Genomic DNA, 103,995 nt, shown 5'->3' with positions numbered 1-103,995 from the left:
AAGCCATCCGCTGCCTCAAACGCTACGTCGCCCGCGAGCTCTACCCACTGCTGCACCAACCCCTCGACAATCCATAGGGGCATCCCCGGTATCCGACCGCCCGGCCCACTTGCGAGACGAAACCTGGACTCCGTCTCGGCGTCGCCATGATCGGCAGGACACGCCCTAGGCCTGAAGGCGGCGGAGGTCCGTGGCCACCCGGCTGCTGACGTGGCGGATCAGGCGGCCCAGGTCCGCGCAGTAGACCGACGGGTTGAGGTATCCGGCACCGGCCCGGTAGCGGTGCGCGTAGTGGCCGCCGCCGCAGACGGTGTGCATCGGGCAGGCCCGGCACGCCGGTGAGAGGGCCTCGACGCCGATCTGTCGCGCCACGACACCGGGATGGTCGAGGGCCGCGTCGAAGGGGTCGTCGAAGACGGTCAGTCCGGTGAAGCACGCGCCCGGGTAGCTGGACTTCAGGCTGTCGACCAGCTCGATCGACCCGTCCGACTCGACGACCACGGCCGCGACGGGGCTCAGCCCCACCTGTTCCGAACGGCTGGACCCGCCGAGCACCAGGGCGATGACGTCCTCGAAGAGCCGGATCCCGGTCTCCTGCCGGGGCGCGTCGTACCAGCGGTCGAACACGGCGATGAGCCAGTCGGCGTGCGGCGTGCCGCTGCCCGCCGGGTCGCGTTCCGGCGGCGTGGACCAGTTGGCGTGCGGGATGAGCAGGTCCACCTGCGGAGGGCCGTACGCGAGAAGTGCCCCATAGGTGGCGAGCGGATCGGTCGACGGGTCCACTGTGCAGAGCAGCCCCGCGAAGACCTCCCGGTACGCCGGGCTGCCCAGCAGTCGCAGCGCCCGGTCCACCGCGGCGTGGCTGCCCCGCCCGTCGGCGTGCCGGCGACGGCGGTCGTTGTCGCCCGCCGTGCCGTCCAGGCTGACCCCCACCCGGACGCCCTGTCGCCGGAAGAGGTCGAGCAGCGCCGTGTCGAGCAGCACGGCGTTCGTCTGGACCTGGATGTCGAGCCGGCAGTCGCCGGTGAAGCGCGCCCGGAAGTCGCCCACGAGCGCGGTCAACCGGTCCAGGCCGGCCAGCAGTGGTTCACCGCCGTGGAGGACGAGCCGTATCGTGCTCGACCCGTGGGCGGCCGCGTGCTCGGCCATGCGGTCGGCGGCCTTCAGCCACGTCGCCCGTTCCATGACCGGCGGCCGGTCCCGCCAGCTCCGGTCGGCCATCGTGTAGACGTAGCAGTAGTCGCAGGCGAGGTTGCACCTCTGGTGGACCTTGAGGACGACGTCCTGGAAGGGGGCCGGCCGATGTCCTGCCGCCCGTAATGCGGCGACGTCGAGGGCGAGATCCGGCCATCGCGCCGTGCGCGGGACGCCCACGAGGCCCCCTCTCCGTTCGATCGCCGGAACGACTCTAGAAAGGCGGCGGCTCGATGTCACATCCGTCCCGCAGGCCCCTTCAGCCCCGGCGTCTCCGTGGGGGGAGTGTGTAGGCCTATCTTCCACTGTCGACTCATACGTTCGGCCGAGTTCGAGTCTTGATCGTTGTCCTGGTTCGTTACGCGGAGGAAACTTCGTCCTCGCGTTGATCCCTCCCCCTCGACGCCTAGGACGTGACATGACACAGCCCCGTCATCCAGCCGTCGTGCCCGCCCGGAAGCGAAGTCCGCTGCCCTGGGTGCTGCTCGCCGTCTTCCTCGTCGCCCTCGGCGTCGTCCTCGTGCCCAAGCTGGTGAGCTCGGGCGAGAACGACGATCCCGCGCCGGTCGCCGCCTCACAGGCCGACCCGCTGCTCACCGCGGTCGACAAGTGCGACCCGGTCAAGGAGGGCCTGCGGCTCTCCGACAAGAACCGGAAGCTGACCGTCAACGGCTCGGGGAAGAAGTTCCCCGTCGGCCTCAGCGAGAACGCCATGACGTGCGTTCTCGACACGCTCGGGGTGCCGGGCGCCCTCAGCTCGCGGATGTACTCCACCGTTCCCGCGGACGGGCAGCTCGAGGGCGAGTGGCCCGGCTACACCGTCGTGTGGACCAACGACCCGGACAAGGGCCTCGACCTGACGGTCACCCGCACCAGCTGACCCGCGGGTCACACCTCGACCGAGGCGGACAGGCGTGGGTCGTCGAGGGCGTGCGCGGCGGTCACCGCGTACGCCCCCGGCACCGTGCGCCATTCGGCGTTCCAGACCTGCCAGGTGCGCTCGGGCAGCGGGACGCGGACGGTCACCGACTCGCCCGGCTCCGCCTCGACCGGGGTGAAGCCGGCCAGCCAGCGTGCCGGGCGTTCCGGGTCCGCGGGGCCGGCGCCGATCGGGCCCGCGTACACCTGCACGACCTCGCGACCCGCGCGGGTGCCCGTGTTCGTCAGCGTCACGACCGCCTCGGTGGGTGACGCCGTCAGGCTCTCGTAACGCCAGGTCGTGTAGCCGAGCCCGTGTCCGAACGCGTACCGCGGCGGGGTGCCGGCGCGGTCCCAGGCCCGGTAGCCGATGAAGAGGCCCTCGGCGTACTCGACGGTGCCGTCGCGGGGCTCCACCCGCAGGACCGGGCAGTCCTCCTCGCGGCGCGGCCAGGTGGTCGGCAGCCGCCCGCCCGGCTCCTCCGCGCCCAGCAGCACGTCCGCCAGCGCGGCGCCGGCCTCCTGCCCCGGGAACCAGGTCAGCAGTACCGCGGCCACGTCGTCGGCCCACGGCAGCAGCACCGGCGAGCCCGCGTTGACCACCACCACCGTCCGGGGGTTGGCCTCGGCGACCCGGGCCACCAGCTCGTCCTGCCGGCCGGGCAGGGCGAGCGACGTGCGGTCGAAGCCTTCGGACTCGACCTGTTCGGTGGTTCCGACCACCACGACCGCGACGTCCGAACCGGCCGCCAGCGCGACCGCCTCGGCCAGCATCCCGTCGGGAGACACACCGGGTGGCTGGTGACCCAGGGTCGCGGAGACCGTGTGCGCCATCCCCGGCTGGATCGTCTGCCGCAGCGTCACCTCCACGGGTACGCCCGCAGCCAGCGACACGGTCGTCCGCTGCTCCCGGGGTGACAGCAGCAGGTCGGCGCGGCCGGTGCCGGGCGGGTGCAGGGTGCCCGAGTAGCGCCGCTCGCCGGCGACCGCGAGGTCGAAGGTGCCGAAGCCGGAGACCGCGAAAGTGTGCTCGCCGTCCTGTGCCGGCGTGAACGTCGTGCGCAGCTCGAGGCCGGTGACGTCCGCCGGGGCGACCCCGCCGGGCAGGTCGCCGATCCACCGGACCGCGGCGGCCGGGACCTCGAAGGCGTGGTCCGCGCCGAGCAGGGTCACCGAGGTCGGCCCGGCGAGCGCCGGCAGGAACGGCCGCGGGTCGGCGCCCACGGCGTGCACGACCTCCGCCCCGGGCAGCGCGCGCCTCAGCCCTTCCAGCGGGGAGATCACGTGCGGCGGGGTCACCTGGGCGCTGCCGCCGCCGAGCACGCGGGCGTCGGTGGCCAGCGCGCCGATGACCGCGACGCGGGTCAGGGCGGCCGGGCGCAGCGGCAGCACGTCGTGCTCGTTGCGGGCGAGGACGAACGAGCGGGCCGCGACGGTGTGCGCCACGGCGTCCCCGTCCAGGGCGGCCGGGAACGAGCCGACCGCCGGGGGTACGCCGTCCAGCAGCCCGACGCGTCCGGCCAGGCGGAGCACCCGGCGTACCTTGTCATCGATCAGCTCCTGCGGCACCTGGCCGGAGCGGACCGCCGCGACCAGCCGGGGTCCCCAGGGGTTCTCCAGGGCCGGCATGGCGATGTCGAGGCCGCCGAGCGCGGCGCCGACCGTGTCCCGCGCGGCCCGCCAGTCGGAGACCACGATGCCGTCGAAGCCCCACTCGTCCTTGAGGACCTCCGACTGCAGCGGCCCGTTCGACGCCATCGGCAGGCCGTTCACGCTGTTGTAGGCGCTCATCACGCCCCACCCGCCGGCCGCGACGACCCGCTCGAACGGCGCCAGGTACAGCTCGCGCAGCGCCCGGTCGCCGATCCGCACGTCGACGGTCATCCGGTCGGTCTCGAAGTCGTTGCCCACCAGATGCTTCACCGTGGTGCCCACGCCGTGCTCCTGGACGCCGGTCACGAAGCCGGCGCCGATCTCGCCGGAGAGCAGCGGGTCCTCGGAGTAGCACTCGAAGTGCCGGCCGCCCAGCGGTGTGCGCTGCAGGTTCACCGTCGGGCCCAGCAGCAGGTGCACGCCCTTGCGCCGGGACTCCTGCCCGAGCAGCCGCCCGGCTGTGCGGGCCAGCCCGGGATCCCAGGTGGCGGCCAACGCGGTCGGGCTGGGCAGGGCGATGGACGGGTCCTCCGGCGCCCAGCCGGTGCCGCGTACGCCGATCGGTCCGTCGCTCATGACCAGCGAGCGCAGGCCGATCCGGGGGATCGCGGGCAGTGACCAGAAGTCCTGACCGCCGAGGAGCGACACCTTCTCCTCGAGGGTGAGCTGGTCGATCAGGTGGTCCATGGAAGCGCTCCCATCGCGTCGGCCGGTGACGGCCTTCAGTCCGTTCCTGGGTGGTTGGACAGGGATCTTACGTGCGCAGGTACGAGGCGCCGTTCAGGTCGATGATCGAACCCGACGCCCACTCCGCCTCCGCCGAGGCCAGCCAGTGCACGGCGCTCGCGATCTCCTCCGGCCGCGCCACCCGGCTGAACGGGCTCTGCGCCCGGATCTCCGCGCCGCGCTCGGCCTTCAGATGCTCGTTCGTCATGTCCGTCTCGACGAAGCCGGGCGCCACACAGGCCACCGCGATCCCGTACGGAGCCAGCGCCACCGCCAGCGACTGGGCCATCGAGTTGAGCGCGGCCTTGCTGGCGCCGTACGCCGGCTGCTCGGGCTCACCGCGGAACGCGCCCCGCGACGACACGTTGACGATCCGGCCCCCGCGCTCGCGCATGTGCTGCGCCGCCGCCCAGGCCGCGTTCGCCGCCCCGAACAGGTTCACGTCGAACGTGCGGCGCCACATCGCCTGCCATTCGTCGTAGTCCGTACCGAAGACCGGATGCGGCGGATCCGCCCGGCCGAACGCACCCGCGTTGTTGACCAGCACGTCCAGGCCACCGAGCCGCGCCGCGGCGTCGTCCACCATGGCGCGTACGGCCGCCGGATCGGCCAGATCCGCCTGCACCACGACGTGGCCCTCGCCCGGCAGCGCGGCCGCGAGCTGCTCGGCCAGCGGCGCGGAGTCGCGGTGATGAACAGCCACCCGGTCGCCGCCGGCCGCGAACCGCCGGGCGATGGCCCGGCCGATGCCGCGGGAGGAACCGGTCACAAGGATCGCCCGACCTGTCATACCGCCACCCTAAGATCTCCGCTGTGGAGCCCCAGACGAACGTGCGCCGGCGCCTCGAGCGAGCAGTCCGCAAGGCCCAGGCCGACGGGCGCGTGCCGGCGCTCTCGGTCGCCCTGCACCGGCCCGACCGCGAGCCCTGGACCTGCACGGTCGGGTCCTCCGGCAACCCGGACCATCCGCTCGGCGCCGGCAGCCGCTTCCGCATCGGCTCGGTCACCAAGACCTTCACCGCGGTCCTGGTGATGCAGGCCCGCGACGACGGCCTGCTCGACCTCGACGACCCGGTCTCGGCCCACCTCGACGTGCCCGCGCACGGCACGGCGACGATCGGCCGCCTGCTCTCGCACACCGCCGGCTACCAGCGCGAGCCGCACGGCGACGTCTGGGACGTGCTCCTCGCCCCCGACGACCGGCAGCTGCTCGACGACCTGGCCCGCGCCGAACAGGTCCTGCCCAGCGGCCGCCGCTACCACTACTCCAATCTCGGCCTGGCCGTGCTCGGCCAGCTGGTGGCCCGCCTCCGCGGCGGCACCTGGGCCGCCGTGCTGCAGGAGAGGATTCTGGGCCCGCTCGGCCTCACCGGCACCACCGTCGAGCCCACCCCCGACGCCGTGGTCGGCTACCTCGTCGACGCCTACTCCGACGCCGCGCGCCCCGAGCCGCAGCTGCACATGGGCGGCGTCGCTCCGGCCGCGCAGCTCTGGAGCACGGCCGCCGACATGGCCCGCTGGGCCGCGTTCCTCGCGAGCCCCGAGATCATCGACCCCGGTGCGCTGGTGCTCGCCCCCGACACCCTCGACGAGATGCGCTGGCCGCGGACGACCACCGACGACCGCCTGTGGAGCGGCGGCTTCGGCCTCGGACTGATCCTGGTCCCGCAGGGCGGCCGGGTCCTGCACGTCGGCCACGACGGGGCCATGCCGGGCTTCCTGGCCGGCGTCTACGGCCGCCGCGGCGGTGAGGGCAACCCGGGCGCCCTGGGCGCGGCCGTCCTGGGTTCCTCCGGCACGGCTCTCGAGATCAACGAACTGGTGCACGAGCTGCTGGCCATCGCGGTCGAGACCGACCCGGCCGACATCCGCCCCTGGTCGCCGGGGCCGCCCGCGCCGCCGCAGTACAGGTCCGTGCTCGGGCCGTGGTGGAGCGAGGGCTTCCCGCACGTCTTCAGCTGGCACGACGGCGCGCTGCAGGCCCGGGCCGCGGACGCACCCGCCGACCGGCCGCCGTCGATCTTCCGCCCGGTGCCCGACGAGGCCGACACGTTCCGTACGGTGTCGGGCTGGGAGGCGGGGGAGCTGCTCCGGCTGACCCGTGATGCGCAAGGGACCGTGGTGCGGATGCACTGGGCCACCTACCGGTTCACGCGGCAGCAGGAGACGTTCGACGGGGTGCCGGTGTCCGAGGGCTGACCGCTCGCGGGCCGGCTGCCGGAAACGGCGGATAATGCCCTCGGCGGGTCCGCTCGCGAGCGGATACGATGGCACGATCCTTAGGCGCGCCGCCGCAACGGCGGGGACGAGAAAGAGAGCAGGTGGCGTAGGCCGTACGGCCGCCCCTATGACCGGCACCGAACAGAGCAGCGCCGCCGCTCAGGCGCAGACCAGGATCTCGGTCTCCGACCCGAAGATCATGGTCAACCTGCTCGGCCCCAAGGACGAGATCCTGAGGCTGGTCGAGCGCACCCTGACGAGCGACGTGCACGTCCGCGGCAACGAGATCACCATCACCGGCATCCCGGCCGACAACGCCACCGCCGAGCGGCTGTTCTCCGAGCTCATCGAGCTCATCGAGAAGGGCGAGACGCTCAGCGTCGACGCCGTCCGCCGCACCGTCGCCATGCTCGAGGAGAACACCGCCGAGCGCCCGGCCGACGTCCTCACCCTCAACATCCTCTCGCGTCGCGGGCGCACCATCCGCCCCAAGACCCTGGGCCAGAAGCGGTATGTCGACGCCATCGACGAGAACACCATCGTGTTCGGCATCGGCCCCGCCGGCACCGGCAAGACGTACCTCGCGATGGCCAAGGCCGTGCAGGCGCTGCAGGCCAAGCAGATCAACCGGATCATCCTCACCCGTCCGGCGGTCGAGGCCGGCGAGCGCCTGGGCTTCCTCCCCGGCACCCTCAACGAGAAGATCGACCCCTACCTGCGGCCGCTGTACGACGCCCTGCACGACATGCTCGACCCGGAGACGATCCCGCGCCTCATGCAGGCGGGCACGATCGAAGTAGCCCCACTAGCCTATATGCGCGGTAGGACTTTGAACGACGCGTTCATCATTCTCGACGAGGCGCAGAACACGACTCCCGAGCAGATGAAGATGTTCCTCACCCGGCTCGGGTTCGGCGCCAAGATCGTGGTGACCGGCGACGTCACCCAGGTCGACCTGCCCGGCGGCACGACCAGCGGCCTGCGGGTGGTCCGGGAGATCCTGCAGGGGGTCGAGGACGTGCACTTCGCCGAGCTGTCCAGCTCGGACGTGGTCCGGCACCGGCTCGTCGCGGAGATCGTCGACGCGTACGCCCGTTACGACGCCGAACAGGAACAGCAGACCAGTCAGCAGTCCGTGCGGGCGGTGCAGCAGCAACGCGCCGCCGGTGGCGGACGCCGGCGCCGCTGAGCCGCACCTCAGCGATGCCCGCCGGGCCCGGCGGCATCGAACCAGACCGAGACCAGGGGTAACGCACCACATGTCCATCGAGATCGCCAACGAGTCGGGAGTCGAGGTCGACACCGACGCGATTCTCGCGGTGGCCCGGCACGCGCTCGAGGAGATGGGGGTCAACCCGCTCGCCGAGCTGTCGATCCTGCTCGTCGACATCGACTACATGACCGAGCTGAACCATCGCTGGATGGGCAGCGACGGTCCCACCGACGTCCTCGCCTTCCCCATGGACGAGGGCAGCGTCGACCACGGGCCCGGCGAGGCCGGCACCGGCGAGCCGGCGCTGCTCGGCGACATCGTGCTCGCTCCCGAGGTGGCCGCCAAGCAAGCCGTCACCGCGGGGCACACGGCCGCCGACGAGCTGCACCTGCTGACCGTCCACGGCGTGCTGCACCTGCTGGGCTACGACCACGCCGAGCCCGATGAGGAGCGTGAGATGTTCGCCCTGCAGGCCCGGCTGCTGCAGAGCTGGCGTTCCGGGCGGCGGACCGGCTGAGCCCGATGGACCCGTCCCTGGTTCTGGCCGCCGACGCCACCGCCGGTCTGCCCGACGTCCAGCTGATCATCTATGCGGTCGTGCTGGTCTTCCTGGCCGGCCTGGCCTCGATGACCGACGCCGCCCTCGCGACCGTCTCCCCGGCCCGCGCCGCCGAGATGGAGCGCGAGGGGCAGCGCGGTGCCGCCGCCCTGGCCGCCGTCGCCGGCGACGTGGTGCGGCATCTCAACCTGCTGCTGCTCCTGCGGCTGCTCTGCGAGCTGACCGCGACCACGCTGGTCGCGCTCGTCGCGGTGGACAGCTGGGGGGTCGGCTGGCGGGCCGCCCTGGTCACCGCCGGGGCGATGACGCTGGTCAGCTTCGTCGTGGTCGGGGTCGGCCCGCGTACGGTCGGCCGGCAGCACGCGTACGCGGTGGGCAAGGCGACCGCGCCGCTCGTGCGCTGGATCGGCCGGGTGCTGAACCCGCTGGCCTCGCTGCTGATCCTCATCGGCAACGCGGTGACCCCCGGCAAGGGGTTCCCCGAGGGGCCGTTCGGCAGCCAGGTCGAGCTGCGCGAGCTCGTCGACCTGGCCGAGCAGCGCGGTGTCGTCGAGCACGGCGAGCGCGAGATGATCCACTCGGTGTTCGCGCTGGGCGACACCATCGCCCGCGAGGTGATGGTGCCGCGCACCGAGATGGTGTGGATCGAGGCGCCGAAGACCCTGCAGCAGGCGCTGTTCCTCTTCCTGCGGTCCGGTTTCTCGCGGATCCCGGTCATCGGGGAGAGCGTCGACGACGTGCTCGGCGTGCTCTACCTCAAGGACGTGGTGCGCCGCACCCAGAACGGCGACCCGGCCGCGTCCGCGATGCCGGTGGCCGAGCTGATGCGCCCGGCGACGTTCGTGCCCGAGTCGAAACCGGTCGACGACCTGCTCTCCGAGATGCAGGCGGCCCGGACCCACCTGGTGATCGTCGTCGACGAGTACGGCGGCACGGCCGGCCTGGTCACCATCGAGGACATCCTCGAGGAGATCGTCGGCGAGATCACCGACGAGTACGACGTGGAGCGCCCGCCGGTGGACCACCTCGACGACGGCGCGGTCCGGGTCACGGCCCGGCTCCCGATCGAGGACCTCGGCGAGATCTTCGGCGTCGAGCTGCCCGCCGACGAGGTCGAGACGGTCGGCGGCCTGCTGGCCCAGACGCTCGGCCGGGTGCCCATCCCCGGCGCGACCGTGGACGTGGGCGGCCTGCACCTCATCGCCGAGGGCACCACCGGCCGCCGCAACCGCATCGACTCGGTGCTGGTGCGCCGGGTCGAGCCCCCGTCGGAGGAGTCCGGCGACGACGAGAACGCCCCCGAGACCGAGGAAAGACAGCACGCCGATGCCTGACCAGACCATCCCCACCGGCCCCGCCGACACCGAGCTCAGCGCGGAGGACGCGAAACTGGTCACCCTCGCCCGCGGCGCCCGCGCCCGGGTGGGCGCCACCGAGGGAGCATCGGTACGCGACCAGGACGGCCGCACCTACGCGGCCGCCACGGTCTCCCTGCCGAGCCTCAAAGTGACGGCCCTGCAACTCGCGGTGGCATCGGCGGTGGCCGCGGGCGCGACGAAGCTCGAGGCCGCGGCGGTGGCCACGCAGTCGGCCACCCTCGACGAGGCGGGCCACGCGGCGGTCCGCGACCTGGCGGCCGACGCCCCGATCCACGTGGCGGCCCCGGACGGCACGCTGCTGGGCACGGTGACGGAGTGACGGACCCTGCCGGCGACGGCGAGCGCAGGCTGACCCCAGGCGAACGCAACGAACAACGCCGCCAGGAACGCCGAGCAGCCCGCCGCGCAACCGAGACCGGCACCGGCCGCCGTGGCACTGCCGGCAGCCGGGGTGGAGCTAGCGGCGCGGGTGTCGACGGCGGTCGCGGTGCTGCTGGCGGCGCGGGTGTCGGCGGCGGTCGCGGTGCTGCTAGCGGCGGTCGTGGCGCTGGCGGCGGTCGGGGTGGCACGGGTGTCGACGGCGGTCGCGACGGTCGGGGTGGCGCTGGTGGCGGTCGCGGTGATGCGGCTGGTGACGGCGGCCGGAGCGGCGCGGGCGTGAGCGGGGCGGGTGCCGCCGGAAGCAAGGGCTCGGGCGGGAGCGGCGCGGAGCGCCGCGGGGGAGCGGGCGGCGCGAAGCGACGCGGTAGCGACAAACCCCGGACCGAGGGAACCCGTCGTGGCGGCAGCGCACCGTCAGACCCCCTGAGCCATACGCCCCACGCAAACGGTGGTAGCGAGAGCGCGCGTAATCATCAAAAGCTGCACACCCACAAGGCGGGCCGGCGGGAAAAGGCCGATGACCCCACCTACCGCGCCGGTTTTGCCTGTTTCGTCGGACGGCCGAACGCCGGCAAATCCACCCTGACCAACGCGATCATCGGCCAGAAGATCGCCATCACGTCGAACAAGCCGCAGACCACCCGGCACGTCATCCGCGGCGTCCTGCACCGGCCGAACGCCCAGCTCGTCCTGGTCGACACGCCCGGCCTGCACCGGCCTCGCACGCTGCTCGGGGAGCGCCTCAACGATCTCGTGCGCGAGACGTGGAGCGAGGTCGACGTGATCGGCGTGTGCTTCCCGGCCGATGAGCCCGTCGGGGCCGGGGACCGGTTCATCTCCACCGAGATCGCCGAGCTCAAGGCGACCGTCATCGCCGTGGTGACCAAGGTGGACCTGGTGCCGCCGGCGGTGCTCGCGGAGCGGCTGCTCGCGGTCAGCCAGCTGTACGACTTCGCTGACATCGTGCCGGTCAGCGCCGTGTCCGGGCACCAGGTCGAGACGCTCGTCGATGTGATCGTCGGCCGGCTGCCCGAGTCGCCGCCGCTGTACCCGGACGATGTGCTGACCGAGGAGCCCGAGCAGGTCCTGATCGGGGAGCTGATCCGGGAGGCCGCGCTCGAAGGGGTGCGCGACGAGCTGCCGCACTCGATCGCCGTGCTGGTCGAGGAGATGCTCGTCGAGGGGCGGCTCACCAAGATCTACGCGAACGTGTACGTGGAGCGCGACAGCCAGAAGTCGATCGTGATCGGTACGCGCGGCGCCCGGCTCAAGGACGTCGGCACCCGGGCGCGCGCGGAGATCGAGGCGCTGCTGGGCCGCAAGGTCTATCTGGACCTGCACGTCCGGGTGGCGAAGGAGTGGCAGCGGGACCCGAAGCAGCTGCGGCGCCTGGGCTTCTGACCGCGTCAGCGGCTGACGATGGAGACGTTGCCGCTGCTGGTACGCACGTCGAGCACATTCGTCGCCCTCGGGTCCGAGGGGATGTCGGACTCGAAGTCGCCGGAGCGCACCTGCTGCGCGATGCGGTACGACCCGGGCGGCACGGTCAGGTCCACGTTGCCGCTGGACGCCCGGGCCGTCACCGAGGCGGGCTGCAGCAGCTGCAGGTCGATGTTGCCCGAGGTCGCCTGCGCGGTCACCGCGCCGCCGCCAGTCAGTTCCGTGCCCTCGATGTTGCCGTTGGTGGCCGTCAGCGTCGCCCGACCGGTGAGCCCGCGCGCCACGATGTTGCCCGAGCGGGCGCCGGCCTTGACCTCGCCGGAGATCTGCTCCAGGACGATCTCGCCCGAGGTCACCGACACGTCGGCGGAACCCACCTTGGTGAGGTTCAGGCCGCCCGAGGTCAGGTTGCCGCGGACGGCGACGCCGGTGGGCGCCTCGATCTCGTACGAGACCCGGCAGCCGGCGCCGCAGCTGGTGTCGACGGCGAGGCTGGTGCCGGTGAGCCGGTAGGACGCCCCGGGGTCGGAGCCGTCGCTGCGCACGATCCGCCGGATGTGCGTCTCGGCGATCGGCGCGGTCCGCACCGAGATCTCTCCGCTGGCGCCGGACACCACGATCTCGGTGACCTTCACCTTCTCGGTGTCGTCGTAGGTCAGCTTCGCGCCGCCCAGGCCCTGGTCACAACCGGTGAGGACGGTCGCCGCGGCGGCGGCGACCAGGGTCAGTGCGGTCAGTCTCGCGGTCATGGGGCAAACGCTATGAGCCCGGGTACGCCCGGCGCCATCGGTCCCTCCACCCACCCGCCCCCGAGAAGACCCTGAGATCCGGGTCAGGGTCTGTCGTACCCACGGGGCAGAATGTCGGGGTGCCCGCCGGATACCGACGCCAGCTCTACCGCGACGACGCGGTGGTGCTGCGCGTGCAGAAACTCGGCGAAAGCGACCGGATCATCACCCTGCTGACCCGCCGCCACGGCCGGCTGCGCGCCGTGGCCCGCGGCGTGCGCCGCACCACCTCACGCTTCGGGGCCCGGCTCGAGCCCTTCGGCCACGTCGACCTCCAGCTCGCCGGCTCCCCGGAAGGCGTCGGCAGCAGCCTGCACTCGATCAGCCAGGTGGAGGGCGTCGCGCTCTACGGCAAGCGGTTCCTCGAGGACTACCCCCGCTACACCGCCGCCAGCGCGATCGCCGAGACCGCCGAGCGCCTCACGCCGGTCGAGCGGGAGCCGTCGCTGCGGCTGTTCCAGCTCACCCTCGGTGCACTCAAGGCCCTCGCGGTCGGTGAGCACGCCACCAGCCTGGTCCTCGACGCCTACCTGCTGCGCGGCATGGCCCACGCGGGCTGGGCGCCGGCGCTGGCCGAGTGCGCGGTCTGCGGCACACCCGGGCAGCACGGCGCGTTCTCGGTGCCGGCAGGCGGCTCGGTCTGCCCCGACTGCCGCCCGCCCGGCGCGGCGCACCCGGCCCCCGCCACGGTCGCCCTGATGCTGGCCCTGACCCACGGCGACTGGCAGCTCGCCGACGCCGCCGAGCCGCCGGTGCGCCGCGAATGCAGCGGCCTGGTCGCCGCCCACCTGCAGTGGCACATGGAACGCAACCTGCGCGCCCTGCCGCTCGTCGACCGGCGCGAGCCACCGCCGGCCCCGCGCACCGAGCACCTGCCCGCCGCCGGCGATCCGCCGCTCGCCGACCGCTCCACCGCCACCGATCGACGGGAGATCTCTCAGTGACACGTCCGCCCACGCCGCACATCTCGGGCGCCAGGCCGCCGGCGCTGCCGAAGGAGGCCGTCCCGAAGCACGTGGCGATCGTGATGGACGGCAACGGCCGGTGGGCCAAGGAGCGCGGCCTGTCCCGCACCAAGGGGCACGAGCAGGGCGAGTTCTCGCTCTTCGACACCATCGAGGGCGCGATCGAGCTCGGCATCCCCTACCTCTCGGCGTACGCGTTCTCCACGGAGAACTGGAAGCGGTCGCCGGAGGAGGTGCGCTTCCTCATGGGCTTCAACCGCGACGTGATCCGCCGCCGCCGCGACCAGCTCGTCGACCTCGGCGTGCGCGTCGTCTGGTCGGGCCGGGCCGGGCGGCTGTGGAAAAGCGTCATCTCCGAGCTGCAGACGGCCGAGGAGATGTCGCGTGGCAACAAGACCCTGACCCTGCAGTTCTGCGTCAACTACGGCGGCCAGGCCGAGATCGCCGACGCGGCGGCGGCCATCGCCCGCGACGTGGCGGCCGGCAAGCTGCGGCCCGACCGGGTCAACGAGAAGACCATCCAGAAGTACCTCTACCACCCCGAGGTGCCGGCGGTGGACCTGTTCCTGCGCCCGTCCGGCGAGCAGCGCACGTCCAACTACCTGCTGTGGCAGTCGGCGTACGCGGAGTTGGTCTTCCTCGACACGCTCTGGCCGGACTTCGACCGCCGCCACCTCTGGTACGCGTGCGAGCTCTACGCCCAGCGCGACCGGCGCTTCGGCGGGGCGATCCCCAACCCGATCGCCCCTCGGTGACGGCCCGCTACGTCTACCTGGCACGGCACGGCGACGCGGTCGAGGGCGAAGGTCTCACCGACACGGGACGCGAGCAGGCCCGGCTCCTGGCCCGACGGCTGGCGGGCGTGCCGTTCGCGACCGTGAGTCACAGCCCGCTCCAGCGTGCCGCCGAGACCGCCGTCTTCCTCAAGGACCCCGGTGTCCCGTCCGAGGTCGTGGGCGACTACGTGCCGTACGTCCCGCAGCCCATGCCGCCCACCTTGGAGGGCTGGACGGAGGAGGAGCTCGAGTCGGGTCCGCGCCTCGCGGCGCAGGCGCTGGCCCGGTACGCCCGCCCGGCCGCGACCGAGACGCACGAGCTGGTCGTCACGCACGCCTTCCTGGTCGCCTGGTTCGTCCGGGACGCGCTCGGCGCCCCGCCGGAACGCTGGATCGGCCTCAACGCGGCCAACTGCGCCCTGACCGTGATCCGCTACTCCACGGACCGGCCACCCGCGCTGCTGGTCTTCAACGACATGGCACACCTGCCGCCGGAGCTGCACTGGACGGGCTTCCCGCCCCACCTGCGCCTGCCCTGACGGTCAGCGGCCACGTGCAAGGCGCTCGGATGCCCGAGCCGTCAGCTGTGACGGCTACCGGCCCGGTGCAAGGCGGTCGGGAAGCCGTGGGTGTCAGGCGGTGATGACGGCCACCGCGGCGTTCACGTCGGAGAGATCCGGGAGGACGGCGTGGGCGCCCGCCAGCACGAGTTCCGCCATGGTCGTGCCGCCCGTCGCCACGCCGACCGCCAGGGCGTCGTTGGCCAGTGCCGCCGAGACGTCGTTGGCCGTGTCGCCGATGACCACCGGCTGGAACGTCTCGCCGTACTTGGCTTCGGCGCGCTGCAGGCATCGGCGGACGAGGGTCGCCCGGACGCTGTCGTCGGTGCCGTAGCCGCCGATCTCCGCATCGAACGCCGCGGCCAGGTCGAAGGCCGCGATCTTCGCGGCGGCGACCTGTGGCACGTTGCCGGTGACCAGCGTCTGGACGACGTCGTCGCGGGTGCCCAGCTCGTCGAGGACGGCCCGCACCCCGGGCAGCAGCGCGCCCTGCTCGGCGAACTGGTGGCGGGACGCGTGCACCTGCTCGACATAGCGGGCGAAGAACCGTTCGGGTGTGCAGTCCGTGACCCCGTGCACGGCGAAGACCTCGGCGCAGATGTCCAGGTCCGTACGCCCCCCGAAGCTCGGCGTGGCCGTCCAGGGCAGCCCCGTGACCTCCGTGAAGGCGGCCTTCCAGGCGCGCGCGGCGACACCGCCACCCCGCAGCAGGGTGTAGTCGATGTCCCACATGACCAGTCGTCTCACCGCTCGGCCAGCCGCCGCTCGACGTGCTCGACCTTGGCGTCGAGGGCACCGGTGACGCCGGGGCGCACGTCGGCCTTGAGGGTCACGCTGACCCGCGGCGCCTGCGCGGCGACGACGTCCACGGCCTGCTTGACGACGGCCATGACCTCGTCCCACTCGCCCTCGACGGTGGTGAACATGGCATCGGTACGGTTCGGCAGGCCCGAGGCCCGCACCACCCGGACGGCCTCGGCGACGAGATCGCCGACGGACTCGGAGACGCCGAGGGGCGTGACGGAGAAGGCAACCAGCATGAGCCCCATGGTGGCACCGGTTCGCCCGGGTTCGCTCACCGGCCACGCGGCGACACCGAGCGTTGAGCGCGGCCCGCGGGATTCTCCGTCATGGGTCATGATCTTCACCACGAGCAGTCGCAGGGCGACGTCACGCCCCTCCTGGATCCAGGCGTGCCCGACAGCGAGCCGTCGCCGAAGACGTATCTCGCCGCGGCTTCCTCCGCTCGGCCGGGCTCCCCGGGGCCGGGGCCGCCCCATCGGAGTCCTGCCCGGTGACCCGTACCGTCGTCGCCGTGAGCGTCGGCCATCCGGACACGGCCACGGCCAGCACCGGGTCGCCGGGCTCGACCCGGCACCCGTGCTGGCCTGCACGCACCTGGTCCGCGAGCCGGTACCGCACGTGGCCTGCAGCCTGGATTCGCGGTGAGCAGCCGCCAGGGCTGTACGAGCTGCCCCGGGCTTGCCGGGCGTGGAGAAGCTGGTCGGTGACCTGACGGTAGCGGAGACCTGCCGGCTCAACGCGACAGGCCGAGTCGAGGTGCTCGGGGGGCCACGAGGCGGAGGCGTCAGCGGTGATCCGAACGAACGGTTCCGTTCGCCCCCCCGTGGCGCGACGGAACCCTCGTGTTGGTGACCACGCCGGCGGGCGGCAACTTGCTGGTGCCGTTCGAGACCCGCAACCCGACCCCTGCTGCGCCGCCCACTGAGCCCTGCGTTGAAGGCCTCGGTCGATGCTGCCGGGGTCCGCCACCCAGTACATCCGCTGCCCGGTCACTGCGGAGATCTGCTGCTCAAGGTCGGCGTCGCGATGAGCCTTCGACCGGGCTCTGGCTCACTTCTGGTGGACTTCATCACGCATGGTGACAGCCTGTCGTGAGCGGAGCGCGCGTTCTCTGCGGCAGATCAACGCGCTCGACCTCAGTTTCTTATAACTGTTTCGCAAGGCCGTACCAGCGGATCATCCAGTCGACCACGAATCATTTCTTGATATGAAATACGGGCGGTCATATTTGTGGATCATGAGGGGCGCCTGAGACAATAGGGAAATGACGCAGCTCGCATTGTTCCTCACGAAGAATGTGCGGGACCGGACGCTGCGTCGCAATTATTCGCCGGCCGCTGAAGAGTTCCGGCGCGAGCATGCGCGGCACCGCTCGTGGGGCTTGGTGCGGCGTCATTCCCGGCGCTTGCGCCGGCCACACGAGACCGCGAACCCGCAGCCCGGCCCTCATCACCTCCGCCCCCGCGGCCCTCGCCCTGGCGATTCGCACCTCAGTGATGTCCGCCCCGGTGATCCGTGCTCTGGTGATCCGCGCGTGAGCGGCGTCCGCCCTGGTGATCCGTGCTCTGGTGATCCGCGCGTGAGCGGCGTCCGCCCCGGTGATCCGTGCTCTGGCGATTCGCACCTTAGTGATGTCCGCCCCGGCGATCCGCGTTCTGGCGATTCGCACCTTAGTGATGTCCGCCCCGGCGATCCGCGTCCTGGTGGTTCGCACCTCAGCGACGTCTGCCCCGGCGACTCGTTCCCCGGTGATCGGCGCCGCGGAGCGTCGCCCAGCATGACGTATCCGGGTAGCTCAACTCATCATCCCGACCAGCCGGACAGGCCAGAACAAGACGACGACCCCGGGGCGAGGCACCGCACCTGCAAACGGCAAGGTGCCCAGCGCCGGCGCAGCGGAGCACCGACTCGAGACGGCGGCCGCGCAACAGGCGCCAGCCGCCGGACCACCACCACCCGCCGGACGCGACAGCCGCGCATCGTGCCGGGCAAATCTTGCGGCCAGAAAAAGGTCGCCATCCGACCGCGAATACGGCGGCGTCATCCCATCAGCGGCCATTGTCCCACCGGACCAGCGCGGCGGCCGACGCCGATTACGGCGGAAAGGCGAACGAGACCCTCCGCGGAAACTGTTGACGAACTCATCTCGACAGAAGCGCGCACTGAGACGTGGCCTGCCAAACGGTCCAGGGCTCTAAGGGGAGTGACTGATGTCCGGGCTCTGTGGCCGCGACAGTTGGGACGGTGTCGCTGGCCGCACGTGCCTCGTCATCCAGGTCGACGAGGCTCTTCGTCACGACGCCTCCGTATGTTCGCACTCGGAGGAGGTATACCGAACGCTTCGCCGTCGTTCCTAGCCGAGGATCGGGTGGAAGAAGCCGGTCAGGATGCTCGTGGTCAGGGCCGCGCCCGCCAGGAGGGCCGCGGCCACCAGCAGGGCCGTGTCCGCCGGGCCGAAGCGCTGGCGCCGGGCGTACGTGCGCGGCACCCCCGAGTCGAAGCCGCGCGCGTCCATCGCCGTCGCCAACCGCCCTCCCCGGCGCAGCGCCCCGACCAGCAGCGCGAACGCCGTCGAGGCGAACAGGCGCAGCTTGGCCAGCGGGTTGCGTCCGGCGTCGATGCCGCGGGCTCGGCGGGCCAGGGCCAGCATCTGCCATTCCTCGGTGAGCATGGGGATGAGGCGGAAGGCGGCGAGCGCGCCGATCGCGAAGCGGGCCGGCGCCTTCGCGTTCTGTACCAGCGCGTCCGCGAGGTCGGTCGGGTCGGTGGTGGCGAAGACGATGATGCCCGGCAGCGCTACCGCGAAGACGCGTAGCACCAGGCCCAGCGCGTCCGCCACGACCCCGGTGGTGACGGCGAACGGGCCGAGGGACACGAGCAGGGGGCCGGTGCGGTCGGCGGCGAACAGCACCATCGTGACCAGGATGCCGCCGGCGGCGAGGGCGAGTGGCCAGGCGCGGCGGGCGAGGACGCGGTAGTGGACGCCGAAGAACGGGAGCACGGCCAGTTCCACCGCGAGGGCGAGGGCGGGGGTGAGCGGGTCGAGGGTGGCGATCAGCGGCAGGGCGAACAGCAACGCCGCACCCAGCTTCGCCACCGGGTTGCGCCGGGCCAGCGGCGCCGTCGGGTCGGCGACCGGTTCCAGGGCGAGCGTCATTGCCGCCGGCTCCCCGGGAGGTCGTGGACGCGGTCGGCCAGCGATGCCACGAAGGCGTCGTCGTGGGTGACCGCCACGATGCCGTGGCCCTCGTCGCGCAGCCGCGCCAGCAGGGCGACCAGGTCGATCCAGGTGCCGCGGTCCTGGCCGAAGGTCGGCTCGTCGAGGACGAGCAGGCGGGGGGCGGTGGCCAGGGCCGTCGCCACGCTGAGGCGGCGGGCCTCGCCGCCGGAGAGCGTGTACGGGTTGGCGTCCGCCAGCGCCGTCAGGCGGAGCCGGCCCAGCAGGTCCTCCACTGTGGCCCGGACCTCCGCGGCGGGGCGGCCCAGTCGCCGGGGCCCCAGCGCGAGCTCGTCGGCGACGCGGGACGTGACGAACTGGTGCTCCGGGTTCTGGAACACCGAGCCGATCCGCTGGGTCAGCTTCGCGGCGCGCCACCGGTGCGGGGGCCTGGTGTCGCCGAAAGCGGTCAGCCGGCCGGAGCTGGGGGCGAGCAGGCCGCCGAGCACGAGGGCCAGCGTGGACTTGCCGGCGCCGTTCGGGCCGGTCACGGCGAGCGCCTCGCCGGCGTGGGCGTCGATGCTTACGCGCGGCAGGCGGCGGTGCACGGCGACCGCCTCCGCGCGTACCAGGGAATCGGCCGGTGGGGCGACGGCCCGGTGCCGGGGCAGCGGGAAGCCCGGCACCCAGACCCCCTGGTTCGCCAATGCGGGGCCGTGACCGGCGAAGACCAGCTCGGGGGCGCCGTCGGCGGCGACCCCGCCGCCCGGCGCGAGCACCACCACCCGGTCGACCAGGGGCAGGGCCTGCTCGACCCGGTGCTCCACGAGGATCAGCGTCGTGTCGCGGTCCCGGGCCCGGGTGATCGCCTCGCGCACGAGGTCCCCGCCCGCCGGGTCCAGGTTGGCGGTCGGCTCGTCCAGCAGCAGCAGGCCGGGGCGCAGGGCCAGGACGCCGGCGAGCGCCAGGCGTTGCTGCTCGCCGCCGGAGAGGGCGCCGGTCCGGCGGGTGATCGGGTACGGGAAGCCGACCCGGTCGAGGGCGTCACTGACCCGCGGCCAGATCTCGCCCGCCGGCACGCCCCTGTTCTCGAGGCCGAACGCCACGTCGTCGCCGCTGCGGGCCATCACGAGCTGGGTCTGCGGGTCCTGGAACAGCAGGCCCACGCCCTCGCGGCTCTTGCGGGGGTCGAGCCCGTCGATCTCGGCCGTGCCCTCGGACTCGCCGGAGTCCTCGGGCAGCAGGCCCGCGAGCGCGGCCAGCAGGGTGCTCTTGCCCGCCCCGGAGGGACCCAGCAGGAGCACCCGCTCGCCGTGCCGGATGCGCAGGTCGACGCCGCGGACCGCCCACGACCGGCGCCCCGCGTGCCGCCAGCCGAAGTCCCGCAGGACGACCTCCGCCATGGCTCAGACCAGGGCCCGGTCCCGGCCGGCCGCGAACCGGTCGAGGACGCCGGTCGGGGCCAGTGCCCGGACCAGCGCCCAGCTGCCCGCGCCCGCGACGATCGTGGTGCTGACGACGGTGATCACCGCGTACGGGATGCGGTAGTCCCACAGGTCGTAGGCGGAGTTCCAGGCGAAGAAGTCGAACAGGGCGGCGCTGAGGCCGGTCAGGGCCCCGGCGAGCAGGGCGGCCGGCAGCTTCCAGGAGCGGTAGAGCAGCAGCGCGAAGGCGAGCTCCGCACCGAGGCCCTGGACGAGGCCCTGCGGGATGACCATCGCGCCCCATTTCGCGCCGAGCAGCGCCGAGATGATCGCGGCGACCGTCTCGGTGTAGAGCGAGGCGCCCGGCTTGCGGATGATCAGGCCGGCGAGCACGGCGGGCATGAGCCAGACGCCGTACAGCACGGTCTGGGCCGGCGGGAAGAAGCTGAACGCGCCCTCGGTGGCGCTCCAGAGGAAGTTCCAGGCATAGAAGATGACGCCGAACGCGACGGCGATGACCGAGGCGATCACGATGTCGATCGTGCGCCAGTAGGGGACGTGACCCTTCATGTATCCCTCCCAGGGAAACCGGGAGGAGACGCACGCCACGGACCGGGCGGACCCGGACGTGGCGCGGCTGGAGAAGACCGAGCTCCCTGCGCTGGCATTACCCAGATCAGGTTCGAGGGTCTGCGGGTGTTACGCCGCACTCTCAGCGCTTTGCGCTCCCCTGTCGGATGAAGTTGCATGTGTTTCGATGACGCTAACACCCGGTACGGCGTGCCGAACAGCGTAGGAGGCGTCACATGGAGATCAAGGCCCGCGGGCTCACCTTCGACGTGGTCGCGGACGGGCCGGAGGGCGGCGCGCCGGTGCTCCTGCTGCACGGCTTCCCGCAGGACCACCGCGAGTTCGACCTGATCCTGCCGCGGCTGCACGAGGCGGGGCTGCGGACGTACGCCCTGGACCAGCGCGGCTACTCGCCGGGAGCCCGCCCCGCCGCGGTCGCCGACTACCGGCTAGCCGAGGCGGAAGCGGACGCGGTGGCGGTGCTGGACGCGCTCGGTGTCGAGCAGGCGCACGTCGTCGGCCACGACTGGGGTGCGCAGGTGGCGTGGCTGCTGGCGGCCCGGCACCCGCAGCGGGTCCGTACGCTCACCGCGATCTCGGTGCCCCACCCGCGGGCGATGGCCGACGCGCTGAGCAACCAGCTGTCCCAGAAGCTGCGGTTCGCGTACATGGGCGTCTTTCGTGCCTCGTTCGCCGAGCGGTTGCTGCTCGCCCGCGACGGCGCGGTCCTGCGGCAGATGATGCGCCAGATCGGGCCGCGCGCCGCGATGTACGCGCGGGCGATGGCCGAGCCGGGCCGCCTCACCGCGACCCTGAACTGGTACCGGGCGCTGTCCCGCGGCCAGCTCGCCGACGTCGGGAAGATCAGCGTGCCCACCACGTACGTGTGGAGCGACGCCGACCCGGTCGTCGGCAAGTCGGCCGCGGAGGCGACCGCCGCCTGGGTCGAGGCCGACTACCGCCTGGTCACCCTGCGCGGCATCGGCCACTGGGTGCCCGAGGAGGCGCCGCACGCGCTGGCCGAGGTCACCCTGGCGCGCATCGGCGTTTGACGCTGTCCGGGAACGGGAATGCGGCGCCCAGGTGACGGGGAGGGGACGACCAGATGGCCGCCGAGAAGCGCCGGATGAAGAACGAGACGGAGAAGCAGCGCTGGGACCGCAACTTCGGGGACCTGCTCCAGGAGCTGCGCGTCGCCCAGACCGGTGTGCAGATCCTCTTCGCCTTCCTGCTGACCCTGCCGTTCAGCAACGGCTTCGGCAAGACGACCGACTTCCAGCGCGACACGTATCTGGTCGCCCTCATCACCGCCGCGTTCGCCACCGCCATGATCATTTCTCCGGTGGCGTTCCACCGCGCGCTGTTCCGCCAGGGCCGCAAGCCGGAACTCGTCCGTTACGCACACCGGATGGCCACCGGCGGCCTCGCGTTCATGCTGGTCTCGATGGTCAGCAGCGTAATGCTGATCACCGACTACCTGCTGAACATCTGGGTGGCCGTGGTCCTCACCGTGGTGACCGGCGCGTTCTTCCTCACCTTCTGGGCCGCGATCCCGTTCGCCCGCCGCAACTGGCTCGACGAGGACTCCGAGGAGGAGGACGAGCGGTTCGCCGAGGAGGCGGCCGAGCCTAACGTGCCTTCGCGGGCCTGAGTCCCAGGTCCCGCAGCTCCAGCTCGGCCAGCGCGTCGACGGCGGCGGCGTCGCCGTTGCGCCACGACTGCGCGATGTCCGGCCCGAGCTTGGCCAGCTGGTCGAGGGGGCGGCTCGCCAGGGCGCGCAACGCGAGCAGGTCGCGGCCGGCCGGCTCTTCGAGTACCAGGGCTGCCACGCCGGCGCGGCGCATCCAGCGCAGCCGCAGCGGCAGCCAGAGGAAGAGCACCAGCGCCAGCGGCACCGCGACAAGCAGCAGCGCGATGGTCAGCGCCAGGTCCCCGACGATCTCCTGCTGCTGGCGGCCGGCCTCGGCCAGGTTGTTCGCCGCGCCGGCCGCGCTGGAGAACGGCGACGTCAGCTCGTCGCCCACCAGCGGCACCCGCCCCACCCGGCCGCCGATGTCCTGCAGGTTGCCGGCGATGCCGGTGCCGGCCTCCTCGAGCTTGCGCCCGGGCACCCCGAGCTTCTCGACCATGTCGTGCACCCACAGCCCGGCCCGGATCCAGGCGTAGACCCAGACGACCACGAGGATGTCGGTGAGCAGCTGGCGGACGGCGGTGGGCAGCCGGTCGGCGTACATCTTCACGCGGGCCAGGATCCCACGAGGAGATCAGCCGCGCTTGGTCGCGCACTCCGGGCACGTACCGAAGATCTCCATGGTGTGGGAGACGTCGATGAAGCCGTGCTTGCCGGCGACCCGGTCCGCCCAGGTCTCCACCGCGGGGCCCTCGACCTCGACCGTGCGGCCGCAGGACCGGCAGACGAGATGGTGGTGGTGGCCCTGGCTGCAGCGGCGGTAGAGGTGCTCCCCGCCGGGTGGCCGCATGACGTCGATCTCGCCGGCGTCGGCGAGGCCCTGCAGCGTCCGGTAGACGGTGGTGAGGCCCACCCGCTCGCCGCGTTCCCGCAGGATGGCGTGCAGGTCCTGGGCGCTGTGGAAGCCCTCGCAGTCGGCGAGGAGGTCGCGCACCGCGGTGCGCTGCCGCGTGTTGCGGACCAGGGTTCCTTCGTCGGTCACGAGACCTCCCTCGCGTGGCTCACGGCGTCGGCGACGATGTGGGCGACGTGTTCGTCCACGAGTGAGTATGCGATCTCGCGTCCACTGCGGGCGCCCCGGACCACGCCCGCGCCCCGCAGCACCCGCAGATGCTGGGACACCAGCGGCTGCGGCGCGCCCAGCTTCTCGACCAGCTCGTGCACGCAGCGCTCGCCGGCACCCAGCTCGGCGACGATCGCGACGCGGATCGGTGCGGACAGCGCCCGCAGCAGCTCGGCGGCCGCCTCGTACGACTCGTAACCGGCCGCCTCCCCGGGCACGGCGTCCGCGCTCATCGGGCAACCTCCTCCAGCACGACGTCCGGGGGCTCGGCGTGGTCGGCCGCGCGCTCCGCCGCGATGCGGCCGCGCAGCATCCGCCAGGTCGCCGCGCCCACGGTGAGCGCCAGGAACGCCGCGATCGCCAGGATCACGATAGTCGCCCCCGGCGCGGTTTCGGCCTCCCAGGCGACGCCGACGCCGGCCACCGCGGCGGTCACCCCGATCGCCATCGCCGTCGCCATCGTGCCCCGGAAGCCGCGGGTGACCTGCTGGGCCGCCGCGACGGGCACGACCATCATGGCGCTGACCAGCAGCAGGCCGACGGTGCGCATGGCGATCGTGACGGTCACGGCCGTGGTCACGGCCATCAGCAGGTTGAGGGTACGCACGGGGAGGCCGGACACCCGCGCGTACTCCTCGTCGTTGCAGACGGCGAACAGGGCCGGCCGCAGTCCCAGCATCGCGACGAGCACGGCGACGCCCAGGACGGCGATCACCGTCAGGTCGCCGCGGGACGTGCTGGTCAGCGAGCCGAACAGATACTGCATCAGGTTGGCGTTGCCGCTGTCCTTCGACAGCCCGACGAGCACCACACCGCCCGCGATGCCGCCGTAGAAGAGCAGGGCAAGAGCCAGATCCCCGGAGGTACGCCCACGCTCGCGCACCAGCTCCACGGCGATCGCACCGAGCACCGACACGACGACGGCGGTGATGACGGGGGAGCGCTGCAGCAGCAACCCGACGCCGACGCCGGTCAGCGCCACGTGCCCGATGCCGTCACCGATCAGCGACAGCCGGCGCTGCACCAGGTAGATCCCGAGCGCCGGGGCGGACAGCCCGATGATGAGCGCACCCACGAGCGCCCGGAGCATGAAGTCGTGCTGGAAGAGGTCCATGGCTAGTTCGCCGGCATCCGATCGGTGGGGGACACACAGATCCGGGCGCTCTCCGGCTCGGCGTGCGGGTGGACGTGGTCGTGGCCCGGCTCGGCGTGGTGCCCGGCCGGCTCCGGCACCGCCCCCTCGTACGCGATCCGCCCGTCGTGCACGACGACGGCCTTGTCGATCAGCGGCTCCAGCGGGCCGAGCTCGTGCGCCACCAGCAGGATCGTGCCGCCGCGCGCGCCGAAGCGGCTCAGCGCGGCCGCGAACGCGTCCTGGCTCGCCGCATCGACACCGGCCGTGGGCTCGTCGAGCACGAGCAGGTCCGGCCGCCCGGCGAGGGCCCGGGCGATGAGGGTGCGCTGCTGCTGGCCGCCGGAGAGGGTGGCGACCGGATCGGCGATGCGGTCGAGAAGCCCGACGTCCTCGAGCGCGGCGCGGACCGCGGCCCGGTCGGTGGCGCGGGCGGGCCGGAAGACGCCGCGGCGGGCGAGCCGCCCCGAGGCCACCACCTCGCCGACGGTGGCCGGTACGCCGCTGCCGGCGCCCATCCGCTGCGGGACGTAACCGATCCTGGCCCACTCGCGGAAGCGGCGCTGCGGCGTACCGAAGAGGTCGATCTCGCCGGACGCCAGCGGGACCAGGCCGAGGATCGTGCGGATCAGGGTCGACTTGCCGGAGCCGTTCGCGCCCAGGATGGCGACGACCTGGCCGGTGCTCACCTCGAGCGTGACGTCGCGCAGGACCGTGCGGCCGCTGTAGGCGACCCCGGCGTGGCGCACCGCGACGGCGCTCACGCGGCACACCCGAGGGCGGCGGTGAGGGCGGTCAGGTTGGCGCGCATGACCGAAAAGTAGTCCGCTCCCGGCTCGCTCACACCTTCGAGCGGATCCAGCACCGCCGTCCTCGCCCCGACCTCCTGCGCGATGGTGTCGGCGACCTTGGGACTGACCAGCTTCTCGAAGAAGATCGTGGTGGTGCCGGTGGCCTTCGCCTTCTCGGCCACCCGCGCCAGGCGGCGGGGGGAGGGCTCCGCCTCGGGGGAGATGCCGGTGATGCCGATCTCGGTGAGGCCGTAGCGGTCGGCGAGGTAGTGGAAGGCGGCGTGGCTGGTCACGAGCTCGCGGCGCTGGCAGGTCTTGAGGGCGGCCGCGTATTCGCCGTTGAGCTTGTCCAGCTCCCGGTGCAGGGTCTCGGCGCGCTCCGCGTACGCCGCCGCGTGCCCGGGGTCGGCCTGCGCGAGCCGCTCGGCGAGCTTGTCCGCGATGGCGGCGTAGCGCACCGGGTCGAGCCAGACGTGCGGGTCGGCGCCACCGGCGGCCTCGGCGTGCTCCTCCTCACCGGGCTCGTCCTCGTGCTCCTCGGCGGCCAGCAGCTCGACGGCCGAGCCGGCGTCGAACGCCCGGTCTTTCGCCTCCTGCTCGACGGCGTCGTCCACGGCCGGCTGGAAGCCCTTCAGGAAGACCACCAGCCCGGCGTCGTCGATCCCGCCGACCTGGCGCGGGCTGAGCTCCACGTCGTGCGGCTCCGCGCCGGGCTTGGTCAGCTGGGTCACGTGCACGGCGTCGCCGCCGATCCGCTCGGCCAGGAACTGCAGCGGGTAGAACGCGGTCACCACGTCCAAGCGGCCGTCACTGGATCCGCTGGCCTTGTCGGAGCAGGCCCCCGTCGCGCCCAGCACGAGCGCTGTGGCGGTGAGGGCGAGGACGCGGCGGATCGGCATAGCACCACAATGCTCGGTATTGGTAATGATTGTCAAAAGCGCATGCGTCAGAGCGCCTTGGCGACCGCCGCCGCGAAGAGCAGTGCCAGCAGAATCACCCGTACGGTGCGCAGCGCCGGCGGCTGCACCGGCCACGTCGTGAACGTCAGCGCGGCCAGGGCGGCACCCAGCGCGACCAGCAGCGCCGCCCCGACGATGCCGGGCAGGAACAGGCCTGCGAGGAACACCACCAGGGCGGCGATGAACGCGGTCGTCGGGTTCACGCCGGCGAGCCTGCGCAGCAGGTTCTCGGACGGGGACGGGGTCACGTCGGTCTCCTGGGGGTGTGCGTACGCTCACGTCATGCTGGTGCTCAACCGCTTCGTCGTCCCGCCGGACACGCAGGACTCGTTCGTCGAACGGGCGCACGCCGCCCTCGCCGCCCTCGCGGCGAGCACCGGATACACCTCCGGGCGGCTCACCCGCGCACTGGACGACCCCGCCTACTGGACCCTCGTCACCGAATGGGAGTCCGTCGGAGCCTACCGCCGCGCCCTCGGCGGTTTCGACGTCAAGGTGCACGCCACCCCGCTGCTGTCCGAGTCGCTCGACGAGCCGTCCGCGTTCGAGACGCTGGCCACCGCCGAGCCCGGTGCCGCGGTCGTGGCGTACGGCAGCGACCGGGCCGCCGAACCCTGGCGCTGAGCCGTAGGCTTGATCGCATGACCGCCACCCAGGCACCCCCGCCGCCGCAGGGCCCGGGCGTGGTCCCGCCGTTCCCGGCGCCGCCCGTCGAGGGCCGCGGCCGTCGCGTCGGGCTGGGCGTCGGGGTGGGCGCCGGCGTGCTCGTGCTGGTCCTGGGCGGGGGCGTGGCCGCCGCCGTCGGCCTCGCCACGGTCGCCACCAGCGCCCTCAACGAGCAGGCGGACGTCGTCGTCGGCGACTACTTCGACGCGGTGCGCGACAAGCGGTACGGCAGCGCGTACGACATGCTGTGCCAGGAGACCAGGGACCGCCAGACCGAGGCCGAGTTCACCCGCCAGGTCTCGGCGAAGGAGCCGATCTCCCGGTACGACGTGGGCGACCTGAACCTCGTCGACCTCTCCACGCCCGTCGACCTCACGTACGCCGACGGCTCGACCGACCGGGTCGAGGCGTACCTCACGCAGAACCGCCGGACGGGCCGTTTCGAGGTGTGCAGTATCGAGGAGTAATCTCCTCTTTTTGTCCGCAGCCCTTTCTGTCCCCGCCGACAAACCAGCCGGCGTAGGAGGAACATGCCCGTCGACCGTATCGACGCCGTCGTCAGCCTGGCCAAGCGCCGCGGCTTCGTCTTCCCCTCCAGCGAGATCTACGGAGGCACCCGCTCGGCGTGGGACTACGGTCCCCTCGGCGTGGAGCTGAAGGAGAACGTCCGCCGGCAGTGGTGGCGCACCATGGTGCAGCAGCGTGACGACATCGTCGGCCTCGACTCCGCCGTCATCCTGGCCCGCGACGTGTGGGCCGCCTCCGGCCACCTCGAGGCCTTCGTCGACCCGCTGACCGAGTGCCAGTCCTGCCACAAGCGGTTCCGCGCCGACCACCTCGAGGAGGCGTGGGAGGCCAAGCACGGCTCCGCGCCCGCGTCGCTGAGCGAGCTCAACTGCCCCAACTGCGGCAACAAGGGCACGTTCACCGAGCCCAAGATGTTCAACGGGCTGATGAAGACGTACCTCGGCCCGACCGAGAGCGCCGAGGGCCTGCACTACCTGCGGCCCGAGACGGCCCAGGGCATCTTCGTCAACTACAACAACGTGGCGACCGCCGCCCGCAAGAAGCCGCCGTTCGGCATCGCGCAGGTCGGCAAGTCGTTCCGCAACGAGATCACCCCGGGCAACTTCATCTTCCGGACGCGCGAGTTCGAGCAGATGGAGATGGAGTTCTTCGTCGAGCCCGGCACGGACGAGAAGTGGCACGAGTACTGGCTCGAGCAGCGCTGGAACTGGTACCGCGACCTCGGCCTCAGCGAGAGCAACCTGCGCTTCTTCGAGCACCCCAAGGAGAAGCTCTCGCACTACTCGAAGCGCACGGTCGACATCGAGTACCGCTTCAAGTTCGGCGGCACGGAGTTCGCCGAGCTCGAGGGCATCGCCAACCGTACGGACTTCGACCTCTCGACCCACTCCAAGCACTCCGGCGTCGACCTGTCCTACTTCGACCAGGAGAAGCAGGAGCGCTGGGTCCCGTACGTGATCGAGCCCGCGGCCGGCCTGACCCGCGCGGTGCTGGCCTTCCTGCTCGAGGCGTACGACGAGGACGAGGCGCCGAACACCAAGGGCGGCGTCGACAAGCGCACGGTGATGCGCTTCGACCCGCGCCTGGCGCCGATCAAGGTCGCGGTGCTGCCGCTCTCCCGCAACCCGGAGCTCTCGCCCAAGGCCCGGGGCCTGGCGGACCTGCTCCGCAAGCGCTGGACGGTGGAGTTCGACGACTCGCAGGCGATCGGCCGCCGCTACCGCCGCCAGGACGAGATCGGCACCCCGTTCTGCGTCACGGTCGACTTCGACACCCTCACCGACGACGCAGTAACCGTGCGGGACCGCGACACGATGAAGCAGGAACGCGTCGCCCTGGACCACATCGAGGACTACCTGATCAAGCGCCTCCCCGGCTGCTGACCGAAGCAAAGAGAACCAAGAACGCCGCCCGCCCGCCGCGGGCGGCGTTCTGCTGTCAGCCGGGTGACGTAATGTCGGCCCATGTCCGCCCCTGGAGACGTACCACCGGAGATCCTGAACCGGCTGCGACGGATCTGCCGCGGGCTGCCGGAGGCCTACGAGGAGCCGGCCTGGATCGGCGTCCGCTGGCGCATCCGCAAGCGGACGGTCGCCCACGTCTACACGGCGGACCCTGACCGCCGGCTGTCCTACCCCGAACGTCTGACCGCCGGCGAGTCGCCGACGTTGATGACCTTCCGCGTACCCGCCGACGACCTGCTCGGTCTGACCGGCAGCGGCTTCCCGTTCTTCCGCGCCGACTGGGGCCGCAACGTGGCCGGAGCCTTCCTGGGTGACCACACCGACTGGACCGAAACCGCCCAACTCCTCACCGACAGCTACCGCGAGATGGCCCCCAAGTACCTCATCACCCGCCTAGGAGACTGCGGTGGGCATTGAGCTGGTCGTCGGTGACATCACGACGGAGCAGACGGACGCAATCGTCAACGCGGCCAACTCCTCCCTGCTGGGCGGCGGCGGTGTCGACGGAGCCATCCACCGCAGGGGAGGCCCCGCCATCCTGGAAGAGTGCCGAGCCCTGCGCGCCAGCCACTACGGCCGGGGCCTCCCGGTCGGCCAAGCAGTAGCAACCACCGCCGGCCGCCTCCCCGCCCGCTGGGTCATCCACACCGTCGGCCCGGTCTTCAGCACCGACGAAGACCGCGCCCCCCTCCTGCGCAGCTGCTACACAACGTCCCTGACGCTCGCCGCCACCCTGGGCGCGCAGTCAGTAGCCTTCCCACTGATCTCCTCAGGCGTCTACCGCTGGCCCAAGGACGACGCGGTCACCCAGGCCCTGACCGCCCTCCACACCGAACCAACCCCGGTAGACCTCATCCGCCTCGTCCTGTTCGACGAGCCGACGTTCGAGATCGCGCAACGCATCTACGAGGCCTTCGATCAGCGGCCCACCCCATGAGCGACCGGCGCGGTACGTCCGCCTGACCCCCCACCCACCCCGGCCTGCCCGACGATCCCCCCAACCGCGACCCCAACGCGGCAGCCAGACCCCTAACCGCAAGGTGAACGCCAGGCGGAAGTACGCACGGGCCGGCGAGCAACCACCCACCCACCCGCAGCAGGAAACCCGGCAAGGTCGGGGGCCGGGGTGACCAAGAACGGCATAAAACGCCCCACCAGCCGTCTTGGTCACCCCGGCCCCCGACCGTCCCCCCGCAACCAATCGTCAGAAGGCGAACCCGCCGGCCCGGTCATTCCGATGGGCGATGAGCCCCGCGAGAGTGGCCAGGGCGATCTCCGCCGGCGTCCGGCTGCCGATGTTCAACCCGATGGGCCGGTGTACCCGAGCGACCGACTCGTCCGGCACGCCCAGCTCCTTCAGGGCGGCGACGTGCGGGCCCTCGTGCTTCGGGTTGCCCATGATGCCGATCCACCGCGCGTCCGTGGCCAGCGCCTCCTTGAGAACCTCACCGATCTCCCCCCGGTGATGGTCGGTCACCACGATGTCGGTGTGCCCGGTCACCCCCGCGGCGGCAAGGTCACCGACGAAGGCGTCGCCGTGCGGCCGAGGCAGCCCCTGCAACCGGGTCGGATCGGGCTCCACGAGCGTGCACCGGAACCCGACCTCGATACCGAGACGCAGCAGCGCCTCAGCGACCGGACTCTCGAACACGGCCACCAGGTGGCGGGGGCTCAGCACGGTTTCCATGCCTGGAAACTACTGTGCGATTCTTGACCGCGTGACTCTCGCACTCTCCGACAAGACCCTCACGCTGGGGAAGCATCAGGTGTGGCCGCCCGTCGTGCTCGCGCCGATGGCCGGCATCACCAATGTCGCGTTCCGGCGGCTGTGCCGGGAGCAGGGCGGCGGCGTCTACGTGTGCGAGATGATCACGACCCGGGCGCTGGTCGAGCGGATCCCGAAGACGCTGAAGATGATCCAGTTCGCCGAGGACGAGGACTTCCGCAGCCTCCAGCTCTACGGCGTGGACCCGGACGTGACCGCGGCGGCCGTGCGGATGGTCGCCGAGGAGAACCTCGCCGATCACATCGACCTGAACTTCGGCTGCCCGGTGCCCAAGGTCACCCGTCGCGGCGGCGGCAGCGCTCTGCCGTGGCGGCGCAAGCTGTTCGGCCGCATCGTCTCGCAGGCCGTCGCGGCGGCCGCGCCCGCCGGTGTCCCGGTGACGGTGAAGATGCGCAAGGGCATCGACGACGACCACCTGACGTACGTCGAGGCGGGCCTCATCGCCCAGGAGGCCGGCGTCGCGGCGGTGGCGCTGCACGCCCGTACGGCGGAGCAGCGCTACTCGGGCACGGCCGACTGGGACGCGATCGCGACCCTCAAGCAGGCCCTCGACGTTCCCGTCCTGGGCAACGGTGACATCTGGGAGGCCGCCGACGCGATGCGGATGGTCGCCCACACCGGCGTCGACGGCGTCGTCGTGGGCCGAGGCTGCCTGGGCCGGCCGTGGCTGTTCAAGGACCTGCAGGCGGCCTTCACCGGCGTCGCGTCGCAGGAGCTGCCCACCCTCGGCGAGGTCGCCGCGATCATGTCCCGGCACGCCCACCTGCTGGTGGAGGCGCTGGAGGACGAGAGGCACGGCTGCGCCGACTTCCGTAAGCACGTCGCCTGGTACCTGAAGGGCTTCCCGGTCGGCGGCGACCTGCGCCGCTCGCTCGCGATGGTGGCGTCCCTCGCGGAGCTCGACGACCTGCTCGGCAAGCTCGACGCGGACGTCCCGTTCCCGCGCGAGTCGCTGGGTCAGCCGCGTGGCCGGATCAACGCCCCGGGCAAGGTCTCGCTGCCGTACGGCTGGCTCGACAGCCGCGACGACGACACCGTGCCCGAGGGCGCCGAGATGGAGAACAGCGGCGGTTAGACACGAGGAAGCGGGGGAGGGCTCCGATGCCCTCCCCGCCCCGGTGACACGTCGCTCAGACGTCCAGGTCGTTCTCGATGCGCTTGAGCTGGTGGCGGGCCATCGCCAGGTTGGCGCGGTCCCGGCGCAGGGCCACGTACAGGAACAGGCCCTTGCCCGAGCGGCTCGTGAGCGGCCGGATCATGTGGTACTGCGTGTCCAGGGTGATGAGGATGTCCTCGATCTTCTCGGACAGGTTGAGCATCTCCATCGCCCGCAGCTTGGCGCGGACCACGTCCGTGTTGCCCGCCGCGGCGACGGTCAGGTCGAGGTCCTTGCCGCCGCCGGCCGTGCCGAGGGCCATGCCGCTCGTGTGGTCCACGAGGGCGACACCGATGCAGCCGTCGATGTCCATGATCTCTTTGAGTGCGGTGTCCATGTCGGGCATGGGAAGGTTCCTCCGAGATTTTCGTACGGTGGGTAGGGGTGTTGCGGGGTTAAGTCAGCGGCCACGCATGCTGCTCTGCAGCGTCGCCATCGGGGTTCGCCGGGCGAGCGGCGTGGGCGGGCCGGCCTGCGTGGGGATCTCCGGCCGGACGGCCGGCGGCACCTCGAGGACGAGGATCTTGACCAGCCGGCGTACGGCGCGGCGGGCCTCGAGGTGGACCAGGCCCAGGTTGGCGTTCCCTGAGGTGACCAGGGTGAGCAGGCAGTTCGGTCCCGCGGTGTACGAGGTGATGTATCCGCCGTCGCACTCCACGACCGACTCTCGCAGGTCGCCGTGGTTGACGGCGTGCGCGAAGCGCCGGGCGAGGGCGAGGTGTGCGGCGGCGAGGGCGGCGAGGCTGTCGGGCTCGATGCCGTGGGCGTCGTGCGCGACCACCAGGCCGTCGGTGGTGGCGAGGACACTGCCGGACAGCTCGGGCAGCCTCCTGCGAAGGTTGCCGAGCTCCGTCAGTACCGCCGGATCCACCGTCATCCGCGGCATCTCCTTCCTGGTGTCGGCCGCCGAGGGGCGGGAGGGGCGCGCGTCATCGCAGGGCTCGCAACGCGGTACGGATCCGTTTGAGCAGGACTTCGTCGGTGCCGGGGTGGGTCTGCACCGGTTCGGCGGCGACTTCCTTGGGGAGCTTGGCGCCCGGTTTGCGCCGGGCCAGCCGCGGTGCCCGGTAGGCGGTGCCGCTCGCGGTGGCGGGGTCCGGCTGGCGCTGCTGCGGGGGAGGGTCACCGGAGGCGAGGCCCGGCCGGGCGCCCGTGACGATGGGTACGGTCGGTCCGTCCGTACCCGGAAGTGCGGGCCGCTGGACGTCCACCGCCGTACCCCTCGCCCGGGGCAGTCGGACGAAGTCCGGTCCGGCCCGTTCCCTCGGCGCGGGCAGCTCGATCAGGCCGGCCGCCGCCAGCCGGCGCAGCTCCTGGATGGTGGCGTAACCGGCCCGGCCGAGCAGCTGGGCCAGGTCCGCCGGGGTGCGCTGGCCGTCGGCGTGCACGAGCAGCTCCCACTGCGGGGCGGTCAGCGTGATCCGTTCCCGCGGCGCCCGGGTCACCGGGATGACCACCGCCGTGTCGATCTGCGGGTACGGGAAGATCTCGTCGAGCAGCCGCGCCCGCCGCCGCGACTCGCGGGTGACGGCGGCCGGGTCGACCTGGACCACCGGGCCGAGCCAGTGCGTGGCCCCGTCCAGGAAGTCGACCGGCGCGGTGGCCGGCGAGAGCGCGAAGTACGCGGCGTCGTACGTCGCGCCGAGCACGCAGAGCTCCAGCTCGCCCTGGGTGATGTGCCCCTGCGCCAGCAGCAGCTGCCCCACCGTGGCCTGGGCCGTCCCGGCGTCCAGCGCCGCCTGCCAGGTCCGCGGCGCCAGCCGGCCGGACGCGGTCAGCAGCTCGCCGACGCCCGGCGCGGCCGCCGACTCGGCGTACGTCACCTGGCCGTCGACGAGGTAGACCGTGCCGCCGGGCGGGCCGCCGACGATCAGGGCGCCGGTCCGCCGCTCGCCCGCGACCTGCGTGAGCAGGCGGCCGGGTGCCGCGGACTTCGGGGACTTCACCTGGACTCCTCACTCAGGTCGCGATCAGCTCGTCGGCGAGGCTCTGCATGCGCCGCCGGGCCACGGCGAGGTTGCCGCGGATCCGGTCCAGCCACACGTAGAGCACCAGCCGGCTGTCGAAGTCGGTCTGGACGAGCCGCAGCAGGTGGTAGCCCCCCGCGGTCGTGATGATGAGGTCCTCGAGGAGGTCGTGCGGTACGGCCGAGACGAACAGCGACCGGCTCTGCGCGGCCTGCACGACGTCGGCGGTGCCGGCGGCCGCGGCCTCGTGGTCCTCGTTGGGTGCGGCTCCGGTCGTGGCGACCGGGTAGCCGGTGGTGTAGTCGACGATGCTGGCGCCGAGCGCGCCGGGGATCGCCATGGCCTCCTGCAGACAGTTCTCGACCCCGGGCACATCTCTCCTCAGCCGAGTGATGCTCCCGCCTGCGGGTTCCCGCCGCCGACGGTTTCGGGTGCTTCCGGATGCGTCACGGCGGGAGCTCGTCCGTCCCGCCGTCACAATGGGCCATCCTGCGGGCACGCTGCGATCTCGAGTCGCACCCGGTGTGCGTCATGGTCCTCGATGGCTCACCCGGGCACCGGCGACGACCGCCGGCACCGCACCGACCGCGGGCCGCGCGGAGTGGGCCGGGCCCGCAGCCGCCGGGCCGTCTCGGGACCGAGATTGCCCAGGTCGGCCTGGGCGACGGTGCCGAACCAGTGCCGCTCGCCGGGGACGAAGCACATCGGCGCCTCGTCGCCCAGCAGCAACGCGTGCGTCGCCGCAGTGATGGTTGCCACTACCCGGCTGGCGAGCTCGTGGTGGCCGAGATGCCCGGCGCGCAACAGGACCCGGCCGACCCGCCGGGCGCCGTGGCCCGCCTCGTACGCCGCCTGCCACTGGTCCGCCGACAGCCGGCCGCAGCCGACGAGCCGCTCGCCGATGCCCGGGCAGGCGGGGGACTCGGCGTAGGTGATGCGGCCGGCGACGAGATAGACGACTCCGCCCGGTGTACCGCCGACGTGCAGGGCCCCGGTGCGCCCGGCCTCGGCCAGCGCGGCGAGACGATGGCTCAGGGAAATCACGGTGACCTCCTCCTTTCGGCCAGTGTCGGACGCCGGGCCGGAGGATGTCGCACGACGAGTGCGTTCTCGTCATGCCACCGCGCCGGAGGGGCCATCTGCGCGTAACATGATCGCCACTTTCGATGGCGTCTCGTGGAGGTTGCCGTATGCCGAGCACGTGGGAGCAGATCGTCGTCGACGCCGAGGATCCGGCGCGCCTCGCGCGCTGGTGGGCGGAGGCGCTCGGCTACGTGATCGTGCACGAGGAACCCGACGAGGTGGAGATCCGGCGTACCCCGGACACCCTGCCCGGCCTGCTGTTCACCCCCGTGCCGGATGCCAAGACGGTGAAGAACAGGCTCCACATCGACCTGCGGCCGGACGACCAGGAGGCCGAGGTGGAACGGCTGGTCGACATGGGCGCCCGGCCCGTCGACATCGGCCAGCACGACGTCTCCTGGGTGGTCCTGGCCGACCCCGAGGGCAACGAGTTCTGCGTGCTCGCCGGCAGGGGTGGCGGTCAGTAGGTGAACTGACCGATCAGGCCCTCGATCTCGGCCGCCGCGGCGCCGACCCGCTCGGCCGAGCGCCGCGTCGTGTTCGCGCTCTCCGCGGTCTCACCCGTGGACGAGGTGATCGCGGTGACCGTCCCGCCGATCTCGCCGGCCGCCGCCGACACGTCGCCCACGTTGCGCGACATCAGCTCGGTCGTGGCCGACTGCTGCTCGACCGCGGCGGCGATCGCCCGCTGCCCGTCGTCGATCCGCGTGATCACCTCGGTGATCGTGTCGATGGCTGCCGCCGTACGCGCGGTCATGTCCTGGATCGCGCCGATCCTGGCGGTGATGTCCCCGGTGGCCTGCGCGGTCTCCTGGGCCAGGCTCTTCACCTCCGTCGCCACGACGGCGAAGCCCTTGCCCATGTCCCCGGCCCGCGCCGCCTCGATCGTGGCGTTCAGGGCCAGCAGGTTCGTCTGCTCCGCGATGCCGGTGATGAGCTTGACGATGTCACCGATCTCCCGGCTCGCCTCACTGAGCGTCGTGACCAGCTCGGACGTCTCGCCGGCCTGCTCGCTCGCGCGGCTGCTGGTGAGCGTCGCGTCGCTGGTCTGCCGGGCGATCTCCCGGATCGACTCGGCCAGCTGGCCGGTCGCCGTCATCATGTCGCCCACCGCCTCCGACACCTGGTGAGTGGCCGCATCGGCGCTGCGGGCCTGCCCGGACGTCTGCTCCGCCGACGTGTCCAGCCGCTCGGCGACCTCCCGCAGCTCCCCGCCGGCCGCGGTCAGAGCCCCGACGCCGGTCGCGGTCGCGGCCACGGTCGAGCGGATCGCCGCCAGCGCCTCGTTCAGCGCCTCGGCCATCTCACCCAGCTCGTCGTGCCGGACCACTTCCGCCCGTACCGTCAGATCCCGGCGGGCCGCGGCCCGCACCGCGGTGAGCATCCCGCCGAGCGGGCGGCGCACGGCCCGGATCGTCAGCAGCGCCGCCGCGGCCGTCAGCAAGGCCCCGGCGAGCCCCGCCGCGATGATGATCCAACGGCTCGTGCGGCCCGCATCCCCGCCCCGCCGGTTCGCGTCCCGCACCGCCTGCAGCATCGCATCGTCGACGGCGCCCAGCGTCTCCTCCAGCGCCGAGAACCGCTCCAGGAAGGCCGGCAGCTGCGCCACGGCGGCGGCGTGATCGGTCGCCGCCAGCGCCACCAGCGACTTCGCCGCGTCGCTGTACCCGACGACGTCCGGACGCACCTCGGCATAACGGGCCGTCAGCTCGGGAGGTGCGGCCTTCGCGGCCGCATCGAACTTGGCGACCATCGTCGCGGCGTGCTCGGTCACCTCGTCGACGGCGTACGCCTGCCGCTGCTCGCCGGTCGTCGCGTACAACGCGGACATCACGTCGGCCCGCAAGCCGTCATGCATCATGTCGGCGTTCCACTGGTTGCTCATGCCGTCGCTGACCGTCGCGATGTCCTCGGTGGCCTCGGCCTGACGCGACGAGCCCCACGACGCCACGCCTCCGACCAGCGCCACGGACGCCAGCGCGATACCCGCCATCAGCATCAGACGCGCCATGATGGTCAAGCGGGACCGGCGGCGCTGTTCAGACTCCACGTCATTCGCATCGGCCCACCATCCGCGCGGCTTAGGGTTGATCCATGACGGGCGACGCGGAACGGTGGGTGAGCGAGCCCGCCAAGGACAGCGGCTACGGCCGGACCCAGTTCGAACGTGACCGCGCCCGCGTGCTGCACTCCGCCGGCTTCCGCCGGCTGGCGGCCAAGACCCAGGTGCACACGGCCGGGTCCGACGACTTCCTCCGTACGCGCCTGACACACTCCCTCGAAGTCGCCCAGATCTCCCGCGAGATGGGCGCCCGCCTCGGCTGCGACCCGGACGTCGTGGACGTCGCCGGGCTGGCACACGACATCGGGCACCCGCCGTTCGGCCACAACGGCGAAGCCGCCCTCGACAGGATCGCCCAGCCCTGCGGCGGCTTCGAGGGCAACGCCCAGACCCTGCGCGTCCTCACCCGCCTGGAAGCCAAGGTGGAGGGCGCCGGCCTCAACCTCACCCGCGCCTCCCTCGATGCCAGCTGCAAGTATCCCTGGCCCCGCCGCCCCGGCACCCGCAAGTTCGGCGTCTACGCCGACGACCTGGCGGTCTTCACGTGGATCCGCGCCACCGCCCCCGACGGCGAACGCCGCTGCCTCGAGGCCCAGGTCATGGACTGGGCCGACGACGTCGCCTACTCCGTGCACGACGTCGAGGACGGCGTGCACGGCGGATACCTGTCCCTGCGCCCCCTGCTCGACGACGCCGACGAACGCGCCGAACTGTGCGCCGACGTGGCGGCCACCTACTCCGACGAGAGCCCGGAAGCCCTCGGCGAGGCCCTCGACCTGCTCCTCGCCGACGAGGTGGTGACCGCCGCGGCCGACTACGACGGCACGTACCGCGCCCAGGTCGCGCTCAAGCGGATGACCAGCGTCCTCACCGGCCGCTTCGTCTCCTCCGCGGTCGGGGCCACCAACAGCAGGCACGGGTACGGCCAGGTCCGCCGCTACGACGCCGACCTCATCATCCCGCGCACGGCGCGTAACCAGTGCGCCCTCCTCAAGGGCATGGCGTTGCGCTACGTGATGCGCGCCCGCGCCGCGGAGGACTGGTACGAGCAGCAGCGCGAGATCCTGACCTCCCTGGTCGAGCTCCTCTGCGCCCGCGCCCCCGACCGCCTCGACCCCATGTTCGCGGACATGTGGAAGGCGGCCGCGGACGACGCCGCCCGCCTGCGCGTGGTGATCGACCAGGTCGCCTCGCTCACCGACCCGGCGGCCGTGGCGTGGCACCGGACCCTCTTGGCGGGCCGCGGGTAGCGCGAGGCAGTATGTAGCGGTGGCGGGCAGGGTCAAGGACGAGGACATCGCGCTGGTCCGCGACCGGACCTCGATCGAGGACGTGATCAGCGAGACGGTGACGTTGCGGTCGGCGGGCGGCGGCAACCTCAAGGGCCTGTGCCCCTTCCACGACGAGAAGACCCCGTCCTTCACGGTCTCTCCTGCCCGAAATGTCTATTTTTGCCATGGTTGTGGGGCGGGTGGGGACGCCATCAAGTTCCTCATGGATGCCGAGCATCTGACGTTCGTCGAGTCGCTCGAGCGGCTCGCCGGGCGGGCCGGCATCCAGCTGCGCTACGACACCTCCGACGAGCGCCCCGGCACGCCGCGCCAGCAGCCCGGCCAGAAGCAGCGCCTGATCGCCGCGCACGCGGCAGCCGCCGAGTTCTACCGCGACCAGCTCGGCAAGGCGGGAGCGCGCAAGGCCCGCGAGTTCCTCGCCGAGCGCGGCTTCGGCCGGGAGGCCGCCGAGAAGTACGGCTGCGGCTACGCGCCCGAGGGCTGGGACCTGCTGACCAAGCACCTGCGCCAGAAGGGCTTCACCGCCGAGGAGCTGACGGCCGGCGGTCTCGCCAAGCCGGCCCGGTCCGGCTCCCTCATCGACCGCTTCCGCCGTCGCCTGCTCTGGCCGATCCGGGACCTGAGCGGGGACGTGATCGGCTTCGGCGCGCGCAAGCTGTTCGACGACGATGACGGCCCGAAGTACCTGAACACCCCCGAGTCGCCGCTCTACAAGAAGTCCCACGTCCTGTACGGCATCGACTTCGCCAAGCGGGAGATCGCCAAGCGCGGCCGCGCCGTGATCGTCGAGGGGTACACGGACGTGATGGCCTGTCACGAGGCGGGGGAGCCGACCGCGGTGGCGACCTGCGGCACGGCGTTCGGTGTCGACCACATCGGCGTGCTGCGGCGGCTGCTGATGGACAGCGACAGCTTCACGGGCGAGATCATCTACACGTTCGACGGGGACGCGGCCGGGCAGAAGGCGGCGCTGCGGGCGTTCGAGGAGGACCAGCGGTTCGTCGGACGTACCTTCATCGCGGTCAGTCCCGACAACATGGACCCCTGCGAGCTGCGTCTCGCCAAGGGCGACCTGGCCGTCAAGGACATGATCGCCGGGCGTGAGCCGCTGGTGGACTTCGCGCTGCGCCAGACCCTCGCCCGGTTCGACCTGGACACGGTCGAGGGCCGGGTGGAGGCGATGCGCCGGGCCGCGCCGCTGGTGGCCAAGATCAAGGACCGGGAGAAGCGTCCCGAGTACGCCCGCAAGCTTGCCGGCGACCTCGGCATGGACCTGGAGCCGGTGCAGCGGGCGGTGGCGGCAGCCCTGTCGCCGGAGGCACCGGTGGTCACCCAGCGGCGTCCCGTGGACAGCCCGCAGCGTCAGGTCGAGCGGGAGACGCTCAAGCTGGCCCTGCAGGAGCCGGTGCTGGCCGGGCCCATGTTCGACGCGATCGAGGTCGACTCGTACGGCGACCCGGTGCTGCGCGACATCCGGGCCGCGGTCGCGGCGGCGGGCGGGACCGCCTCGGCGACCGGCGGGGCGGTCTGGATCGAGGCGGTCCGGGACGCGTGCCAGGATCTGGGCGGCAAGGCCCTGGTAGGGGAGCTGGCGGTCGAGCCGCTGCTCGTCGACGGGGAGGCGGATCTGCGGTACGTGCAGATCACGTTGGCCCGGCTTCAGGTCGGTTCGGTGACCACCCGCATCAAGGACCTCAAGTCCAAGGTGCAGCGCCTCAACCCGGTGGCGCACAAGGACGAGTACCTGGCGCTGGCCGGGGAGTTGTTCTCCCTCGAGCAGCACGCCCGCGCCCTCCGTGACCAGGCAGCAGGAGCATTGTGAAACTCTTCCGCCGCAGCCCGAAGCTCCCGGCCGACAAGCGGCCCCCGTTGGAGGCCGACGAGCGCGTGCTGGCGTGGGCGCACGTGGGCGAGTCGCGGGATCAGGCGCTGGTGGCCACCAACCGCGGCCTCTGGCTGCCCGACGGCCGGCGGCTGGGCTGGCACGAGATCCACAAGGCGGCGTGGTCGGGGCGCGAGCTGCGCGTCACGCCCGCCGAGGTGGCGCAGGAGCGTAACGGCTACACGGTGCTGGTCGACGCGCCGGTCGTCGGGTTCCTGGTGCTCGAGCCCGGGGAGCTGCCGGACCAGGTGCGGACGCGGGTCACGCGCTCAGTGGCGTACACGTCGCATCATCCGTTGCCGCCGCACGGCGGTGTCCGGGTCGTCGGAAGGCGGATTCCCGGGGTGGACGGGGTGAGCTGGTCGGTCCGCTACGACGCGAAGACGGCGGTGGACGCGGAGCCGGTGATCGAGGTGACCGACCAGCTGGTGGAGGCGGCCAGGGAAGCGTCGGCCCCGCCGGCCTGACATCCGGCGGTTTTTGTCGGACCCCTTCACTAGGGTCGCTCGGGTGACTCTCATTCACGCCCGCGGGCTGGTCAAACGCTTCGGCGACTTCACGGCCGTCGACGGCATCGACGTCGATGTGGCGCGCGGCGAGGCGTTCGGCTTCCTCGGCCCCAACGGCGCGGGCAAGAGCTCCACCATGCGGATGATCGGCTGTGTCTCCCCGCCGACCGGTGGTGTCCTGCGCATCCTCGACCGTGACCCGCTGCGTGACGGCCCGGCGATCCGTGCTCGCCTCGGCGTCTGCCCGCAGCTCGACAACCTCGACCTCGAGCTGACCGTCCGGGAGAACCTGACGACGTATGCCCGGTTCTTCGGCATTGCGCGCAAGGTCGCCCGCCGGCGCGCCGACGAGCTGCTCGACTTCGTGCAGCTGACCGAGCGTGCCGACAGCAAGGTGGAGCCGCTGTCGGGCGGCATGAAGCGGCGGCTGACGATCGCCCGGGCGCTGGTCAACGAGCCCGAGATCGTGCTGCTCGACGAGCCCACGACCGGTCTCGACCCGCAGGCCCGCCACCTGGTCTGGGAGCGCCTCTTCCGGCTCAAGCAGCAGGGCGTCACGCTGGTGCTGACCACCCACTACATGGACGAGGCCGAGCAGCTCTGCGACCGGCTCGTGGTCATGGACGGCGGCCGGATCGTCGCGGAAGGCTCGCCCCGCGCCCTCATCGAGCAGTATTCGACCCGTGAGGTGGTGGAGCTGCGTTTCCACGCGGAGGCCCAGGACGTCTTCGCGGACAAGCTGGCCGGGGTGGGCGAGCGGCTCGAGATCCTGCCCGACCGCATCCTGCTCTACGTCTCCGACGGCGATGCCGCGGTGGCCGAGGTGCAGCGCCGGGCGCTCAGCCCGGCGAGCGTCCTGGTGCGCCGCAGCAGCCTGGAGGACGTGTTCCTGCACCTGACCGGCCGGACCCTGGTGGACTGACATGACGTGGTACGTGCTCGAATACCACCTGGTCAGCTACCGCCGCATCTGGCGTTCCAGCGTGCTGTCGTCGTTCGTGCTGCCCCTGCTCACCATGCTCGGCTTCGGTGTCGGCGTCGGCGCGTACGTGACGGGCGGCGTCGACGGCGTGCCGTACCTGGACTGGATGGTTCCCGGGCTGATCGCCTCGACCGCCATGCAGATCGCCATCGGCGACTCCAGCTGGCCGGTCCTCGGCGGCTTCGAGTGGCAGCGCATCTACTTCGGTCAGGCCGCGGCCCCGTTGCGGGTGGCCGACATCCTCGACGGCCATCTGCTCTTCATCGTCTTCCGCACGTTGACCAGCTGCACCGCATTCCTGCTGATCGCTACCGCCTTCGGCACGATGCACTCCTGGTGGGCCCTGGCCACGCTCCCGGTCGCCGCGCTCGTCGGCCTGTCCGTGGCGACGCCGACCTTCGCCTACGCGGCCGCCATCCGCAGCGACAGCTACCTGGCCATCCTCTTCCGGCTCGGCGTGATCCCGATGTCGCTGTTCTCCGGCGTCTTCTTCCCGGTCGAGTCGCTGCCGGGTGCGCTGCGCTGGATCGCGTGGGCGTCCCCGCTCTGGCACGGCGTCGACCTGAGCCGGGCGGCGACGCTCGGCACGGCGCCGGACTGGTCGGCCGTCGGCCACCTGTTGTATCTCGCGCTGTGGGCCGCGGCGGGATGGTTGCTCGCCCACCGCCAGTTCCGCCGCCGGCTGGTGGTGTGACATGCCGATGAGGAGTGCGTCATGGTGACCCTTATCCTGCCGCGGCTCGTGTCCTTCGAGGGCGCGGGCCGGCGGTCGGCGTCCGTCGTCGAGCGCAACGCCGCCACGCTGCGCAGCGCGTATTGGCTGGTCATGGCCTCGGGCTTCCTCGAGCCGGTGCTCTACCTGTTCTCTATCGGCGTCGGCGTCGGCACGCTGGTCGGCGACCTGACGCTGCCGGACGGCCGGGTGGTGACCTACGCCGCGTTCGTCGCCCCGGCGATGCTGGCCTCCTCCGCGATGACCGGCGCCCTCTCCGAGACCACCTTCAACTTCTTCGGGAAGATGAAGTTCATGAAGCTGTACGACGGGATGCTCGCCACCCCGGTACGGCCGATCGAGATAGCCCTGGGCGAGCTGGCCTGGGCGATGATCCGCGGCACCATCTACGCGGCCGCCTTCCTCGTGGTGATGGTCGTCATGGACCTGACCACACCACTGCGCGCCCTGGCCGCCCTCGCCGGCGCCGTCCTGGTGGGCTTCGCGTTCGGCGCCGCGGGCATGGCCCTGTCCACCTTCATGCGCAGCTGGCAGGACTTCGACCTGGTGGCGTCGGCGCAGTTCGCCCTCTTCCTGTTCTCGGGCACCTTCGTCCCGGCCGAGGCGTACCCGTCCGCCCTGCGCTGGGTGGTGGAGGTGACGCCGCTGTACCGCTCGGTGGACCTGATCCGGGCGATCACGACCGGGGGAGTGGGGTGGCTCCAGCTGGTCGACGTGGCGTACCTGCTGGTGGTGGTGGGCGTCGGTCTGGCCGTTGCCGGCCGCCGCATGGAGAAGCTCCTCTGCAAGTGACGCCGCCGGCCGGTCATCCCGGGCAGTCGACCTAGCGCCGGGCCCCGGCGTCCCGCCACACCCTCTCGAGGTTCTTCCCGGGCTCGTCGGCGTAGAGCGACGGTGGAGCGGAGCCGTCCAGGACCACGAGGCCGCGGGCGCCCACCTTCCAGTCGGGCGCTCCCACCTGAGCCGATGGGTGGTCCGCGAGGAAGTCGACGGTGGTCGCGCCGGTGTCCGGCACGACCCATCGGTCGGTGCGCATGACGACGCGGAGCCGGCTGCCCTCGGGCGTCACGGTCGTCACCGTGCCCCAGGCTGCCGAGTCGGCGCAGCCCAGCACCGCGACTGCGGCGAGGCTGTCCTCCGACTGTGTCTCCGTGCAGCCGGAAGACGCCACCACGACGATGCCGGCCGCCGCGAGCAGCAGGCGGGCAGCGGGCGAAGTCACACCGGGCACGGTCCGATGCTGCCACGCCGCTGAGCTGGATCTCCGCTGAACGCAAGCTGAGGTGAAAGGGATTAAACCCGCAGGATGGCGGGCATCACCCGGTCAGGTCGCGATTCTGCCGACCGGCGGTGAAGGGCCGTCCGGAGCGGAATGCGGTGACGACACGACGCGTAACGCCCTGGAGGTATCCCGCGATGAGACTTCTTCGCAAGGCCGAGGAGACGTCGCACGACCACGGCCACGACAAGGCTGCCCACGCCGCGGGGGCGCGGGACGCCCGGGACCGCGACAGCAAGGGGCTGGACATCGATGCCGCCGCCACCTCGCGGACCGCGGACGACCGCGACGACGACCTGTCGGCGCCCAGCCCGGACGCCGGGCCGGACAGTCCCGCCCAGCTGAAGGGCAAGGGCATCCTCGGCGCGCTGAAGCGGACGTTCAAGCAGTTCTCGCAGGACAACGTCACGGACTGGGCGGCGGCGCTGACCTACTACGGGGTGCTGTCGATCTTCCCCGGCGTGCTGGTCCTCGTGTCCGTGCTGGGCATGCTCAGCAACAACGGGCAGCAGACCGTGCAGGAGACGGTGAACCAGGTCGCGCCCGGCCAGATCCAGGACCTGGTCAACCAGGTGCTCTCGCAGGTGCAGGACCCGGGCAAAGCCGGTCTCGCCGCGGTCATCGGTATCGTGGCCGCCTTCTGGTCCGCCTCCGGCTACATCGGCGCCTTCATGCGGGCCTCGAACGCCATCTACGACGTGCCCGAGGGCCGGCCGGTGTGGAAGACGATCCCGATCCGCCTCGGCGTCACCGCGGTCATCGGCATCATGCTCATCCTCTCGACCGTCATCGTCGTCTTCACCGGCGGCCTGGCCGAGGCGGTCGGCAAGCAGATCGGTCTCGGCGGGGGCTTCTTGACCGCCTGGAACATCGCCAAGTGGCCGGTGCTCGTCGTCCTGGTCAGCCTGATGTTCGCGATCCTGTACTGGGCGTCGCCGAACGCGAAGACCGGCGGCTTCCGCTGGGTCAGCCCGGGTGGCATCTTCGCGGTGCTCGTGTGGGTCGCCGCCTCCGCCGCGTTCGCGATCTACCTGGCCAACTTCGCCAACTACAACAAGACGTACGGGACGCTGGGCGGTGTCATCGCGTTCCTGGTCTGGCTGTGGATCTCGAACATCGCCATCATGCTCGGCGCCGAGCTGGACGCGGAGCTGGAGCGTGGGCGGGCCATCGCGGCCGGCCACTCGCCCGACGACGAGCCGTTCCTGCAGCTGCGCGACGACCGCAAGCTGAAGAAGGGCAGCGAGAAGGGCCTGAGTACGTCCTGACCGCGCCACCAGCCACGACCGACGGCCGCGCTCCCGCCAAGGGGCGCGGCCGTCGCCGCTTCGACCATTAGCCTCACATCGTGAGCCATCGTCGGGTGAGCGTCTCAGCGGCCGTGCTGGTGCTGGCCGGGATCGTGATCGCGGCGCCGGCCGTGCCGGTCACGGCGTCCTCCTGGCTGGGCACCGCAGCGCTGGCCGTGATGATGTGGCCGCTCCTCGTCGACGCGAAGCGCCCCTCGGCCGTAGCGGTCGGCCACCTGGGTCTGATCGCGTCGTGCTTCGCGCTCGGCGTGCACGACGAGCACCGCACGGTGTGGTGGACGATGCTCGCCACGTTCACCGCCCTGCCGCTGGCGTGGATCTTCCGGCGCAGCGGGCGGCCGGCGAAGGGCATCGCCGGGCTGGTGCTCGCCGGCGTCACCTTCGGCGTCTTCGCCTGGTCGACCGAGCAGCTCGGCGACGCACCGCTGTCGACGATGCCGGACTTCCTGCTGTTCAGCACCGCAGCCGGGGTAGTCCTGATCTTCCAGGCGGTCCGCGGGCCGAAGCCACTACCGGAGCTCGCCACGACCGAGCCCGAGCCACCGGCGAAACCGGTGCTTCCTCCGTGGGCCCGGGATGTGACCGCGCCACCCGCCTGACCAGCGAACACGCCCGCTCACTCCCAAAACTGGACACTTCCGCCCCGCACTTTTGAATCTGGGGACAAAAGTTTGCGGTGATCAACGAGAAGGTATGGACTAGCGCGGCGGAAGGGCCCTAGTGTGACGGGCGTGACACCGTTCGTTGCGGCGGTGTGAACGGCCGGAGGTTGCCCGTGCATATCGTCGACGCCCCCCATCTGCGCCTGCTGCGCCTGCTGCGGGACGAAGGACCCATCTCGCGCGCCGAGCTGGGTGACCGGCTGGACCTGACCCGGCCCCGGCTGCTCGCCGAGGTCGAGCGCCTGGTCGCCGCCGGATACATCGCGGAGGCCGGGATGGCCGCCTCGCGCGGGGGTCGCCGCTCCACCCTGGTCGAGCTGCATCCGCGGCTGCGCTTCGCCGCCGTCGACCTCGGGGCCAGCTCCATCGACATCGAGGTCACCAACGGCCGGCTCGAGCCCGTCGCGGCGTACCGGGAAAGCGCCGACATCCGCAGCGGGCCGAAGGTGATCCTGCACCGCGTCAACGAGCTGCTGGCGAAGGCTCGCACCGACGGGGCGTACGAACGGCTCGACGCCGTCGGCATCGGGGTTCCCGGCCCGGTGAGCTTCCGCGACGGGGTGCCGGTGTCGCCGCCGATCATGCCGGGCTGGGACCGGTACCCGGTGCGTGAGGTGCTCACCCGCGAACACGGCTGCCCGGCCGTCGTGGACAACGACGTCAACATCATGGCCATCGGGGAGCGGCACGGCGGGGTCGCCCACTCGGTCGACGACTTCCTCTTCGTCAAGATCGGTACGGGCATCGGCTGCGGCATCCACCTCGGCGGCGACGTCTACCGGGGGGTGGACGGCTGCGCCGGCGACATCGGCCACATCCAGGTCGACGCGCACGGTCCGATGTGCTCGTGCGGCAACGCCGGCTGCCTGGAGGCGCTGTTCAGCGGTGCCGCCCTCTCGCGCGACGCCCTGGCCGCCGCCCGCAGCGGGGAGTCCCCGGCCCTGGCCGAGCGGCTCGCCGCCAACGGCGGGAGCCTGGGCGCCCGGGATGTCGCCGACGGCGCGGCCGAGGGGGACGTGACCTGCATCAGGCTCATCCGGGACGGCGGGCGCAGGGTCGGGGCCACCCTCGCCACGCTGGTCAGCTTCGCGAACCCGTCGATGATCGTCATCGGGGGCGGGCTCGCGCAGCTGGGCCACATCCTGCTCGCCGAGATCCGCAGCGTCGTCTACCGGCGCTCGCTGCCACTGGCCACCGGGAACCTGCCGGTGGTGCTGAGCGAGCTGGGTGCCCGCGCGGGTGTCACCGGGGCCGCGGTCCTCGCCAGCGACACGGCCTTCGAGCAGGCGTCATGACCGACTCGGAAGAGAGGGAAGTCGTCCTCAAGCTGGAGGGCGTCGTCAAGACCTTCCCGGGCGTACGGGCGCTGGACGGCGTCGAGCTGGAGGTCCGCGCCGGCGAGGTGCACTGCCTCCTCGGTCAGAACGGTGCCGGCAAGTCCACCCTGATCAAGATCCTGGCCGGGGTGCACCACGCCGACGAGGGCAGCATCAGCTGGCTCGGTGAGCCGTTCGCCCCGGCGACCCCGCAGGCCGCCATGCGCGCCGGGATCGCGACGATCTACCAGGAGCTCGACCTCGTCGACGACCTGTCGGTGGCCGAGAACGCGTTCCTGGGCCACGAGGAGAGCCGCGGCGGGTTCCTGCGCCGGCGGTCCACCGCCGCCCGTACCCGGGAGATCCTGGCCCGGCTCGGGCACCCGCAGATCCCGCCCCGCCGCCTGGTCCGCTCGCTGCCCGCGGCGGGCAAGCAGATCGTCAGCATGGCTCGTGCCCTGTCGCACGACGCCAGGCTGATCGTCATGGACGAGCCCAGCGCCGTGCTCGCCCACGACGAGGTGGAGAACCTGTTCCGGATCATCCGGGAGCTGACGTCGCACGGCATCGCGGTCATCTACATCTCGCACCGGCTCGAGGAGATCCGCGACATCGGCGACCGCGTCACCGTCCTCAAGGACGGCCGCACCACGGCCGCGAACCTGCCGGCCCGCAGCACCCCCACCCGGGAGCTGGTCAGCCGGATGACCGGCCGCACGATCGAGTACGTGTTCCCGCCCCGCGCCGGCGCCGCGGAGGGCAAGCCACTGCTGGAGGTGGAGGGCCTCACGCGGGAGGGTGAGTTCGCCGACGTGTCGCTGACCGTCCGGGCGGGGGAGATCGTCGGCATCGCGGGCCTGGTGGGCTCGGGCCGCTCGGAGCTGCTGGAGACGATCTTCGGGGCGCGCCGGGCGGACGCCGGAACGGTCAAGGTGGACGGCAAGGCGATCCGCACCATCGGCGCCGCGGTGCGCAGCGGCGTGGGCATGGCGCCGGAGGAGCGCAAGAGCCAGGCGCTGCTGCTGGACGAGCCGATCTACCGCAACATGACGCTGTCGTCCTTCTCCGGGTACGCCCGCGGCGGCATCACCGACGCGAGCAAGGAGAAGGCCGCGGCGATGCGCACAGCGGACCAGCTGGAGCTGCGGCCGCGAGACGTGAACCGTCCCGTGCGGACGCTGTCCGGCGGCAACCAGCAGAAGGTCGTGGTCGGCCGCTGGCTGCTCGACAAGACGAGACTTCTCCTGCTCGACGAGCCGACGCGGGGCGTGGACGTCGGCGCGCGGGCGGAGCTCTACCAGGTCATCCACGATCTCGCGGCCGGCGGTGTGGGGGTGCTGCTGGTCTCGAGCGAGGTGCCCGAGGTGCTCGGCCTCGCCGACCGCGTCCTGGTCATGCGCGAGGGACACCTGATCCACGAGGCACCCGCGAACGAGATCGACGAAGCAACCGTTCTGGACCTCGTCATGGCGGGGTCCCTCATGGAGGGAGAACCGGCGTGACGGATCAGAGCACCAGGCCCGGCGTGCCGGCGCAGTCTCCGCCCGTCGACTCGCAGGTCACGAAGGAAGCTCCGGCGCCGAAGGGCAGCTGGTGGAAGAGCGACGGTGCGGAGCCCGTACGCCGCAACATCGGCCTCGTCGGCGTCCTCGTCGTCCTGGTCATCATCGGCATCGTCACCCGTCCCGAGCTGTACGGCGACGCGACCTGGGTGACCAACAACGTCTGGACCATCCTGCAGCAGGCCTCGGCCATCGGCGTCGTCACGGTCGGCATGACCTTCGTGATCATCGGGGGTGGCATCGACCTCTCCGTCGGCGCGATCATCGCGGTGGCGGGCGTCTGGTCCACCACCCTCGCCACGCAGAGCTACGGCGCCGCCGGCATGATCTTCACCGCCATCGTGGTCGGCGTGGTCGTGGGGCTCATCAACGGCGTGCTGATCTCGTACGGAAGGCTCGTGCCCTTCATCGCCACGCTGGCGATGATGGTCGCGGCCCGCGGCCTGGCCGCCCAGATCTCCGGCAAACAGACGCAGGTCTCGACCAACACGACCATCAACAGCATCGCGACGACGAAGATCGCCGGAATCCCGATGCTGGTCATCATCCTCGCGCTGGTGGTCGCGGCGGGCTGGGTGCTGCTCAACCGCACCACCTACGGCCGGCGCACCGTCGCCATCGGCGGCAACGTCGAAGCCGCCCGGCTGGCCGGCATCAACGTCCGGCTGCACACCATGCTGCTGTACGCCCTTTCCGGCCTCTGCTGCGGCATCGCGGCGATCATGCTCACCTCGCAGGCGACCAGCGCGCAGGCGGCGATGGCGAACCTCTACGAGCTGGACGCGATCGCCGCGGCGATCATCGGTGGCACGCTGCTCAGCGGCGGCCGCGGCACCATCATCGGCGCCCTGTTCGGGGTGCTGGTCTTCTCCACGATCACCAATCTCTTCGCGATCAACAACCTCTCCACCGAGGTCCAGAACATGGTCAAGGGCGGCATCATCGTCGCCGCCGTACTGGTCCAGCAGTTCCGCTACCGCTCCCTCACCCAGTTGCTCGGGCGTAAGCCCACCGCTTAACCCCCCCCGCCCCCACCTCACCGGCGACCGGCGACGGCCGCCCGGTCACCCCTGGGAGAAAACGATGAACGATCTTTCCCGTCGTCGCGTCCTCTTCGGCGGCGCCGCCCTGGGCGCCGGCGCCCTGCTCACCGCCTGCACCAGCAACACGCCGAGCGAGAACACGCAGATCAACACCAACCAGAACGCCGGCAACAACAAGAACGCCGAGCCCGGTCAGAAGGTCGTCATCGGCTTCTCCGCCCCGGCCGCGGACCACGGGTGGGTCGCGGCGATCACCAACAACGCCAAGGCGCAGGCCGCCGCGTACCAGGACGTGGAGCTCCGCAGCGTCGCGGCGGGTGCGGACGCGGCTGCCCAGCGCGCCGCGATCTCCACGCTCATCGCCCAGAAGCCGAACGTGATCGTTCTGCTGCCGCACGACGGCAAGGAGCTCAACTCGGTCGGCCTGGAGGCCATGAAGGCCGGCATTCCCGTGGTCAACCTGGACCGGGCGTTCCCCGACCGGGCCGCGTACCGGCTCCAGATCAAGGGTGACAACTACGGCATGGGCCTGGCCGCGGGCACCTGGATCAGCGCGCAGCTCAAGCTCAAGGGGGTCAGTAACCCGGTGATCGGCGAGATCCCCGGCATCGACTCGCTCGAGCTCACCCAGGAGCGGACGGCGGGCTTCAACGAGGCGCTGGGCCAGAACGGTTTCAAGGTCGCCAACCGGCGCCCGGCCGAGTTCACCGCGGACAGCGGGCAGCGGGCCGCCACCGAGCTGCTGCAGGCCCTGCCGAAGATGGACGCGCTCTGGAACCACGACGACGACCAGGGCATCGGTGTGCTGGCCGCGATCAACCAGGCCGGCCGCAAGGAGTTCTTCATGGTCGGCGGCGCTGGGAGCAAGGCGGCGATCGACCAGATCGCGGCGGACAACAGCGTGCTCAAGGCGACGGTCACCTACAGCCCCTCGATGGCGTCCTCCGCGATCTCCCTGGCCCGCCTGATCGGTCAGGGCAAGGGCATGGCAGACCTGGTGGAGCTGCAGGTGCCGAAGGAGATCACCCTCGCCTCCGAGACGATCACGAAAGAGAACGCGGCGAAGTACAGCAAGCTCGGTTTCTGACGATCACGAACGGAGAGCATGATGGGGCAGCTGCGGGTCGGCATGGTCGGTTATGCGTTCATGGGCGCCGCGCACTCTCAGGCATGGCGCACCGTCAACCACGCGTTCGAGCTGCCGCTGTCGGCGCGGATGTCCGTGGTCTGCGGCCGCGACGAGAACAAGGTCGCGGCCGCGGCCGCCAAGCTCGGCTGGGAGTCGCACGCCACGGACTGGCGCCAGGTCGTCACCGCGGACGACGTCGACCTGGTCGACATCTGCACGCCGGGCGACACCCACGCGGAGATCGCCCTGGCCGCCCTCGCCGCCGGCAAGCACGTCCTCTGCGAGAAGCCGCTGGCCAACACGGTGGCCGAGGCCCGGCAGATGGCCGAGGCGGCGGCGGCCGCGCAGGCCCAGGGGGTCCGCACGATGTGCGGCTTCAACTACCGACGGGTGCCGGCCGTCGCCCTCATGCGGCAGCTGGTGGCCTCCGGCCGGATCGGCACGATCCGCCACGTCCGCGCGGTGTACCTGCAGGACTGGATCGTCGACCCGGAGTTCCCGCTGGTCTGGCGACTCCGCCGGGACGTCGCCGGGTCCGGGGCGCTGGGCGACATCGGCGCGCACATCGTCGACCTCACGCAGTACGTGACCGGCCAGCAGATCACCGGGGTCAGCGCCCTCACCGAGACCTTCGTGCGCGAACGGCCCCTGCCGGCCGAGGCCGCCGGTCTGTCGGCGGCGGGCAACGGCCACGCCGGATCCGGCGAGGTCACGGTGGACGATGCGGCCCTGTTCCTCGCCCGGCTCGACGGGGGAGCGGTGGCCACCTACGAGGCCACCCGCTTCGCCACCGGCCGCAAGAACGGCCTGCGCGTCGAGCTCAACGGCTCGCTCGGCTCCGTGGCGTTCGACTTCGAGCGGATGAACGAGCTCGAGTTCTACGACGCCACGCTGCCCCCGAGCGAGCAGGGCTTCAGCCGCATCCTGGTGACCGAACCGGACCATCCGTACATGGCGGCGTGGTGGCCGGCCGGGCACCTGATCGGCTACGAGCACTCGTTCACGCACGAGGTCCGCGACCTCATCGCGGCGATCGCGGCCGGGCAGGACCCGGCACCGTCCTTCGCGGACGCCCTCCAGGTCCAGCTGGTGCTGGACGCGGTCGAACGGTCAGCGGCATCCGCCGCCTGGGTGAACGTGGAGGCGCTAGCGACGGTGTGATTCGGCGTTGCGAGGGCGGTCCGGTTGCGCCCCGGACCGCAAAGGACGCGGTCGTCCTGTGTGGGTTCCAGGGACGGCTTTCATAGGTACGGGCACAGCACAGTCCCGTGGCACACGCCCGGGCTGTGCCGTCCCGGCCTGGTCGCGCCACCGTCCGGGCTGGATCGGTGGTTTCGCCGGCCTATCGGCCGCCCGCCCGGGGCGTTCGTACGTGTTGGTGGGCGGTGTGTGTCCGAGTGTGCATTTGGTGCACGGGTGCGGCTTCCTGCGATGGTATGGGTTCTTGCCTATTGGGGGGTTGCGGGCCAGCTCACCGAGGGCAATGACATCGGTGTCAGTCAATGTAGTCGGCCTACGTGGATCAGGTCGGTGCCGGTCACGGCGTCGCACGGCGAGTACGCCGCTGATCCGGGCGCCGGTTGAGGCTCGTATCCGAGGGCAACAGACCCCACGGATGGAGGCGTCATGGCACCCCGTCGGTCCGCCACGACGGCAGCGGTGACCCGCGGCCACATGATCCATACTGGACCGCGCACGAACCGATGCACGTGCGAATGCACCGGTGACGCCCCGCTCCAGGAGGGATTCTGATGCGTCTGCGCCACCACTCGGGCCGGGTCGTCCACCTGACCCACGGGACCGACCTGCGGCCTGCCCGGGACCTCCCGGCCGTCGTCGAGCAGCTCGACGCGTACGCCGCCGCCGTCCGTGCCCGGCAGGACGTGGACACCCTCGGGGTGAGCCTGTGGCTTCCGCCCGGCCTCGCCGCCGCCCTGGCGATCGACGCGCGCTCCCGTACCCGGCTCAGGGCCGAGCTCGACGCGCGCGGGCTGGAGGTCGTCACGGTGAACGGGGTGCGCTACGCGCAGGGCGACGGCTCCGAAGCGCCCGACTGGAGCAGTCCGGCCCGCCTGGAGTACACGCTCGACCTCGCCCGCATCCTGGTCGACCTGCTGCCCGACGACGCGGTCCGCGGCGCGGTCACCACCGTCGGCATCGGCCGCCGCGACGGCTGGGACGAGCCCCAGCAGAAGGCCTGCTCCCGCATCCTGGGCCGGCTCTCCGGCGGCCTCGCCGAGGTCGCTTGGCAGACCGGCCGCGCCGTACGCGTCGGCTTCCGCCCCGAGCCGGGCGCGGTGCTCGACGGCTCCGCGTCCGTCGCGGCGGCCTTCTCCCGGCTCGACAAGGACCGTCTCGGCGTCTGCCTCGACCTCGCCCACCTGGCGTGCACCTGGGAGGACCCGGCGGCCTACCTCGACCGGCTCGCCGGCGCCGGCGTGGCGGTGATCCAGGCCCAGGTGGCCGCCGCCGTGCAGGCCGCCGAGCCGCACGCCGCCGCGGAGGCGCTGCGCGGGTACGTCGAGGAGGACGTCGCGCACCCGGTCACCACCCCGGACGCCGGTTACGTCTGCGACCTGGCCCAGGCGCTGCAGGAGTTCCCGGCGGGGCCGTGGCGGGTGCTGCACCGCGTACCGTGGCGATCGGAACCGCCCGCGCCGCTGAGCGCGACCACCGAGGTCTCCCGGACGGCGCTGCGGCATCTGATGGACGCCGACGTGCCGGGCACCGAGCATCTCGACATCGAGTGGCGCTACGTCGCCGAACTGGCCGAGCTCGGACTCTCGCCCCCCGAGGCGGCCCGCCTGTCTTGTTGAGGGGCGTCCGCGCACCTAGAGTTCAAGCTGGCACCGCTTGCGGGCGGGCCCGCCGGGAGGCGCAGACCCGGCGTGGCCGCGACGCCCGCCGGCCACCGTGCCGCCCGCCGGTCGTCCTCGCGCCGGCCCGGAACCCTCTTCGTCACGCTTGCGAACAGGGAGATGACATGGCGCGACCCATCACGCTCTTCACCGGCCAGTGGGCCGACCTGCCGTTCGAGGAGGTCTGCCGGCTCGCCGCCGAGTGGGGCTACGACGGCCTCGAGATCGCCTGCTGGGGCGACCACTTCGAGGTGGACCGGGCCCTCGCCGAGGACGACTACGTCGACCGCAAGCGCGAGCAGCTCGCCAAGCGCAACCTGCGGGTCTTCGCGATCTCCAACCACCTCGTCGGCCAGGCCGTCTGCGACCACCCCATCGACGAACGCCACCAGGACATCCTGCCGGCGGCGATCTGGGGCGACGGCGACCCCGCGGGTGTCCGGGAGCGCGCCGCGGAGCGCATGAAGGACACCGCCCGCGCGGCGGCGAAGTTCGGCGTCAAGACGGTGGTCGGCTTCACCGGCTCGTCGATCTGGCACACCGTGGCGATGTTCCCGCCGGTGCCGCCCGCCATGATCGAACGCGGCTACCAGGACTTCGCCGACCGCTGGAACCCGATCCTGGACGTCTTCGACGAGGTCGGCGTCCGCTTCGCCCACGAGGTGCACCCCAGCGAGATCGCGTACGACTACTGGACCACCCGGCGCACCCTCGAGGCGATCGGCCACCGCCCGGCCTTCGGCCTCAACTGGGACCCGTCGCACTTCGTCTGGCAGGACCTCGACCCGGTGAACTTCATCCTCGAGTTCCAGGACCGCATCTACCACGTCGACTGCAAGGACGCGAAGGTCCGCACGGGCGACGGCCGCCGCGGCCGGATGGCGTCCCACCTGCCCTGGGCCGACCTGCGCCGAGGCTGGGACTTCGTCTCCACCGGCCACGGTGACGTCCCCTGGGAGGACTGCTTCCGCGCGCTGAACGCGATCGGCTACGACGGCCCGCTCTCGATCGAGTGGGAGGACGCCGGCATGGACCGCCTGGTCGGCGCCCCCGAAGCCCTGCGGTTCGTCCGCCGCCTGGCCTTCGACGCGCCCGCGGCGGCCTTCGACGCCGCGTTCTCCTCGTCCTCCTGACCCCGGGTACGCAGAAAGCCCGGCCGACGAGGGCCGGGCTCTCTGCGTGCGGCGTGCGTCAGTACGTCGTGCCGGTGCTGTTCGCGCTCACGCTGGAGGTCGACAGGTCATCGGAGGTCGACGACGAGGACGACGACGTGCTGGCGGAGTGCAGCTTCTCACCGAGCTTGGACTGGTTCAGCTTGTCCTTGCCCTCGGTGTAGAGCTTGTTGGCCTGCGCCTGGGCGACGCCGGCGGCCTCCTGGACCGTCGGGTGCTCCCACACCTTCTTGGCGTTCGCCGCGATCTCTTCGTACTTCTCCCGGCCGGCACGGCTGCCCAGGACGAAGCCCGCCGCGAGACCCGTGATGAACATGAGCTTTCCGCGCATGGCGGCTCCTTCCGTTCGTTGACGCGCGTGCGTCTGATCCGGTGCATACCCATCCTGCCGCTCAAACATTCACCTCGCCCCGGTTTCGTCCCTCATCGGGTCGTCCCGGGTGTGTCGGGCACCCCTGTCGGCGCCGGGCCTGCGGGTGTTGTATTGTTCTTCCGGTCACCACGACAGCCCGCGAAGCGGGAGGTCAGACGATCCCCTGTAGCTCAATTGGCAGAGCAGCCGGCTGTTAACCGGCAGGTTATTGGTTCGAGTCCAATCGGGGGAGCTCTTGACCAGGGGAAACGTGCCCTGGATCACTTCGGCTGCACTTTTCCGCACATTCCCGCGTGACGCTTGGTCCCCTGGTGGTATGCGACGGGTGAGTCATTCTCGCTCCTCAGCAGTTGGTGCATCACGCCGGTGCCCAGGGGCCGTGGCCGCTCGTGGACCGATCGTCGTCGGTCAGGAGGCCGCGCCGCCTCATCCGGCGGGAGTGAACGCGTCACCGGGCAAGCCGGCCGCTCTCCTCGCCGGCCGCGCCGCCCGCTGAGATCAGCGCGCCTATCCAGCGCGTCGACGGGTCGATGTCCACCAGCAGCCCTTTGGCCAGCAGGCTCAGCGGGATGGCCAGCAGCGCGCCGAGGGGCCCCAGGACCCACGACCAGAACACCAGCGACAGGAACGACATGGTGGCCGACAGCCCGACAGCGTCACCCACGATCTTCGGTTGGATCACCGACTGGATCACGAAGTTGACGACGCAGTACAGCGCGATCACGGTCACCATCAGCGATGTGCCGCCCTCCAGGAAGGCGAGCAGGGCCGGGGGCACCAGGCCGACCACGAACCCGATGTTGGGAATGTAGTTGGTGATGAAGGAGAGCAGTCCCCACAGCAGCGGCAGGGGGATGCCCAGCGCCCACAGGACGAGGGTGTCGATCACCGCGACGATCAGCCCGAAGACCGTCGACACCAGCAGATAGCGCCGGGTTCCCTGAGCGAAGGACCGCAGGGCGCCGACCACCTCTGGCCGCTGGGTGGCCGCCGTCGCGAGGCGGGCGGGGAAATGCACGGCGTCGAGACAGAGGAAGAGCAGCACGGCGATCAGGAAGACGCTGTTGGACAGCAGGCCGAGCACTCCATCGAGCGTGGCCAGGACCAGGTCCGCGATGCCGCTCGGCCCGATCAGCCCCCCGATGTCCTGCACCCGCTGGGCGTCGACACCCATCGCCTCCAGCGCCTGGGTCGCCGTGGTCCGCAGTTCCGCGAACTGACTCTGGTACTGCGGCATCAGGTCCACCAGGCGGGTGACCGACAGCACGAGCGCCACGCCCAGCGCGGCCAGCACGAGATACACCGTCGTCAGCAGGGCCGCGGCGGCCGCCCAGGCCGGTGCGCCGTGCCGGCGTAACCAGGTGCTGAGCGGACTGGCGGTGACGGTCAGCATGAGGGCCAGCACGACAGGGCCGAGGATGTCGGCGACCCACCGCAGGCCGGCCACCGACACCACGACGCTCGCCAGGCCCAGCAGCACGATGACTCCGCGGGGCAGAACCGGATCGCCGTTCTGGTCACCGGCCAGGCGGCGAACCTGGGCGACATTCGGCCGCACGGTGTACCCCCTCGCTGAACGCGAGCCCTCGAGGGGGCTTCAGGACGTCCGAACCTCGCGGCCATGCACCGCGAGTGCGTAGATGACCAGGATGTCGGTCGCGATGACGATGGTGCACCAGATCGGGTACGCCGGGAGGAACGCGATGTTCGCCAGGGCGCTGAACACGGCCACCACGATGCCGAGGACGCGGGCCCACATCTGGCCGAGGAGGACGCCGACGCCGATGCCGATGGCGGCGAGCCCGAGGATCAGATGCGTCCAGCCCCAGGACGTGTAGTCCATGCTGAGGATCAGTCCGCGGCGGGTGACCAGGTACTCGTCGTCCTTGAAGAGTGCAACGAAGCCCTCGATGGCCTGGAAGCTACCCATCATCATGAGCATCAGGCCGCCGAAGACGACGAACCCGGTCCACATGGTGGGTTGGTACCGCGAGGTCTCATACGGGTCTCTCGCGGTGTAAGCCCGTCTAGCCTGAGTGTCCGACATGGCGATGCCACCCTTTCGTTTTCAGACCGGTGTCTCCTTCCCGGCCTCGCGCAGCCGGGCATGGAACAAACCGAGGCGGTAGAGCCGCTCGAGCCGTCGGACGGTGAACGGGTGCGAGCGGGGAAGCTGGGAGAGGCCCACCCAGAAGCCTTTGAGCTTCTGGCCTTGGCGGACCAGCTCGTCGACGTCGACGACGTTCTCGGTGTGCCGGCCCGAGGCCAGCAGCACCAGACCGGTCATCCCCAGTGGCGCGAGATGGGCGCCGTGCCGGTCGCAGGAATACTCCCGCAACCGCGACAGCGCCGGGCCCAGCAGCGGGATCCGCTCGGAGTAGGCCACCGCGAGCTGGTACCACAGCGAGACGTGGTGCAGCCGGATGTGGCCCAGCTCGTGGCCGAGGATGAACCGGAGGCCCTCGCGGTTGTCGCGGTACAGGTTCGTGAACAGCTCGTTGGCCAGCACGACGTAGTCGTGGCCGGTGGCCTGCGCCGCGAAGGCGTTGAGGGTGCCGTTGCCGTTGGCGAGGAAGATCTGCGGGCGGCGCCGGAGCCCGAGGCGGTGCGCGAACTCGTCCGCCGTCTGGTACAGCTCACCGTACTGACGGGGGGACAGCTCCACCGCGGTTCCCCGGATGGACGCCCGTTGCGTCTCGCGGACGATGACGAGGAAGGGGATGAGGAGCAGCAGACCGAGCAGGGCCGAGCGTACGGCCGTCGCCCAGCCGGAATCGTGATAGCGCTCGGGCAGATACGGCAGCATCACGGCGGCCTGCAGGATCAGGCCGATGATGAGCAGGTTGAGCACCGTCATGAAGACGAAGAACGGCAGCTCTGCGGGATGCCGCAGCCGCCTGCTGGGGATGGTTGGTTGCCGCTTGGACGTCGACACAGCGGTTCTCCCGTCCGGGAACATTGAAGCCGGCGTCCAGCCTCGCCGCGGCGCGACGTTCGCACCTCACCCCGGCGAGATGAGCGGCCGCAGCGCGAAGCTGTGCGAACCCGGATGGCCCTGGGGCAGGAAGCAGTCGTCGGCGTACCGGCCGCGAGGCGACCGGGCGACGCAGGGGTCGATCTGCACGATGGTTTCGCGCCGCTCATCCCACCGCAGCCACCACCACTGGTCGCCGCCGTCCGCCGTGGCGACCAGAGCCGCGTGGTCGCCGCCGTGTCCGGCCACCAGCTCGCAGCCGAGGTGTTCGGCGACCGGCCGGGCATCGTCGGTGGTCGCGGAGTCCCACAGCAGCTGAATACGGTCGACCCGGGCGCCCACGAGACAGCGCGCGTTGGTCGTCCGCGTCCTTGAGTCGGTCACGCCGTGGACCGTTCCCCAGTTGTCTCTTGTTAACACTCCATCAACGTGCGGGGAAATAGCCCGGACGGGATGAGGAGCCGGCGGTGGCGTGGCGCCGACGATGTCGGGAGGAAGCCGCATGTCGGCGCGGAGCCCCTGAGGAGCAGCGATGACGACCTTCACGGTGTGGAAGTTCGACGATCCCGACGGTGCGGACCGGGCCGTGGAGATCCTGAACAATGCTGAGGCGGACCGGATCGTCAAGATCGATGACCATGCTGTCGTCCGGTGGCCGGTGGGTCAGTCCCACCCCGACACCAGCCACGGGCACGACTCCGAATGGCATGGGGTCGGATGGGGTGCCGTGCTCGGCCTGATGATCGGCGCGCTGTTCTTCATGCCCGTGGTCGGCGGCCTTGCCGGCGCCGCGCTCGGCGGCCTGGCCAAGCGGACCGAGGACGCCGGGATCACCAAGGAGCAGCTGGAGAAGATCCGCACCGAGGTGACCGAGGGCACCTCGGCGCTGTTCGTCGTCACCGAGCAGGGCAACGTCGACCGGCTGGCGGAGCGCATGCACGGGCTGCGCAACACGTTGATCGCCACGAACCTGACGGACGCGGAGCGCAGCGAGCTCCTCGAGGCTTTCGGCGGCCGGTGACCGCGCACCGCGTCGGCGCGGCGATCAGAACGGCGTCGGGATGTGCCGGACCGGCGGCACCTGCTCGCGGTGGTTCTCCGGCTTCTGCCGCTTCGGGAGTGTCACGTCCCGGGGCGGCAGCGGCCGGTACGGCACATTGCTGAGCAGGTGGCTGATGATGTTGAGCCGGCCTCGCTTCTTGTCGTTGGTGTCGGCGACGTACCACGGTGCCCACGCGGTGTCGGTGGTGCGGAACATCTCGTTGCGCGCGTGTGAGTAGTCGTACCAGCGGCTGTACGACTTCAGATCCAGGTCGGAGAGCTTCCAGATCTTGCGCGGGTCGTTGATCCGGCTCTCCAGGCGGCGCGTCTGCTCCTGCTGGCTCACCTCGAGCCAGTACTTGAGCAGGATCACGCCGGAGTCGACGATCGCCCGTTCCACACCCGGCACGGCCTGCAGGAACTGCTGGGTCTGCTCCTCGCTGCAGAAGCCCATGACCCGTTCGACGCCGGCCCGGTTGTACCAGCTGCGGTCGAAGATGACCACGTCACCTGCGGCGGGCAGGTGCGGCACGTACCGCTGGAAGAACATCTGCGAGCGTTCCCGCTCGGTCGGCGCCGGCAGCGCTACGACCCGGAAGACGCGCGGGCTCACGCGTTCGGTGATCGCCTTGATCGTGCCGCCCTTGCCCGCCGTGTCGCGGCCCTCGAAGACGATGCAGATCTTCGCGCCGGTGTCCTTCACCCACTCCTGCATGGCCACGAGCTCGCCGTGGAGGCGCCGCAGCTCGTGCTCGTACTGCTTGTTCTTCATCCGCGGTTGCCCGTGCCCGTCGGACGGGGCCACCATCAGATTCCCGTCGCTCTCGTGATGCTTGTGCTTCGCCATGGCGTACCTCCTGGGGTTGTCTCAGATCGCCGATGCGCCGGTGCGGGCCCGCTCGGGGGTGACGGCCCGCTGCGGATCGATGGCCGCGCGCGGTGCCCGGACCCTGCGGATCGCCTTGGCGACCTCGACGACGACGGGCAGCACCATGGCCAGGGCGATGCACGCCAGCCACTGCGGGCCGCTGAGTGGCTGGGTGAGCAGGCTGTGCTGCAGGAAGTCGACGCGGGTGGCCAGCACGAGCAGGGTGACCGGGATGAGCCCGATGGCCGCGCCCTGCAGGATCGGTGGCAGGAGACCGGCGGCCGGATCGCGCCGGTTCGTCAGCGCGTTGCCAACCGTCCCCAGGCCCATCACCACGAACGTCATCGTCATGGCGGCGCTCGGCGCGTCGGTACGGGGTTCGTCAGGGCCGGCGACGAGCGGCACCAGGGCGGCTCCGAAGAGCACCGCGGCATAGAGCACCCAGAACAGCACCGCGCGGGCGTTGGTGATCGGGACTGCCGGATCGCGGGGCGGCCGGTGCATGACCTGAGGGTCGCCGGGGTCGACCGCGATGATGACGACACCGATGGCGGTGGCGAAGAAGAAGAGGTAGAGCACCATCGACGGGGTCATCGCCACGCCCTGGTTGATGTTGACGGCGGTGGCGGTCACGAAGAGCATCACGAGCGCCAGCAGCTGCGTCATCTGGTAGCGCACGTACGCCACGATCTTCTCGTAGACGCGGCGGCCGATCTCCACGGCGCGAACCAGCGTGCCGAAGTTGTCGTCAGTGAGGATCATGCGCGCGGCCTGCTTCGTGACCTCGCTGCCGCTGCCCATCGCGACCCCGATGTCGGCCTGCTTCAGCGCCGCCGCGTCGTTGACGGCGTCGCCCGTCATCGCGACGATCATGCCCTGCTGCTGCATCGACCGGGCCAGGCGCAACTTGTCCTCGGGGGACACCCGGCCGAAGACGTGCAGGTCCGGCAGCCGCCGTGCCAGCTCCTCATCGGACAGGTCGCGCAGTTCCCGGCCGCTGACGGCTCCCGGCCCGAGGCCGAGGGTCTCGCCGATGGCCTGGGCGGTCACCGCGTGGTCGCCGGTGATCATGCGTACGTCGATCCCGGCGCGCAGCGCGGTGCGGACCGCCCCCTTCGCCTCGGCGCGCAACGGGTCGATGATGCCGACCATGCCGACGAAGGCGAGGTCCTGAGTGAGCGACATCGGGTCGGCGACCGCCGTCGGAACCTCGTCCGGCCCGACCAGCCGTGCGGCGAAGGCGAGCACCCGCAGGCCCTTCTCGCCCATCCGGCGGTTCGCGGCCTCGATGTCGGCGCGGGCCTGCTCGATCGGCACCTGGCTGCCGCTCAGCGGCCCGCCCGCCTGCGAGCAGCGGCCCAGCACCACGTCCGGCGCGCCCTTGACCAGCTCGATCACCTGGTGCGTGCCGTCCACCGCGTAGCGGTGATAGGTGGCCATGAACTTGTACGCCGAGTCGAACGGCACCTCCGCCAGGCGGGGGTACGCCCGGCGCGTCTCGGCGGCATCCACGCCGAGTTTGGCGGCGAGCACGACCAGAGCCGCCTCCGTCGGGTCGCCCACGACGGCGCCGTCGTCCCCGACCGTGGCGTCACTGTCCAGCACGAGCCCGAGCGCCAGGCGGGTGAAGTCGGGCACCGGGCCGCCGGCCACCGAGGTGATCTCGCCGGCCTTGCGGTAGCCCTCGCCCTGGACGGTGAACCAGGCTCCGCCCGTGTAGAGCACCGACACCATCATCTCGTTCATCGTCAGCGTGCCGGTCTTGTCGGTGTTGATCGCGCTGGTCGCCCCGAGCGTCTCCACGTCGGTGAGGTTCTTGACGATGGCCTTCGCCTGGGCGAGATGCTTGGCGCCGTACGACAGCAGCCCGGCCACGAACGCCGGCAGGCCGGTCGGGATGGCCGATATCGCCATCGCGGTGCCCAGCAGGATCACCTGGTCCAGCGCCATGCCACGCAGCACGCCCGCCACGACGATGAACGCCACCGCGGCCCAGGCGATCGCGCCGAGCACCTTGGTCAGCGAGTCGAGCTCGCGCTGCAACGGTGAGCGGGTCCGCTTGACCTCGGTGAGCATGGTGGCGATCCGGCCCATCTCGGTCTCCATGCCGGTCGCCGTCACCACCATGGCCGCCGTGCCCCGGGTCACCGAGGTGTTCTGGAACAGCATGTTGGTGCGGTCGCCCAGGGCGACGTCGCCGGGCGGAAGCACCCCGGCGTCCTTGGCCACAGGGGCGCTCTCTCCGGTCAGGGCCGCCTCCTGGGTCTCGAGCGTGGCTGACCGGACCAGCCGCCCGTCGGCGGGTACGAGATCGCCGGCCTCGAGATGGACGACGTCGCCGGGGACGACCTCGGCGGCGGGCACCATGACCAGATCACCGTCGCGGACCAGCCGGGCCTCGGGCACCTGCATCTTGGCGAGCGCGTCCACGCTGGCCCGGGCGTTGAGCTCCTGCCGCGCACCGAGGACGACGTTGAGCAGGACCAGGAGCCCGACGATCACCGCGGTCGAGATCTCGCCGATGAGGAGGCTCACCGCGACCACGATGACGAGCATGACGTTCATCGGATCGCGGAGCTGCTGCAGCGCCACGGCCCACACCGATGGTGGCTTCTCCTCGGCGATGCGGTTGGCGCCGTACCGGGACAACCGGGCGGCCGCCTCGGCGCGGCTGAGCCCCCGGTCGGCATCGCTGCCCATGGCCGTCACCACGTCCACCGCGGTACGGGCGAACCACGGTCGTTCGTGCCCCGGGATGCCGGGGGTCCGCTGCTCTATCGTGCCGGTTCCGTCGGTCATCGCGCGGCCTCCACGTTCGCCGGCAGGCCGGTCCCGCACGGCTATCGGTCCACGCTGGCGTCCCGGCCCGGACGTGCGCCTCACTCGTCGAGGATGGTTCCGATGCCCGAGGGCGGTATCTGCGTCGTCCCGGCCGGTCAGTGCGCGCCGCTCGGCTGCCGCGCCGCGCGCATGCCCATGATGGCGGTGATCGTCAGGCCGATGCCGCTGAAGGCGAGGACCGTCGCACCGATGAAGACGAAGGCGCCGATCCCGATCTTGGGCCAGGCGAGCACCGTGACGGCGCCGAGCACCATGAGCAGCGCGGTGGCGATCTGCCAGTTGTTGCCCTCCGGCGCCCTGCTGCCGATCGCCGTGAACAGCTGGACCAGGCCGTCCAGGAGCCAGCCGATCGCGACGACGACCAGAAGCACGGCCAGGGAGGCTGTCAGGTTCCGCAGACACAGGAGGCCGACCAGCCCGGTGAGCACCCCGAACACGATGCCGAGGAGCCGGTAGAGCAGCGGGTAGCCCGGGGCGAACAGCAGCAGGCCGGCACGGACGAACCCGGTCACGACCAGATTGAGGCCGAAGAGGACAGCGACGACCCGGATGGTGGCGTCCGGCCAGGCGAAGGCCGCGACGGCGAGCGCGATCGCCAGCACGCCGAGGATGAGCCGCAGCCAGTGCCGGTGCGGTGGGAGCCCTGGGTACGGCTCGGCGGCGCGGCCGTCCGGCCGCGTCATCGACGTCCACTCCGCGTCGGTCGCGGCCGGCGTCGGCGGGCGCTCGGGCATCGCAGTCATGCCTCGATGGTGCGGGCCCCGGACGCGCTGGTTCTCATCCCGGTGGCATGAAAGTCGGGTCAGGGTGCCGGCCCGCGGACCAGGCGGCCGATCGGACCCTCGTCCTCGGTCACGACCTGTCCGGCGATCGCGGTCAGCAGGAGGCAGAAGGCGATGACGTACAGCCAGCCGATGTACGTGAACGCGACTCCGATCGTCCCGTACCGCTCGGCGCTGACCGTCAGGGCCCGCGGCAGGTAGAGCGAACCGATCGGACGCAGGGCCAGCATGACGAAGCCGAAGACGATGCCGCCGGCCACGAGCCGGCGGGCCGGGACGGCGCCACCGAGCAGCAGCCAGGGGAGGAGGACGGCGACCCCGCAGTCGAGGAGCACGAGGAGCGCCGCCGCGGACAGGTGCGGGTGCGGCAGCGTACCGGTGGCCCAGCCGAGCAGGCGCGAGACGATGGCGAAGCCGGCGAGGGTCAGCACGGCGACGAACCAGCGCCAGGACGCTCGCGGACCGCTCGGTGTCCGGGGTACCGCCCAGACCGCGGCGTACGCCCGGGCCAGCGCCCGCGCCAGCCCGGTGGACGCGACGAGGACGGCGAGGCTGCCGACCACTCCGAACGTGCTGACGCCACCATGGCCGAGGGACTCCGCGAGCACCGTCCGGGAGATCGCCGGGATGCCCGCCAGGTCCGCGAGCCGGCCGCCCTCCTCCGGGCCCAGCAGCACGCCGAACAGGATCAGCAGCGGGAACAGAGACGTGAAGGCCTGGGCCGCGAGGGTCATCGAACGGTCGAAGATCTGGACCCGGATCAGGCCGGCCGTGGCGCGGCGGACCCAGGGGTGGGCCGGCCAGGCGAGCGGCGGGCGCAGCCGGTGCGGCACGGTCTGCCACCTTTCGTCATCTCCGCGGGCCGCTGCCGAGGTGAGCGGTGTGGCCGTATGCTCGCGGCTGCTCGGCTGCCGGAGGCCATCCTCCGCGGGTGACTGACGCGACGCAGCGCCCGGTCGATCGCCGGTCGGCCCTGGCGGTCATTCGCGGCGGACGATCCGCCGGCCCCGGTGACGCGATGCCATAAGGCGTGACCTCGGGTGCTCTCGTGTTGATCACAGCCGTGGTGTTCGCCTGGGGGGCGTTGTCCGCGCGGCTGGAGCGCGCCGACGTCACGGCGCCGATCGCCTTCGTCGGCGTCGGTGTGCTGATCGCGGCCGTCGTACCGCTCGACGCGGACACCGAGACCGCCGCGCTCACGGCGCTGACCGAGGCCACGCTCGTGTGGGTGCTGTTCTCCGATGCCGCCCGGGTCGGCCTGCGGGAGATGCGATCCGATGCCGGGGTGTATCTGCGGCTGCTCGGCCTCGCACTGCCCATCACCGTGGTGATCGGGGCGGTCGGGGCCTGGTGGATGGTGGACGCGCCGGCGCCGTGGCTCGCCCTGCTGGTCGGTGCGGCACTCGCTCCGACGGACGCGGCCCTCGGCGCGGTGGTGATCACCCATCCCGCCGTGCCGGCGCGGATCCGGCGGTTGCTCAACGTGGAGAGCGGGCTGAACGACGGCATCGTCACGCCGGTCGTGCTGGTGGCGCTGGCGGGGGCCGCCTCGGCCGCGGGGCACGGCGGCGAGAGCGCCGGTGGCGCGTTGCTCCAGCTGGCGGTAGGCGCGGCGACGGGGATCGCGGTGGGCGCCGCCGGGGGGATGATCCTGCGGGCGACCGGCACCCGCGGGTGGGCGCAGGAGAGTTTCGTCGGACCGGCCGTGCTCGCCCTGGCCCTGCTGTCGTATGCGGCGTCGGTGGCGGTGCACGGCAACGGTTTCGTCGCGGCCTTCGCCGGAGGGCTCGCATTCGGGGCCCTGGCCGGCGAGCGCGGCCCGCGCGAGGTCTTCTATGTCGAGCAGACCTCCGGCCTCGCCTCGCTGATGGTGTGGATGCTGTTCGGGGCGGTGGCAGTGCCGCTGCTGTACGGGCATCTCGACTGGTGGATGGTGCTCTACGCGACGCTGAGCCTCACCGTGGTGCGGATGGTGCCGGTCGCGCTGAGCCTCATCGGGACCCGGCTCGGCAGCCGCACCGTGCTCTTCGTCGGCTGGTTCGGCCCGCGCGGGCTCGCTTCCGTCGTCTTCGCCCTGCTCGCCGTGGAGCAGCTCGGTGCCGGCGCAGCCGCGGCGGTCCGGGTGATCGTGCTCACCGTCCTGCTCAGCGTGGTGGCCCACGGTGCGACGGCTGGTCCGCTGGCCCGGTGGTACGGCACGGCGTTCGAGCCGGAAGTTGTCGCGGCCGAGGACGCGACACCCACGACGCGCCTCGCGGGAAGCGCGTGAGCCACCGGCGTCCGTGGCGCCGGTCGATGACGGCAGGGAGACCGGGATGAGGGAGAACGAGGGCACCGTACCGGGGCTGCGCTGGTGGACGGTGGTCGTGGTGGTGCTCCTGGACTGGGGCGCGCTCGCTCTCACCGTCGGCCTCGTGCCGGGCATCTCGGCGACGACCGGCTGGGCCGTGCTGCTGGCGGCGATCCTGCTCGGTCTGCTGGGTGCGGCGCTGCGACCGGCGGCCGCAGCGCTGCTCACCCGGATCGGCTGGCTCGGGGTCCTCGCGGGCTGGCTGCTGGTTCAGGCGGTGCTGGTCTACCTCTCCCTCTCGGTGGTACCCGGGCTGGTCGTCGCGGACTTCTGGTCGGCGTTCTGGGCCTCGTGGATCTACAGCGCCCTGGTCAGCGCCGCTCTGTGGCTCGTCACGGCCGGTCAGCCCGCGATGATGACCCGGCACCTGCTGCGGATGCACCGCCGGCATCGCCGGGCGGCGCCGACGACCGACGTGGCCGGGGTCGTCATGATCCAGATCGACGGACTGTCCGCGCCGCTGGCGCGGTGGGCGATCGCCACCGGCAGCCTGCCCACTCTGAGCCGCTGGCTGCGCTCGGGCCGGCACGTCCTCACCGAGTGGCACGCGGAGCTGCCGGCCACCACGCCGGCCAGTCAGGCCGGCCTGCTGCACGGTGCCAGCGCCGAGATCCCGGCCTTCCGCTGGTACGAGAAGGAGACCGGCCGCCTCGTGGTGACCAACCACCCGAAGGACAGCGCGCTGGTCGAGGCCCGCCTCTCCGACGGGCGGGGCCTGCTGGCCGACGGCGGCGTCAGCGTCAGCAACGTCTTCTCCGGCGACGCCCCGACCAGTCTTCTGACGATGAGCACGGTCGGCTCACGCCGGCGGCCCGGGCGGCCCGATCGCTATCTCACCGCGTACCTGATCGATCCTTTCGGGTTGACCAACTCGCTGTTCCTCACCGCCGGGGAGATCGTGAAGGAGCTGCACCAGGCGCGGCGGCAGCGGCTGCGGCGCGTCGAGCCGCGGATCCCACGCACCTCCTCGTACGTGCTGCTGCGCGGCCTGACGAACGTGCTGCTCCGGCATCTGAACCTGTCGGTCGTCGCCGAGCACATGATGCGGGGGGCGCCTTCGGTGTTCTGCGACTTCGTCGACTACGACGAGATCGCGCACCATGCCGGACCGGCCCGGCCGGAGGCGCTCGCGGCGCTCGAGGGCATCGACGGCGTGCTGGCGACGCTGGAGGAGCTGGCCGCCTCGGCGCCACGGCCCTACCACTTCGTCGTGCTCTCCGATCACGGGCAGAGCCAGGGTGCCACCTTCCGCCAGCGGTACGGGCTCACGCTGGACGACCTGGTCCGCAGGCTCGTGTCGGCGCCCGCGCTTCAGGTCCAGGCGGCGACCGACGACGAGCAGGCCGGCCGGGCCCGCACGTTGCGCGCGGAGCTGCTGCCCGAGCCGGACGACAGCCGCCCGGCCGGCCGGACGCAGAGCCGCCCGGAGTTCCTCGTGGCGGTGTCGGGCAACCTGGCCCTGGTCTACCTGGCCCGGCATCCGGGCCGGATGACGATGGAGCAGATCGAGGAACGCCATCCCGCGCTGCTGCCCGGGCTCACCGGGCACGCCGGCGTCGGCTGGGTGATGGTGCACTCGAGCCGGCTGGGTCCGGTGGTCCTGGGCCCCGAGGGCCGGCGGGTGCTCGCCACCGACCGCGTCTACGGTGTGGACCCGCTCGCCGGGTTCGGTCCGTTCGCCGCCGGGGACCTCCGCCGCCACGACACGCTGGCACACGTCGGCGACATCCTCGTCAACAGCATGCTCGACGTGGACACCGGCGAGGTCGCGGCGTTCGAGGAGCTCATCGGTTGCCACGGCGGGCTCGGCGGCTGGCAGAACCGGCCGGTGCTGATCCACCCCGCGGGGTGGCCGGTGGAGTCGGAGCTGGTCGGAGCGGACGAGGTGCACCGGCAGCTGGTGCGGTGGCTCGAGCGCCTGGGCCAGCGGACCGCATGGCGCGAACCCACCCGGCAGGAGGCTGCCGGGTGAGCGTGAGGACCAGCACACGCCGGTGCACCGATCAGCCGGGCGCGGTCCGCTCGGGGGTGTCGTCAGGTGGTAGCCGGCGGACCTCTATGAGGCGCAGACCGAGGCCGTGGATGCGGGAGATCAATCCGACGACGGCGGACTGGTCCGGCAACGACCCGTGCAGCACCGTCTCCGGCGGTTCGACGCTCACGGTGAGATCCCGCAGCTCCGCCAGCAGCTCCGCCGGAATCTCCCCGGAGACCCTGACCTGGTAGGTCGCCTCCTTCATGGCTCGCCTCTCATCCCCTGAATCGGCCGTTTCGCCGGCTCATCATGGGCCGTACGGGCCCGCAGCGCGTCATCCTCCGTGGGTGACGCCGTCAGATGAGGCCGAGCTGGCGAGCCCGGCGCACCGCTTCGTTGCGCCGGGCGGCGGAGAGTTTCCGCAGGATGCTGCGAACATGGGTCTTCACCGTGTTGATCGAGACGTAGAGGGAGGCGGCGATCTCCTCGGTGGGCAGCATCGCCGCCATGCCCTGCAGAACCTCCATCTCCCGGCGGCTCAGCGGTTCCACGATGACGAGGTCGCCCGGGCCGGGAGCGGTGGGCGTGGCCCGGTGCGCCGGAGGCGAGACGCCCTGCAAGGCCCGGTACTCCTCGGCGAGTACGTCGTCGTCGCGCAGGAGCCGGCGCAGGTGCGCCCACACCATCTGCACCGGGCGACGCTGAGACTCGGGCGTGGCGAGGCGGAGCGCGTGGTGCAGCGCCTCGCAGGCTTCCTCGCGCTGGCCGAGCCGGGCGGCGATCGTGGCCACGACGAGCCAGGCGTCGACGGCGACCGGCACCGGTAGTGCGGCGGAAGCCAGCACCGTGCGGATCGCCTCGTCCCCGGGTTCAAGATCGCCCATGGCGGCAAGGGCCGCGGCGCGCAGGATGACGACATCCGGCGGTCCGGGCTCGCCGAACCCCTCGATCGCCGCCAGGGCGTCCTGCGGGCGGCCCATGATGATCAGCAGCTGCCCTCTGGCGACGGCGATCTCGCGCTCGAGCCATTCCGGCCGGTCCGGGTCCCGCTTCTCGGCGGTGCCGTCGTCGAGCAGGGCGAGTGCGGCGCGCAGTTCGCCGCGCGCCTGCAACCGACGCGACTTCACCAGCGCGTGGGCCGAACGGACCAGGCCGCCGGCGCGTACGTGACGCCTCGGATCCGCCGCGCGCAGATGCCGCGCGGCCGCGTCCACCTGGAAGCGCTCCATCGCCGCCCAGGCCAGCGCGACGTGGGCGGCGAGTGGTGCCCGAGCCCCGTCCAGGCCGCACTGCCGGGCGATGTCGATCGCCTCGGCGGCGAGCGTCTCGGCGTGGCTCAGCCGGCCGGAGTGCGCCTCCAGCAGCGCGAGATGCTCGAGCGCGTCGATGCGCAGACGTTCGCATCCAGGGGCGGCCGACGCGGCGACCTCGGTCAGGCTCGCGCAGGCGGCACCGAGGTCGCCCAGCCCGCTGCTTGCGAAGCCCTTGGCGGCCAGCAGCAGCATGCGCAACTCGGGATGCCGGGCCGCCACCTCGGGCGGCGCCTGGGCGAGGGCTTGTTCCGCGGCGATGGTCATCTGGAGCAGCTGGGCGCGTTCCCCGCGGGCCTCGGCGAGCAGGACGCTGAGGATCAGGTCGGCCACGGCAAGACCGTGGCTGAACTCGCAGTTGCGGCCGATCACGAGTTCCTGCGCGTACTGCAGCCGGACCGCACATCCGTCCACGGAGCGGCCGGCGAGTGCCAGGGCGGCACCCACGATGGCCACCTCGGCGCTGTCGGACTCGTCGGGAAGGTGGCGCAGGAGCATGCCGAGGCGCCCGGAGCCACCGTCCAGGAGAAGCCGGCCGATGGCGTAGTGGTCGATGACAGTCGTCGCGGCCCCGTTCCAGTCCTGGGCCCGGACGAAGTGGGTCACCGCGTCCGCGGTCAGCCCTCGGGCCGCGTACCACGTCGCCGCGCGGCGGTGCAACTCGGGCGTGATGGCCGATGTCTCGTATTTGAGCTGGGCCCGGAGCAGCTCGGCGAAGAGCCGGTGCAGCCGGTAGGCAGTGGGGTGTCCGGCGACGCGCTGGACGAAGACGTTGTGCCGCGACAGCTCCGCGAGCAGCCGGCGGGTGTCGGGGCGACCGCTGACCGCCTCGGCCAGCTCCGGGGTGAACGTGTCCAGGATGCTGATCTCCAGCAGGAAGGCGCGGACGTCGACCGGCTGGACCCGAAGGACCTCGTCGACGAAGTACTCCGCGATGGTCGCCTCGTTGCCCGTGATCGTCTCGACGAGGTGGTCGGCGTCCCGATGGTCCTGCAACGCCATGGCGAACAGGCGCAGTCCGGCCGCCCAGCCCTCGGTGTGTGCGAGCAGGGAGGCCAAGCCGTCGGCGCTGAGCTCGACGGAGTGCATCCGGAGCAGCTCGGCGGCCTCCTCCGCGGTGAAGGCGAGATCCTCGCTGCGGATCTCGGTCAGCCGCCCGGCGAGCCGGTACCGGTGCACCGGCATGGGCGGGTCCCAGCGGCCGACCAGCACGAGCCGCAGCGAGCTCGTGTGCCGCAGCACGAACTCCAGCTCGGCGCCCCACCGCTCACCGGGCAGGCCGGAAACCCCGTCGAGAACGAGGAGTATGGGCGTGCGCTGTTCGGACAGTTCGGCTGCCAGCCGGATCAAGAAGGAGCGGTCGGCGGTCGTACGGGACGGCATCGGTGTCAGGGCCGGCGACACCGCTACGCCGGCGCGGCGCAGGGCGGCTACGACGTAGCTCCAGAACGGGTACGCCTGGTCATCGTTCTCCAAGGTCACCCAAGCCACCGTCGAGGCCACGGCGCCGCTGGTGACCCACGAGGCGACCAGCTGGGTCTTGCCGCTGCCGGCCGGTCCCACGACCATCGTGACCGGCATGGTCGAACGCATCGACAGCTTGTCGGTCAGGCGAGGCCGCGCCACCATGAAGCGCAGCCGTTCGGGAAACTCGAACCTGGACTCGAGCAGTGGATCTTCGGCGGTTGCGGGACCGGTCTCCGAGCGCATGACCGCGACGTCTGCACGCACATGGACCCCCTCCACGCGAGTGGATTTCCGTCAGTCTCGCCGGTCGATCATGCAGCACGCATCGTCCGTATCGGATAATCCGATGCTCCGCACGCTCCTTCGGAGCGGATGGTGCGGCCGGGCACTGCCAGGGTGTTGGCTCCGCGGACAGGGGCTGTGAGGGACGGCCCCGGGCCCGCGGAGGTACGCGATGACTGATCGGCGGACCGGAACCAGCGTCATGACGCCGGTGGCCGAGGTGAGGGAACTGGACCGGGACCCCGCGACGCGCTTCGCCGCCGGCCGCTCGGTCCGCCGTGAGGTGCCCTTCGAGGCCCACGGCGAACTGCCGGTAGGGGACGACCGGCCGGACCCCGTCGCCGTGTTGGAGGCGCAGGCGGCCTCCCGGGTGCCGGAGCTCGTGCCGATCCGGTACGGCCGGATGCTGGTCTCGCCGTTCACGTTCTTCCGCGGCGCTGCCGCGATCATGGCGGCGGACCTGGCCCGTACGCCCTCATCGGGACTGATGTGCCAGATCTGCGGCGACGCCCACCTCAGCAACTTCGGCGTGTTCGCCTCGCCGGAACGCCACCTGGTGTTCGACGTGAACGACTTCGACGAGACGCATCCGGGCCCGTGGGAGTGGGACCTCAAGCGGCTCGCCGCCAGCCTGGTGATCGCCGCGCGGGACAACGGTTTCCGCCGCAAGGCCAGGGCGGCGATCGTGGGCGCGGCGGTCGGCCGGTACCGGCAGGCGATGAGCGCGTTCGCCGAGCAGCGCGAGCTCGACGTCTGGTACGCCCGGGCGGACGTCGACGAGGTCGGCCGGCTGACGAAGAACCTGGTCAGCAAGGATCGGCGCAAGCGTTTCGCCGCGGCGCAGGCGAAGGCTCGTACGCGCGACAGCCTGAACGCCTTCCGCAAGATGACCACGGTGGTGGACGGCCGTCGCAGGATCGCGGCCGACCCGCCGCTCATCGTGCCCGTCGAGGACCTTCTGCCCGGGGCCGGCCGGCTGGAGCTGGAGGCGCAGATCCAGTCCCTGCTCGCCGAGTACGCGAAGTCGCTGGCCCCCGACCGGCGCCATCTGCTCGGTGCCTTTCAGTACGTCGACCTGGCCCGCAAGGTGGTGGGCGTCGGCAGCGTCGGTACCCGGTGCTGGATCGTGCTGCTGAGCGGACGCGACGAGAACGATCCGCTGCTCCTGCAGGTCAAGGAGGCGCCTGCTTCGGTGCTGGCTCCGCACGTACCCGGATCGGCGCGGACCGGTTGGGGCAGCGAGGGTGAGCGGGTCGTGCTCGGCCAGCGGTTGATGCAGGCCAGCAGCGACATCTTCCTCGGCTGGCAGACGGTGGCCGGCATCGACGGACAGGTCCGCGACTTCTACGTCCGGCAGCTGCGTGACTGGAAGGGGTCCGCCGTGATCGAGACGCTGGACGAGCCGACGATGGCCGTCTACGGCGCGCTCTGCGGGTGGACGCTGGCGCGGGCGCACGCCCGCAATGGTGACCGGATCGCCATCGCCGGCTACCTCGACGACGGTGCGGCCTTCGACCAGGCCATGGTCGAGTTCGCCGAGCGGTATGCGGATCGCAACGAGCAGGATTTCCAGGTGCTGACCGAGGCGGCCCGCGACGGCCGGATCGCGGTGCAGAGCGGGATCTGAGCGGTGGCCAGGCCGCGTCCTGACCGGGAGGAGAGAACGACGATGTGCCGATGGCTCGCTTATTCGGGAACGCCGATCCAGCTGGACGAGCTGCTCTACAAGCCGCGCTACTCGCTGATCGACCAGAGTCAGCACGCCCGGATGGGCGTGGAGACCACCAACGGAGACGGCTTCGGGGTGGGCTGGTACGCCGACGGCACATCCGAGCCGGTCCTGTTCCGCGGCGTCGGACCGGCCTGGGGCGATGTGAACCTCCGGGAGATCGCCGGTGCGGTGTCCTCACCGTTGTTCCTGGCGCACATCCGGGCCAGCACCGGTACCCCGGTGCAGCAGACGAACTGCCACCCGTTCCGGTACGGCTCCTGGCTGTGGGTGCACAACGGCGCCATCCGCTCGTTCGCGCTGCTGAAGCGGGACCTCATGCTGGCGATCGACCCGGGTCTCTACCCGAGCGTGGCCGGCTCGACCGACTCCGAGGTCATGTTCCACCTCGCGCTGACCTTCGGGCTGCGCGACGATCCGGTGGCCGCGGTGGAGCGGATGGTGGGCTTCGTGGAGTCCGTCGGCCGCCGGCACGAGGTACCCGCCGCCGTCCAGATGACGGTGTCCACCACCGACGGGGACCGGGTGTGGGCCTTCCGCTACTCCTCCGAGCGGCGCAGCCGCACGCTGTACTTCAGCACTGCGGTCTCCGCGCTGCACGAGCTGTACCCGGAGAACGCGACCCTGCGCAGGCTCTCCGACGAGACCCGCATCATCGTCTCGGAGCCACTCGGCGAGCTGGTGGGCGCCTGGCAGCCGGTGCCGGAGTCCAGCTACGGGGTGGTCCAGAAGGGAGCGGACATCCTGGGGGACTTCCATCCCCGGCTGCCGTGACCCGTCACGGTCGCCTCCCCGTCCGGTTCACCCTGCCGGTATGAGGACCCGGCGCCGGCGACCGCCGACAATGCCGGGAACGACCGCGTCGCGACGGGAGTCCGCCATGGTTGACACGAAAGCGATCCCTGCGCCCGCCGAGCCGGTGTCCTCGAGGCCGGCGCAGCGCTGGCTCGCCCGGCTCGCGTTCCTCGTCGCCGGCGCGGCGACCGTACTGGTCATTGCCGTCGCGGGGGTGCGCGGGAGCATCGGCTTGATCCTCGTCGGCGTGGCCGGAACGGCCGCGACGCTGGCCGGCGTCTGGTGGTTCCTCAGCCACCGCGGTCCGGTCCGCTGGCTCGCGAGCGTGCTCGTCGTCGGGGCGCCGGTGACCATCGCCGTCCTCTATGCCGGTGCCCGCCTCATCTGGGTCGTGGTCCTCTTCGCCGTGCTCTGGGTGGTCTCCCTCGCCGCCGGGCGCCGCGCGCTGGCGGAGCCCGGCGCGCCCACCGGCCCGCGGGAGTACGCCACGCCGGCCCCCCGGCACCCGTTCCTGATCATGAACCCGCGGTCGGGCGGCGGGAAGGTCGGCCGGTTCGACCTGGCGGCCAAGGCGCAGGCGCTCGGTGCGGAGGTGGCGCTGCTCGAGGGGCAGGTCGACGTCGTCGAGCTCGCCCGGCAGGCCGTCCGCGACGGCGCCGACATGCTCGGCGTGGCCGGTGGTGACGGCACCCAGGCGCTGGTGGCCGGCATCGCGGCCGAGCACGGACTGCCCTTCATGGTCATCTCCGCGGGTACCCGCAACCACTTCGCGCTCGACCTGGGGCTGGACCGGGAAGACCCGTCGACCTGCCTGGACGCGCTCTCCGACGGCGTCGAGCTGCGCGTCGACCTCGGCCTGATCGGGGACCGGACCTTCGTCAACAACGCCTCGTTCGGCGCGTACGCGGCCGTGGTGCAGAGCCCGGCCTACCGCGACGACAAGACCCGGACCACGCTGGACATGCTGCCCGACCTTCTCACCCGGCACCAGGGCCCGCGGCTGCGGCTCGTGGCCGGCGACCTGGATGTGTCCGGCTCGCAGGCGGTGCTGGTCAGCAACAATCCGTACGGATCCGACGACGTTGCGGGACTCGGCCGGCGCCCGCGGCTGGACGGTGGCGTCCTGGGCGTGCTCGCCGTCACCCTGCGCGGTGCCGGCGACGCGGCGGCCCTGGTAGGTGGCCGGCGGTGGTCGAAGGGAGTGGTCGCCCGCACCGTCACGGAGGCGACCATCTCGGCGGACGTGCCTTCGGTGCCGGTGGGGATCGACGGGGAGGCCGTCATGATGCCGGCGCCGATACGCTGCTCGGTCCGGCCGGGCGCGTTACGCGTACGGGTGCCACGACGCCGGCCGGGCGTTCCTGCGCCGGCGGCGGAAGTCGACTGGACCCGGCTGCGCCGGCTGGCCCTTTCCACCGGCCGGACGTGACGGTTCGTGGCCGGCCTGCGTCCGAGGTCAAGGCCTCGTCGTCGCTATCGCGTGCCCCGGAACCGCAGACTGAGGAGCACACGAACCGGGCATCCGGTCACCGAAGCGGCACCATGGTGCCGAAGGGGGCGACATGGAGCGGGACGACATCGCCCGTGAGGCAGCCAGGACGTGGCACCGCCGGCAGTCCGGGGACACGCCCGGACAGCAGCCCCGGACGTCCATGCCGACTGCCTTCGTTTCCGCAAGGATGTCGCGCCCCGGAACGCTGCCCGGCCGCGTCCGTCGCCAGCGTCTGATCGATGCGGTCGACGTCGCCACCCGACGCCCGGTGACGGTGGTGTGCGCGGGTGCCGGGTGGGGCAAAAGCGTTCTGCTCGCCGATTGGGCGGCAGACCGACGCGCCGCCGTTGCGTGGCTGACGCGAGACGGCCGTGAGCTCGACGCACACGCGCACACGTTCTGGCAATGCGTCGTGGCGGCGCTGCGCGCGGCGAACGCCGTGCCGCCGGACAACCCGCTGATCGACCCGAGCCACGTCCCAGCCGACGGCGTCGAGCGACTGCGCCACCTGTCGCGGGCACTGGGCAGGCTGCGGCCGGGGACCGTCCTGGTGCTCGACGACTTCGAGGTCGAGGACCGCGAGCTCGTCCGGGAAGTGGTCGATCTGGTGCGTACCTCGGCTCACACCCTCCACGTCGTGATCGTCAGCCGGTCGCAGCTCGACCTGCCGCTGCACCGGCTGCGAGCAGCCGGCGCCGTGGCCGACATCCGGTCCGCCGATCTGGCTTTCACCGCCTCGGAGGCCGCCGAGCTCTTCCGGCGGCACGATCTCGATCTGACCGACGAGGACGTGACGACGTTGCTGAGGCGGACCGAGGGATGGCCGGCGGGACTGCAGTTCGCCGCGACGTTCCTGTCCGGCTCCGACGGGCGGCACTCCGTCGCCGAGTTCGCCGGCGACGTCCGGAGCGTGGACGAATACCTGACCGGCGAGGTCCTGGCCGGACCTTCGGCGCCGCTGCGCCCGTTCCTCCTGCGGACCAGCATCTGCGAGCACCTCTGCGCCGAGCTGGCCGATGCGATCACGCTGGGCGGGGACGGCCGGCGTTCGCTGGAGGAACTGGAACGCGTGAACGACTTCGTCATGCGCGTGAGCGGGAAGCCGCAATGGTTCCGGTATCACCCCCTCCTGCGTGATGTCCTGCAGCACCGACTGCTGCGGGAGTCCCCGGCGATCGTGCCGGAGCTCCACCGGAGGGCGGCCGAATGGCACGCGGCGCACGGCGGCACCATGGAGGCCCTCGAGCATGCGGTGGCGGCGCGGGACTGGGCGTACCTCGGTCATCTCGTCGTCACCCAAGCCGCCCCGCTCATCCTCTCGGCGAAGCGTGTGCCCCTGACCCAGCTGCTCCAGCAGGTGCCGCCCGAGTTGCTCGGCACCGTCGCGGAGCTGATGGTCTGTACTGCCCTGCTGCGTTTCCACGCCGGCGATCACGACGCGATCGGACCCTGCGTGGCCGGTGCGCGCCGGCTCCTGCAGGGCCGGCCGGACGCCGAGCGGTTGCCGATCGAGATAACGCTGCGGTCGTTGCAGGCCGGCGTCCTCCGCGCGGTCGGCGACATGCCGAGGCTCCTCGAGGAAGCCGACCAGATGCTCACTCTGCTGTCCGAGGTGCGCTTCTCCCAGGGACTGGTAGCCACCCAGTATCGCGCGATCGCGCTCGACAACATGGGCGTCGGCCTGCTCTGGACCGGACGGCCGGACCTCGCCGGGAGACACCTGTGGGCCGCCTCCACCGCCGCTCAGGCAGCCGACGTGGAGCTGGTCGAGATCGACGCCCTGGGTCACCTGGCGCTGGTGGAGGCCATGGTCGGCTCGATCCGGGAGGCGGGCCGGCTCGCCGGGGCGGCACGCGAGCTGGCGGATCGGCGGGGCCGGCTCCACCCGCTGCAGTCGGTGGCCGTGCACCTGGCGGCGGCGTTGACGCACATCGAACGCAACGAGACCGTCCAGGCTCAGCGCGCGATTCGGCAGGGCCGGCGGGCGCGTACGGTGCACTGGGAAGCCGTGCACACCATGGTCCTGCTAGGAGCGCAGGCCCGGCTGGCGCTGGTCGTCGGTGAGCCGGCGCGCGCGCAGGACCTGCTGAACCAGGCCCGTCGCGAACGTGATCCACGCTTGCGTGCGCCCGCCCTCGACCGTTGGCTGCTCCTCGCCGAGTCGCGGCTGGACCTGCGGTCCGGCCGCTGGCGCCGGGTGGAGGCACGGTACGCCCGCCTCGCACGGGCGCACGACCTGACGTACGCCGAACGCGTCTGCCGTGCCCACGCCGCGTTCGCGAAGGGTGACCTCGACCGGGCGGCGCAGCTGCTCGCCGCGCCCCAGCCGGTTCCGCCCGAGACGGTCGCCGGCGTCGAGGAGCGCATCATCGCGGCTCTGCTGGCCGACGCCGCCGGGGACGGGATCCACGCCGCGGACTCCGTCGCCGAGGCGCTGGACCTCGCCGACCAGGAGGGCATCCGGCGGCCGTTCGTCAGCATGGGGGACGCCCGGCTGGACGTCCTGATCGCTCAGCATCTGGTGCTGACCCATCGCAACCAGCTGTTCGCCGACGAGATCCTGCGGGAGATCCAGGCGCCCGACCGGCTCGGGCCCCACGCGCGCACCGGTGATCTCAGCGAGCGGGAGACCGAGGTGCTGCGCTATCTACCCACCATGCTGACGGCCGCGGACATCGCGGGCGAGCTGGGCGTGTCGGTCAACACCGTCAAAGCCCACATGAGAGCGATATACCGCAAGCTGGCGGCTGGCCGCCGGCAGGAGGCGGTGACGCGGGCGCGCCAGCGTGGTCTCCTGTGATCCGCTGCCGGATGACCATCCGGATGCCGTCGGCGCTCAGTGCGCGCCGATCTCGCCGAAGGTGGTCTCGGCCCGCGCGGTTCCTCGCGCAATGAGGGTGACCAGCACCTCGTACGCCGCGAGCACCACGGCGACTACCAGCAGGGCCGTCCAGGACGACAGGATCAGGGCGAGAACCGCCGCTACGACCACGCCGCCGATGCGGAGCGCGTCCAGGTGCTGCGCCGCCCAGCCCGGGCCACGCTCGGCCGCCAGGTGCGCGCCGGCGCGGATGCCCCGGCCGGCGGCCCGGGCGCCGATCGCGACGTGGTGCCGTAGCCACCGGGGCCCGCGCCCGGAGCCGATCAGGTACATCAGCACCGCCAGCACGACACCGATCCAGATGATCTGGACGCCCCGTGTACGCAGCTGGGCGAACACCGTGGTCAGTGCGGCGTCGGCGCCGTCGCGGTAGAGGCCCGCCGGAACCTGCTCGAGCACCTGTGCGCGGATCGCCCGCAGCGCGGCCGTGACCGCCACGGCCGCGACGACCAGCCACAGTCCCAGCTGCAGCAGGGTACGGCGGCGCGCCGGCGAGACGACCAGCGCGACGAGAAGCAGCAGCACCGTGCCGACCAGGCCCAGGACCAGGCCGCGCTTCGCCGTCTTGACCGCCTGCTGAGCGGCCCACAACTGGCCGGAGTCGTACACCGAGAACTGGGCGAAGTTCGCGGGAAGGGTGACGCCCAGGGTCTGCTGCACCCGGTCGCGCAGGTTGTCCGGTATCGCGCCGCTGCTCAGGTCCGGCAGTGTCACCTGCTTGCCGAACATCGTGGGCAGCTGCGCGCTGAGCAGCCGGAGAACCTGGTTGATCAGCGGAAGCAGGTCGATGTCCACCCGGTTCTCCCGCACCACGAGCACGTCGCTTGTGCCATTGATGACGGCGACCGCCCGCTCGTGCGCCCGGCGGGTCACCTCGACCCAGATGCGCTGGAACTGGTCGCTCTGCAGCACGGTGGTGACCGTGTCGCGGACCTTGTTCCGCAGCTGATCGGCCACCGGCCCGGCGATGAACGCCGCCTGGGCCGGCAGTACGGTCCGCAGGCGCTGCTCCACGTCGACAGCAATGAAGATCTGGTTCGTGGCGTAGTCCGCCACCGCGGCGGCGACCTTCGGGTCCTTCGGCAGCGGCGCGACCGTCGCCACCCACCGGTCGGTGTTGAGTGCGGTCCGCGCGGACCAGACTCCGACGACGCTGAAGACCAGGGCGAAGGCGGTGAGGGCGATGAGCACCGCGGCCGTGAAACGGCGCAGGTTGTGCAGGATCGAGCTCCGCCGGCGCCGAGTGTCGAGCCGGTCATGCAGCGCCGACACCTCGGCGCGCAGCCGCTCCAGCTCGGCGTCGTCAGCCGGCTCGCCGATCCGGCCGTCTGCGGGGACGACCGGGGACGCGGCGATGTCCTGCGGTGCCGCGGGGGCGGCATTCTGGGCATCCGGTCGCAGGGTCATGACACGGCCCTTCCCGGCGTTGTGTCGGTGCCCCCGGGTGGGCACCGACCGTCGTCAGCCGGCCGGCGGACTCGCGGTCGACTCGCGGACTCGTATGTCGCGGTCATTCGGTCCTCCTCGGGAATCGCGCGCGTGGCGGTTCCCGTCGAGCCTCGCCCGGCAGCGACCGAGCGGCGTCATCCCGCCTGAATGAACGGCCCGGACGCCACAGCTTCATTCGCGGGGAATGAGGCCGCAAGTCGCGTCGCGTGGCTGACTGGCCTGGACGCCGGGCGGCGAAGGACCGGTTCGGTGCAGAGAGGATGTGTGCGGATCATGGCAACACTCGTCGCCATCGGTTACCCGGACGAGACGACTGCGACTGCTGCGTCGCTGGAGGCTCAGCGGTTGTCCAAGGACCTGATCATTCAGCCCGATGCGATCGCCGCGATCATTCGTGACCGCGAGGGCAAGTTCCATGTCACGACCAACCACCATGCGGTGGGCGGGGGCGCGACGTGGGGGATGTTCTGGGGTTTGCTGTTCGGGATGCTGTTCTTCATCCCGTTCCTGGGCATGGCGGTCGGCGCGGGTCTGGGTGCGCTGATGGGCAAGATGACCAAGGGCGCGATCAACAAGGAGTTCCAGGACCAGGTACGCGACATGTTGAAGCCGGGCACGTCGGCTTTGTTCCTGGTGGTGGAGCACGCGACCCCGGACAAGGCGGTCGAGGCGCTGGCTCGCTACGGCGGCACGGTGCTCAAGTCGTCGTTGCCGAAGGAGACCGAGGCGCAGCTGCAGGAAGCGTTGCACAGCGGGGAGGCGACCGAGCAGATCCGTGAGGAGTCCACGGCGTCCGCCTCGTAGGACGGTCCACCGATGCCGGCTCGCGAAGGTGCGAGCCGGCATCGTGCCATTCGCGGCAGCCGTTCATCCTCCGCAGATGACGTGCGGTCCCGCCGGTGCGCCCACCCTCACGACATGAGAACAGATGTGACCGGTCTGTCCCCGTCGGAGGCGGACCAGCCGTACTCCGGGGTCGAGCACAGCACGGCGACCGGCTGGGTCGCATGGGTACTGCTGGCCGGCATCCTGCTGGTGCTGCTGGGCTCGGTGCACTTCGCCACCGGCCTGATCGCCCTGGCGCGCCCGGAAGTGCTCGCCGGCGACCGCGCCGACATGCTGCTGCCGGTCGGGCTCACCACCATCGCCTGGCTCCACCTGGTGATCGGTGCCCTCGCGGTGGTCGCCGGGGTCGGTCTGATGCGGGGTCTCGGATGGGCGCGGCTCACTGCGACCGTGCTCGCGTGCCTGGCGCTTCTCGCGAACTTCGCGTTCGTCGGCGTTTATCCGGTGTGGTCGACCGTCGCCGCCGTCCTGGCCGTCGTGGTCATCTACGCGATCGTCGGACACGGCGGTGAGGTGGCCGAGGCCTACGCCGGCTCCTGAGGGGGCGGGAGCCCGGCATGGCGCTCGACCGGCTGACCGGTCGGGTGGACCGCCTGCAGCGACGCCACGGCTTCCTCGGCTTCGCGTACGCGGTCGGGCGGAAGTTCGTCGACGACGGTGGTGGGCGCGAGGCGGCGCTCATCACCTACTACGGGTTTCTGAGCATGTTCCCGGTCCTGTTGATCGGCGTGGCCGTCGTCTCCCGGGTGCTCGTACACCACCCCGACGTGCGGCACCGGCTGGTGGCGGCCATCGTGCCGCCCGCGCTGCAGCCCACGGTGGAGAACGCCGCCGCCGCGCTGCCCACGTCGTCCGTGGGACTGGCAGTCGGCCTGGTCGGCCTGCTCTTCTCGGCCACGGGTGTGGTGTTCTCCGCGTACTGCACCCTCAACCACGTCGCCGCGGTGCCGTACCGTGCGCGCACCGGCATGGTCCGTTATCTCCGGATGCTGCTGGTGCTGGTGCTGATCATCGCCGGGGCGGTCGCGGTCGGCGGGCTGACCGTGGCGGCCACCGCGGTCCCCGGTCTGCCGGCCGTCTCGCGGGCGATGGCGGTGCTGGGCTCCGGTGTGCTCGTTCTCGCCGTGCTGCTGCTCGCTGCCCGGCTGCTGCTGGCCTGCCCGGCGCCGCTCCGGGCGCTGTGGCCGGCCGCCGTGCCCGGGGCGATCGCGGTCACCGTCGTGCTGAACGTCGGGGCGGCCGTGCTGCCCGGCCTGGTCCGGCGGGCCGGCGCGGTCTACGGCGGCTTCGCGACCGTCGCCGGCATGTTCACGATGCTGTACGCCCTCAGCCTCGCCCTGGTGTGCTCGGCGGAGATCGCCGCGGTCCGCCGGGCCCGGCTGTGGCCCCGGGCGATCGATCCCCAGCGGCCCACCGCGGCCGACGCCCGCGCACTGGCGCTGCTCGTCCGCGAACAGGAACGCACACCTGTGGACCGGGTCAGCTCGTGGCTGCTGCCGTACCGGTAGCGCTCGCGGGCGGGTGGGTGCGGACATCATCCCCGCCGCATGATGCCCACGCCGGGCGCTGCGGGAATCGTCGGCATGGACCGCCTTGCCCTCCGAACCCGGGAAGGGACGTGGCTACCATGCCCGACTACCCGCTCATCGCCGACCACGGCCTCATCGGTGACCTGCAGACCGCGGCGCTGGTCGCCACGGACGGCAGCGTCGACTGGTTCTGCACACCCCGGTTCGACTCGCCGAGCGTCTTCGGCGCGCTCCTCGACGCGGAGCGGGGCGGGCACCTGCGCATCCGGCCCGCCACCGGCGTCGTCACCACCCGGCAGCTGTACGTCCCCGACACGGCGGTGCTGGTGACCAGGTTCCTGACCGAGGCCGGGGTGGGGGAGATCGTCGACTTCATGCCGATCGAGGCGGCGACGGTCGCCACGACCAGCCGCCGGCTGATCCGCATGGTGCGCTGCGTCCGGGGCGAGATGACCTTCACCGTCGACATCGCGCCGCGCTTCGACTACGGCCGGGAACGGTCCGAGACCCACCTCAGCGACGACGGCGTGGTGTTCGAGGGCGCCCGGAACGCCATGACCGTCTGCCTCATCCGCGAGCCGGAGGACGACCGGATCGCCCGCACGTGGGTCGACGACGACGGCGACGTGCACGGCGAGGTACGGCTCGTGGCGGGGCAGATGCGCGGCCTGTCGGTGCAGACCGGCACGGCGGGGCCGGTGCGCCCGGTGCGGGTGGCCGAGGCGTGGCGGCTGTTCGACGAGACCGTCGACTTCTGGGAGGCCTGGGTGGGCCGGTCGACGTACGCCGGCCGGTGGCGCGAGACTCTGCACCGCTCCGCCATCACGCTCAAGCTCATGACGTACGCGCCGACCGGAGCGCTCGTGGCGGCGCCGACCGCCGCGCTCCCGGAACAGGTCGGCGGTGAGCGGAACTGGGACTATCGCTACACCTGGGTACGCGACGCCTCGTTCTCCGTGTACTCCCTGATCGGCCTGGGCTACACGGAGGAAGCCGCGGCCCTGGGACGCTGGCTGCGCGATCGGGTGGAGGAGCAGGCCGACAAGAACGGCAGCGGCCCGCTGCAGATCATGTACCGGGTGGACGGCTCCAGCGACCTCACCGAGGAGACCCTCGAGCACTGGGCGGGATACCGCGGGTCGGCGCCGGTGCGGATCGGCAACGGCGCGGCGGACCAGCTGCAGCTGGACATCTACGGCGAGGCGCTGGACAGCATCTACGTCGCGGACCGGCACGGGGTCGCCATCGGCCACCAGGGCTGGCTGCGGATCTGCGAGCTGCTCGACTGGGTCAGCGGCAACTGGGACCAGCCCGAGGAGGGCATCTGGGAGACCCGGGGCGGGCGACGGGATTTCACGTACGGGCGCCTGATGTGCTGGGTGGCGCTGGACCGCGGCATCCGGCTGGCCGCCGAGCACGGCCGGCCCGCTCCGCTGCAGCGCTGGCAGACCGAGCGCGACGCCATCTACCGGCAGATCATGGAGCGCGGCTGGAGCCCCACCCGGCGGGCCTTCCGGCAGCACTACGAGACCGACGTGCTGGACTCGGCGCTGCTGCGGATGCCCACGGTCGGCTTCATCACGCCCACCGATCCCATGTGGACCGCGACGTTGCGCGCCATGGACGCCGAGCTGGTCACCGACAGCCTCGTGTACCGCTACGACCCGGCCGCCTCACCCGACGGCCTGCGCGGCTCGGAAGGCACGTTCTCGTTGTGCACCTTCGCCTACGTCACCGCGCTGACCTGCGCGGGTCAGATCGACAAGGCGCGGCTGACGTTCGAGAAGATGCTGACGTACGCCAATCACCTGGGCCTGTTCTCGGAGGAGATCGGACTCACGGGGGAACAGCTCGGCAACTTCCCGCAGGCGTTCACGCACCTGGCGCTCATCGACGCGGCCATCGCCCTGGACCGGGAGCTCGACCGGCACCCGCGGGGTCTGGAGCAGCGCCGTACCGTCATCCCGGTCGGGTGACCGTGGTGAAACGCCAGGCCGAGCGCCTGGCTCGGCAGCTGTTGAGGCGCGATCAGGACCGGCTACGCCACACTGCGGGCGTCGCCGAGCGGGCCGCCGCGCTCGCCGGCCCGCTCGGGGCCGACGCCGAGCTGCTGACCGCGGCCGCATGGCTGCACGACATCGGGTACGCCCCCAGCGTCGCGGTCACCGGATTCCACCCGCTCGACGGTGCCCGGCACCTCTATGGCCTGCGATGGCCGGCGGAGATCGTCGGATTGGTGGCCCAGCACTCGGGTGCGGCCATCGTGGCGGCCGCCGAGGGGCACGCCGCCGCGCTGGCCGCCTTCCCGGTGACCGACATCGGCCTGTACGACGCTCTCACGTACGCCGATCAGACGGTCGGCCCGACCGGCGAGCGAGTCACCTGGCACCAGCGGTACGACGAGATGATGGGTCGACACCGGCCCGACTCGGCGAACGTCCGGGTCGATGCCCTCCGAAGGCCGCATCTCGCGGCCGTGGCGGCCCGCGTCGAACGGCGCCTGGCCGAGGCCGGCGGGGTGCCGGACGGCCGGATCAGTGAGGCGGTCTGACGGCGCTCACGCGGACCAGGGTGCCGGCACCGGCTCCTCCATGGCGAACGTCCGGATCATGGGTCCTACCGCCGCTTGGCCTTCAGCTTCCGGAAACCCTCCGAGACTCTGGCCTGTGTCTTCGGGTCCTTGGCCTTGCGCAGCATCTCCTTCTCGAGGTGCTTCGCCTTCGGCGATTTCGCAGCCTTCTCCAGCCGCCGCATGAGCTTGCCCATGGTGTCCCGTCCTCCTCGTCGCCCGGATCTCCGCACGGCCGGGCCGCAGACACGTCAGAATCCGCCCGGAGCGCGCACCCGCGCGTCATCCAGCCGGGATGACCTGTGAGGACGTGATCGACCCACCATCGTGGTCACGCGTCGCCGCGCCGGATCTGCAGCACGCGAGCGACGTCCGGCTGGCCCGGGTCGTCGGTGATCTCTCGGCCGTCGAGCCAGCAGCCGATCACGTGAGCGAGCTCGCCGGGGTGGCTGAAGTTCATCGCGTGCGCCGCGCCGTCGATCACGGCCACTGTCAGATGCGGGGGAGCCAGCCGGCCGATCGCACGTGCCCGATCCATCTCTGTCGGATGATCCTGCGCGAGGGCGGCCGGCCTAGTGTCGCTGCCACCACTCGAGGTGGAGGAGCTGCGGATGGGATGCGTGCACAGCCATCGACGCGCGGGCGTCGCGGCCGCTCTGGCCGGTCTCCTGCTCATGGCGGGGATGGGACTGACGGCCTGCGACGACGGCGGCGGGAGCTCCGCGAACCGGCCGTCGGCGCGCGCTTCGGAACGCTCTGTCGCGGGCGCCGCCTCCGGCGAGCCGGACGCCACCCGGTCGCCGGCGGCCGGCCGGACCACGAAGCCGGTGGAGACCACCCGTCCCGCCGAGACGACGGAGCCGGCGAAGACCACGCGACCTGCGCGGACCACCGCGGCCGAGACGCCGGAGCCGACCCGTACCACCGGTACCACCACACCGGCCGAAGCCACGACCCGGCCGCCCACCTCGACCGCCGTGGTGGCACCGGGCGCGACCTCGCCGACCCGGACCGCCGCCACCACCGAAACCACCAAGACCACCAAGACCACGCCGACGCCCGCCGGCTCCGCGTCCGCCGCGGCCGCGGCCGCCGAATCGAGGCTTCTCGGGCCGTGGGGGTGGATGCTGCTGCTCGTCGTCATCGCGGCATTGGTCGTCGGAGGGTTCCTGGTCTACCGGTCGCAACGACGGTCGGCATGGGACGTCGAGGCCCGCGCCCTGGGGTCGGAGACCCGCACGGTCACCGGCGTCCGTCTGCCGCCGGTGCTGAGCACGACGACCGTCGGCGAGCGGGGCCTGGCGTGGCCTCCGGTACGGGCGAGCCTCCTTGACCTGCAACAACGGTGGAACGCTCTGATCGAGCGAGCCGCGGGGGAGACGCGACGTGACTGGTCGCTGCGGATCAGCGGTCTGTTGCAGGAGCTGGTCACCGCCGTGGACGCCGAGAACGAGGCGATGGTGGCAGGCCGGGACCGGATGCCGGCGCGGTCGCGGATCCGCCGGGCGGAAGAAGCGCTCATCGCCATACTGACGGGACAACCGCAGCCCGAGCCGCCGACGGCCGGAGAACCCGGGCCGCCCGCGTTCCAGACCTAAGAGGCGGCGGCTACTCCGTCCCGGCCGGCCTCCTTGACCCGGTAGAGCGCCGCATCGGCGAGCCGGAGCATCTCGTCGGGGCTGACCGCCCCGGAGCCGTCGGCCACGCCGATCGAGATGCGCACCGGCAGACCCGGCGTGAGCTCCTCCCACGAGTGCCGGCGTACCGCCTCGAGCAGCCGGTGACAGGCCTGCAGGGCGTTCTCCCGCGAGATGCCGGGCATGATGATCACGAACTCGTCGCCGCCGAGCCGGGCCGGCAGGTCGGTGGTCCGCAGGTGCTCCGCCATCAGCCGGCTCAGCTCCACCAGGACGCGGTCGCCCGTCTCGTGCCCGTATCGGTCGTTGACCGCCTTGAAGCAGTCCACGTCGAAGACCGCCACGGCGAGCGGTGGTGCGCCGTACCGCTGGTGCAGCTTCGCCAGGTCGGTAAGGTGTTCGGTCATCCGCCGGCGGTTCGCGATCCCGGTCAGCGGGTCGGTCCGGCTCAGGTGCAGGACCTCCGCGTTGAGCCGCTGCAGGTCGGCCATCTGCGCGGCCAGCGCCGCCTTGGTCCGCTCCAGCTCGGCGATGATGGCGGCCTGCGTCTCGGCCTGCTCGCGGTAGCGGTCCACCTCGAACCGTACGCGCAGAGCCCGGATCCGGCGGTCATGAGCGCCTCGCGCGGCGGCGTCCGCGAGCTCGCGGCCCCGCAGGAGATGCCCGTACGCCCCGGCATCGTCACCGGTCCTGTGCAGCACCTCCGCCAGCAGCGACTCGGCCAGCGCCCCGAAGCGTGCGGAATGCAGCTCGTCGGCGAGGGCGACCGCGTTCTCCAGCGTGTCGCGCGCCTCCGCCCAGCGCATCGCCGGGGTCAGCACCGTGCGAACCAGCACCAGGAGCCGGTTGACCTCGTACCCCAGGTTCGCGACCGCGCCGTCGGCCAGGCGGTTGTGGTCGCCCGCCCGGTCGAGCCACGCCTCCGCCTCCTCCGGCCGGCCCAGATCGGCCAGCACCTCCGCGTACGCCGTCATCGCCCGCAACGCGTCCAACGGCATTCCGGCGCTGGTGAAGAGCCGCAGCGCGCGCTCGCAGGTCTCGGCGGCGGCGACCGGGTCGCCGTCCTCCCGCTGCCCGTCGGCCACCATGGCGAGCATCGTCGCGGCGCCGCTCTCGTCGCCACAGGCGAGGAACAGCTCGTGAGCCTGTTCCAGCACCTCGCGCGCATGCTGCCGCTCGCCCATCTCGGCCGAGAGGGTGGCGATCAGGCTGAGGACGCGTCCCTCGCCGAAGCGGTCGCCGGCGCCCCGGTAGCAGGCCAGCGCCTCGTGCGCGTGCTCCACCGACTCGGGGATGCAGTCGAGCATGTGCAGGCACATCGCCGCGGTGTGATGCGTCTGCGCGGTCGCGGTCAGGTGGCCGAGCGTCCCCGCCTCGGCGACGAGCTGCAACGCCGTGCCCAGGGCGTCGAGCGGATGCCCCTGCCGGGCGGTGAACTCCGCCACCATCGCCGCACATCGCACCCGGGCGACCTCGTCGCCGATCGCGACGGCACGCTCATGCCCCTCCCGGGCCAGCGAGACCCGGCCCTGCGGATCGCGGACCATCCGGGCCGCGTCGTCGACGAGCGTGGTCAAGTCGGCAGAGGTCTCCACATCCGTCATCATCGGCAGCCGCCCCCGCGCCTGTTCAGCTTTTCGCGACCCCGTGCCGATGGGACCGGTGTGACCTCTCCTGCACCGAACTCCGGCCTCAACCGTGTCTGGCGGCTCTTTCCCAGCCTGCGCGCCCTGCTCATGTTCCTGGCGATCAGCCTCAGCGCCCTCGTCGTGGTCATCCAGACCGTCGCCGCCATGATCTTCACCGCGGACACGCTCACCGACGCGCAGCACGACGCGTTCCTGCGCCGGCAGCTGACCGTGGGTGTCATCTCCGTCCTGCTGGTGTCGCTGGTCGTCTTCTGGGTGTCGTTGAGCGTCACCCGGCCACTGCGCGACACCCTCGCCTTCCTGAACCGCCTCGTGGCCCGCGATCTCAGCAGCCGCATGCCGGTCGACGGGCGTGACGAGGTCGGCCGGATCGCCGAGGGCCTGAACCGGATGACGGACATCCTGGCCGAGGCCGTCGGCGGGATGAACAGGAGTGCGGGCGAGCTGAGCCGCTCCGCCGAGGAGCTCACCGCGGTCAGCCGGGAACTTGGCAGCGAGGCCTCGCACACGTCGGCGCAGGCCGGCACGGTGTCGTCGGCGGCGGGCCAGGTCAGCGGCACGATGCAGACGGTGGCCGCCGGGATCGAGCAGATGAGCGGCAGCATCGGCGAGATCGCCCGCAGCGCCTCCGAGGCCGCCCGGGTCTCCGGCAACGGCGTCACCGTCGCCGCGCACACCAACGAGGTGGTCGTACGGCTGGGGGAGAGCTCGACCGCCATCCACGACGTCGTGCGGACGATCGCCGCGATCGCCGCCCAGACGAACCTGCTGGCGCTCAACGCCACCATCGAGGCCGCCCGGGCCGGAGAGAGCGGCAAGGGCTTCGCGGTCGTCGCGGGCGAGGTCAAGGCGCTCGCCCAGCAGACCGCGGACGCCACCGAGGACATCAGCGGACGCGTCGCCGCCATCCAGGCCGAGAGCGGCGACGCGGTCGAGGCGATCACGAAGATCAACGGCATCATCGCCGAGGTGAGCTCCCTGCAGAACACCATCGCGGCCGCGGTCGAGGAGCAGACGGCGGTGACCGAGGAGATCGGGCGGGGCGTCGCCGACGCGGCGGGCAGCAGCAGAGAGATCGCCCAGGGCGTGACGGGCGTCGCCGGCGCGGCCCGCAACGCGTCGGCGAACGCCGACCGCACCCATCACCTCGCGGCGTCGCTCCGCGACACCTCCCACGACCTGCAGACGCTGGTCGAACGCTTCACCCTGTCGTGACCGCGAGGTCCTTGCGGAAAAGCAGGAACTGACACGGTACGGCCAGCAGCGGCGCGAGCTCGGGGTGGACGTCGGCGACGTCGCCGCTGCCCACGGGCCGGAACCCGAGCCGGGTGTACCAGCCCCGCAGGAACTCCTTGAACGGGTGCGTGCCTTCCAGCGGCACGAGCAGCTCGAGCTGCATGGTCGGCACGCCCCGGCCGCGGGCCCAGTCCTCGGCGAACCGGACCAGCTCCCGGCCGACACCGGTGCCCTTCACGTCGGCGCCGGCGACCAGCATGCCGAGTTCGGCGACGTCGGGGGCCGGCTGCTGCAGGCGTACGAAACCAACGGTCTTGCCGCCCAGCCGGGCCACCGCGACCTGGCCGTCCTCGATGAGCCCGACGATCTCGGCATCGGAGGTCCGAGCGGCACCGTCGCGCCACAGCCCCCGCTCCCCGTCGGCGTAAGCAACGTTGATCATGGCGGTGAGCGTGGCGACCAGCTCGCCGTCGGCGGCACTCGCAGGCGTCAGCATGGTGATCTCCATCGGCACGCGCCCGATTGTGCCCCCTTCCGCTTTCTCCTGCCCCGGACGGCCTCCGCCGTTAGGCTGGGGCCTGCGTTGTTTGTCCTCTTGTGAGGTGCCCGTGTCCCAGCCGGTAGAGGTGGACGTCGTCATCGTGGGCGGCGGTCTCGCCGGGCTCGCCGCTGCCCGGCGCCTGGACCGGGCGGGCGTCGAATGGCTGCTCGTGGAGGCCTCGGACCGCCTCGGCGGCCGCGTCGCCACCGACGTCGTCGACGGCTGGCACCTCGACCGCGGCTTCCAGGTCCTCAACACGGCGTACCCGAGAGTCCCCGCCCTCGTCGACATCGACGCCCTGGACATGCGTTACTTCACCCCCGGCGTCCTGGTACGCCGCGGCGGCCGCCTGCACCGCCTCGAAAACCCGCTCCGCGACCCGATGGCCGCCCCCCAGGCGCTCAACAGCGGCGTCGGCTCCCTCGCCGACCGCCTCAAGTTCGCGGCGCTGGCCACCCGCTGCGCCACGTACGCGCCGGCCCGCCTCCTCGAGGCCCCGGAGATGACGACCCAGGAGGCCCTCCGCAAGGCGGGCCTGTCCCACCGCATCATCGAAGAGGTCCTGCGCCCCTTCCTGTCCGGCGTCTTCGCCGACCGCGCCCTCGACACCTCCAGCCACGTGCTCGCCATGGTGCTGAGATCCTTCGCCCGCGGCCGCATCGGCGTACCGGCGAACGGCATGGCCATGCTCCCCGCGGCGGTCGCCGGCCCCCTGCCGTACCCCCAGCTCCTCGTCAACGCCCGCACCATCTCCGTCGCCCCGGGCCGGGTGATCACCGAAGGCGGCGAGATCCGCTGCCGTGCCGTGGTGGTCGCCACCGACCCGGTCACCGCATCGGAGCTCCTGCCGGCCCTGCCCCGCCCCGACATGCGAGGCCTGACGACGTACTACTTCGGCGCCGACCACGCACCCATCGACGAACCGACCCTCCTCCTCGACGGCGACCGCCGGGAGATCGTGGCGAACACGATCGTCATGTCGAACGCGGCCCCGGAATACGCCCCAGCAGGCAAGTCCCTGATCGCCGCGTCGACGGTAGGAGTGGCGGCCCCGTCGGGAGCGTCGGAGACGGTCATCAGGGTCGAGCTGGCCCGCATGTACGGCGTACCGACCGACGACTGGCAACTCCTGGAAGTGGTGCCGATCCCGCATGCCCTGCCGGCGGCCCCGGTGCCCCAGTCCCGCCTGCGCAAGCCGGTCGACCTCGGGGACGGACTGTTCGTAGCAGGAGACCACCGCGACAGCCCCTCCATCCAGGGCGCGCTCGCGGGAGGCTGGCGCACGGCAGGCGCGGTCCTTGCCTCCTTCGGAGCCCTGGCCGGCGCAGCACGTTGACGATCCGCGGAGACGGGTAAGAGTCGCGGTATGGACGACAACAAGGCACGAGAAGAAGAAGTCCGCCCGGATCCCGGCGACCCGGAAAAGGACCACCCGGCCCAGGAAGCCCACGGCGGCAGCATGGCCCCAGGAATGGTGGACGACACCGGTGAGCAGGTCACGGACGGGCCGCCGGCAGGCGACGAGAGGTAGATCGCTGGCTTGCGTTGGACGGGGCGGGATAGGATCGCCGCCGGTACGGGGGCGGTAGCTCAGTGGGTTAGAGCAGGGGACTCATAATCCCTCGGTCGCGGGTTCGAGTCCCGCCCGCCCCACCTTACTTGCCTGGGAGCGACCCCCAGACCCCACGTTACGGGGTTGCGGTGGGCGGACCCGGCGCGCCTCTGCCCAGAGCCGAGCATCAGCCCGCCGTTCAGCGCCTCTCGTGACGCGGGACGTGACGCAAGCCTTACTTCGTTCCGCGTGGGACGCGACCGGCGGTTTCCCGGCAGCGACGCCCCGAGCACGGGTCGCCTGCGTACCGGGCAGCGCGGGGCTGAGGAACTGGCCGTGGCGCAGCACCATGCCTGCTCCCGAGGCGACCCCCGGAGCCCGACGGTGCGGTGGCCCCCGCTGGCCCGGTGGCTGCCCGGTGCCCGACGTGCGCCTCGCTTCGTTCGGCGGCTGGGTTTCGCGGAACCCCGTGCAGCAGCGAAGAATGCAACGCCCTCTTGGCCAAGCGATACGCCCAGCCCTTCGGACGGCACTGTGGCGCGCTTATGCGCTCCGCCACGGGGCGACGCGGTCGCGGATGCTGTCGAGCACCGTCTCCACCGCCCACGCGGCGGCGGCGGCGATGTCTCGCCCGTTCATACCGAACTCGCGGCGGAACGTCACCCAGTGGTCCCCGGTCGGCCCCTCGTGCAGGAGCAACACATCCACGGGTGGCTTGGTGAGCTTCTCGACGAGACTGAGGAAGTCCGTCTCCGTACGCCGCAGGGGTCGCCCCGGATCGCCGATGATCCCCGAGATTCCGGCGATCGTGATGTCCCCGAAGCTGCGGCGGTCACCGTCCAGCAGAGCGACATGCGGGCCGAGGTCCGCCACCTGCGCAGCGGTTACCTCGTCATGATTTCCGGCCACTCCGTACACCATCGGGCAGCCTGCGGCGGCGAAGGCGAGCCACACGTCGAGGACTGCGCCTGACGCGCCGCGCCGGTCTGCGCCAGGTGCCGAGTAGAGGTCGCCGGTCAGCAGGACGCCGACGCGGTCGGGTGGCGGCAACAATCCGCTCTCCGCCCATACTCCGAGGTAGTCGGCGACGGCGATGCCGAGTAGTCCAGGATCCCCGCCGAGCGGCGAGGCAGCGACCCCTTGAAGGCCCCCGGTGGCAAGCAACGCGTCGCAGCCGAGCGGGAGCTCGTCGACCGGCACCCGGTCGACGTTGAGCTGCACGTTACAAGGGACGCCACCCGGACCGGCCGCCCTGTACGGAACTGTGGCCAGCCGATGCGTTCGCGTGCCGATCAGGCGCATTCGCCGCTACTCCACAACGCTGCGGTAGAGGAGCCGCCTTTGGCGGGAGGTGATCGCGCCCCGCTCTGCGGAGCATGAGCCGGGCGCGATCAGGTCGGCTATGCCACGAAGCGCGAACGGCGGCGTCGTCCGATCAGGTAGCCGGCGCCGCCGAGGATCAGGAGTGCGCCTCCGACGCCGGCCACAGTTCCGATGTCGGAGCCGGTCACGGGCAGCCCACCACCCTCGCCGCCGGAGGTGTCTGTGCCGGCGGAGGAAGTCGGAACGGGTGCGGCGGTCGTCGTGGCGCTCGGCGTGGCGCTCGGCGTGGCCGTGGGTGTGGCGCTCGTCGTCGGTGTGGGCTGAGCTGCGCAGTCGAGCGCACGTGCGGTGTACAAACCCTCGTTCAGGTAAACCAGCAGAGCATCGGTGGTGCCGTCGTCGAGCACCTTCTGCGCGGCCGCCTGCACGTGGGGGCCGGCACCGGTCATCGTCCGGTTGACCGAGATCCGCAGATCCACCGTCCAGGCGTTCTGCAGGTCCTTCTTGAGGAAGGCCCGCAGGTCATCCGCGGAGCCGCGCAGATGGTCCTCCATCGCGCGCGGCAGGACCGGCAACGACTCGGCTCGTGCCTCGGACAGGATCTGGGTGGCAAGAACCTCGATCTCCACATCGGTGGCGGTGTCGAGGTCGATGGTGACCATTGTGCGGATGTCCTTGAAGAGCTTGCGCTCGACCGTCTGGCAGGCCGGGTCAGGCCCGGGCGTTTCGGCTCGTGCCGCCGCCGGCGCCGCGGGAATCAGGAGCACCAGCGCCATCATTACGCCGGCCGAAATCTTTCGTCGCACGTGCGTCTTCCTCCCCGTTCAAAACCAAAGCTTCGAGATACTACCTTCGATGGCCTGATATGCAAGACGGGGAATTTCATCGACTCAGCGTTGGTGTCACCGTTACGGTCTGTGCAGCAGCGAAGTGAAGCAACCGACCGCGCCGCACGGTCCGGACGGGACCAAGTGGCCGTTATTCCGCATCGAAGGATCAGGGGTTCGAGATCCGCTCGCACCCGCGATCGCTGCAATAGTCATCGGCAAGTGGAGCCACTCGGTCATCCCAGTCGAGTTGGCCGAGTAATCCGGCGTAGGTCTTCCGATCAATTCGTCGATGCCTTCACCACCTGCATCACGTTACTCGCTTCACCTGTGGAGCTCTTCCACTTGATCCATCAAAGGCCCAGGAACTGACACGTGGCAAATCCGATCGTTACAGCGGCAGTGAAGGTGGCTCCGCTCGATGCAAGAATCGCTGGAAGTGCGAAGCCTGCTGCTGCGGTCACGATCGCCGCCGTTAGTGCGACCACCAGCGCCGCAAGCATCACGATTCCAAGAAGGAGCGCGCGGCTGTGCCGCTTGCTCGGTTGAGAGGCATGCGGTAAGTGGGGCATGATGCGATATCTTCCTTGAGTACGGTTGCTAACTTCCGGCCTCATCTTTGGTCCCTTGACGACGAAGGCCAGGCGACTCGAATCCGCTCTGTACAGGATGAGGGTCGCGTTACCTCAGTTGGTTGGTGTGCTGGCGATTTGCGACGCTTCCCGCGTCGATCACAGCCCAGGGTGCCGTCGTAGCGGCGATCTGTTTCCCAGATGTCGAGCAAGTTCGGCAGCCCATTCGAGGTCCGTGGTCTGAGACCACTTCTCGTCAACCGTGATCTTTCGAACGGGATCGGGGTGGTCGCAGATGGCCGGCCAGACTTTGGCCGGACGGTAGCTCTTCGACGGCCAGCCATTGGGGAGCCGGAAGTTGTCGGCGAAGCGGACGGAGATCCACGAACGCTGACCGTTGATGACCACAGCAGGGTGCCAGCCGCTGTCCTTTTCCCATACCCAGGCGGGGTCGCCTTCGTCGTAATCGGTGCCGGCTATGTACGCCCCGACGTGTTGCAAGCCGGGGATGTCAGGGGTCGCCCAGCCGGCCACGCCGCCCATGAGGGCGTATTCCGATGGTGTCAGAAAAGGGGCGACTCCGTACGGATTCCAGTTCGGATCGTGCTGAAGGAACCGTATCGATTCTGGCCTTTGCAGGAAGTACGACGGGGTGCCGACTGGAACCTTCCGAGTGCCCTCGTAGTAAGAGAAAGGCGAGCTGGCGGCGACTTTCACGTACAGCTCGTGATGTTGTCCGATGACTCGGCTGGGTGTCCAACCAGAGGCAAGGCGTGCCATGACCTTGTCACCGCGCTGGTAGAAGGTGACGGGCGGAGTGTCCATGGTTCTCCCCAAGGTCTCGATCGGCCCACAGCCAAGTGGGGGTCCTGAGGAGAAAGTAATCCAGTGAGCATTAAACCACAGACTGCAAGTTATAAGCTGCAGAAGTCGGTGTCGTCCTGTCGCGCATCGAGCGACGCGGCGTCGATCGAACGATGCGACGGTCGATCCAAGCAGCCAGGATGCGTCAAAGGCGCCAGCCTCGGCGGCCACGCCACCTAGGGAGTGTTTGGTAAGTCATCGGAGCCACTCGCCGATGGCGGCGATGCGGACGGTGGCGAGGTATCGCACGGCGAGCTTGTCGTAGCGAGTGGCGACGGCTCGGTGCCGCTTGGGCCGGTTGATGCCGCACTCCACCGCGTGGCGCTGCTTGTAGATGTCGCGGTCGAAGGCCGGTGGCCGGCCGCCTGCCGATCCTCGTCGTAGCCGATGGCCGACCTGGTCCGCCGGCTCACCGATCGTCGCCCGGATCCCTCGTCGGCGTAGTTCAGCACGATTGCCGCGCGAGCTGTAAGCCTTATCGGCAAGCACTCGATCCGGTCGGGTCCTGGCCCGGCCGGGCCCACACCGCGGCACCCGGATACCGGCCAGGACCGCGGTGAAGTGCGGGCTGTCGCCGGCTTGCCCGGCAGTGACGAGCATCGACAGCGGGCGCTGGCCTTGCTCGCAGGCCAGATGCAGTTTCGTGCTCAGCCCGCCGCGTGACCGGCCGAGGGCGTGGTCGTTGGGTTCGGTGTCCACTCCACCCGGCGGATGTTTCTGATCGTCCCCCTTTTGCGGGCACCGGCGGCGTGCTGATGCGCCCGGCATACCGTCGAGTCGACTGACACGTCCCAGGTGATGATCTGTTCGGCGTCCGCCGCCGCTTGCAGCCGGGTCAGGATCTCGGCCCACACGCCGTCGCGTTGCCACTGCCGAAACAGCCCATATGCGGTCTCCCACGGCCCGTAGCGTTCGGGCATGTCCCGCCACGGCGACCCTGTACGGACCCGCCATCGGATCGCGTTGATCACTGTCCGCCGGTCTCGCGGCGGGCGCCCCATCCGCACCTCGGGCAGAACCGCCTCGAGCTTGGCCCATTGATCATTCGTCAGGTCACCACGCGCCACGCATGCTCAACGAACGATCAACATTTCAAACACTCCCTAGCTGCCTCGCGAACCCGAGACGCGGATCGCCGGCGGACTACCGAGTGCGGTGTCCAGGCGGTTCGCATGGTGCAACGTTCGGCAGCAACCGGTACACGGCGCTTCCTCCGGCCCGGCGACCTTCACCTGCGGGAGAACGTCCGTCAGCCTGGTGGCCGTCCAGCGTGGTCGCAGGAGATGCCTTCGAGCAGCGTTCCCTCGGCGTGGACCTTGGCGGCTCCGGGCTGGCTGTCGTCCTTCTTGGCGTGCACCTCGAGGCGTGCGCGTACCTCGCGGCCCTCGCAGCGGTCCCAGAGCAGGAAGCCGTCGTTGGGCAGCGTGAGGATCTTCGACTCCAGCGTGAAGTCGCCGATCTCGTCGGTGCTGTCGTCGTCCTTGATGTGCATCGTGCGGTTGACGTGCAGCTCGTTGTGGTACGTCGCTGCCTGCGCCGTGGCGCCGGCCGCGCCCACCAGGGTGGCCGTGGTCGTGAATGCCACGGCGGCCGCTGTGAGGGCCCGCGAACCAGAGCATGATCGTCGGGCCCGGTCGCTTCCACGGTCCCATCGATGCACTTTTCATTGATGGATTGACGCATTTGACAGTGAGCCTATAGTCCTGATCATGTCGGTCATGGGCCTGCTCGCGCGGCCGTCCAGCTCATCGACCGGCCGGTCCCGGAAAGTGCCCGCCGTGGCGGTCGTCCTCGGCGTTTCGATCGTGGCGGCGGCCGCGTTTCTGCTGGCGCCGCCGATGGGCATCGACCTTGCCGCGCAGGTCGCGCACGCCGACTTCTGGAGTCGTCACGGGGCCGCGGTCATCGACTTCGGGTGGTACGGCGGCACGTCGCCGTACGGGTACAGCCTGCTGACGCCCGCGCTGATGGCCTGGCTCGGTGGTGGTACGGCCGGGGCCGAGGCGTTGGGGGCGCTGGCGGCGACCGTCGCCTCGGTGGTGCTGACGCTGCTGCTCGTGCGTACCGATGCTCGGCGTCCTCTTGTGGCCGGTCTGCTCGGGGCGCTGGGGATTTTCGGCAACATCGTCTCGGGGCGGGTGACCTTCACGGTCGGGCTGGCGTTCGGGTTGGCGGCGTTGCTGGCTCTGACGGATGACCGGCCGTGGGTACGGCGAGGTGGCGGCGTGGCTGCCGGTGTCGTCGCGGCGTGCACGAGTCCGGTGGCGGGCCTGTTCCTGGGGCTGGCCGGGACGGCGTTGCTGCTCTCCGGCGGGCGGCGGCGGGTCGACGGGTTGCTGCTGGCCGTCGCCGCGGGCGTGCCGACGGTGGTGATGGGGGTTCTGTTCGGGACCGGTGGGCCGATGAACACCATCGACTCCGACACCCTGCGGTCGTTCACCGTGAGCGTGCTCGTCGCCGTCCTGGTGCCGCACCGGCCCGTGCGGATCGGAGCGCTGCTCAGTGCCGGTGGGGTGCTTGCGGCCGCCGTGCTGACCACGCCGGTGGGGCTCAATGCCGGGCGGTTGTCGGCGACGTTCGCGCTTGCGACGATCGCCGGCTACGCCGTCGTGCCGGCGCGTCTGCGTGTGCCGGAGGCGTGGCGGCGGCCTGTGCCACGGCTGGCGGTTCTGGCGGCGTTGCTTGCCGGTGTCGCCCTGTGGCAGCACCCGGTGGCGGTCCTGGAGTTGCGCGGGGCGGGGAATCCCACCGCTTCGCCCGGGTACTTCCGGCCGCTGCTCGATGAGCTTGCGCGCCGCGAACCGGCCGGGCGGATCGAGGTGGTGCCGACCGTCAACTACTGGGAGGCGGCGTACGTGCCGGGGGTCGTACCGTTGGCGCGCGGATGGCTCCGGCAGGCCGACACCGACCGCAACCCGGTCTTCTTCGAAGGCCGGCTGACCGCGTCCGGCTACGAACGCTGGCTGCGCGACACCGGTGTCAGCCTGGTCGCGCTCGCCGACGCGCCGGCGGCTTCGGTGGCACGGCAAGAGGCGAAGCTGGTACGGGCGAAGCCGCCGTACCTCCGCAAGGTGTGGCGCGGCGGGCATTGGACCCTCTACGAGGTGCTCGGTAAGCCGTCGGTCGTCGCCGGCGCCCAGCTGGTGTCGTCGACCGATGGCGGCGTGGTCGTCGATGTGGCCGTTCCCGGAGCGGTGCAGGTCCGTGTGCGGTGGTCGCGGTGGCTCGCTCTCGAGGGTCCCGCCGGTTGCCTCGAGCCGGCGGCAGGTGGCTGGACGACGATCCGGGCCGCGGAACCCGGCCGGTACACGGTGACCGGGTCGCTGGTTCCTCGTTCCGCCTGCTGAAGTACCCGAATCCGGGCCAACCGCCGACCGTCCGCAAAGCATCGATGCATTTATCCGAACAGATGCTTGTGAAGATCATCGTCCGCTCGCTATGTTCTCGCCGCCATCTCTAGCTGACGGGGGAACCATGCGAGGTAGGCGAAGCCTGCTTTTCGTTCGCACCACGACTTTTCTACTTTCGGCCGTCCTGGTCGTGACGCTCAACGACACCGTTTCGCTGCCCGAGCCGGCAGCGGCCGCACCGGCCGTTCCGCCGGCGAAGGGCGGCCTTCTGGAACGCCCGGACGAGGCGGCGGCGCTGACCACCGCCCGCGTCGGCGGCGTCCCGGTGAAGATCACGGGGCTGACGACGGAGACGTCCGAGTTCGTCGCCCAGCCGAACGGCACGGTCGAGGCCACTGTGTACGCCGCGCCGGTGCGGGTGCGCCAGGGCGGCCGCTGGGTCCCGGTGGACCTGAACCTGCACCGCAACGCCGACGGCTCCATCGCCGCCGGCGCGCACCCGGAGGGTCTGAAGATCACCGGTGCCCGTACGGCGACCGCCGGAGCGCTCGCCACGGTCGGCTCCGGCGCCGAGCAGGTCTCCATGGGCTGGTCCGGCAAGCTTCCCGAGCCCATGCTCGACGGGCCCCGGGCCACCTACCCGGAGGTGCTCCCCGGGATCGACCTGGCGGTCGAGGCCACCCGGACCGGCTTCGAGCAGTTCGTCATCGTGAAGTCGCGCGAGGCCGTCGCCCGCGTGTCCGAGCTGTCGCTGCCGCTGACCGGCAAGGCGGTGGTCTCGCACACCCGCGACGCGTCCGGCGCGCTGGTTCTCAAGGACAAGTCCGGCCGTACGGTCGCCACCTCGCCGACGCCGCAGATGTGGGACGCGCGGGTGGCCGCCGACGGTGAGACGCCGGCCCGGCGTACCGATGTCAAGACCGCGGTGAAGAAGCGCGCCGCACGGGCCGCATCCGCGGGTCGCAGCGCGACCCCGACCGGGGTCGACGTCACGCTGACGCCCGACCTCGCGTGGATCAACGACCCGGCCACGACGTTCCCGGTCACCATCGACCCGCAGGTCGCGATCGGCACCGTCTTCGACACCTACGTCACCGACGGCGACACCGGCGACCGCGGCGGTGCCAACAACCTGCAGATCGGCCTGCTGAGCGGGGCGAACGGCAAGCGGACCCGCTCCTTCGTGTCGTGGGACACGACGGCGCTGCGCGGCAAGCAGATCACGTCCGCGTCGGTGTCGTTCTACAACTACTACTCGACGACCTGCTCGGCGAACTCGTGGGAGATCTGGTCGACGAACTCGTTCAACAGCGACACCCGCTGGGCGAACCAGCCCGCCTGGCTGACCAAGGAAGCGTCCACGACCGCGACCAAGGGCTTCAGCTCCTCCTGCGCCGACGGCTTCGTCAGCGTCTCCGCGACCTCGTTCTTCCAGCGTGCGGCTACCGCGAACGCGACGCGGGGCTGGATGGGCATCCGGGCGACCAACGAGGCGGCGACCAGCGCGTACAAGCAGTTCCGCTCCCGCAACGCCGCCGACAGCGCGCAGGTGCCGAAGTCGACGGTCACCTACAACTCGTACCCGGTGGTGGGAACACGGTCGACGACGCCGAGCACGGCGTGTGCCACGGGCTCCGGCCGGCCGTACATCGCGTCGAAGACGCCGCAGCTCAAGGCCAAGCTCACCGATCCTGACGGTACGAGCATGACGGCGAACTTCGAATGGTCGACGACCGCGGGTGCCGGCGTCACCTCGGTGACCACCGCCAAGGCGCCTTCCGGTTCCACGTTCGTCACGACGATCCCGGCGAACGCGCTGGCGGAGAACGGCTCGTACCGGTGGCGTGTCAGGGGTAACGACGGCACCGTGGCCTCGCCGTGGTCGGCGTACTGCGAGTTCACCGTGGACACCACCGCTCCCGCAGCGCCGTCGGTGACCTCGACGGACTATCCGGCCGGCCAGTGGTCGGGAGGCGTCGGCTCCGCCGGCAAGTTCACCCTCTCCGCGTCCGGCACGACCGACGTCGCCGCCTACCAGTACGGTCTCGACGTCAACCCGCCGGACCAGTCCGTGAACACCGCGAGCCCCGGCGCCTCCGCCACGGTGACGATCACGCCGAGCACTGCAGGGGCGCACACGCTCTACGTCCGTTCGCGCGACCGCGCGGGCAACCTGTCCAGCGTGAAGGCGTACACCTTCTCCGTCGGCGGTGCGGCGATCACCGCGCCCCGTGACGGTGACCTGTCGGCCGGATTCGTCGCCATCGAAGGCAGCGGCAACAGCACGACGAACGGCGTCACGTACCAATGGCGTCGTGGTGACGTCGATGCCTGGGCGACCATTCCCACGGGCGATGTCACCGTCGCTGCCGGGCAGCAGGCCGTCACCTGGCCGCTGCCCGTGCCGGCCGGCGGCACGGCGCCCAAGCTCAACTGGAACCTCGCCCAGACGGTGAACGCCGCCGAGGCGGGACCCGATCCTCTCGACGGTCCGGTGCAGATTCGCGGCGTCTTCGCCGGTGGTGCGGGCGCTACGTCGACCCCGGTGAAGCTCACGCTCGACCGGAACCGGGCATGGGCGGCCACCGAGGAGGTCGGGGTCGGCTCGGTCAACCTGATCACCGGCAGCCTCTCCGTCGAGGAGCACGACTCCGACGCCGGCGCGGCTCTCGGCCGTACGGCGAACTCGCGCCTCGCTGGCGACGTCGACCCGATGTTCGGTCCCGGATGGGCCTCGAGCATCTCCGTGACCGGTGGCGACAGCGGCTACACGGGTCTGACCGTCACGGGTTCCCTGGTCCAGGTCGGGCTGGACGACGGCGCGACCATGGGCTTCACCAAGAAGACGGCGACGTCCTTCCAGCCCCAGGTCGGCCTGGAGGGAATGCGGTTGTCGTACAACGCCACCAGCGACACGTACACGCTGACCGGCGAACAAGGCATCGCTGTCACGTTCGGACGGTCCGCGACGCAGCCTGCCGGACAGTACGTGCCGACGTCGTCGGCGGCCAGAGGCTCGGACGACAAGGTCACCTACTCCTGGGAGACCGTCACCGTCTCCGGCGCTGCGGTGACCCGGCCGACCCTGGCCCTCAACCCGCCGCCGGCCGGCATCACGTGCACCGCGACGAACCTGGTCCGGGGGTGCCGAGCCACCAGGTTCAGCTACGCGTCGGCCACGACTGCCTCGGGAACGTCCGCCGCTCAGTGGGGCGACTTCGCGGGGCGGCTCAAGGAGGTCACCTTCACCGCATGGGACCCGGATGCCTCTCCGGCCCAGATGAGGACCGTGGTGCTCAAGCGGTACGCGTACGACAACACGGGCCGGCTCCGTTCCGCCTGGGACCCGCGCCTCGACTGGACCGAGTCCGGTGCCGTTCGCCACGCGGCGACCACCTACGCCTACGACGCCGACGGCGTTCTCACCGAGCTGCGCCCCTCCGGTCAGGAAGCCTGGAACCTCGCCTACTCGGCGGTCCCCGGTGACTCCGGCAAGGGCCGGCTGGTCCAGGTCAGCCGGGGGATCGGCGACGATATCGCCCGGACGACGGTCGTCTACGGCGTTCCGGTCGCCGGCGCCGGTGCACCGTACGACCTGTCGCCCGCCCAGACCACCCGCTGGGCCCAGCCGGAGGCTCCGGTCCTCGCGACCGCCGTGTTCCCGGCCACCCAGGTGCCCACCGGCAACCAGGCGAACGGCACCCTGCCGTCGTCGTACGAGCGGGCCTCGATCTCCTACCTGGACGCCAACGGTCGCGAGATCAACGCGGCCGAGCCGGGCGGCTACATCAGCTCGCAGTGGTACGACAAGTGGGGCAACGCCACGCGCACGCTGGACGCGGCCAACCGGCAGCGGGCGCTGGACGACTCAGCGTCCGACGATGCCGACCAGGAGGCCGTTCTCGCCCGGGCACTGTCGAGCCTCGACGTCTACTCCGGCGACGGCAGCCGGGTGACCAGCACTCTCGAGCCCGAGCGGGAGGTCACCCTGCCGGACGGCTCCTCCGTGCGGGGCCGGCCCTACACCGAGTTCGTCTACGACGAGGGCGCACCGGCCGCCGACGAGCCGTTCGACCTGGTCACCACCGAGACGCGGATGGTTCGCGTCTGGGGGAGCGAGGGCTCCTACGACGCCGACAAGCGAGTCACCAGGACCACCTACGACTGGACCCTGCGGGAACCGCTGACCGAGACGGTCGACCCGGGCGGGCTCAACCTGGTGACGCGATACCAGTACGACCCGGTCACGAAGCGGCCGATCGCACAGACGGGGCCGGGCGGTAACGCCTCGGGTGACACCCCGTCCACCCAGCGGACCCTGTACTACCGAGCCGGCTCCGGCTCCGGTAGCAGCGCCTGCGACAACCGTCCGGAGTTCGCCGACCTCGCCTGCCGGGTCGAGCCCGGTGGTCAGGCGGAGTCGGGACCGGCCGTCCCGGTCAAGACCATGACGTACGACATGTTCGGTCTGCTGCGCAAGACCGAGGAGTCGACGTCGGCCGGTGTCCTGCGCACGACAGTCGTCACGTACGACGCCGCGAACCGCCCGGTCCAGAAGAGCGTCACCGCGGCGTCGGGTCTCGGTGAAGCGGTTCCGGCCACCCGCACCGTGTACGACCCGGCGACCGGCCTGATCACTCGTACGCAGAGTCTCGATGCCGGCGGCACCGTGACCGCCGAGATCGTGCAGACCTTCGACGGGCTGGGCCGGACGAAGACGTACAAGGACGCCGAAGGCACCACGTCGACGTTCACCTACGACCTGCTGGACCGTCCGGCCACGACCAGCGATGGGCTCGGCACGCGGACGTACACCTATGACGGCGGGACCGAGAGGCGTGGCCTGCCCACGTCGGTCGCCGACTCGCAGGGCGGCACGTACACCGCCACGTACGACGCGAACAGCGGAATCGCCACCCAGCAGTGGCCCAACGGCGTCACCGTCGAGGTGGAGTCCAACGAGGCCGGCGAGGCGGTGGGCGTCACCTACAGTCAGACCGGCTGTGCCGGCGACGACTGCACCCTGTTCACCGAGGCACTGACGGCATCGGTCCACCACCAGGTGACCACCCGCAGGTCCAGCCTGTCGCAGCAGGAGTTCTCGTACGACGCTGCCGGCCGGCTGACCGGCGTGCAGGACACGGCCGACAGCAACTGCGTGACCCGGAAGTACGGCTACGACGCGGGAACGAACCGCAAGGAGGAGGTCTCGTACGACCCCGCCGAGGACGGCGCCTGCCAGACCGACACCGTCGCGAGCCGGATCACCCGGGGATACGACAAGGCGGACCGGCTGAACACCGCCGGGTACGAGTACGACGCGCTCGGACGGACGCGGATCGTGCCGGCCACGGACTCCGCGGTGCCCGGTGGCGGACAGGCCGAGGTGTCGTACTACAGCACCGACCTGACCCGGAAGATCGTCCAGGACGACCGGCCGTCGGTGTACCAGCTCGACGTCACCGGCAACCGCTACCGCTCGTGGGCCGAGACCCGCGGCACCCTCACCACCACGAAGACCAACCACTACAGCGCCGATGCCGACTCGCCGAGCTGGACCGACGAGGGGAACAACACGGCGACCAGGTCGATCTTCGGTGTCACGGGTCTGGTCGGCAGCCACGGCACCGCAACCGGCGTCACGTCGTTCATCACCAACCTGCACGGTGACGTCGTCGCCACAATGGCGGGGACGAGCCAGGGCCTGTCGGACACCACCGACTACCTCGAGGACGGCCGGCTCCGCAACGCCGCGGACGCCGGGGCTCAGCGGTACGGCTGGCTCGGCGCCGAGCAGCGCGCGAGCGACACGCCCAACGGGCTGACGTTGATGGGTGTCCGCCTCTACAACCCGGCGACCGCCCGGTTCCTCTCCGTCGACCCGGTCCGCGGCGGAAACGCCAACGACTACGACTACTGCTCCGGTGACTCCGTCAACTGCAGTGACGTCTCGGGCGCGCTGAGCTGCAAGCAGACGAAGAAGTCGGTGTCGCTGAACTGGCGAGGATGGAAGTACGATCTCAGGCGCCGGTGCTCGTTCGCCAACTGGGAGGTCCGGTTCATGATGGCGTACGGCGTGCTGAGCGCCT

At 71.3% G+C, this 103,995-nt stretch carries 99 protein-coding genes, 2 tRNA genes and 1 riboswitch (1 of these 102 running past the window's edge); of the genes, 55 read left to right on the top strand and 46 right to left on the bottom strand.

Annotated features, from left to right (window positions below; all coding sequences use genetic code 11):
- Positions 1-165 precede the first annotated feature (165 nt).
- The gene (locus AB0J80_RS09845; RefSeq protein WP_364702588.1) at positions 166-1,374 is read right to left on the bottom strand and encodes an FxsB family cyclophane-forming radical SAM/SPASM peptide maturase; all 1,209 of its coding nucleotides are present in this window, start codon (positions 1,372-1,374) and stop codon (positions 166-168) included.
- Between the two features lie 238 nt (positions 1,375-1,612).
- Here AB0J80_RS09845 and AB0J80_RS09840 point away from each other — a divergent pair, with 238 nt between their 5' ends.
- Complete coding sequence (locus AB0J80_RS09840) at positions 1,613-2,074, top strand: hypothetical protein (protein WP_364702585.1); 462 nt, start codon at positions 1,613-1,615, stop codon at positions 2,072-2,074.
- An 8-nt stretch (positions 2,075-2,082) separates the two neighbouring features.
- Here the strand turns inward: AB0J80_RS09840 and AB0J80_RS09835 are convergent, their stop codons facing one another.
- Together AB0J80_RS09835 and AB0J80_RS09830 are read right to left on the bottom strand one after the other, a co-directional pair.
- Positions 2,083-4,452 (bottom strand): glycoside hydrolase family 3 C-terminal domain-containing protein, encoded by a 2,370-nt coding sequence (locus tag AB0J80_RS09835; protein ID WP_364702582.1) that lies wholly within the window; start codon positions 4,450-4,452, stop codon positions 2,083-2,085.
- A 67-nt stretch (positions 4,453-4,519) separates the two neighbouring features.
- The gene (locus AB0J80_RS09830) at positions 4,520-5,281 is read right to left on the bottom strand and encodes an SDR family oxidoreductase (RefSeq protein ID WP_364702580.1); all 762 of its coding nucleotides are present in this window, start codon (positions 5,279-5,281) and stop codon (positions 4,520-4,522) included.
- A 23-nt stretch (positions 5,282-5,304) separates the two neighbouring features.
- Between AB0J80_RS09830 and AB0J80_RS09825 the strand changes: the two genes are divergently transcribed.
- The 7 genes from AB0J80_RS09825 (at position 5,305) to era (ending at position 11,644) form a co-directional block, all read left to right on the top strand.
- Entirely contained in the window at positions 5,305-6,690 is a 1,386-nt protein-coding gene (locus AB0J80_RS09825; RefSeq protein ID WP_364702577.1) for a serine hydrolase domain-containing protein, read from the top strand.
- A 148-nt stretch (positions 6,691-6,838) separates the two neighbouring features.
- Positions 6,839-7,900, top strand: a complete 1,062-nt coding sequence (locus AB0J80_RS09820) for a PhoH family protein (RefSeq protein ID WP_364702574.1) — start codon at positions 6,839-6,841, stop codon at positions 7,898-7,900.
- Positions 7,901-7,970: 70 nt separating this feature from the next.
- Positions 7,971-8,441, top strand: coding sequence for an rRNA maturation RNase YbeY (gene ybeY / locus AB0J80_RS09815; RefSeq protein WP_364702571.1), 471 nt, complete (start codon positions 7,971-7,973; stop codon positions 8,439-8,441).
- Positions 8,442-8,446: 5 nt separating this feature from the next.
- On the top strand, positions 8,447-9,817 hold the full coding sequence (locus tag AB0J80_RS09810) for a hemolysin family protein (RefSeq protein ID WP_364702568.1): 1,371 nt from the start codon (positions 8,447-8,449) through the stop codon (positions 9,815-9,817).
- Positions 9,810-10,181, top strand: coding sequence for a cytidine deaminase (locus AB0J80_RS09805; RefSeq protein ID WP_364702566.1), 372 nt, complete (start codon positions 9,810-9,812; stop codon positions 10,179-10,181). The genes AB0J80_RS09810 and AB0J80_RS09805 overlap by 8 nt, the downstream gene beginning before the upstream one ends.
- Positions 10,182-10,292: 111 nt before the next feature.
- Positions 10,293-10,523: a hypothetical protein gene (locus AB0J80_RS09800; protein WP_364702563.1), complete on the top strand. Its 231-nt coding sequence runs from the start codon at positions 10,293-10,295 to the stop codon at positions 10,521-10,523.
- A 200-nt stretch (positions 10,524-10,723) separates the two neighbouring features.
- Positions 10,724-11,644: a GTPase Era gene (gene era / locus AB0J80_RS09795; protein WP_364702637.1), complete on the top strand. Its 921-nt coding sequence runs from the start codon at positions 10,724-10,726 to the stop codon at positions 11,642-11,644.
- A 5-nt stretch (positions 11,645-11,649) separates the two neighbouring features.
- Here era and AB0J80_RS09790 read toward each other — a convergent pair whose 3' ends face one another.
- Positions 11,650-12,432, bottom strand: a complete 783-nt coding sequence (locus AB0J80_RS09790) for a DUF4097 family beta strand repeat-containing protein (protein ID WP_364702560.1) — start codon at positions 12,430-12,432, stop codon at positions 11,650-11,652.
- Between the two features lie 119 nt (positions 12,433-12,551).
- Between AB0J80_RS09790 and recO the strand changes: the two genes are divergently transcribed.
- The 3 genes from recO to AB0J80_RS09775 are packed head-to-tail and all read left to right on the top strand — an operon-like array spanning position 12,552 to position 14,751.
- Positions 12,552-13,415 (top strand): DNA repair protein RecO, encoded by an 864-nt coding sequence (gene recO / locus AB0J80_RS09785; RefSeq protein WP_364702558.1) that lies wholly within the window; start codon positions 12,552-12,554, stop codon positions 13,413-13,415.
- Complete coding sequence (locus tag AB0J80_RS09780) at positions 13,412-14,191, top strand: isoprenyl transferase (protein WP_364702555.1); 780 nt, start codon at positions 13,412-13,414, stop codon at positions 14,189-14,191. Before recO ends, AB0J80_RS09780 begins: the two co-directional genes overlap by 4 nt.
- Complete coding sequence (locus tag AB0J80_RS09775) at positions 14,188-14,751, top strand: histidine phosphatase family protein (protein ID WP_364702552.1); 564 nt, start codon at positions 14,188-14,190, stop codon at positions 14,749-14,751. Before AB0J80_RS09780 ends, AB0J80_RS09775 begins: the two co-directional genes overlap by 4 nt.
- Positions 14,752-14,844: 93 nt before the next feature.
- On the opposite strand, the gene AB0J80_RS09770 is transcribed toward AB0J80_RS09775, so the two are convergent.
- The 6 genes from AB0J80_RS09770 to AB0J80_RS09745 form a co-directional block, all read right to left on the bottom strand.
- On the bottom strand, positions 14,845-15,519 hold the full coding sequence (locus AB0J80_RS09770) for a haloacid dehalogenase-like hydrolase (RefSeq protein ID WP_364702550.1): 675 nt from the start codon (positions 15,517-15,519) through the stop codon (positions 14,845-14,847).
- A complete protein-coding gene (locus AB0J80_RS09765) occupies positions 15,516-15,812 on the bottom strand; it encodes an MTH1187 family thiamine-binding protein (protein ID WP_364702547.1) in 297 nt (98 codons plus the stop codon). Before AB0J80_RS09765 ends, AB0J80_RS09770 begins: the two co-directional genes overlap by 4 nt.
- Positions 15,813-16,798: 986 nt before the next feature.
- The gene (locus tag AB0J80_RS09760; RefSeq protein WP_364702635.1) at positions 16,799-17,200 is read right to left on the bottom strand and encodes a pentapeptide repeat-containing protein; all 402 of its coding nucleotides are present in this window, start codon (positions 17,198-17,200) and stop codon (positions 16,799-16,801) included.
- Positions 17,201-17,929: 729 nt separating this feature from the next.
- Positions 17,930-18,733, bottom strand: coding sequence for an energy-coupling factor transporter transmembrane component T (locus AB0J80_RS09755; RefSeq protein WP_364702544.1), 804 nt, complete (start codon positions 18,731-18,733; stop codon positions 17,930-17,932).
- Positions 18,730-20,136, bottom strand: a complete 1,407-nt coding sequence (locus AB0J80_RS09750) for an ABC transporter ATP-binding protein (protein WP_364702542.1) — start codon at positions 20,134-20,136, stop codon at positions 18,730-18,732. The genes AB0J80_RS09755 and AB0J80_RS09750 overlap by 4 nt, the downstream gene beginning before the upstream one ends.
- A 3-nt stretch (positions 20,137-20,139) precedes the next feature.
- A complete protein-coding gene (locus AB0J80_RS09745; RefSeq protein ID WP_364702539.1) occupies positions 20,140-20,727 on the bottom strand; it encodes an ECF transporter S component in 588 nt (195 codons plus the stop codon).
- 65 nt (positions 20,728-20,792) lie between these two features.
- Positions 20,793-20,899: riboswitch (TPP riboswitch) on the bottom strand.
- 64 nt (positions 20,900-20,963) lie between these two features.
- On the opposite strand from AB0J80_RS09745, the gene AB0J80_RS09740 reads away from it, so the two are divergent.
- Together AB0J80_RS09740 and AB0J80_RS09735 are read left to right on the top strand one after the other, a co-directional pair.
- Entirely contained in the window at positions 20,964-21,779 is an 816-nt protein-coding gene (locus AB0J80_RS09740; RefSeq protein WP_364702536.1) for an alpha/beta hydrolase, read from the top strand.
- 74 nt (positions 21,780-21,853) lie between these two features.
- Positions 21,854-22,378, top strand: a complete 525-nt coding sequence (locus AB0J80_RS09735; RefSeq protein WP_364702534.1) for a DUF6328 family protein — start codon at positions 21,854-21,856, stop codon at positions 22,376-22,378.
- Here the strand turns inward: AB0J80_RS09735 and AB0J80_RS09730 are convergent.
- From AB0J80_RS09730 to AB0J80_RS09700, 7 genes are read right to left on the bottom strand one after another with little or no spacing between them, the layout of a single operon-like run.
- The gene (locus AB0J80_RS09730; RefSeq protein ID WP_364702632.1) at positions 22,356-22,961 is read right to left on the bottom strand and encodes a hypothetical protein; all 606 of its coding nucleotides are present in this window, start codon (positions 22,959-22,961) and stop codon (positions 22,356-22,358) included. The genes AB0J80_RS09735 and AB0J80_RS09730 overlap by 23 nt on opposite strands.
- A 30-nt stretch (positions 22,962-22,991) precedes the next feature.
- Positions 22,992-23,399 carry a transcriptional repressor gene (locus tag AB0J80_RS09725; RefSeq protein WP_364702531.1) on the bottom strand — a complete coding sequence of 136 codons (408 nt, stop codon included), beginning with the start codon at positions 23,397-23,399 and terminating at the stop codon, positions 22,992-22,994.
- A complete protein-coding gene (locus AB0J80_RS09720; RefSeq protein ID WP_364702528.1) occupies positions 23,396-23,713 on the bottom strand; it encodes a metalloregulator ArsR/SmtB family transcription factor in 318 nt (105 codons plus the stop codon). The genes AB0J80_RS09725 and AB0J80_RS09720 overlap by 4 nt, the downstream gene beginning before the upstream one ends.
- Entirely contained in the window at positions 23,710-24,594 is an 885-nt protein-coding gene (locus AB0J80_RS09715; RefSeq protein ID WP_364702525.1) for a metal ABC transporter permease, read from the bottom strand. The genes AB0J80_RS09720 and AB0J80_RS09715 overlap by 4 nt, the downstream gene beginning before the upstream one ends.
- Before the next feature lie 2 nt (positions 24,595-24,596).
- Positions 24,597-25,376, bottom strand: a complete 780-nt coding sequence (locus AB0J80_RS09710) for an ABC transporter ATP-binding protein (RefSeq protein WP_364702522.1) — start codon at positions 25,374-25,376, stop codon at positions 24,597-24,599.
- Positions 25,373-26,302, bottom strand: a complete 930-nt coding sequence (locus AB0J80_RS09705) for a metal ABC transporter substrate-binding protein (protein WP_364702520.1) — start codon at positions 26,300-26,302, stop codon at positions 25,373-25,375. The genes AB0J80_RS09710 and AB0J80_RS09705 overlap by 4 nt, the downstream gene beginning before the upstream one ends.
- A 47-nt stretch (positions 26,303-26,349) precedes the next feature.
- Positions 26,350-26,610: a DUF6703 family protein gene (locus AB0J80_RS09700; protein ID WP_364702519.1), complete on the bottom strand. Its 261-nt coding sequence runs from the start codon at positions 26,608-26,610 to the stop codon at positions 26,350-26,352.
- 34 nt (positions 26,611-26,644) lie between these two features.
- On the opposite strand from AB0J80_RS09700, the gene AB0J80_RS09695 reads away from it, so the two are divergent.
- The 5 genes from AB0J80_RS09695 to AB0J80_RS09675 all read left to right on the top strand — a co-directional run bounded on the left by AB0J80_RS09695 (position 26,645) and on the right by AB0J80_RS09675 (position 29,956).
- Complete coding sequence (locus tag AB0J80_RS09695; protein ID WP_364702518.1) at positions 26,645-26,986, top strand: antibiotic biosynthesis monooxygenase; 342 nt, start codon at positions 26,645-26,647, stop codon at positions 26,984-26,986.
- A gap of 17 nt (positions 26,987-27,003) precedes the next feature.
- A complete protein-coding gene (locus tag AB0J80_RS09690; protein ID WP_364702516.1) occupies positions 27,004-27,495 on the top strand; it encodes a hypothetical protein in 492 nt (163 codons plus the stop codon).
- 63 nt (positions 27,496-27,558) lie between these two features.
- Complete coding sequence (locus AB0J80_RS09685) at positions 27,559-28,938, top strand: glycine--tRNA ligase (RefSeq protein WP_364702514.1); 1,380 nt, start codon at positions 27,559-27,561, stop codon at positions 28,936-28,938.
- A gap of 81 nt (positions 28,939-29,019) precedes the next feature.
- Positions 29,020-29,436: an MmcQ/YjbR family DNA-binding protein gene (locus tag AB0J80_RS09680; RefSeq protein WP_364702512.1), complete on the top strand. Its 417-nt coding sequence runs from the start codon at positions 29,020-29,022 to the stop codon at positions 29,434-29,436.
- On the top strand, positions 29,426-29,956 hold the full coding sequence (locus AB0J80_RS09675; protein ID WP_364702510.1) for an O-acetyl-ADP-ribose deacetylase: 531 nt from the start codon (positions 29,426-29,428) through the stop codon (positions 29,954-29,956). The genes AB0J80_RS09680 and AB0J80_RS09675 overlap by 11 nt, the downstream gene beginning before the upstream one ends.
- A gap of 267 nt (positions 29,957-30,223) precedes the next feature.
- Here AB0J80_RS09675 and AB0J80_RS09670 read toward each other — a convergent pair whose 3' ends face one another.
- Entirely contained in the window at positions 30,224-30,706 is a 483-nt protein-coding gene (locus tag AB0J80_RS09670) for an XdhC family protein (protein WP_364702508.1), read from the bottom strand.
- Between the two features lie 31 nt (positions 30,707-30,737).
- Here AB0J80_RS09670 and dusB point away from each other — a divergent pair, with 31 nt between their 5' ends.
- Positions 30,738-31,880 (top strand): tRNA dihydrouridine synthase DusB, encoded by a 1,143-nt coding sequence (dusB, locus tag AB0J80_RS09665; RefSeq protein WP_364702507.1) that lies wholly within the window; start codon positions 30,738-30,740, stop codon positions 31,878-31,880.
- 55 nt (positions 31,881-31,935) lie between these two features.
- On the opposite strand, the gene AB0J80_RS09660 is transcribed toward dusB, so the two are convergent.
- The 5 genes from AB0J80_RS09660 to AB0J80_RS09640 form a co-directional block, all read right to left on the bottom strand.
- Positions 31,936-32,307, bottom strand: coding sequence for a hypothetical protein (locus AB0J80_RS09660; protein ID WP_364702505.1), 372 nt, complete (start codon positions 32,305-32,307; stop codon positions 31,936-31,938).
- Positions 32,308-32,361: 54 nt separating this feature from the next.
- Complete coding sequence (locus AB0J80_RS09655; RefSeq protein ID WP_364702502.1) at positions 32,362-32,838, bottom strand: roadblock/LC7 domain-containing protein; 477 nt, start codon at positions 32,836-32,838, stop codon at positions 32,362-32,364.
- Between the two features lie 52 nt (positions 32,839-32,890).
- Positions 32,891-33,907 carry a DUF4388 domain-containing protein gene (locus tag AB0J80_RS09650; protein ID WP_364702499.1) on the bottom strand — a complete coding sequence of 339 codons (1,017 nt, stop codon included), beginning with the start codon at positions 33,905-33,907 and terminating at the stop codon, positions 32,891-32,893.
- 13 nt (positions 33,908-33,920) lie between these two features.
- Complete coding sequence (locus AB0J80_RS09645) at positions 33,921-34,301, bottom strand: hypothetical protein (protein WP_364702496.1); 381 nt, start codon at positions 34,299-34,301, stop codon at positions 33,921-33,923.
- A 173-nt stretch (positions 34,302-34,474) separates the two neighbouring features.
- Positions 34,475-34,972, bottom strand: a complete 498-nt coding sequence (locus AB0J80_RS09640) for a DUF4388 domain-containing protein (protein WP_364702494.1) — start codon at positions 34,970-34,972, stop codon at positions 34,475-34,477.
- A 146-nt stretch (positions 34,973-35,118) separates the two neighbouring features.
- On the opposite strand from AB0J80_RS09640, the gene AB0J80_RS09635 reads away from it, so the two are divergent.
- On the top strand, positions 35,119-35,478 hold the full coding sequence (locus tag AB0J80_RS09635; protein ID WP_364702491.1) for a VOC family protein: 360 nt from the start codon (positions 35,119-35,121) through the stop codon (positions 35,476-35,478).
- Here the strand turns inward: AB0J80_RS09635 and AB0J80_RS09630 are convergent.
- Positions 35,472-37,022: a methyl-accepting chemotaxis protein gene (locus tag AB0J80_RS09630; RefSeq protein ID WP_364702488.1), complete on the bottom strand. Its 1,551-nt coding sequence runs from the start codon at positions 37,020-37,022 to the stop codon at positions 35,472-35,474. The genes AB0J80_RS09635 and AB0J80_RS09630 overlap by 7 nt on opposite strands.
- An 83-nt stretch (positions 37,023-37,105) precedes the next feature.
- Between AB0J80_RS09630 and AB0J80_RS09625 the strand changes: the two genes are divergently transcribed.
- Genes AB0J80_RS09625 through AB0J80_RS09600 form a run of 6 tightly spaced genes read left to right on the top strand, consistent with a single transcriptional unit; the run spans position 37,106 to position 43,263 of the window.
- Complete coding sequence (locus AB0J80_RS09625) at positions 37,106-38,323, top strand: deoxyguanosinetriphosphate triphosphohydrolase (protein WP_364702486.1); 1,218 nt, start codon at positions 37,106-37,108, stop codon at positions 38,321-38,323.
- 19 nt (positions 38,324-38,342) lie between these two features.
- Positions 38,343-40,187, top strand: a complete 1,845-nt coding sequence (gene dnaG, locus AB0J80_RS09620; protein WP_364702484.1) for a DNA primase — start codon at positions 38,343-38,345, stop codon at positions 40,185-40,187.
- A complete protein-coding gene (locus tag AB0J80_RS09615) occupies positions 40,184-40,714 on the top strand; it encodes a hypothetical protein (protein WP_364702481.1) in 531 nt (176 codons plus the stop codon). Before dnaG ends, AB0J80_RS09615 begins: the two co-directional genes overlap by 4 nt.
- Before the next feature lie 43 nt (positions 40,715-40,757).
- Complete coding sequence (locus tag AB0J80_RS09610; RefSeq protein WP_364702479.1) at positions 40,758-41,678, top strand: ABC transporter ATP-binding protein; 921 nt, start codon at positions 40,758-40,760, stop codon at positions 41,676-41,678.
- Between the two features lies 1 nt (position 41,679).
- Positions 41,680-42,432, top strand: coding sequence for an ABC transporter permease (locus AB0J80_RS09605; RefSeq protein WP_364702476.1), 753 nt, complete (start codon positions 41,680-41,682; stop codon positions 42,430-42,432).
- Between the two features lie 21 nt (positions 42,433-42,453).
- Entirely contained in the window at positions 42,454-43,263 is an 810-nt protein-coding gene (locus AB0J80_RS09600; RefSeq protein ID WP_364702473.1) for an ABC transporter permease, read from the top strand.
- A gap of 31 nt (positions 43,264-43,294) precedes the next feature.
- Here the strand turns inward: AB0J80_RS09600 and AB0J80_RS09595 are convergent, their stop codons facing one another.
- Positions 43,295-43,693, bottom strand: a complete 399-nt coding sequence (locus AB0J80_RS09595) for a hypothetical protein (RefSeq protein ID WP_364702471.1) — start codon at positions 43,691-43,693, stop codon at positions 43,295-43,297.
- Positions 43,694-43,887: 194 nt separating this feature from the next.
- Here AB0J80_RS09595 and AB0J80_RS09590 point away from each other — a divergent pair, with 194 nt between their 5' ends.
- The 9 genes from AB0J80_RS09590 (at position 43,888) to AB0J80_RS09550 (ending at position 54,763) form a co-directional block, all read left to right on the top strand.
- Positions 43,888-45,018, top strand: a complete 1,131-nt coding sequence (locus tag AB0J80_RS09590) for a YihY/virulence factor BrkB family protein (RefSeq protein WP_364702468.1) — start codon at positions 43,888-43,890, stop codon at positions 45,016-45,018.
- 80 nt (positions 45,019-45,098) lie between these two features.
- A complete protein-coding gene (locus tag AB0J80_RS09585) occupies positions 45,099-45,659 on the top strand; it encodes a hypothetical protein (RefSeq protein ID WP_364702465.1) in 561 nt (186 codons plus the stop codon).
- A gap of 176 nt (positions 45,660-45,835) precedes the next feature.
- Positions 45,836-47,017 carry an ROK family transcriptional regulator gene (locus tag AB0J80_RS09580; RefSeq protein ID WP_364702463.1) on the top strand — a complete coding sequence of 394 codons (1,182 nt, stop codon included), beginning with the start codon at positions 45,836-45,838 and terminating at the stop codon, positions 47,015-47,017.
- Positions 47,014-48,540 carry a sugar ABC transporter ATP-binding protein gene (locus tag AB0J80_RS09575; RefSeq protein WP_364702460.1) on the top strand — a complete coding sequence of 509 codons (1,527 nt, stop codon included), beginning with the start codon at positions 47,014-47,016 and terminating at the stop codon, positions 48,538-48,540. The genes AB0J80_RS09580 and AB0J80_RS09575 overlap by 4 nt, the downstream gene beginning before the upstream one ends.
- Positions 48,537-49,619 (top strand): ABC transporter permease, encoded by a 1,083-nt coding sequence (locus AB0J80_RS09570; protein WP_364702457.1) that lies wholly within the window; start codon positions 48,537-48,539, stop codon positions 49,617-49,619. Before AB0J80_RS09575 ends, AB0J80_RS09570 begins: the two co-directional genes overlap by 4 nt.
- A 64-nt stretch (positions 49,620-49,683) precedes the next feature.
- Positions 49,684-50,730: a substrate-binding domain-containing protein gene (locus AB0J80_RS09565; protein ID WP_364702454.1), complete on the top strand. Its 1,047-nt coding sequence runs from the start codon at positions 49,684-49,686 to the stop codon at positions 50,728-50,730.
- A gap of 18 nt (positions 50,731-50,748) precedes the next feature.
- A complete protein-coding gene (locus tag AB0J80_RS09560) occupies positions 50,749-51,933 on the top strand; it encodes a Gfo/Idh/MocA family oxidoreductase (protein WP_364702452.1) in 1,185 nt (394 codons plus the stop codon).
- 590 nt (positions 51,934-52,523) lie between these two features.
- On the top strand, positions 52,524-53,588 hold the full coding sequence (locus AB0J80_RS09555; RefSeq protein WP_364702449.1) for a xylose isomerase: 1,065 nt from the start codon (positions 52,524-52,526) through the stop codon (positions 53,586-53,588).
- A gap of 167 nt (positions 53,589-53,755) precedes the next feature.
- Positions 53,756-54,763 carry a sugar phosphate isomerase/epimerase family protein gene (locus tag AB0J80_RS09550; protein ID WP_364702446.1) on the top strand — a complete coding sequence of 336 codons (1,008 nt, stop codon included), beginning with the start codon at positions 53,756-53,758 and terminating at the stop codon, positions 54,761-54,763.
- Between the two features lie 58 nt (positions 54,764-54,821).
- Here the strand turns inward: AB0J80_RS09550 and AB0J80_RS09545 are convergent, their stop codons facing one another.
- A complete protein-coding gene (locus AB0J80_RS09545) occupies positions 54,822-55,133 on the bottom strand; it encodes a hypothetical protein (protein ID WP_364702443.1) in 312 nt (103 codons plus the stop codon).
- 201 nt (positions 55,134-55,334) lie between these two features.
- Here AB0J80_RS09545 and AB0J80_RS09540 point away from each other — a divergent pair.
- A tRNA-Asn gene (locus tag AB0J80_RS09540) sits at positions 55,335-55,407 on the top strand.
- Between the two features lie 216 nt (positions 55,408-55,623).
- Here AB0J80_RS09540 and AB0J80_RS09535 read toward each other — a convergent pair.
- The 4 genes from AB0J80_RS09535 to AB0J80_RS09520 form a co-directional block, all read right to left on the bottom strand.
- A complete protein-coding gene (locus AB0J80_RS09535) occupies positions 55,624-56,733 on the bottom strand; it encodes an AI-2E family transporter (protein WP_364702440.1) in 1,110 nt (369 codons plus the stop codon).
- Between the two features lie 39 nt (positions 56,734-56,772).
- Positions 56,773-57,150, bottom strand: coding sequence for a hypothetical protein (locus AB0J80_RS09530; RefSeq protein ID WP_364702437.1), 378 nt, complete (start codon positions 57,148-57,150; stop codon positions 56,773-56,775).
- A gap of 93 nt (positions 57,151-57,243) precedes the next feature.
- The gene (locus tag AB0J80_RS09525) at positions 57,244-58,110 is read right to left on the bottom strand and encodes a M48 family metallopeptidase (protein ID WP_364702434.1); all 867 of its coding nucleotides are present in this window, start codon (positions 58,108-58,110) and stop codon (positions 57,244-57,246) included.
- Positions 58,111-58,176: 66 nt separating this feature from the next.
- A complete protein-coding gene (locus tag AB0J80_RS09520) occupies positions 58,177-58,533 on the bottom strand; it encodes a hypothetical protein (RefSeq protein ID WP_364702432.1) in 357 nt (118 codons plus the stop codon).
- A gap of 148 nt (positions 58,534-58,681) precedes the next feature.
- Here AB0J80_RS09520 and AB0J80_RS09515 point away from each other — a divergent pair, with 148 nt between their 5' ends.
- Positions 58,682-59,170 carry a DUF1269 domain-containing protein gene (locus tag AB0J80_RS09515; RefSeq protein ID WP_364702430.1) on the top strand — a complete coding sequence of 163 codons (489 nt, stop codon included), beginning with the start codon at positions 58,682-58,684 and terminating at the stop codon, positions 59,168-59,170.
- Between the two features lie 24 nt (positions 59,171-59,194).
- On the opposite strand, the gene ppk2 is transcribed toward AB0J80_RS09515, so the two are convergent.
- The 4 genes from ppk2 to AB0J80_RS09495 all read right to left on the bottom strand — a co-directional run bounded on the left by ppk2 (position 59,195) and on the right by AB0J80_RS09495 (position 64,514).
- Positions 59,195-60,037 (bottom strand): polyphosphate kinase 2, encoded by an 843-nt coding sequence (ppk2, locus tag AB0J80_RS09510; protein ID WP_364702428.1) that lies wholly within the window; start codon positions 60,035-60,037, stop codon positions 59,195-59,197.
- Between the two features lie 21 nt (positions 60,038-60,058).
- Positions 60,059-62,857 carry a cation-transporting P-type ATPase gene (locus tag AB0J80_RS09505; protein ID WP_364702425.1) on the bottom strand — a complete coding sequence of 933 codons (2,799 nt, stop codon included), beginning with the start codon at positions 62,855-62,857 and terminating at the stop codon, positions 60,059-60,061.
- Positions 62,858-62,994: 137 nt separating this feature from the next.
- On the bottom strand, positions 62,995-63,642 hold the full coding sequence (locus AB0J80_RS09500) for a DUF308 domain-containing protein (protein ID WP_364702423.1): 648 nt from the start codon (positions 63,640-63,642) through the stop codon (positions 62,995-62,997).
- Between the two features lie 59 nt (positions 63,643-63,701).
- Complete coding sequence (locus AB0J80_RS09495; protein ID WP_364702420.1) at positions 63,702-64,514, bottom strand: YhjD/YihY/BrkB family envelope integrity protein; 813 nt, start codon at positions 64,512-64,514, stop codon at positions 63,702-63,704.
- A 215-nt stretch (positions 64,515-64,729) separates the two neighbouring features.
- Here AB0J80_RS09495 and AB0J80_RS09490 point away from each other — a divergent pair, with 215 nt between their 5' ends.
- Positions 64,730-65,950, top strand: a complete 1,221-nt coding sequence (locus AB0J80_RS09490) for a cation:proton antiporter (RefSeq protein ID WP_364702417.1) — start codon at positions 64,730-64,732, stop codon at positions 65,948-65,950.
- Positions 65,951-65,996: 46 nt separating this feature from the next.
- Positions 65,997-68,003, top strand: a complete 2,007-nt coding sequence (locus AB0J80_RS09485) for an alkaline phosphatase family protein (protein WP_364702414.1) — start codon at positions 65,997-65,999, stop codon at positions 68,001-68,003.
- Between the two features lie 31 nt (positions 68,004-68,034).
- Here AB0J80_RS09485 and AB0J80_RS09480 read toward each other — a convergent pair whose 3' ends face one another.
- Together AB0J80_RS09480 and AB0J80_RS09475 are read right to left on the bottom strand one after the other, a co-directional pair.
- Positions 68,035-68,271: a hypothetical protein gene (locus AB0J80_RS09480; RefSeq protein ID WP_364702412.1), complete on the bottom strand. Its 237-nt coding sequence runs from the start codon at positions 68,269-68,271 to the stop codon at positions 68,035-68,037.
- A 91-nt stretch (positions 68,272-68,362) separates the two neighbouring features.
- A complete protein-coding gene (locus AB0J80_RS09475; RefSeq protein ID WP_364702409.1) occupies positions 68,363-71,047 on the bottom strand; it encodes a LuxR C-terminal-related transcriptional regulator in 2,685 nt (894 codons plus the stop codon).
- A gap of 190 nt (positions 71,048-71,237) precedes the next feature.
- Here AB0J80_RS09475 and AB0J80_RS09470 point away from each other — a divergent pair, with 190 nt between their 5' ends.
- The 4 genes from AB0J80_RS09470 (at position 71,238) to AB0J80_RS09455 (ending at position 77,881) form a co-directional block, all read left to right on the top strand.
- Complete coding sequence (locus AB0J80_RS09470) at positions 71,238-72,692, top strand: DUF2252 domain-containing protein (RefSeq protein ID WP_364702407.1); 1,455 nt, start codon at positions 71,238-71,240, stop codon at positions 72,690-72,692.
- A gap of 42 nt (positions 72,693-72,734) precedes the next feature.
- On the top strand, positions 72,735-73,568 hold the full coding sequence (locus tag AB0J80_RS09465) for a class II glutamine amidotransferase (protein ID WP_364702405.1): 834 nt from the start codon (positions 72,735-72,737) through the stop codon (positions 73,566-73,568).
- Positions 73,569-73,674: 106 nt separating this feature from the next.
- Complete coding sequence (locus AB0J80_RS09460; RefSeq protein ID WP_364702402.1) at positions 73,675-75,018, top strand: diacylglycerol kinase family protein; 1,344 nt, start codon at positions 73,675-73,677, stop codon at positions 75,016-75,018.
- Between the two features lie 475 nt (positions 75,019-75,493).
- A complete protein-coding gene (locus AB0J80_RS09455; RefSeq protein WP_364702399.1) occupies positions 75,494-77,881 on the top strand; it encodes a LuxR C-terminal-related transcriptional regulator in 2,388 nt (795 codons plus the stop codon).
- A gap of 36 nt (positions 77,882-77,917) precedes the next feature.
- On the opposite strand, the gene AB0J80_RS09450 is transcribed toward AB0J80_RS09455, so the two are convergent.
- Complete coding sequence (locus AB0J80_RS09450) at positions 77,918-79,369, bottom strand: hypothetical protein (RefSeq protein WP_364702396.1); 1,452 nt, start codon at positions 79,367-79,369, stop codon at positions 77,918-77,920.
- Positions 79,370-79,684: 315 nt separating this feature from the next.
- On the opposite strand from AB0J80_RS09450, the gene AB0J80_RS09445 reads away from it, so the two are divergent.
- The 5 genes from AB0J80_RS09445 to AB0J80_RS09425 all read left to right on the top strand — a co-directional run bounded on the left by AB0J80_RS09445 (position 79,685) and on the right by AB0J80_RS09425 (position 84,337).
- Positions 79,685-80,215 (top strand): DUF1269 domain-containing protein, encoded by a 531-nt coding sequence (locus AB0J80_RS09445; RefSeq protein ID WP_364702393.1) that lies wholly within the window; start codon positions 79,685-79,687, stop codon positions 80,213-80,215.
- 114 nt (positions 80,216-80,329) lie between these two features.
- Positions 80,330-80,797 carry a hypothetical protein gene (locus tag AB0J80_RS09440; protein ID WP_364702391.1) on the top strand — a complete coding sequence of 156 codons (468 nt, stop codon included), beginning with the start codon at positions 80,330-80,332 and terminating at the stop codon, positions 80,795-80,797.
- Between the two features lie 17 nt (positions 80,798-80,814).
- Positions 80,815-81,765, top strand: coding sequence for a YhjD/YihY/BrkB family envelope integrity protein (locus AB0J80_RS09435; protein ID WP_364702388.1), 951 nt, complete (start codon positions 80,815-80,817; stop codon positions 81,763-81,765).
- 119 nt (positions 81,766-81,884) lie between these two features.
- Positions 81,885-83,762 carry a glycoside hydrolase family 15 protein gene (locus AB0J80_RS09430; RefSeq protein WP_364702385.1) on the top strand — a complete coding sequence of 626 codons (1,878 nt, stop codon included), beginning with the start codon at positions 81,885-81,887 and terminating at the stop codon, positions 83,760-83,762.
- Positions 83,759-84,337 carry an HDIG domain-containing metalloprotein gene (locus AB0J80_RS09425; RefSeq protein ID WP_364702382.1) on the top strand — a complete coding sequence of 193 codons (579 nt, stop codon included), beginning with the start codon at positions 83,759-83,761 and terminating at the stop codon, positions 84,335-84,337. Before AB0J80_RS09430 ends, AB0J80_RS09425 begins: the two co-directional genes overlap by 4 nt.
- A 65-nt stretch (positions 84,338-84,402) precedes the next feature.
- Here AB0J80_RS09425 and AB0J80_RS09420 read toward each other — a convergent pair whose 3' ends face one another.
- Together AB0J80_RS09420 and AB0J80_RS09415 are read right to left on the bottom strand one after the other, a co-directional pair.
- Positions 84,403-84,552: a hypothetical protein gene (locus tag AB0J80_RS09420; protein ID WP_364702379.1), complete on the bottom strand. Its 150-nt coding sequence runs from the start codon at positions 84,550-84,552 to the stop codon at positions 84,403-84,405.
- Between the two features lie 134 nt (positions 84,553-84,686).
- Positions 84,687-84,893 (bottom strand): hypothetical protein, encoded by a 207-nt coding sequence (locus AB0J80_RS09415; protein WP_364702377.1) that lies wholly within the window; start codon positions 84,891-84,893, stop codon positions 84,687-84,689.
- A 37-nt stretch (positions 84,894-84,930) separates the two neighbouring features.
- On the opposite strand from AB0J80_RS09415, the gene AB0J80_RS09410 reads away from it, so the two are divergent.
- Positions 84,931-85,953, top strand: coding sequence for a hypothetical protein (locus tag AB0J80_RS09410; RefSeq protein WP_364702374.1), 1,023 nt, complete (start codon positions 84,931-84,933; stop codon positions 85,951-85,953).
- Here the strand turns inward: AB0J80_RS09410 and AB0J80_RS09405 are convergent.
- Positions 85,950-87,587, bottom strand: a complete 1,638-nt coding sequence (locus AB0J80_RS09405; RefSeq protein WP_364702372.1) for a diguanylate cyclase — start codon at positions 87,585-87,587, stop codon at positions 85,950-85,952. The genes AB0J80_RS09410 and AB0J80_RS09405 overlap by 4 nt on opposite strands.
- Before the next feature lie 69 nt (positions 87,588-87,656).
- On the opposite strand from AB0J80_RS09405, the gene AB0J80_RS09400 reads away from it, so the two are divergent.
- A complete protein-coding gene (locus AB0J80_RS09400; protein WP_364702369.1) occupies positions 87,657-88,856 on the top strand; it encodes a methyl-accepting chemotaxis protein in 1,200 nt (399 codons plus the stop codon).
- Here AB0J80_RS09400 and AB0J80_RS09395 read toward each other — a convergent pair.
- Positions 88,843-89,385 carry a GNAT family N-acetyltransferase gene (locus tag AB0J80_RS09395; RefSeq protein ID WP_364702629.1) on the bottom strand — a complete coding sequence of 181 codons (543 nt, stop codon included), beginning with the start codon at positions 89,383-89,385 and terminating at the stop codon, positions 88,843-88,845. The genes AB0J80_RS09400 and AB0J80_RS09395 overlap by 14 nt on opposite strands.
- On the opposite strand from AB0J80_RS09395, the gene AB0J80_RS09390 reads away from it, so the two are divergent.
- The 3 genes from AB0J80_RS09390 to AB0J80_RS09380 all read left to right on the top strand — a co-directional run bounded on the left by AB0J80_RS09390 (position 89,318) and on the right by AB0J80_RS09380 (position 91,071).
- On the top strand, positions 89,318-90,754 hold the full coding sequence (locus AB0J80_RS09390) for an NAD(P)/FAD-dependent oxidoreductase (protein WP_364702366.1): 1,437 nt from the start codon (positions 89,318-89,320) through the stop codon (positions 90,752-90,754). The genes AB0J80_RS09395 and AB0J80_RS09390 overlap by 68 nt on opposite strands.
- A 30-nt stretch (positions 90,755-90,784) precedes the next feature.
- On the top strand, positions 90,785-90,949 hold the full coding sequence (locus tag AB0J80_RS09385) for a GTPase activator (RefSeq protein WP_364702364.1): 165 nt from the start codon (positions 90,785-90,787) through the stop codon (positions 90,947-90,949).
- A 48-nt stretch (positions 90,950-90,997) separates the two neighbouring features.
- A tRNA-Ile gene (locus tag AB0J80_RS09380) sits at positions 90,998-91,071 on the top strand.
- Positions 91,072-91,513: 442 nt separating this feature from the next.
- On the opposite strand, the gene AB0J80_RS09375 is transcribed toward AB0J80_RS09380, so the two are convergent.
- The 5 genes from AB0J80_RS09375 to AB0J80_RS09355 form a co-directional block, all read right to left on the bottom strand.
- Positions 91,514-92,191: a hypothetical protein gene (locus tag AB0J80_RS09375; RefSeq protein WP_364702361.1), complete on the bottom strand. Its 678-nt coding sequence runs from the start codon at positions 92,189-92,191 to the stop codon at positions 91,514-91,516.
- 179 nt (positions 92,192-92,370) lie between these two features.
- Positions 92,371-93,099, bottom strand: coding sequence for an ALF repeat-containing protein (locus AB0J80_RS09370; protein WP_364702358.1), 729 nt, complete (start codon positions 93,097-93,099; stop codon positions 92,371-92,373).
- Between the two features lie 752 nt (positions 93,100-93,851).
- A complete protein-coding gene (locus AB0J80_RS09365) occupies positions 93,852-94,517 on the bottom strand; it encodes a hypothetical protein (RefSeq protein ID WP_364702355.1) in 666 nt (221 codons plus the stop codon).
- 234 nt (positions 94,518-94,751) lie between these two features.
- Positions 94,752-95,623 (bottom strand): IS5 family transposase gene (locus AB0J80_RS09360; RefSeq protein ID WP_364702352.1). Its coding sequence is split into 2 segments (ribosomal slippage): positions 94,752-95,276 and positions 95,279-95,623, totalling 870 coding nucleotides; the frame shifts between segments, so codons are not numbered across the junction.
- 182 nt (positions 95,624-95,805) lie between these two features.
- A complete protein-coding gene (locus tag AB0J80_RS09355) occupies positions 95,806-96,141 on the bottom strand; it encodes a hypothetical protein (protein WP_364702350.1) in 336 nt (111 codons plus the stop codon).
- A gap of 124 nt (positions 96,142-96,265) precedes the next feature.
- On the opposite strand from AB0J80_RS09355, the gene AB0J80_RS09350 reads away from it, so the two are divergent.
- Together AB0J80_RS09350 and AB0J80_RS09345 are read left to right on the top strand one after the other, a co-directional pair.
- A complete protein-coding gene (locus AB0J80_RS09350; protein WP_364702348.1) occupies positions 96,266-97,903 on the top strand; it encodes a hypothetical protein in 1,638 nt (545 codons plus the stop codon).
- Between the two features lie 193 nt (positions 97,904-98,096).
- Positions 98,097-103,995 carry the 5' portion of an RHS repeat-associated core domain-containing protein gene (locus AB0J80_RS09345; protein WP_364702345.1) on the top strand. It continues 239 nt past the right edge of the window, so 5,899 of the gene's 6,138 nt are visible here — the first part of the coding sequence; it begins with the start codon at positions 98,097-98,099; its stop codon lies beyond the right edge, outside the window.

Source organism: Actinoplanes sp. NPDC049548, from assembly GCF_040676695.1.
Classification (GTDB): domain Bacteria; phylum Actinomycetota; class Actinomycetes; order Mycobacteriales; family Micromonosporaceae; genus Actinoplanes.
Note: the sequence above shows the minus strand (reverse complement) of the source record. Positions and strands in the feature narration are given on the sequence as shown.

Bases quoted from the DNA above. Each gene is read 5' to 3' on its own strand.
- AB0J80_RS09840 (WP_364702585.1), top strand. From the start codon at position 1,613: ATGACACAGCCCCGTCATCCAGCCGTCGTGCCCGCCCGGAAGCGAAGT.
- AB0J80_RS09835 (WP_364702582.1), bottom strand. From the start codon at position 4,452: ATGGACCACCTGATCGACCAGCTCACCCTCGAGGAGAAGGTGTCGCTC.
- AB0J80_RS09830 (WP_364702580.1), bottom strand. From the start codon at position 5,281: ATGACAGGTCGGGCGATCCTTGTGACCGGTTCCTCCCGCGGCATCGGC.
- AB0J80_RS09820 (WP_364702574.1), top strand. From the start codon at position 6,839: ATGACCGGCACCGAACAGAGCAGCGCCGCCGCTCAGGCGCAGACCAGG.
- ybeY (WP_364702571.1), top strand. From the start codon at position 7,971: ATGTCCATCGAGATCGCCAACGAGTCGGGAGTCGAGGTCGACACCGAC.
- AB0J80_RS09810 (WP_364702568.1), top strand. From the start codon at position 8,447: ATGGACCCGTCCCTGGTTCTGGCCGCCGACGCCACCGCCGGTCTGCCC.
- AB0J80_RS09805 (WP_364702566.1), top strand. From the start codon at position 9,810: ATGCCTGACCAGACCATCCCCACCGGCCCCGCCGACACCGAGCTCAGC.
- AB0J80_RS09790 (WP_364702560.1), bottom strand. From the start codon at position 12,432: ATGACCGCGAGACTGACCGCACTGACCCTGGTCGCCGCCGCCGCGGCG.
- AB0J80_RS09765 (WP_364702547.1), bottom strand. From the start codon at position 15,812: ATGCTGGTTGCCTTCTCCGTCACGCCCCTCGGCGTCTCCGAGTCCGTC.
- AB0J80_RS09755 (WP_364702544.1), bottom strand. From the start codon at position 18,733: ATGACGCTCGCCCTGGAACCGGTCGCCGACCCGACGGCGCCGCTGGCC.
- AB0J80_RS09750 (WP_364702542.1), bottom strand. From the start codon at position 20,136: ATGGCGGAGGTCGTCCTGCGGGACTTCGGCTGGCGGCACGCGGGGCGC.
- AB0J80_RS09745 (WP_364702539.1), bottom strand. From the start codon at position 20,727: ATGAAGGGTCACGTCCCCTACTGGCGCACGATCGACATCGTGATCGCC.
- AB0J80_RS09740 (WP_364702536.1), top strand. From the start codon at position 20,964: ATGGAGATCAAGGCCCGCGGGCTCACCTTCGACGTGGTCGCGGACGGG.
- AB0J80_RS09735 (WP_364702534.1), top strand. From the start codon at position 21,854: ATGAAGAACGAGACGGAGAAGCAGCGCTGGGACCGCAACTTCGGGGAC.
- AB0J80_RS09730 (WP_364702632.1), bottom strand. From the start codon at position 22,961: ATGTACGCCGACCGGCTGCCCACCGCCGTCCGCCAGCTGCTCACCGAC.
- AB0J80_RS09720 (WP_364702528.1), bottom strand. From the start codon at position 23,713: ATGAGCGCGGACGCCGTGCCCGGGGAGGCGGCCGGTTACGAGTCGTAC.
- AB0J80_RS09715 (WP_364702525.1), bottom strand. From the start codon at position 24,594: ATGGACCTCTTCCAGCACGACTTCATGCTCCGGGCGCTCGTGGGTGCG.
- AB0J80_RS09705 (WP_364702520.1), bottom strand. From the start codon at position 26,302: ATGCCGATCCGCCGCGTCCTCGCCCTCACCGCCACAGCGCTCGTGCTG.
- AB0J80_RS09695 (WP_364702518.1), top strand. From the start codon at position 26,645: ATGCTGGTGCTCAACCGCTTCGTCGTCCCGCCGGACACGCAGGACTCG.
- AB0J80_RS09690 (WP_364702516.1), top strand. From the start codon at position 27,004: ATGACCGCCACCCAGGCACCCCCGCCGCCGCAGGGCCCGGGCGTGGTC.
- AB0J80_RS09685 (WP_364702514.1), top strand. From the start codon at position 27,559: ATGCCCGTCGACCGTATCGACGCCGTCGTCAGCCTGGCCAAGCGCCGC.
- AB0J80_RS09680 (WP_364702512.1), top strand. From the start codon at position 29,020: ATGTCCGCCCCTGGAGACGTACCACCGGAGATCCTGAACCGGCTGCGA.
- AB0J80_RS09670 (WP_364702508.1), bottom strand. From the start codon at position 30,706: ATGGAAACCGTGCTGAGCCCCCGCCACCTGGTGGCCGTGTTCGAGAGT.
- AB0J80_RS09660 (WP_364702505.1), bottom strand. From the start codon at position 32,307: ATGCCCGACATGGACACCGCACTCAAAGAGATCATGGACATCGACGGC.
- AB0J80_RS09655 (WP_364702502.1), bottom strand. From the start codon at position 32,838: ATGACGGTGGATCCGGCGGTACTGACGGAGCTCGGCAACCTTCGCAGG.
- AB0J80_RS09635 (WP_364702491.1), top strand. From the start codon at position 35,119: ATGCCGAGCACGTGGGAGCAGATCGTCGTCGACGCCGAGGATCCGGCG.
- AB0J80_RS09630 (WP_364702488.1), bottom strand. From the start codon at position 37,022: ATGGCGCGTCTGATGCTGATGGCGGGTATCGCGCTGGCGTCCGTGGCG.
- AB0J80_RS09625 (WP_364702486.1), top strand. From the start codon at position 37,106: ATGACGGGCGACGCGGAACGGTGGGTGAGCGAGCCCGCCAAGGACAGC.
- AB0J80_RS09605 (WP_364702476.1), top strand. From the start codon at position 41,680: ATGACGTGGTACGTGCTCGAATACCACCTGGTCAGCTACCGCCGCATC.
- AB0J80_RS09600 (WP_364702473.1), top strand. From the start codon at position 42,454: ATGGTGACCCTTATCCTGCCGCGGCTCGTGTCCTTCGAGGGCGCGGGC.
- AB0J80_RS09590 (WP_364702468.1), top strand. From the start codon at position 43,888: ATGAGACTTCTTCGCAAGGCCGAGGAGACGTCGCACGACCACGGCCAC.
- AB0J80_RS09575 (WP_364702460.1), top strand. From the start codon at position 47,014: ATGACCGACTCGGAAGAGAGGGAAGTCGTCCTCAAGCTGGAGGGCGTC.
- AB0J80_RS09565 (WP_364702454.1), top strand. From the start codon at position 49,684: ATGAACGATCTTTCCCGTCGTCGCGTCCTCTTCGGCGGCGCCGCCCTG.
- AB0J80_RS09560 (WP_364702452.1), top strand. From the start codon at position 50,749: ATGATGGGGCAGCTGCGGGTCGGCATGGTCGGTTATGCGTTCATGGGC.
- AB0J80_RS09555 (WP_364702449.1), top strand. From the start codon at position 52,524: ATGCGTCTGCGCCACCACTCGGGCCGGGTCGTCCACCTGACCCACGGG.
- AB0J80_RS09550 (WP_364702446.1), top strand. From the start codon at position 53,756: ATGGCGCGACCCATCACGCTCTTCACCGGCCAGTGGGCCGACCTGCCG.
- AB0J80_RS09545 (WP_364702443.1), bottom strand. From the start codon at position 55,133: ATGCGCGGAAAGCTCATGTTCATCACGGGTCTCGCGGCGGGCTTCGTC.
- AB0J80_RS09530 (WP_364702437.1), bottom strand. From the start codon at position 57,150: ATGTGGACCGGGTTCGTCGTCTTCGGCGGCCTGATGCTCATGATGATG.
- AB0J80_RS09515 (WP_364702430.1), top strand. From the start codon at position 58,682: ATGACGACCTTCACGGTGTGGAAGTTCGACGATCCCGACGGTGCGGAC.
- ppk2 (WP_364702428.1), bottom strand. From the start codon at position 60,037: ATGGCGAAGCACAAGCATCACGAGAGCGACGGGAATCTGATGGTGGCC.
- AB0J80_RS09505 (WP_364702425.1), bottom strand. From the start codon at position 62,857: ATGACCGACGGAACCGGCACGATAGAGCAGCGGACCCCCGGCATCCCG.
- AB0J80_RS09500 (WP_364702423.1), bottom strand. From the start codon at position 63,642: ATGACTGCGATGCCCGAGCGCCCGCCGACGCCGGCCGCGACCGACGCG.
- AB0J80_RS09485 (WP_364702414.1), top strand. From the start codon at position 65,997: ATGAGGGAGAACGAGGGCACCGTACCGGGGCTGCGCTGGTGGACGGTG.
- AB0J80_RS09480 (WP_364702412.1), bottom strand. From the start codon at position 68,271: ATGAAGGAGGCGACCTACCAGGTCAGGGTCTCCGGGGAGATTCCGGCG.
- AB0J80_RS09470 (WP_364702407.1), top strand. From the start codon at position 71,238: ATGACTGATCGGCGGACCGGAACCAGCGTCATGACGCCGGTGGCCGAG.
- AB0J80_RS09465 (WP_364702405.1), top strand. From the start codon at position 72,735: ATGTGCCGATGGCTCGCTTATTCGGGAACGCCGATCCAGCTGGACGAG.
- AB0J80_RS09460 (WP_364702402.1), top strand. From the start codon at position 73,675: ATGGTTGACACGAAAGCGATCCCTGCGCCCGCCGAGCCGGTGTCCTCG.
- AB0J80_RS09450 (WP_364702396.1), bottom strand. From the start codon at position 79,369: ATGACCCTGCGACCGGATGCCCAGAATGCCGCCCCCGCGGCACCGCAG.
- AB0J80_RS09445 (WP_364702393.1), top strand. From the start codon at position 79,685: ATGGCAACACTCGTCGCCATCGGTTACCCGGACGAGACGACTGCGACT.
- AB0J80_RS09440 (WP_364702391.1), top strand. From the start codon at position 80,330: ATGAGAACAGATGTGACCGGTCTGTCCCCGTCGGAGGCGGACCAGCCG.
- AB0J80_RS09435 (WP_364702388.1), top strand. From the start codon at position 80,815: ATGGCGCTCGACCGGCTGACCGGTCGGGTGGACCGCCTGCAGCGACGC.
- AB0J80_RS09430 (WP_364702385.1), top strand. From the start codon at position 81,885: ATGCCCGACTACCCGCTCATCGCCGACCACGGCCTCATCGGTGACCTG.
- AB0J80_RS09420 (WP_364702379.1), bottom strand. From the start codon at position 84,552: ATGGGCAAGCTCATGCGGCGGCTGGAGAAGGCTGCGAAATCGCCGAAG.
- AB0J80_RS09415 (WP_364702377.1), bottom strand. From the start codon at position 84,893: ATGGATCGGGCACGTGCGATCGGCCGGCTGGCTCCCCCGCATCTGACA.
- AB0J80_RS09390 (WP_364702366.1), top strand. From the start codon at position 89,318: ATGGCGGTGAGCGTGGCGACCAGCTCGCCGTCGGCGGCACTCGCAGGC.
- AB0J80_RS09395 (WP_364702629.1), bottom strand. From the start codon at position 89,385: ATGGAGATCACCATGCTGACGCCTGCGAGTGCCGCCGACGGCGAGCTG.
- AB0J80_RS09385 (WP_364702364.1), top strand. From the start codon at position 90,785: ATGGACGACAACAAGGCACGAGAAGAAGAAGTCCGCCCGGATCCCGGC.
- AB0J80_RS09365 (WP_364702355.1), bottom strand. From the start codon at position 94,517: ATGGACACTCCGCCCGTCACCTTCTACCAGCGCGGTGACAAGGTCATG.
- AB0J80_RS09350 (WP_364702348.1), top strand. From the start codon at position 96,266: ATGTCGGTCATGGGCCTGCTCGCGCGGCCGTCCAGCTCATCGACCGGC.